Consider the following 97,452-nt stretch of genomic DNA (forward strand, 5'->3'; position numbering starts at 1 on the left):
AATTAGTAATAGTATAGCTTGGGAAAATGTCAGCGTCAAATTATATTGATTCGCTACGCTCAGTCTGAGTCCTTGGTCGCAATTCATCTCCCGCTAACCCTGTCGGGTGTAACGGGAGTCTTCTTGCGACATTGAGATAAAGGTGTAACGTCAATCGAAAAAGCCGAGCAATTTCGTAAATGGGTCGCTCAATTTCCTAAAAGTAATGTTAATCTATCTGATGAAGCTCTACGCCGAGAAAAGATTTATGACGATCGAGGCAGATGACCAACTATTTGCTAGATACAAATATTATTCTCAGATTTACTGATACTGACTCTGCCTCGAAGGATATCGTAATGTCTTTGTCATTACATAATGTTAAAATAATTTAATCAGGAATTACACACCCATCAAGCAACCATGACCAGTAAAACAAAAAGTACGACTCCGCGTAACACACTAAATTTGCGGATTAAGCCAGAAGAACGCAATTTAATCGATATGGCAGCGAAAGTGCAAGGCAAGAATAGGACTGATTTTATTTTGGAAGCGGCGCGGAATGCGGCAGAGGAAACCTTGCTAGAACGGAGTATTTTGGGGGCTAGTCCCGAAGCTTATGCAGAATTTATCGCGCTTCTAGATGCCCCACCTCAACCGAATGAACGTTTACGCAAAACCATGCAGACGACCCCACCTTGGGACAAAGAATGAGTTTAAGACCACCTGAACCTCTGGCTAGTCATCACGAAATCACTGATTTTTCCTGCGGAATTGTATCACTTGATGATTGGTTGAAGCGTCGGGCATTAGCTAATCAAACCAGTGGTGCTACTAGAACTTTTGTTACCTGCGTTGACAATAGGGTGATAAACCCCACCTGAAAGCTTTTTAGTTTTCATTTGCGCTCAAAAGCAGCGATTAAAGGATTTGAATCAGGTTGCATTTTCTCAAGTATTGCTAATGCTTCTGATTTTTGGCGAACATGAGCATCAATAAACAAAGAAATTGATTCTTCAATTAAAGAACGGATATTTTCTTCTGGTTGGGTAGAGGGAAAATCTAAAAATGCCCTATCAGTAGTTGGGTCTTGGGGATGAACCATTGAATAATGATTCGCTCCTTCTATAATTATTAAATAGGTATCATTTCGATTTCCGGTAATTGCTTCCCGAAAAGTTCGCATCATTGACCTAGTTGGACTATCTTCTTTAATACCATAAATATATCTGCTATTAGTAATTACACCATCACAAGTGCCACCGATTAACAACATTGGTAATGTCGAAGGTAGGGGGAGAAAAGTATCTGCTGGATAACCTAACATCATGGGGGCGGCACTATGAACAGCGTAGCCAAAAGCAGCAGCAACTTGGGGGAAAAATTCCGGGTTAGCACTTTCTAAAGCGACTCTTCCACCAGCAGAATGTCCACCTAAAATTACCTGTTGTAAGTTTAGCATTCCTGCTAGTAACCCTTCGGTTTGTAAGCTTTCTAATTCAGCTAATAAGGCGGGTAAAGCGGAGGCAGTGGGCGCAGTTCCATAAGTGTTAGGTGCTAACATTTGGGTATCGACTCCCGGAGTTAAAGCAACTATTCCGGGGAAGTTTTCCGCTACCCAAGCAAAGGTGACAACTACTATTCCTTTTTCTGCTAGTTTAACTGCTAACCATTGGTAATTTTCGGGGCCGCAGTTGACTCCGCCAAAGAAAATAACTACGGGGAAAGGTGCTTTTTCTGACTCGGCTGGAATGATACCCTGAGTCTTTTCTAATTCACTCCCGGACATCTGGGCGGGATAGAATATTTTGAGATGAATTGTGTCGTAAGGTGCGGTAGCATTTTTGACTTTTGTAGACCGGAAAAAAGCACGAACAGTCATAAGCAATTCACCATTCAACTGTTCATATTATGCAAGTTAGAAAGGGAAGATTTAGGGAAGTTACTGTTTAACGAAATAATTGTTTTAGTTCTCTGATTATCGATGATTGTCCCAAGTTTAATTGTTTCTGGGTGAAGATGCCGTAATTGGGGCTAAAGAGTAATGCTAAGATAAAAAATCCCGATGCGACTAAGACAATGGCGGGGCCGGAAGGTAAGTTATAAAAGTAGCTGAGATACATTCCTGAAATACTGGAAATAATTCCTATTCCTGCCCCTAAAATCATCATTTTATGCAGACGTTTTACTAATAAATATGCTGTGGCTCCGGGAGTAATTAATAATGCTAAAACTAAGATTACTCCGACTGCTTTCATGCTGGCAACTATGGTTAAGGCGATGAGTAGCATTAAGCCAAAGTTGAGGAGATTTACTGGTAAACCTGCGGCTTGTGCGCCTAGTGGATCGAAGGTGTAAAAGAGTAGTTCTTTGTAAAGTAATCCTACCACAAATAAGATGATGGCGGCAATAATTGCGGTGTCCCAAACTTCGTCAAAGGTAACTCCTAAGATGTTGCCAAATAGGAAGTGATTGAGGTCGATTTTGTTGCTTTTTTGGATGATGGTAATTAAGGTTATGCCAAGGGCGAAAAATGCGGAGAATACTATGCCCATTGCGGCATCTTCTTTGATGGGCGATCGAGTTTTGATAAATGCGATCGCGATCGTACTAATCACCCCCGCAATAAAAGCGCCAATGAAAATATTAGCACCTAACATGAAGGCGATCGCTAACCCAGGTAACACCGAATGACTAATAGCATCTCCTAGCAAAGCTAGTCTTTGTACCATTAAATAACTGCCCACAACCGCACAAATTAAACCAACTAATATGGCGATAATTAGCGATCGCTGCATGAAACTATATTGTAATGGTTCGATTAAGGCTTCGAGCATAGATTATAAACCGCAAAGGACGCAAAGAACGCAAAGAAAAGAGCTTAAGCTGCTTTTCCTTGGAAGAAAATCACTTGTCCACCATAAGCACGATAAAGGTTTTCTTGGGTAAATACTTTTTCTCTAGAACCTGCGGCAATTAATCCTTGATTTAATAAGATTAAATCATCAAAATTAGCGATCGATTCGCCTAAATCATGATTCACAACTAAAACAATTTTGCCTTCATTAGCTAGTTCGCGGAAAATTTCAAATATTACCGCTTCAGTTTTTTGATCTATGCCAGCAAAGGGTTCATCAAAACAGAAAATTTCCGCTTCTTGTGCTAACGCCCTAGCTAAGAATACCCTTTGTTGTTGTCCCCCGGAAAGTTGTCCAATAGGTCGATCGCGAAATGCACTCATTCCCACTCTTTCTAACGCTGTTTCGCTAATTTTACGACTCACATTAGAAAAGCGGCGAAACCATCCCGTTTTTTTCACTCTCCCCATCATGACTACATCCCAAACTGTCGCCGGATAAGTCCAGTCTATTTGCGATCGTTGCGGTACATAAGCAACTTTTGCCAACTGATCCATCAAAGGTTGATTTTGATAAATTGTCGTACCACTACTAACCGGAATTAACCCTAACATTCCTTTTAACAGCGTACTCTTTCCTGCACCATTAGGGCCAATAATTCCGGTAACTTTACCAGAATTTAGCGTAAAACTAACATCCTGCAACGCTTCTACCGTGCGGTACTTGACCCCCAAGTGATTAACCGTAATCCTGGGAATATCCCTAACATGGCAAATTTGCTGCGTCCAGTGTTCGTCGGTGGGTAAGCTGATAGTTCTCATAATCTTGATTCGATCGTACTTCCTTGAGCATACTATAAATATGAGACAATTATGAAAACATCTATAAAAGGAATGAATAGCAAAGATAAATGGCACTAATTATTCAGACCCCTAACCGGACGCAATCTAAGTTTTCCGCCAAAGCATTAGCCGTTACCTTGTCCTTCCTAGCTTTTGGCTTACTTAGTTGTAACCCCCAAACCGCTAACCGTTCCCAAACGCAGACAAACGGAAAACCCAACGTTGTCGCCACTAGCACCATCCTCGCCGACTTGACAGAGGAAGTGGGAGGAGACGAAATAGAGTTAAAGGGAATTTTGCAACCTGGTGCAGATCCTCACGTTTACGAACCAGTTCCCGCCGACAGCGTAGCATTTGAAAAAGCCGAATTAATAGTTTATAACGGCTACAACTTAGAACCGGGACTAATTAAATTAATGAATGCTACAGGTATTCAGGCGCGAAAAATAGCGGCGGGGGAAGTAGTCAAACCTTTACAGTTAGATAAAGGTAAAGGGGAAGTAGTCCCAGATCCTCACGTTTGGGGGAATGTAAAAAATGTAATTTTGATGGTGAATGAAATTCGCGATGCTTTAATTGCGTTATCACCAGAAGACCAACCAGAATTTACAGAAAATGCCCAAAAACTGAGCCAAGAATTGCAACAATTGGATGTTTGGATTACTCAACAAATTAAGACGATTCCACCAGATAAGCGTAAGTTAGTTACCAGTCATGATGCTTTTCAATATTATGGTCGTGGGTATGGATTAGAGATTTTTGGGACTTTAATTGGCATTAGTACCGAAGAACAACCCAGCGCCCAAACTGTCAAACAATTAGTGGATTCTTTGAAAAAGTCAAATGTACCAGCGATTTTTGCCGAAACCACAATTAATCCAGCTTTAATTAAAACTGTGGCACAGGAAGCGGGAGTTAAGTTAGCACCAAATCAACTTTATTCTGATTCTATCGGTGCAGTTGGTAGCGATGGAGACACCTACATTAAAATGATGGTTGCTAATACTAAGGCGATCGTCGAAGCTTTAGGCGGCAAGTATACACCATTTCAACCAAATCAAAAAACTCAGTCTAACTAAGCGATCGCCTAGTATGGCTTAGTCGTATTGCTACAGGTACAATGTTCTAAGTTATTTCTAATTTCAAATCATCCCCGCTGAAAATTCCTCCTACTTCCCGCATCCCCGCCTCCAAAGTACCAACCTTTATGAAGAAAATTGCTTAGTTTAAGTAACAAAATTTCCTGAATAGATTACAGAAAGTTCCTTGAAAGTATACCTGTTGTAACTTGCGAGGAAAGATTCAACCATAGCCGGAATTTTTGCTGTATTATTTCTAATAATTGGGTTAACTGTACAAAGAATCAGTTGGTAAACAGCTGATTCTTAAACTAATATTAAAAAAATCAACAGAATATCTCATGGAAAGCAGAAAACGGCCTATTGGTGTAGATTTATTTGCTGGTGCGGGTGGGATGACACTTGGTTTTGAACAAGCAGGATTCGACGTACTAGCTGCTGTAGAGATAGATCCAATTCATTGCGCCACCCACGAATATAACTTTCCGCTTTGGACTACTTTATGTCGTGATATTAACAAAACATCTGGCAGAGAAATTAGAGAACGATCGCAAATAGGCGATCGAGAAATTGACGTAGTATTTGGTGGTTCTCCTTGCCAAGGATTTTCGTTAATTGGCAAACGAGAATTAGGAGATCCGCGCAATACTTTGTTAAAACAATTTGTCAGAATAGTATTAGAACTAAAACCGAAATATTTCGTCCTCGAAAATGTCCGGGGATTGACCATTGGAAAACATCAAGAATTCCTGGGAGAAATTATTCAAGAATTTCAAGCAAACGGCTATAAATTAACAGAAGATTACCAAATTCTTAATGCGGCTCATTATGGAGTACCACAAGCGCGATCGCGAATATTTTTGTTAGGCTGTCGCCAAGATTTACCCTTACCAAAATATCCCGAACCCATCACCGCGACTAACTCCAAACGAGCCGGAAAAACTAAACAAACTACCACTTCAACATTACCTTTAGTTCCTACAGTTTGGCAAGCGATCGGAGATTTACCCGAAGTCCAAAATCACCAAGAATTATTCACAAAAGATTGGGTAATTGCCAAATACGGAATTCCCAGCGAATACGCAGCTAAACTTCGCAACTTAACAGAAGAAGAAAATAATTACAGCTATCCAAGAGAACTGGATTACACAATTATTACTGCTAGTTTGCGTACCAAACATTCCGAAGCAGCAATGCAAAGATTTGAACAAACAAGTCATGGCAAAATTGAACCAGTAAGCCGTTTTTATAAACTGCATCCCGAAGGAATTTGTAACACATTAAGAGCCGGAACAGCGAGTAATCAAGGTGCTTTTACATCCCCCCGACCGATTCACCCATTTACTCCGAGATGTATTACAGTCAGAGAAGCAGCAAGATTACATTCTTATCCCGATTGGTTCCGATTTCACTCCACAAAATGGCATGGTTTCCGACAAGTAGGGAATTCCGTACCACCTTTATTAGCAAAAGCGATCGCATCTGAAGTTATAAAAGCTTTAGGAGTACAACCAATTAAACCCATAGAAATCATCCCATTAGGAGATGAAAAATTACTAGAATTAACCATGACCCAAGCTGCCGGAAAATATCTAGTTGACCCCCAAATTATCGAACCCAGAAAACGAGATTACAAAAAACTACAAACCGCCGTCTAAGTCCGTTGTCGGCACTTCAGTACCCATCGCGAACAGAGCGCCGACAACGAACAGATTATTTTTCCCTGTTCCCTGATTTTGTGATATTAAAATAACGAAAGATAGTTAGGGAAAAAACCGAGATGGCGAGAGTTGAACCAGAAATTGACATTGCGCCATTTATTGACCATGCACTGCTAAATCCCACCGCTACCCCAGAACAAGTACAACAGTGGTGTGAAGAAGCAGAAAGATATCACTTCGCAGCAGTTTGCGTTTATCCTACTCATGTAAGATTAGCAGCGGAATTACTCCAGAACAAAGCGCCCAAAGTTTGTACAGTCATTGGATTTCCTTCAGGTGCTACCACCTCTGCCGTCAAACTTTATGAAGCCCAAGAAGCAGTAGAAAATGGATGCACCGAGTTAGATGTAGTAATTAATCTTGGCTGGCTAAAAAGTGGAAAAACCGAGGCAGTACACCGAGAAATTGCCGAAATTTGCGAAGAGACAGGTCAAGCAGTCAAAGTAATTTTAGAAACCGCCCTATTGACAGATGCCGAAAAACGACTATCGGCAGAGGTATGTATGGATGCAGGGGCAGCATACTTAAAAACAAGTACAGGATGGTACACTGGTGCCACAGTTGCCGATGTCAGACTGCTAAAAGAAATCACTAAAGGTAGTGTCGGCATTAAAGCATCAGGGGGCATTCGGACTTTAGAACAAGCAGTTGACCTAATTATTGCCGGAGCAACTCGCTTGGGTACTTCTCGCGGTGTCGATTTGCTTCGACAACGCGATAACCTGGAAGAAGAGACAGAGGAGTAGGGCAGAGGGGCAGGGGAGCAGGGGGGCAGGGGAGCAGGGGGGCAGGGGAGCAGGGGAGCAGAGGAGAGAAAAACTCAAAACTCCCCCCACCTTCCCACCTTCCCACCTTCCCACCTCCCCAATCCCCAGTCCCCAATCCCCAGTCCCCAATCCCCAGTCCCCAATCCCCAATCCCTAGTCCCTAGCAATGAGTAGAACCTATAAAGCAACTGGTATAAATCTGAAAAGTATGCCTTTGGGTGAGACGGACCGCTTGTTAACGATTTTGACAAGGGAGTTTGGCTTAATTCAGGCAGTAGCACCTGGGGCGCGGAAGCATCACTCAAAGTTAGGTGGGCGGAGTGAGTTATTTGTGGTGAATGAACTACTGATTGCTTCGGGGCGATCGCTAGATAAAATAACTCAAGCTGAAACTGTGCAAACCTATCCTAAACTAGGTGATAATCTGCTCAAACTTACAGCTAGTCAATACCTAGCAGAACTAATCCTTTGTCACGCCTTGAGCGAACAACCCCAGGAAGAACTGTTTTGTTTATTGACAGAACACCTGAGACGGATTGAGCAAATTCCCAAACTGACTGTAAATCGGTCTTTAGTGGTTTTAGCTTATCTGACTCATGCGGTGTTTCACACTTTAGCTCTCGCCGGAATTGCCCCTCAACTACGCCTTTGTTGTCTGACTCAACAACCGCTGACACCAGACTGGCAAACTCCAGAATGGCGAGTTGGTTTTAGTAACGCAGCTGGAGGTGTTGTCAACTTACTAGCATTAGCTCAGTTAAGAACAGAAGGCAGAGGGACTAACAAAGTAGGGGAACAGCGGGGAAATTACCGAATATCTAAAACTGTGATTCAACAAAAGGAGATTCCTAAATTAGATGCTCAACTTTCAGCTACCGAATTGTCACTATTTCAGCAATTAGCAAATCCTGAATTACCGCTAGTTGCCGAAAATGCAGGTGACGGTTTTTTTCAACAACCTAACTGGCTATCTATAGAAAAAGTTTTACGCCAGTACAGCCAATATCATTTTGGACGGCTGATTCGCTCAGCTGTTTTAATGGATACTTATTTAACTTCCCTGTCCACTTCCTCTTGATAAATCATGGAATGGTCTGATTCTGATAACAAAACAATAATAATGTCAACTCACGCTACTTTGTCCCAGGCTAAACCGAAACAGGTAAAGGTGGAACCGCAGAATGGAAACGGGAAACCCAAGAATGGGAAAGAAGAAACACAGATGCAAACTAAGGGAGACTTAAAAAACTTCTTAGCGTCGGAAAGTTTTATTCCCGCTTCTGGGAAATCCTTAAATTCTCAGCAGCAAAATGTGGTTCCGGGAAATAATGGCTTGATTCCGTCAACTTCTCCGAGTAATGGTTCGGCGGTGACTGAGGCTAAAGTTGCGCCAAAAACTAACGAAATAGAGCAAGAGGAAGAATCATCTGTTGGTTTTATTCCAGTTCTGAAAAATCGGAATTTTCTGGCGCTTTGGAGTGGTCAAGTTTTTTCCCAACTGGCGGATAAGGTTTATTTGGTGCTGATGATTGCGCTGATAGATACTCAATTTCAAGTTGGGAGTCAGACAATCAGTACTTGGGTATCAGCGATTATGATGGCGTTTACGATTCCCGCGATGTTGTTTGGTTCTTTTGCGGGTGTGTTTGTCGATCGCTGGTCGAAGCGTACAGTATTAGTATGGACGAATCTGTTTCGCGGTTTCTTGGTGCTGAGTATACCGACTTTGCTGTGGTTCTCTCAAGATTGGATATCATTGGCTAGTTTGCCAGCAGGTTTTTGTATTTTATTAGTAGTAACTTTCCTGGTTTCGACGCTGACGCAGTTTTTTGCTCCCGCAGAACAAGCGGCGATTCCGATGATTGTCGAACGTCGCCATTTGCTATCAGCGAACTCGCTTTACACAACGACAATGATGGCGCTGGTGGTAATTGGTTTTGCGGTGGGGGAACCACTGTTAGCTTTGGCTGATAGTTTGTGGTTAAACTTGGGCGGCGAGGGAAATATTGGTAAAGAGTTTTTGGTTGGTGGGTCTTATGCGATCGCAGGTTTACTGCTAATCTTGCTAAAAACCCACGAAAAAGTCAACCCGCAAGACCACGAAGCACCCCACGTTCTGGCGGATTTACGAGAAGCATGGCGTTATCTGAGTCATGAAAAGCGGGTGCGGAGTGCGCTTTTACAATTAATTATCTTATTTTCTGTCTTTGCTGCTCTTTCAGTTTTAGCAGTGCGCCTTGCAGAATTAATTCCCGGTTTAAAACCTTCTCAGTTTGGCTTTTTAATGTCGGCTGGCGGAGTTGGGATTGGAATAGGCTCGGCATTTTTAGGGAATTTCGGTCAACGATTATCCCACACTTGGTTGAGTTTATGCGGTTCTTTAGGAGTTGCAGCGGCTTTAATTGGTTTAGCTTTACTGCCCCATCATTTGTGGCTGGTGCTATTACTAGTGATGATACTGGGAACCTTTGGCTCTTTAGTAGCTGTACCAATGCAAACTACGATTCAACGGGAAACTCCCTCAGAAATGCGTGGTAAGGTGTTTGGGTTGCAGAATAATGCGATTAATATTGCCATGAGTTTACCTTTGGCTTTGGCTGGTGTGGCAGAAACGTTTTTTGGCTTAAACGCAGTTTTTCTAACTTTAGCTGCCGCTGCGATCGCAGGAGGGCTATTTACCTGGTATAGTTGCAACACTAGCTCTCACACAAACACACAATTTAACCAAGACTGCTAACAAAGTCTTATGGTAATCGGTAATTGGTTTTTCCAACTACCAACCATTGGTGTTAGGTGTTAGGTGTTAGGTGTTAGGGAAAAAGAAGTTCCCCAACTCCCAGCCCCCAGCCCCTATCCCCTTAAATAAGGCGTAGTTAGCTACTGGCAATTAGCAGTTGGCAAAACCTGAATGAGTCAGCTTCACATCGCTTGGCTGGGAAAAAAAACCCCTTTTTGCGGCAATGTCACCTACAGTCGGGAAATTACTAATGCTTTAATGGGTAGACATAAGATTAGTTTTCTCCACTTTGCAGGAGAAGAATCCGACTCAGACAAATGGCCTCAATATAAAGAAGTTTCCCTGCCCTTTTTATACAAGTCCCAGGTTTACACTATCCCCACATTACAATCAAGAAAAATTTTGATTGAATCGCTGCGGGATTTGCGACCAGACATCGTACACGCATCTCTTACCCTGTCTCCTTTAGATTTTGTACTTCCAGAAATCTGTCAGGAGCTAAATCTGCCCCTAGTGGCAACTTTCCATACTCCTTATGCTCGCAAAGGAGCCAAACTTAAATCGGGAACGCAATATCTGGCTTATCAACTATATTCACCTTTTTTAGCAAATTACGATCGGGTAATTGTCTTTTCCGAGATCCAACGGGAGCTACTCGCCCGAATGGGTGTTTCCCCCTTACAGGTAGCTGTAATTCCCAACGGTGTAGATGAGCAGAAGTATTGTCCCGGAACTTCTAACCTGAAATCTCAGTTTAATGCTAAACGTATTTTTGTTTATCAAGGTCGAATTGCCCCAGAAAAAAATGTCGAAGCTTTACTTAGGGCTTGGCAAAAAGCCAACATGGGGCCAGATTGCAAATTACTGATTGTCGGCGATGGGCCTTTAAAAACATCTTTAGAGCCATTTTATGATTCTGAATCTGGGATTATTTGGTTAGGATTTGTGGCTGATGAACAGCGGCGAATTGAGATTTTGCGAGGCTCAGATGTATTTATTCTCCCTTCTTTAGCTGAAGGTCTTTCTTTGTCTTTGTTGGAAGCAATGGCTTGTGGTGTAGCTTGTATCGCTACTGATGTCGGCGCAGATGGCGAAGTTTTAGAAGGTGGCGCTGGCATTGTTGTTAACCCTCAACGAGTGAAAACAGAGTTACAAACTTTGTTACCTCTGTTGCGCGACCACAAAGATTTCACTTCTACTTTAGGTCGCAATGCCAGGGCCAGAATTGTCGAAAGATACACTCTCAGCCGCAACATCGTTCAATTGGAAGAACTTTATCAGGAAGTCCTAGAAAAACCAATTTTTCCGCCGATGAAGCGCCGTGCTTGAGGGAATGGAGAGGTGGGGAGATGGGGAGATGGGGGGATGGGGAGATGGAAACAAATACTCCCCCTACCTCCCTACCTCCCTACCTCCCTACTTGGCTTGGGTTTTTTCAGCAACGGGGGTATTTTGGGCAGTTTTGCCGTTTTTGTGTCCGGTGTGACCGTTGTTACGGCGGGGTTGAATTACGCCGTAGCCGCCGTGATTGCGTTCGTAGATGACGTTGATTTCGCCTGTTTCGGCGTTGCAGAACATATAGAAGTCGTGATCTACTAGCTGCAATTGTTCTAAGGCTTCGTCAATGGTCATGGGAGGCATGGCGAAATATTTGGTTCGCACTACTTCGCCTGGTAGTTCGGGTGTGCGATCGCCAATTAAATCTGGTGTGACTGGCTGTTGTTCTACAACTTCAACAGTTTTAGATTGAACTTTCTTATCTAGGCGTTTCTCTTTGTATTTCCGTAGTTTACGGGCTATTTTATCTGCGACTAAATCAATGCTTGCATATAAGCTTTCACTACCTTCTTCTGCACGAATTACTGTACCGTTGGCATAAACTGTAACTTCAGCAATCTGCCTTTCGTTAATCCGAGGATTGCGGGCTACTGAAAGATGTACGTCAATCTCATTTGTTACGTTTAGATAATGACTTGTGGCTTTTTCCAATTTTTGATGTACATACTCACGAATTGCATCTGTGATTTCAATGTTTTTGCCGTGAATAACAAGCTTCATATCACATTCTCCCGCTTAATTCTTAATGCTGTACAGGCTTACCTTTCGCCTGCATCTATCTGTGGTTAGAAGGAAAGTTGGTCAGAGATTCCTACTTTCCCAATGGAAACTTTTTATCTGTTTTTAGGTGCGGAAATGCTGATATCTGTTAATTAGTTATCAGCTGAATAAATTTCCGAATTTTTCGGACTGACTCTCCTAAAAATCTACTTTTGGTATATAAAGCGCCTAAAATCTCTGCTACACGGCGCTATCTTACCTCGCCCACTTTGAGACTCAAACTTTAGCGTACCAACTTTTCAACTTAGCCGATCTCTTCTCTATGGGCATTTTTCCTTTAAATAGGCTTCCTCCTATTTCCTAAAAGTCCTTATATATAAAACAGTAGCATTTTGTATTCTGGAGTACATCTGTATTTGCCTAGTCTTTAAAATCTTTTGCATCTGTTGACAATTCTTGATTTAATTGTCAGACTTTTTTGGAAATTTGGTTCAATTTAGTCTTGATTTTGGTGATGATTTTGAGTAATAATGATATACCACTTTTGGGTATTGAGGCAAAACCGCGGCTCTGTTGGCTGTGGAATCAGGGAGTAGTGGACTACCAGGTAGCCTGGGAGTGGCAGCGATCGCTAGTTGCAGAACGGCGGGAAAAAGCCAATTTAGAAGATTTATTGATTTTGTTGGAGCATTCCTCAGTTTATACTTTGGGGACGGGGGCAAATCCAGAGTTTGTTAAATTTAACCTTGACAAGAGCGATTATTCAGTGTACCGCACTGAGCGTGGCGGTGAGGTAACGTATCATTGTCCAGGTCAGTTGGTGGGTTATCCGATTTTGAATTTGCGACATTATCGCCAAGATTTACATTGGTATTTGCGCCAGTTGGAGGAAGTGTTAATTCGGGTGTTGGCGAGTTATGATTTGCCAGGGGAAAGAGTTCCGGGTTATACAGGAGTTTGGTTGTCTGGGCGGAAGGTGGGGGCGATCGGTGTTAAAGTAAGTCGTTGGATTACAATGCACGGTTTTGCTTTGAATGTTTGTCCTGATTTGAGTGGTTTTAAACGGATTGTTCCTTGTGGAATTGCGGATAAACCTGTGGGCAGTTTAGCGGAATTTATTCCTGATATTACTGTAGAAGAGGTGCGGGGAAAAGTGGCGATCGCTTTTGCAGAAGTTTTTGGAGTTAAGCTAGTGGAAGCGAAAGTTAACTCTCTTTTCTTATGATTGGTAAATCCAAATTTAAGGATTTAATTTCCGGTAGTTTTATTCTGGTAACTATTCTGATTACCTTACTTACCATTACCGGGCATTTGGGCAAGTTTAATTATATTTTAGATATGACTGCTCATTTTAAGGTGCAATATCTAATCGTCGGATTTTGCCCATTTTTCTTTTTTTTGTTAACGCGGAACAAACTTTGGTGGATTATTAGCCTGAGTTGTATTTTCCTGAATTTAATGGAAGTTGTTCCTTGGTATTTGCCGCCAGCTGCGATCGCCCAAGAAACCAAAAGTGGACAATTAAGAGTCTTAATATCCAATGTCTTATTTAAGAATAAGAATTACGCAGCAGTCATCTCTTTAGTTAGAAAAGAAAACCCGGATGTTGCTGTTTTTGTGGAAGTTGGTAAAGTTTGGAATCAGGAATTAACAGTTTTAAAAGATCTACTTCCTTATCATGTAGTTTCTCAAGATTCTCCGAGGTTTGGTATTACTCTTTATAGTAAATTACCTTTGGAAAATGTGTCAATAGAAGAGTTTCAAGGTTCGAGAAAAACTATAGTTGCTGCTATTAAATTTCAGGGTAAAGAGATAACAGTTATCGGAACTCATCCAAGTTACCCGATTAGAAAATCGGGTTTTTTGCAAAGGAATTTACAATTAGAGGCAATGGCTGATTACTTGAAAAAAAATAAAAATCCCGTGATATTAATGGGCGATTTTAATATTACTATGTGGTCGCCAATTTATCAGCGATTTATTCAGGAAACGCAGTTAGAAAATGCCCGGTTTGGTTTTGGTGTACAACCGACATGGCCTAGTTCTTTGCCTTTATTAGCTATTCCTATAGATCATTGTTTAGTGAGTGGAAATATTCAAGTAATTAAATCTCGAATTGGTAGAGATGTAGGTTCGGATCATTTGCCAATTATTACTGATTTGGCGATCGGGGATTAGGGACTGGGGACTGGGGGACTGGGGGACAAGGGGACAAGGGGACAAGGGGACAAGGGGAAATTAATTAACTCGAAACTTTCCCAGTTCCTAGTCCCTATTAACTCCAATCCCACATTAAAGCTTCATTTTCTAAGGGATCGGTGACTGTGCGACCGATCGCATCAATTTCGGCTAAATCTTCGGGGGAAAGTTTGACTTGGGCGGCGATCGCATTTTCTTCGATTTGTTTAGCGTGACGTGCTCCAGTGATGGCATTTGTTTGGGTAATTTCTATGTCAGATGAACCTAGCTTTCTTTTTTCCATGATTATCTCCAATTTTATCTAATTATGCCTAATTTTATTATTTAATGTTCTTGCTGTCTGACAAATAACTAAAAAGCGTAGAATAGCCTTAGCTGCAATGGTAAAAAATCTCAATGGAATTAACAAGAATTAATTATGCCTTGAAAGAATGGGCGGTTGCTGTTGATGCTTTGTCAGCGGGAAAAACTATTTTATTGCTTCGCAAAGGTGGAATTCGGGAAGAGGGAAATCATTTTAAAGTTGCTCATAATGAGGTGTTGCTTTACCCGACTTTTGAACACCAAAAACCTGATTTATTAAAGCCGGAATATGCCGATCGAGTAACACCAGTAACATCAGGTTGGCATCCAGAAACTATTCGGATTGGGGCTTGGGCAAAAATTACTGATATTTTAATGGTAAGTTTTGAACCGAGTATTAAGGCGTTGTTGCCGTTCCATGTTTGGAATGAGAAATTTGTGAGCGATCGCTTAAAATGGAAGCCACTTCAGCCAATTTATCTTTTATTTCTACGTACTTACAAACTCAGTGAACCCCAAGAAATACCTTACCGTGCAGAATACGGTGGTTGCAAATCTTGGATTGAGCTTCAAGAAGATATTTCTGTTGCAAACACTACACCAGTCTTAACTGATACTGAATACAATAAACTCACCAGTGTAATTCGCAACTCGATCGCCAATCCGTCAGCATCTAATTTACAGAATCAATCGGAAATTTAATTATTTCTTTCGATGGATATTGGCAGATAAGTAAAGTTACCCTAATGGGTGATGCTGTACAAAGCAAACTTCTGCCAAGATATTGACAAATTACACAAGATAAGGTAGGTTAGCTGGAACCAGAAGCTTAGGAGCGCATCCTCACACAGCCTGCTTACAGCTTCACCTCCCACCCTTGAAAATAAAGGAGATTATTATGGCTGGACAGATGTGCTGGTTGCCTGGTATTGGCACAGGTGGCAATAAAATTTTACATTTACGGACATCATCTAACGAAAATTGGCGACCTTACACAGCTTTTCCCCAATTTTCTGTTCCTGACTATCGCGAACCTGGGGGTTCTAAAGGTTGGGCGACATATCAGAAATTATTCCGAGCAGGTTGGATTTTGGTACCTACTGCTGAAGCTAAGAAAGTTATGTTTGTCGATCCTAATGCGGAGGTTGCCTAAACCTGAATTTTTCTCAGAAGATTTCAGAATTTAGGCAGAAGGCAAAAGTAATTAAGAGGAGGTTTTTTCTTTTGCCTTTTTACACGGCTTAATTTTGGCAATTATTAATGCAGACAAAATTTAGCCACAATTTAAAAGTGATTTGTTTTTAAGCTGTTACGCATTTAAAAGTCATATTGTAGGGTGCGTCAGATTTAGATATTTTCCTTTCTACATAGGCTTTACCGTCTGACGCACCCCATTCGTTAATAAGTGATTTAAATGCGTAATAGCTTACTTTTTCTTTAACCCTTTGGATTGAAGAAATTGTTGTACAACTTGTTTAACATCGCTACCTTCTCCTTCAACTTGAAAGTTTAAACGCCGCATTTCTGCTTCGGAAATTTTGCCACTTAGCTGTTGAAATACTTCTCGTAATTCGGGATGTTTTTGTAGAGTTTGTTGGCGAATTATCGGTACAGCTTGGTATGGGGGAAAGAAAAGGCGATCGTCCTGTAAAACAGCTAAGTCGAAACGTCCAATTTGTCCATCGGTGGAATTCCCAGCAATTAAATCTACTTTTTTGTCTTTTAAAGCGGTATATATTAGACGCGAATCGATAACTTTTGGTGGTTCAGCAAAACTTAAATTATAAGTTTTTGCTAATCCGGTAAATCCATCTTTGCGATCGAGAAATTCATCAGCGAATCCCGCCCGCCACAGGGGGGTTTTGGGAGCAATTTGGGAAATAGTTTGCACTCTCATTTTTCTAGCATCTTCGCCACGAATCACCAGAGCGAAAGTGTTACTAAATCCTAAAGGAGGCATCACTTCTAAGTTAAAGTTCTGGTCATATTTCTGTTTAACTAGCTGGTAAACTTCTTCGGGGTTACTAATCGGTTCATTTTTCAAAATGGCGGAGAAAGCTGTACCACTGTACTCTACATAAGCGTCAATTTCGCCATTAGTTAAAGCGTTGTGTGCAACGAAAGTATCACCTAGATTTAGTTTCCGTTCAACTTTTAAATCTGTGTTAGCTTCGATATGTTGAGCAAGAAGTTCTCCCAAAATTAACTGTTCGGTAGAATTTTTCGAGCCAATGGCTATTAAGTTGTCTGGTTTGACGCTACAGCTAGCGATTAACATTGCTAAACTAAAGCCCAGCACGCAAAGTAGTATGAAGTCTCGCTTTTTCATATCGATTTTTGTGTTTTGACCTTAGATGGTAGATGGTTTGCGATCGATCCCAAGCTTAAATTTATCACTAATCGGATTTTGATTGATTAAAAAAAGGTAAGCATTGTAAGAATTCCTTAACTTCTTTTTGTTCAGATTTGGGAAACTCGGAAGGAGTATCTATTAACAACATTTTTCCTGATTCCATTAAGCCAATTCTCGAAGCTAATAAAAAAGCTTCTTGAATGTCGTGAGTGACAAAAACCACAGTTTTACCTAATTGTTTTTGTAGCTGAAGAAACTCTTTTTGAATTTCAATTCTAGTAATGGGATCGAGTGCGCCGAAAGGTTCATCCATTAATAATAATGGCGGGTCAGCGGCGAGGGCACGGGCAACCCCAACTCGCTGACGTTGACCACCGGATAATTCGTTAGGGTATCTGTCGGCAAATTGTTTGGGGTTGAGTCCGACTAGTTGTAAAAGTCGATCTACTCTTTGGGAAATGCGATCGCGTTTCCACCCCTCCAAACTAGGAACTAATCCCACATTTTGAGCAATAGTAAAATGAGGAAATAAACCAGTTTCTTGAATTACATAACCAATAGATCGCCGCAATTTAATCGGGTTCCATTCATTAGTAGAAATTCCTTCTACCCGTACTTCTCCACTACTAGGAGTCAGCAACCGATTAATTAATTTCATAGTTGTAGTTTTCCCACAACCGCTGCGTCCCAGTAATATCAAAATTTCGCCCCGTTCCACTGTGAAATTGAGATTAGATACTAAAGGTCGATCGTTAAGTAAGTAACTAACGTTGTGAAATTCAACAGCAATTTCGTTATCTTGTACCATGAGAGATGCTCAATTTAAGGAATAATTTTAGTATATTTGAAATGTCCCGCAGAAGGAACTTTCTTTAAGACGTGAGGATATGTGAAAATTTAAGGTTGCCACTCAAGGTGAGATTGTTTTGCTAATAAATCTGCACGCCTGTTTCCCAATCTACCCATTGTTTACGAAGTAATGCCCGATAAACAATGGCATTATCTGGTAATGGTTCAAACTCCGATCCCCCATCATAAAATTGTTCGGTCATGCTTAGTTAAACCACTGTAGCCAATGAATTAATCTTGCAGAAGACACTTCATAATCTACAGCATAATCATCACCTTTTTGATGATAAATATGAGCTTTTTTATCAGAATTTGCGGGACAGAATAAGTGAATAGCACAATCTTTATCTCGGTTTGACCAATCGAGAGTAATTCCGCCGAATTCATCTGTAGAAACCCAAGCTTTAGGGAAACTATTACCCATAATTTCGTATGTCTCTAAAACTAAGTTCATAACTGTCTTAAAAGCGTAGTCTGTTGGCTGCAAAACACCATAATCATCTTCTGCTTCTAAATCTAAAAGTTCCAAAATTCTTTTCACAGTAATAGTAAAGTTTGAAAAATCACTGTGACTACTGCTATCAGAAAGTATATCCTTGGATAAAGCCATAGAAATACCTGAACTATTACAAATAACAGGGTAACACAGACAAAACTAGTTACAAATTGCCACTATACACTTAAAATTAACGAGGGGAATCACAGTTTTAGATAATAATGCCTCGTACTCCTACTTTAACTTTCGATCGCGGCACCTTAATCCTACATCCACCACCAAGAGGCAAAAGCTGGGTGGAATTTGCTACTTGGGATGACAGAGTAGAAAAATTTCGCATTCCGGCTATTCATTACCGTCCTTTGGTAGAAGCTTTGCAAGCAGAAGGAATTAACTTTATTGATGAGGCAAAAGAATTTATACCTTTGCAATTAGTTCCGAGTTTAGAAATGGAACCTTACCCTCATCAAAGTGAAGCTTTGGAGGCGTGGAAATTAGCAGGAAGAATGGGAGTTGTTGTGCTTCCAACTGCTGCGGGAAAAACTTATTTGGCGCAATTAGCAATGCAAGCTACGCCTCGGAGCACGTTAATTTTAGTGCCAACTTTGGATTTAATGCACCAATGGTATGCACATTTAGTGGCGGCTTTTCCTGATGCGGAAGTTGGTTTGTTGGGAGGTGGATCGAGGGATAAAAGTCAAATTCTTGTTGCTACTTATGATAGTGCGGCTATTAATGCGGAAAGTTTAGGAAATCGCTATGCTTTGTTAATTTTTGATGAATGCCATCATTTACCTACGGAGTTTTATCGGGTGATTGCGGAATTTGCGATCGCACCCTACCGTTTAGGACTTTCCGCAACTCCCGAAAGAACCGATGGCAAACATAAGGAATTAGATACTTTAATTGGCACAGAAATTTACCGGAAAACACCCGAAGAATTAGCGGGGAAAGCTTTAGCCGATCATCAAATTATTCCGATTAAAGTTAAGTTATCTCAACAAGAAAGGGAAAGATATAATGAATTAATGAAAGTTCGCAATGACTTTTTGAAAGCCGAAAAAATTCAATTGGGAAGTCTGGAAGGTTGGCAAAGATTTGTGATGGTGAGTGCGCGATCGCCAGCCGGAAGACGTGCTATGCTAGCCCATAGAGAAGCCAGGGAAATTGCTGTGGGAACTGACGGGAAAATTCGCGTTTTAGCTGATTTATTAGCTGAACATTTTCCCGAAAGAACGTTGATATTTACGACAGATAACGCCACAGTTTATCGCATTTCTCAAGAGTTTTTAATCCCAGCAATTACTTATCAAACTCCTGTGAAGGAAAGACACGAAATTTTAACTCGGTTTAAGCAGGGAGAATATAAAAGTTTAGTTGCTTCTCACGTTTTAAATGAGGGGGTTGATGTGCCAGCTGCTAGTATTGCAATTATCCTTTCTGGTACTGCTTCGCCAAGGGAATATATTCAAAGATTGGGGCGAATTTTGCGTAAGGGTGGTGATAATAATAAGCGGGCAATTTTGTATGAGGTGGTGACGGAAGATACGAGTGAGGAAAGGGTTTCGCAGCGGAGAAAGGGAGAGGAATTTGAACCGCATAGACGCGAAGGACGCAAAGAAAGAGAAGAAGAGAGTAAGTTTGTTCAGTTGGAACTTTTGCCTTCTGAACCTGTTTATAAGGTTGCTGAGTCGGCGGAGGTTGGGGTTGATGATTCGGTTAAGAATCAGGGAAAATCAGAGATAAGTTATTCTAAGGAAAGTCGAAAGTCTAAGAAGAAAAATGTTACCAAGCGAGTTGCTGATTCATCGCCAAAGTGGGGAGTCGATAATCCCGAAACGTCTGAAGATTGATGACAGGAATTTGGAGATTGCGACGGATTTAATTAGTTGTTTTGAGGAGAATGTCGGGAAAACTCAAGGAAATTTGGATAAGCAGCTTTTGGAGTTGGAAGGTGATAGTCCAGATTATCGTTTAAAGCGGGGTTTTGCTCATTTGTTGAAGAGTAGTTTCGCTACTTTTGAAATTGTTAGTCCTCTGGAACCGCAGGAATTACGTCAGCGAGTTTTTACTTTATCTGCACAATCAATTCCTAATCCTTTGGCATCTCAAAGGGTGTTGAATAATTTAGCCGATCGACTAACTCAGGAGTTAAATAAAGAGGTTACTTCTCAACAAATTCGCACTGGTTTATATGCAGATTTACAGGAAAATCGCATTTTGACTCAGTTCGATCCTCCTGCACCAGAAGATATTATCCATCGTTATAATATTTCGCAAGTTCAAGGAGTTTTTTATCGTGCTAGTCAGATTATAATTAATGCTCATCGTAATGTTCCGGGTGAGTATAAATTGCTGTTTCGCTATCTGAAATTGTTTCAATTAATGGCTTATATTGAAGGGGATGCCGATCACGGTTTTACTATTACTATTGATGGGCCAACTAGTTTATTTAAAGCTAGCACGAGATATGGATTGGCGATCGCTAAATTAATCCCCGCACTTTTGCACGTCACTAAATGGAGTCTCAGCGCCACTTTACAAACAAAAGATATCTACAGCGGAAAGCAAAAAACTGGCAGATTTACCCTCAATTCTGATTGCGGTTTAGTCACTCATTATCCCCCCGGAAAACCTTACGATAGTATGTTAGAAGCTGGATTTGCTAATCGTTGGGATTCCCTAAAAACTGATTGGGTTTTAGAACGAGAAGTTGACTTAATTCCGATTCCCGGAAGTGTCATGATTCCCGATTTTCGCTTAGTTCATCCCGATGGTAGAACTTATTTATTAGAAATAGTTGGTTACTGGCGACCTGAATATTTACAAAAGAAATTTGCTCAAGCAAGAAAAGCAGAATGTGACAATTTAATTTTGGCAGTTTCGGAAAGATTGAATTTAGAAAAAGCTGGGGTTAAAGTCAGTAACACTCCTGCCAAAATTGTCTGGTTTAAAGATAAACTTTCCCCCAAAGCAGTGTTAGAAGTTCTAGAATAAATTGCATAAAGCAAATATTTGGAGGTGGCAATGTCTGTGCAATTATTGAGACGCAAATTTACAGTAACGCAGTATCATAAAATGATTGAAGCTGGTATTTTGAAAGAAGATGAACGAATAGAATTGATTAGAGGAGAAATTATCGAAATAAACCCAGTTAGTAGCAGACACGCTGCTTGTGTTTCTCGTCTTACCCAATTGTTTTTGTTCCGTTTGTCACAATCAGTAATTGTTAGCTGTCAAAATCCAGTAGAATTAGATGATTCTGAACTTCTACCAGATATATCATTATTGCGTCGAAAAGCTGATTTTTATGAATCAGGACATCCACAACCACAGGATATCTTGTTATTAGTGGAAGTGGCAGATACGACGGTGGAAAGCGACAGAGAAATCAAAATCCCTCTCTATGCCGAAAACGGTATTATTGAAGTTTGGTTGATAGATATTAACGAACAATCTATTGAAGTTTATCGACAACCTTCACCAAAAGGTTATCAGAATATACAAAAATTTATGCGGGGAGAAAATTTATCTATTCTCGCTTTTTCGGAAATTATTATCAGTGTAGATGAAGTGTTGGGATAAAGTAAATAATGTAGAGACGTTGTATACAACGTCTCTACATTATTTACTTTATTGTGTTCCGAATCAGAGATTACAAACCTATTGAAGCCGCAGGGCGACAGGTGGCAGGGTAGAATATAAAAAAAATTTATTCCGTTTCAAAATAAACTAATTTAAGTAGTAACACCGATGCGAAAAGAAATAAAAAAATCAAATAATAATAAAGTGCAGATAGTAATAAATAACCTTTTTTATTGCTGTTTGTCGGTGGAACTGCCAAACCGATAGAAGAATTTATTTATAAATATCTGCTAAAAATTATCACTAATACCAAATAGCCAAATATGGGAAATTTAACTTCAACTTTTGAGGAGTTAATCACAGAAATTGCTGCAATTAATCAAGCTTGGAAAGTATCAAAGGAACTTTCTCCTAATTTGGGTAATTCCCTAAAAGACTTAAAAAATCGCTTGCAGGTGCGGCTACTCCGCAAATATGCACCAGAGCGAGTTTATTTGGAATTAGACACAGCAACCGAAAGTGAAGAACCACTTTACAGTTTGCGACTTCGGCAACCTATAGGAAATTGCTGGAATGTTGAACATTTGCCTGTGCGGGTAGCTCAAGAAATGCTATCGGATGAAGAGTTAAAGCAGTTGATAAAAGTGTAACCAAATAAAGGAGAAAATCAGTGAACGAATTGTGGAAAGTAGTAAACCTAGTAGTGAACCAATTGTGGAGAGTAGTAAAAACAGTCATTTATGATTTTAATTACTTTTTTGGATTAAATTGGCAGAACATTATCTTTTATTTGTTAATAGTTGGGTTGTTCGTGTTTGCTGTTAGGAAAGAATGGCGTGCTACCAAGCGGTATCAAAGAAATCAAAAGTCAAAAATTAGTATAATAGATGACGCGCTTAAATATTTATCTAAAAACTTAACAAGGGTAAAAGGAATTGGAAGAGAAACAGTCAACTTAGATTTTGAGAACATTCCTAAACATATCCGCAAAGAAATATTTAACTGGGTAAGCGAACATCTAGCTGGAATTGAAAGAAACGGTACTTTTCAAGCGCAATTACAGTCCGGGCGCTTTGTGCTTGTACAGTATCCAACAATTCTGGAAAAGCCAGTTCCTCGTAGTTCTTTGCGCTTCATTCAAAGCATATTAATTGCACTTGGAGTTTTGGGAACTTTTTTCGGAATTCAAGTAGGACTTCGCAGCATTTCTTTAAGCGATATTGGGCAAAATAGTGGTCATTTACTTAAGTCAAGTGTCCAACTACTTGAAGGAATGAAAACAGCTTTTTCTACTTCATTAGTTGGATTAGGATTGTCCAGTATTTTTACATTGTTTTTAGCTTTTTGTGAACGGGAAAGACAACAGGATCGCGATCGCCTAAAAAGCCAACTAGACTCAATTACCATATTAGAAACACCGATGCGACTGTTTGAAAGAATGAATCCTGAAGCCAATTTGAAAGCTTCTCAAGCACTTGCAAATGCAGCGGAAACAATGGGAACGAAATTTGCGGAACTGATAGAAATTCAGCGCCAATTAAGTCCGAAAGCGATCGGACAAGAAGTAGGAAACGTCATCAAACCTGTGTTGCAAGAAATTCAAGTCGAACTAACAGCATTGAGAGAAATCAAGGCAGATCAAGGTCAAGAAATATTGAAAAATTTAATCGAAGAACAGAGAGAACAGTTAATTAAACCAATTATTACCGAACTAAGTAATAGTGCCAAGCTGACAAAACAAGCTTCCGAAGCTGTAATGGATCTAAAAAATGAATTAGGCAGTGTTTCTCGTAGTTTATCAGAATCTATTATTACCATTGAGCGATTTCAATCCGAAACTTTGGAGAAACTGCAACAATTTGCTACTAACTTAGAAGCAATTTTAGGCGAGTTCCGAAATGATACTAAAAACGTCATGCAACAAGTAGCAACCGAAGTTAAAACTGTTGTTAATGAAAGTATTTTAGCGATGCAAAATCAGCGAACTGCTTTTGAATCTAGCGCCGAAAAAGCAGCTGCTACTTTCGCAGGAATTCGGGAAGAATTGGAAAAATCTCTCAACACTCAGGCGGAAATTCAACAGCAGTCGATGCAACAATTTCAAAACTACATTCATGAAATTTTTGCCGAACAAAATAACAACCTGCAACAATTAGGCGAACAAAGCTCTGAAGCAATGCGCGTGCAACGTGATGCGCTGACTAAAATTGCCAAACAAACAATTAGTACATTCATCGGTATTCGTGAAGAACTAGAACAATCTCTGCAAACTCAAGCGCAAATAGAACGGGAGTTAATTCAAGAATTTCAAAACCGTTCTTTGGAAATTTTCGATCGTCAAGCTAACAATTTAAGTCAAGTTGGCAACGCCGCTTCTCAGCAAATGAATGAAGCTAAGGAAAACCTAAATTCTACTCTCAGCAATATCGATTCTGTGTTGCAAAATACCCGCTTAACAGTGCAGGGAGAGTTAGAGAATTTCCGCATAAACTATCAAGCTGCTTTGCAAGAATTCTTCAGCCAGCAAAATCAATTGTTAGAAGGAACATTAGGCGAACAACGCCAAGGATTAGCCAATGTAGTGGAAAACTTTAAGGGAGTTTTTGAAGAAGAATATCATCGACGCACAGCTTTTTTCCAAGAAATTCAAGAAACTACTAAAGTTGTCAGCAATTTAGCTAACACAATTGGATTGAGTTCAAGTGAGAGACTAGTACAACTTAAAGAGTTAGCTGAAACTATAGGTGATGAAGCGTCTCGCGTAGATAAAGCTTATCAGAATTTAACCGACAAGTTTAACCAAGCTTTAGGAAGTTGGAATAAAGAACTAGTCGATTATTTCCAGCGAAAATCTGAATTTGAAATGAATTTTTTCACCAAAGCAGATGCAGCGACGGAAAAAGTATGCCACCAATTATTACAAGCCGCTAACTATTTAGTAGCTGCTGAAAACACTCGCAAAGTTAACAATGAAGAACATTAATTATGTTTAATTTCACTGACTTACAACAACAAGATCTAGAGGAAGAAGAATCGAGCGTTTTCCTATCAATTGGCGATTTAATGTCAGGTTTACTGATGATTTTTGCCCTGCTATTCGTGACAGTTCTTGTTCAGCTAAAAGATCGAGAAGAACCACGTCGGGTTGTAATTGGTACTGTAGTTGAACAGATGAAAGGTAATAACATTAATGTGGAAGTTAACCCGGAAACTGGCGATGTCAGCATTCAGGATAAGATTCTTTTTGATGAGAATAGTGCTGAATTAAAGCCCGCAGGTAAGTTATTTCTGCAAGAATTTATTCCGGTTTACAGTCGCGTCATTTTTTCTAAAAAAGACTTTGAAAAAGAGATTGCGAGAGTGGTTATTGAAGGGCATACTAGCTCGAAAGGAGATTATAATAGCAATTTGCAATTGAGCTTATTACGATCGCTCTCTGTAGCTAAATTCATCTTCTCCAATGAACTAGATTTTTCCACAAAATCAGAATTGAGAACAAAAATTATGGCAGCAGGGCGAGGGGAAATGGAAGCTAAACAAGAACAAGATGATCCTAGCGATCGCAAAGTAATCTTCCGCTTCCAATTTCGCGGTGAAAACTTCTCAGAATGGTATCAAAAAACTGAATCTTTCCAAAAACAAAAACCATGAGACTTCATTATAATTATGTTTTAATTAACCCTACGAAAATACATTATTTAAAACTATGGAGAACGAAGGAGGACAAGTTAGCCGTAATCAAGTTGATGAAATTAAGGCGATCGCCGAACAATACGACATAGGAACTTGCTTGCAATGTGCTGCGGCAATTAAATCATACTTGAAATCTCAGCAAATTAAAGGCAGACATATCAGAGTCGAGACTCTTTCTCCAAACGGATTACAAGGAATTATTTACGATGATGACACAAACCAGCAGATTGCCACCAATGGATTCCATGAAGGAATTGCGATCGACATCGAAGGAGTGGAAAAAGTTTTTGATAACCTGTACCATGAAGGAAAGCCGATAAACGAATGGTTACAAGATTTAGTCGTTATCTCTGGCAATCAGCTTAATCTCATAAACAAAGAACAATTTTAGGAAAAAATTCCAGAAAAAGAGGTAATATGATTAGTTTTTCGGAACTTTTACCCAACATCAAAAAAAGACCGACACTTTATTTAAGTCGGTACTCAATTTTTGATTTTCAATCCTTCTATTATGGGTACGATCTCGCTAGGAATCAAATCGGATTGCCTAAACCAGAACAAGATCGAGAATTTGAAGATTTTTTGTTATGGTTACGAGAAAGATATAAAATAGAAACTACTCAATCTTGGGCAAGTCTCATCCTGTTTCATTCTGTAGATGAAAGAGATGCTCTAAATCGGTTGTTTGACTTATGGGAAAAATTTCAGAATCGCGAACAAGCTAACGATCGCCCAAGTCAACACAACGAGGTCAAAAACGAAAAGTCCCGTTAAGTGCTTCGCGCAGGGAAAAGAAAAGAGGGAAAAGGGCAAAAGGGTAAAAGTATAAAGAGGCTCTAAATCCGCGCAGCAGCACAGACAAAGCAGATGCAGCAACGGAAAAAGTTTGCCAGCAATTATTATTATAATAGCAATTTGCAATTGAGCTTATTAAGTTCCAATTTCGCGGCGAAAACTTCTCAGAATGGTATCAAAAAACAGCGCCAAAACCATGAAATTTCAGTTTAAAACCTTACATTTACCAGAATTATTTGAGTACCAGCCGACTAAATTGGCTCAACTTGTTACTCAATTAAATGAGTCAAGTAATTATTCAGAGTTACATAAGTTGGCGGAGATTTTGCCGATCGCACCCCGCACTATTGGCGAAATTATCAGCGACATTCAAAACAATCAAACTGATAGGATTAGCTTGTTAGAATGGGCTTACTGCCTTTATAATAAAGCCGAATGGGATGAACAAAATCCACAGCAAAGTCAAGAAACTTCTCAGAAAATTTGGCAAGAAGCAACCCACAGTTCTTGGTTAAAACAGATATTATTTTGGCTATTGGCGCTTAATTATGGCGATCGCAATTCTCGGAAAATTGCGCCATCTTTAGCAGATTGCTTTCCTAAATTTAAGCCTCAATTTGTGATTAGCTATCCCCTAGCCGTACAAATCCTAACTGCACTCAGTAATCAATCTTTTGACAAATTAGCTCAAATTTGTTGGCAACATTTACTCACACCAGAACAATTATTAAATCGCGCTCAATTACCCCCTAACTTTAGTGGAAATAACACAGCTTTAGACGAAATGGTTAAACTCTTTCCGATTGAAACTCCTCATGTTGAGCAACAAAATTTACTCATAAAATGTTTTGAAGAAATGTCAATTGAACAGCAGGTAAAAGCAATAGAAAATCTGTTAATGAATGTTTCAATTGAAGTCGGTAGCACTCTCTCCAAATTAGTCGAATGGCTGCGGCAAAATTATGGCCCACGCACTGCTAGTTCCCGGTGGCAGCAACTTTCAGAACAAGCAAAATTAGCTCTCCGCCAATGGATTAAAGCTGCTAGTTATCGGGATTTTGACATATTAGTAGATGTGCTATTGCAACAGTTAAATACTCAACCTCGTGAGCACAATCAACTGAAACGGCGCAGAGATTTTTGGTCTAATTATAGCGATCGTTTTGAGCGAATTCGCATCCTCTTGCCTGAAGAATCAGCTAACATACTTGGTTCTCATTTACAGCGGGATGTAGATATTTTAGTTCCTGACGGCAGCGATGCCACCGAAGTTTGTATTTTTGATTTTGGCGATTGGTTTGTCGTTGAATTTTTTCGAGGTATTGGCAGCGAAATTCGCCTGTTCGATCGCCATAAACACCCCCAAATTGAACAAATACTTTTTGCATCTCCCACCCTATCAATCAAGCAAATTCGCAGATTAGACGGCAACATCCACGATCACGTTTATCTTTGGCAAAATCACTGCGAAAAATGGTTAAGAGATTTCGGTATTCGCCCCAACTCTAAAACTAAAACATTCAAAGGTTTATCCGGCAACTGCGCTAAATATGATGAAAATAATGGACTTCCTACACCTTCAAAAGAAGATTTACAAAACCGAGAAGATCATTTAAGAAAATGGCGGTGGCAAATAAATAAACTAGAAAGCGAAGCAAAACCCGAACCAAAAAAATTCCATTCCCCCCCTTAATAAGGGGGGCTAGGGGGGATCAAATGCCACGATAAAATCAGCAAAACCCGAATCAAAAAAATTCCATTCCCCCCCTTATTAAGGGGGGCTAGGGGGGATCAAATGCCACGATAAAATCAGCAAAACCTCAACCAAAAAAATTCCTGTCCCCCCCTTATTAAGGGGGGCTAGGGGGGATTAAATACCACGATAAAATCAGCAAAACCTCAACCAAAAAAATTCCTGTCCCCCCCTTATTAAGGGGGGTTAGGGGGGATCAAATGCCATCATCAAATCACCAAAACCTCAACAACACCGAATTTCACCTACCCTACAACCGTCAACTAGTAGAAAGAGCAAAAGAACTTCGCCAAAACCCAACACCCGCAGAAAAAAAGCTTTGGCAAAACTACCTCAGAACCTTTAAATTTCGAGTTTTACGTCAACGACCAATTGATAATTTCATAGTTGATTTTTACTGCGCTGCATTGAAATTAGTAATTGAAGTTGATGGAGAAAGTCATTTTACTGATCAAGGTCAGGAATATGACCGAGAAAGAACACAAATATTAGAAGGATATGGGTTGAAAGTTGTGAGATTTACTAATGAACAAGTGTTGAATAATTTTGAGGCGGTGTGTGGGGAAATTGAGGGTTTGATCCCCCCTAGCCCCCCTTAATAAGGGGGGAACTGGATTCAAATTTTCTGATTTTTGCTAGAGATTAGATCCCCCCTAACCCCCCTTAATAAGGGGGGAACCGGATTCAAATTTTCTGATTTTTGCTAGAGATTAGATCCCCCCTAACCCCCCTTAATAAGGGGGGAATCGGATTCAAGATTCAAATCAGCTTCAAAGTCCCCCTTATTAAGGGGGATTTAGGGGGATCGTCAACTTGTGCCTAAAAGGTTTTATATTCAGAAAAAACGAAAAAATTTTTTAAGTGCTTCGCGCAGGGAAAAGAAAAGAGGGAAAAGGGCAAAAGGGTAAAAGTATAAAGAGGCTCTAAGTCCACTCCGCACTACATACAATACGAAAACCAATACCGTCGTTACCGTCGTCCGCATTGTAGTCGTAGCGACAGGCGGAACGGCAGTGCTCAGGATTGTTGCCCCACGAACCACCGCGCAGCAGCCTTATTAAGCTTTCATCACTAGATAACCATATACTCGCATCGTTAGGTGCGCCTTCATAATTATCATGCCAATGATCAGCACACCATTCCCAAACATTGCCGTGCATATCGTAAAGCCCGAAAGCATTCGCGGGAAAACTGCGAACTTCTGTAGTTTGCTGTCGATAAATTCCCTTAGAGCCAGAAGCGTAGACATAGTTGCCATTGTAATTGGCTAAATCGGTTGTAATCGTTTCGCCAAAATGAAAAGGTGTTGTAGTTCCCGCACGACAGGCATATTCCCACTCCGCCTCACTCGGCAATCGATAATTTTGCCCGGTTTTCTGGGATAGCCGTTCGCAAAACTCCACCGCCTCATACCAGGAAACTTGCTCTACCGGACGATTTGCACCTTTGAAAGAAGATGGCTCAGGATTGAGGCCAATTTTAACAATGGGAAAACCTGCGACTGTTTCCCATTGAGCTTGCGTAACCTGAAACTTACCCATGAAAAAGGGTTTTATAGTCACTGAATGCTTTGGCTTTTCATAATCTAACGATTCTCGTTCATCAGTTGGCGAACCCATCAGGAATGTGCCACTAGAAATCGCAACCATTTCCAGAATTACCCCATTCCCCAAGTCTTCAGTAAAAAATTCTGCTTGTTTACGACTGCGTTTGATTTCGTAAGTAACTTCTTCACCTTTTTTGACAACAGAAATAGTTGCCGTCTCAAAATCAAAGGTCTGTTTTTGCATATTAAATGTGTTTGATATTTCACTTTATCAGAGTAGCTATGCTTAATAATATCAAACTTACCGATTAACAACCCACTCCTAATAAATTTACAAAAATCTTCCTAACACCGCCGCCGTAGCTTCTCCCGTTTTCTTCCAACTAAATAACTTGCATCTCTCAAAACCAGCTTCCCGCAAACGCATCCGCAAACTTTCATCATTCGCCAAACTTTGCATTGCTTCAGTAATTTCTCCCACATTATAAGGATTAACTAAAATCGCCGCATCCCCCGCTGCTTCTGGTAAAGAGGAAAGATTGGAAGTAATTACCGGAGTTCCACAAGCCATTGCTTCTAATACCGGAAGTCCAAAACCTTCCCAAAGACTTGGAAAAACTAAAGCAATTGCTTGATTAATTATTGTCGGTAATTCACTATAAGGAACATATTCTAAAAACTTGACTTGATTACTGATTCCTAACTGACTTACTGCTGCTTTCAATGTTGGTGTAAAGCGTTCATCAACAGAACCAGCTATCCACAATTCATAGTCATTTTTATTAGGTAAGTTAGCAAAAGCTGTAATTAATCTGTTAATATTTTTATAAGGATCATGTCTACCAATATATAAAAAGTAATTACGCTTTGGCAAATCTAAAAAACTAAAGTGTGTTTCATTATATGCTAATAAAATAGGTGTTAGTTTCCGTTCTGGGATTTGGAAAAATTTCATTACATCGTTAGCAGTGGAAACCGAATCACAAATAATATGTTGTGCTTGTTTTAATACCAAAGGTAAAAGATAACGACTGTAATTAGTTAAGGGCGAAAATCGTCTGGGAAATCGCAAGGGAATTAAGTCATGAACTGTCAAAACATATCGACAATCAGCATAAATTGGTGCTTCTGGTAAAGGCGAAAATAACAGTTTAGCTTGCAGTTTTTGATAAATTTTCGGCAGTTGCAATTGCGTCCATAAAACGCGGGAAAAGTTACCTTTGGTTCCTTGTTCCGGTGTTAAGTTCGACGGTACTGGGTAACAGTTAAAATCTGGGATATTTCGGCTAGATAACAAAGTTGGATTAAAGGGTTTTAAATGGGGGAAAAGATTAAAGGCGTAGGTACTAATCCCCGTTGGTTTCGCCATTAAAAATGCTAAGTTTATTAGTAGTTCGTTTGACAAGTTAAAATACTCTCCTTAAATAAAGCGATATTCCCGCAAATTTTCCCCAGGCGATTTTTGGGTTGAATGGAAGTAAGTATATCGCATTTAAAAGCAAACGAATCAATCTGAATAATAGGACAGTTTTACTTGCATATCTTTCCATAGTCAGCAAATAGCTGTAAGTACTATGTTTAAATTTTAAAAAGGCATTTTTACTAGTTATCGCTGACGGTTGATGAACTACACTAATCTGATTAGTAATGGCAATTAAATGTCCTTGTTTAGCGTAGCGTTGGCAAAAGTCAAAGTCTTCGTAATAGAGAAAGTATTCTGGATCAAATTGCGGACAAACCAGAAATTTTTGGAGATTGATTAGTAAACTACAACCGCTAACCCAATCGGTTTTTAAATACGCAAAATTGGAATTTTCTAAATCAATTGTTTTAGGAATAATTGCGCCATTTTGGGGGATAAATTCACCGCCAGCAAACCAAATTTCGCCAGTTGTGCTGTAAATAATTGTCCCCAAAATAGAAAGTTGGGGATGGTTTTGAAAAAGCGTTGTCACTTTTTCTAGTGCTTCGGGTAACAAGTAAGCATCGGGATTAATTAACCAAACTATTGCTTGAGGATTTTGCTGGTAAATCCAATTTAATCCTAAGTTACAAGCTTTGCCGAAACCGAGATTTTCCCGTGATTCCAGAATCACGATTTTGTCGGTTTTTAAAAGCTGAATAGGTTGATCTTCGGGGGAATTGTTGACAATAATAATTTGATATTCGTTAGATTGATTGATAGAAATTGAGCTAATTAATTTGGTAATTAACTGGCTGGAATAATAGTTAACTGTTAGGAAGTAAATCACGTTAACTCAATTTGACTATCATCACCAATCATAAATCTTAAGGCTTTTGGGCGTTGGGGTGCAACGATTAATTGGGCACGTTGTCCTATTACGCTATCTACTATTCGCTGATGAATTCCTACTACTTTGGCACTTTGCAAAATTACGCTATGATCCATTTCTACATCGATTAATTGAACGTTATTGCCTATACTACTATAAGGGCCAACGAAACAATTTTCTAAGTAACAATCGTTGCCGATAATTACCGGGCCGCGAATGGTACAATTAACTAATTTAGTGCCAGCGCCAATTTGCACTCTACCAATTACTTGACTTTTTTGATCTACTTCACCTAAAACTGATTGTGTTAGGCAAGTTGTATCGAGAATAATTCGGTTTGCTTCGAGTAAATCGTCTTTTTTCCCGGTATCTAACCACCATCCTTCTAGTTGACAAGCTTCAACTTTTTTCTGTTGGTTAATTAGGCATTGAATGGCATCGGTAATTTCTAATTCGCCACGGGTGGAGGGTTGAATATTTGCGATCGCATCATGTATTACACTATTAAAAAAGTAGATTCCCACCAATGCTAAATTAGAAGGCGGAACTTTTGGTTTTTCCACTAATCGCAGAACTCGCCCATTTACATCAACTTCCGCTACACCAAAAGCGGTAGGATTGGCAACTTCTCGCAGCAAAATTAAAGCATCTGTTTGCTGATTTTTAAACCTATCCAGAAACAAACTTAAATTACCTTCAATTAAGTTATCACCCAAATACATAATAAAGGGCGAATCTGCTAAAAATTCTTGGGCGACTTTTACCGCATGAGCTAAACCAGCAGGTTGCTCTTGTAAAATATAAGTAATTTTAGCACCAAACTGCTCGCCATCTCCGGTTTTTGCCTTTACTTCTTCTCCAGTTTCCGGGCTAATAATAATCCCAATATCTGTAATTCCCGCTGCCACAATTCCTTCGATTCCATACCAAAGAATTGGTTTATTTGCCACAGGAACAAGTTGTTTTGCACCTGTATAAGTTAAAGGTCTAAGTCTTGTTCCTTTACCGCCCGACAGAATTAGTGCTTTCATAAAGTAGTTTTAAATAGTTCAGTTAACATCTTTCTTAATCCCTGTCGCCAATGGGGAGGAAAAGTTCCCAACACTGTTGATATTTTCCCACAAGCGAGCACCGAATAAGCTGGGCGACAGGCGGGAGTGGGATATTCGGGTGTAGTAATCGGAATTACTCGTTCCAGTTGTAAATCCCATCCTAATAATTTTGCTTCTTCAAATATAGCAACTGCAAAGTCATACCAACTAGCAACACCACTATTTGTAAAGTTATATATTCCGGTAATTTCTGGTTGAAACAAAGGAATTAATTGGGTAATTGTATTAGCTAAATCTAATGTACAGGTTGGGCTACCAATTTGATCGGCAACTACCCGAATTTCCTTTCTTTCTTTCCCTAATCTCAGCATAGTTTTGACAAAGTTGCCTTTACCACCTACGCCATAAACCCAAGCAGTTCGCAAAATAATATAATTTTTGCAGTTGTTTTGAATTGCGATTTCCCCAGCGAGTTTAGATTTGCCATAGACACTTAAGGGATTTGTTTTGTCTGTTTCCTGGTAAGGGGAACTTTGGCTACCATCAAAAACGTAATCGGTGGAAATGTGAATTAAAGGAATAGCTAATTTTTCACATTCTGCTGCTATTGTACCAGGTGCGATCGCATTTATCGCCTCTGCTAATTCCGGTTCACTTTCCGCTTTATCCACCGCTGTATAAGCAGCAGCATTCACAATTATATCAGGTTTCACTTGATTAATTACCTGACAAATTGCCTCGGTTTCAGTTAAATCTAACTCCGCCCTTCCTACACCAATAACTTCGCCAACACTAGGAAGAATAGCACTTAATTCCTGTCCTAATTGACCGTTAATTCCCGTGACTAAAATCCGTTTCATGAAAATACTTCTGCCATTTTCAAAGGTTGACCAGCTTGGTCTTTTGCTGATAGAATTGGTTCAGATTTTAAGGGCCATGCGATCGCTAAATCTCGATCGTTCCATAAAATACACCTTTCATGTTCTGGTGCATAATACTCTGTAGTTTTATACAACACCTCAGCCACTTCTGAGACTACCAGAAAACCGTGAGCAAAACCAGCCGGAATCCACAATTGCCTCTGGTTTTCTGCACTTAACAAATAACCCACCCATTGTCCAAAAGTCGGCGAACTTTTTCTAATATCCACCGCCACATCAAAAATTTCCCCCAAAACTACCCGGAGTAACTTTCCCTGTGGTTGTTGAATTTGGTAATGCAAACCTCGCAGCACATTTTGGCTAGAACGCGAGTGATTATCTTGGACAAAATTAACCTCTACACCCGTTTTTTCCGCAAATACTCGCTGATTGAAACTTTCAAAGAAAAAGCCGCGGCTATCTCCAAAAACTTTCGGTTCAATCAGCATTACATCAGGGATTTCAGTAACTAAAACTTTCATAAATTTTTAATCTGTTGACTACCTTCCAGAGGAAAAGCTGTTCCTTTTTCCGTATTAAAAGCCCAAGCTTTTATTGTTACCAAACCTTTGGGTAATTTACTAGCAGAAAAGGCTTTTTGCCAGCCAGTCATCAAGTATACTTGGTTTTTCGTCGCCTTGACAACATCTGGTCTTTCCACTCTTGTATCAGAAATCGCAAATATTATATCCTCGCCTTTCGCCTTTTCGTAAGTTAACAAAACTGCATCTGCTGGTTGTCCTCTTTCCACTAATCTCGCCCATCCCCCAGCTACATATAAATTCTTAACTTGATTAACATTATCAAACCACCCATAACCTAAACTATCAGTACTAACAGCACTTGTTCCCTGGATATCTTGAACTTTTTTAGAATAAACAAACTTGGCATCAATCAAGTTTTTATCATCAACTAACTTAGCTAGTTTTACCGCAGCCTGAAGTTTTGGATATACCTTTTCTGTCAAACATTTTTCATCTACCACCACATTGACAAATACCATACAGGTTTTTGCGTGCAACCGTTCCAGTTTTGTCCAATACATTCGGTCAATTCCAAATACATTGGTTAATATATGCAAGCCCAAAAAACTTACTAACAAAATCCCAATTATAACTTGAGTAATTATTTTTTTCTTTTTTCCTAAATAACCTCTATTTTTGGCATCATCAAACATAACTGCTATCAACCCAACTAAAGCTAAAGGGAGATATACAGAAAATGTCATGTATCTTGGTGCAATAGAAGTTCCAATACCAAAACCTACCCTTCCTAATGAAGTAATTATTCCACTAATTACTGTATAAAACCCAATAACGAACCAACCACTCATCCGATAAATTAAAATAGATTCATTAATGTGTTTCAGTAAGTAAAACAAAGCCAAACCAAATAAACTTATTAATATTGTTCCTATTATAATGTTATTCCTAATCACATCAGCTTGCCAATCAAAACTATTTATTCCCCAAGCTAAAGGTGTACCCAAGAAAGAGAGAAAGTAGCGAGTTGATTCAATAGGATTTAATAAACCTGCTGACAATCCTGGGGTTTGAGAAGGTTTCTGGTAATTATAAAAGTAAACAGCCATATTAGCTGTAAAGGTAGCAATCCAAGGAATATACAACCATTTCTCTTTGAAAATATCTTGCCAGCGCCAAGATTTAGATATAGCCAAAGCTGGAAATACAATTACCCAACTCAACATTCCATTGGCATAAGAAAAGGTGCTAATTGTGCATAAAATTAAACATAAAATTAATTTAGTTGTTCTATTAATGTTGGAATAAATCACTACCAAGCAAGTTGTAATACAGGCTATTGGCATAAATACAATTAACTGAATTCCCCATAACCAGTTTTCATACTGGATTGGTGCAAAAATTAATGAATTACAGAGAATTGCGATCGAAATTACCTGGAGTAAACTTTCGCCTATTGTCCATTTAGTTAAGCGAAATACATTAATTGAAACTAGGCAAGCTAGTGCTAAACTAACCCACATTTGATATCGTATATCCCAGTTCCACTTATTCAAATAAGCTAAACCAACAAAAATAAATCTGGGAAACAAATATCTAGTTTCATTTGCCTGAGCTAACCATTTTTGTAAAGGTAATTTATATTCTGGATAAATTTTATCTAAAAATAAGCTAATTTCCCAATCATCCCAATATGGCATATTCACGCTATTTTGATAAATTAACATTCCCATAAAAAAGGCAGGAATGATTGTCAGAATAAATCCGGTAAAATACCATATTTCAGGACGCTTAGTTATCTTATTCATCATTTACTCCCTCACCAATTAACCTTGTTAATCTCACTGATTAGCCAATTTTTTGCCAAATTCCTAAAATGGATTTTCCTAGCGAATATTGTAAGATGGGATCAATTTTTTTAGATAAAGGAACCATTGTTTTGTCCCACATTTTAATTTGTTTCAGGGTTGGCATTTTACTTTTCAAGATTAACTTATTCCCTAAAGAAGCGATTAACCCAACAGCGTCTAAATACCGGAGTTTAATTTCTTGCAGGTTTCCGGGAATAACTGCTTTTAAGCTGCTTTTATTGTAGCGGCGATAATGACCGATCGCACTATCAAAAGGAGTAAACAACCATTGATGCGCCGGAGATAGTACAATTAAAAAACCCCCTGGTTTTAAATGACTAGCTGCCAATTCTACCTCAGTGCGATCGTCCTGAATATGCTCTAAAACATCAATGTAAACAATACTATCAAAAAGCTCACTTTCACTTAAATTTAATAACGTTCCCTTTTGCAAATCACAACATTTCGGCAACCGCCCACTTAACAACAAAGAATGTAAATCACTAGCTAAAACCGCATCAGGTTCCAAACACAACCAGCGCCTTTGTTTACCTTGACAAAGTAACTCCGTTGTCGCCCCAATTCCCGCACCCACTTCCAACACTTCATTACCTAAAAAAGGCTGAATCATTGAACTGTAGTAAGCTTTCCAATTAGTTGCGTAACGAAAAAGTTCCAGTTCATTTCCCACGTAAGAGTAATTTGCTTTAGTCATAATTTCGGAAAAACTCGTTGAATTCCCATGATAAAGTAATGATAATCCCGTTTAGGCAGAAAACCTAAATTGTCTCGACCATTCAAGACGATAAAGCTAAAAAACAGTGACAACATTACCGCTTGCATCAAGACTATAAATAATAGCAAAACAATGTAAGATGTCCAACCCGGAATCGCTAAATTAGTCGCAAATCTGACACCTAATACTAAAGTAATTGCCGTAAAAGCAAACACAATTAGCGTAGCAGTCGCCACTAATAAGCGAACACCAACCACATCCCCATAAACGGAAATTGCACTTAAACCATGAGTTATTAACGAGACAAAATTCATTTTTGGTTTGCCAGCCAAGCGAATTCCCCTACTACTAGAAATTTCTGTGTAAGGAACTCTCGCCTTCAACAAACCTACAGCATAATGATTCCACAATTCCGAAACAACTACCAATCTGCGAAGCACCTTGTAAGGAATTATGCTGAAATTACCCACGCGGATATTATGCCCAGTCAGCAACTTATACAATTGCCTGTAAAATATATAAAATAGCTTAAACAGCAAACTTTCCGATCGCTTACTCCGCCGAGCAAAAACTACCTTTTCATAACCTTTCCTTTCGCACTTTTGAATTAAGCGAATCACATCCCTTGGTTCATCTTCCCCATCCCCATCCATCACCACTACAGCTTGGCAAGGTACATTAGCTTCAATATAAGATAAACCAATGGCGATCGCTCTTTGATGACCAAGATTTCTCCGCAACTCTAAAATTTCTACCTTTTGAATTGCCTTTAATGGTTCACAGAGAAAATCCTTGTGAACCGGAATACTCGAAGCATCATCTATCATTAAAACATCAACTTGAATATTTTTATGATATAAATGCTCGTCCAAAGAAATTAATAACAACTCTACCGCTTTCCAGTCATTAAAAACTGGAATCATAATTAAAATAGACTGATTTTCAGCCATCAGACTTTCCGCAGTTGACTGCTCAAACACAAATGACATACACACTCTCACCCTTGGTTACATCTATCACACCTGAAAATAAAGCACTTAGCCTTAAATAAGCACCTCAAAATTGTTCCCAGCCTCAAGAGTGTGGCAAGTTTTAAGCAGTTTACCTCTCTAAGTCACCTAAAGCAAGAGGTATTTTGAAAAAAATATAAAAAGCAAAGGGGAGAAGGGCTAAAAGAAAGCATTAAAAGAAATTCGCTAATCTGGTAAGCTCAACCTTAGTACTAGCCTTGACAGCTATCCCAAACTTAAGGCGAATTTTCTTAATTTTTCACTACCTGAGTACCAGCAATTTGATAAGCCTTGGCAGTCTCCGTATCAAATGCCCAGGCTTTAATTTTCACCAAGCCTTTTGGTAATCTACTAGCTGGAAAAGTTTTTTGCCAGCCGGACATTGAATAAGTTGTTCTCTTCAAAGCTTGAACCACATCTGGTCTGTTTACTCTAGTATCAAATACAGCAAATATTATGTCTTCACCATGACTTTGTTCATAACTTAAAATTACTGCATCTGCTGGTTCTTTTTTCTTCGGTAAAATTGCCCATCCTCCAGCTAAATAATTATTCTCGTCTACCTTATTTAACTGCTCAAACCACCCATATATCAATTCTTTGCTATTTCCCCTATTTATTCCTTGAATATCTTGTATCCTATTACTTTTAAGCAATTTAGCATCAATTATCCCCGATGAATTAACCAAATAAGCTCTGTATTTTAGTCCTAGAAATTGAGGGTAAACTTTTTCTATAATGCACTTTTCTTCCGGTGCTACATTTAAAAATATATAACAAGCTTTCGCTTGTAAACGTTCAAGTTTCATGAAATACATTTGCGGAATGGTAAAATCTACAGTGATTATATGAAAGTACAAAGCCCCTGCTAGTAATATCAAAATCATTGACTGAACCATTCTTTGGCTATTTTTTAGCAAATAACCTTTGATTTTGGCATCATCATAAATTATCCAGATCAGATTGATTAAAGCTAAAGGAAGATAGATAGAGAAAGCCGTGTATCTCAAAGCCACAGACGATTCTAGCCCCCCACCAGACCTACCTAAAGAAGTAACTAAGCCACTAATTACAGTATAAAAACCAATTGTGAGCCAACCCGTCATCCGATATATTACCGTCGAATCTTTTCTTTCTTTTACGAAATAAGTCAAACTTCCCAAAAATAAAATTATTAATATTGTCCCCATCCAAATATTATTGTTAACTAAACTCGAAATTTTCCAATCATATCTAATTGTTGCTCGCATCAAGGGAGAACCCAAAAAAGAGAGGAAGTATAGTAATGCTTGATCTGGGTGCAATATACCATAAATAAAACTTGGGCTATGCAGTGGTTTTTGGTAATTATAAAAATATACAGCCATATTAGCTGTAAAAGTAGCAATACAAGGAATATATAACCATTTCTCTTTAAAAAAATCTGGCAAATTCCAAGATTTTGAGATAGCTAAAATTGGAAATAAAATTATCCAACTAAGCATTCCATTAGCATAAGAAAAAGTGCTAATAGTACATAAAATTAAATATGCAATCAATTTAGTTTTTCTATCAATACCTGAATAAATTACCACCAAGCAAGTTGTAATACAGGCAATTGGCATAAATACAATTAATTGAATTCCCCATAACCAGTTTTCATAGTGAACTGGTGAGAAAATCAATAAATTACAAAGAATGACGCTACATATTACCTTAAACAAATTTTTGCCAATCGTCCATTTAATTAATCGAAATACATTAATTGAAACTAGGCAAGCTAGGACTAAGCTCAGCCACATTTGATAAATCACATTCCATTTCCCGTTATTCAGATGGGTTAAAGCCATAAAAATTAATCGAGGAAACACATATCTACTTTCATTATGCTGAGAAATTAATCTGGCTAAACTTAATCGAAATTCGGGAAAAACTCTAGTTAGGAATAAGCCAACTCCCCAATCATCCCAAAAGGGAACATTAACACTATTTTTGAAGATCAATGTAGCAATTAGTAAGGCTGGTGCGATCGCCAAACTAAAACCTAAAACTTGAACTAGAATATTCTTAACCTTACTTTTTTTCATGAGTTTTTTTACATTTCAAGTCAGGAGATAATTAGCAATGCTAATAATTGTCTCCAATTAAAGAGTGCAGAAATTTTCCGCAGTTTACCTCTCTGAGCCTGCAAAAGCAAGAGTTTTTCCCGAAAAGCAAAAACCCATAAAAAACAATCAGTGGAGCCAGCTTACCAGCTAAACTCCACTGATGATTCAACTCAATTATCCGAAATTCCCTTAACGCACAGTTTCTAAATGATCGACTTGTTTTTGGAACAACTCGGTAAAGATAGCCAACAAAGTCCGCTTCCGCACCTTAACGCTAGCATTCACAGCCATCCCAGACTGAAGACCAATTGGTTTACCATTGATTTCTAACTTCTGTTTTTGCAATTCAATAGTTGCTGGGAAACTGTAAAAAGGACGTTCCTGAGTCGGTGGTAAAACATCGGAACCAATAGAAGTCAACTTACCTTGTAAAGTACCAAACTCAGTCGAGGGGAAAGACTCCACATTCACTTCCACAGGCAAACCTTCAGGTTGTCTATTTAATCTATCAACAACCTGACCAATATCCCGGTTTGTCAAGTAAACTTTCGCCACCAACTTATCATCAGGCACAATGGACATTACAGGTTCCGTATCAATTTGTCGCACCACATATCCGGGCCCAGTAGGTTTCAAATTAAATACTATTCCATCCACCGGAGCTTCAATTTTCTGGAACTGTACCGCTTGTTTTGCCTTAGCAATCTGTGCATCAATTTCATCCAGCTTTTTCTTATTTTCCAAGCGTAACCGAGCTAACTGACTATCAATTTCGGCAATGCGTTTGTGATTATCAGCAATTTTGGTTCGCACATCTTTTTCGGAAAATGCGATCGCATTTTGCCATTGATTTTTCGCTCTGCCAATCTCCACATTTAAACGTTCTTGCTCAGATTGCAAACGTTCCGCTTCCGCCTTAGTTCTCAACAACTCAGTTTGGCGCAAAGTAATTTCATTTTGCCGTTCCGCAATTTCCCCTAAAATGCCAGAAATTTGCTCTTTCCGCGAAAGAATTTCGGCTTCACTAGCTGCTACTTCATTTTTACGAGTTAAAACTTGTTGCAACTGCCGTCTACCTTGCAAATCAGACAAAGCACCTTGTTCTACCACAGGTCTAATCTTTGCCAACAAACCTTCATCAGTAGCCAACAACTCCTTAGCCGTAGCAAGGCGTTTTTCCGAATTTGGTAGCTGCTGTTTAGCCGCTTCCAATTGCCTTTGCGCCGCCTCTACCCGCTGCCGAGAAGTAATAATTTGCTGCTCGTACATGGGAATTTGGGACTGTGCAGCCGCTAACTGAGTCTGCACCTGGGCTAATTGTGCTTGCAACTCTTGAATTTGCAATCTAGCCGCTTCCTGACGAGATTGCGATTCCGCCCGACTAGCTGCCAAAAGTCCTTGTTGGTTGGCTAAAAATGGATCGTTACTAGATGGCGACAGTGTACTATTATTACCACTTGCTAAAGCTGTCAGGTATTGATTTTCGGATACTAAAGCTGCTTTTGACCTTAATAATTCTTGGAATTCCGGGCTAGCACTCGCTAACGATCCGTTAAACTGACCGTTGTAAAATTGGTTTTCCTTAAGTAACAATTCCCGTTGTCTTACCAAAGCATCTAAGTCTGCTTGAGGTGCTAAAGAGTCCAGAACTAATAGTACTTGACCTTGTTTAACCCGATCGCCATCCTTGACAAAAATATCTCTTACCACCCCACCATTAGGCGCACGCAACTCTTTAACTGCTCCCTCGGCTTCCAACTTACCCTGAGCAGGCACAGTTTGATCCAAAGGTGCAAAACCAGCCCAAAGTAAACCAGTACCAGTCACACCAATAATCATCCAGATAAAAGCGTGCGACCACCAAGAAGGTCTTTCTAAAATAACAGGTTGATCGTCCGGGCGAAACGGTAAAGGAGTTCTAATTATTGGTTGTTCTTTCGGTTCCCAAACTGTCTCAAATTCCTTCATTTGAGTAGCACTATTGTGCTTCCCATTCCCATTCCCATTGCCGTTGGTATGATGTTCCGTTGTTTGTTTAGTACTCATTTGTTATTAGTCCTCATTGAGAATTTTAGATTTTAGAATTTGAATTTTTTTGATTGTCACTAGTCATTTGTTTTAGTAAATATCGCAAATGACTAATGACCGATAACTTACATTACTTCCGATTCCTGTTGCTGATAGAGGCAATAGTAGCGTCCTTTCAGCGCCATTAGTTCTTTGTGAGTTCCCTGTTCGACAACTGCACCTTGATCCATCATCAGTATTACATCAGCACTTCTTACAGTACTCAAGCGGTGAGTAATAAAGAAAACTGTGCGATCGTGAAATGCCTTTTCTAAATTTTCACAAACTTGCCGTTCCGAGTGGTAGTCGAGGGCGCTAGTAGCCTCGTCCAGAATTAGCATTCTAGGGCTTTGTAACACAGTTCTAGCAATAGCGATCCTTTGTCTTTGTCCCCCCGAAAGTGAGGAACCCCTTTCACCAACCACCGTGTTATAACCATTAGACAAGGACATGATAAAGTCATGAGCTACGGCAATTTTAGCTGCTTCGATAATCTCCTCGTCGGTAGCTTCTGGGTTAGTTAAACTAATGTTTTCCCGGATTGTGCCATTAAATAACAACGTATCCTGCAACACCATCCCAATTTGCCGACGTAAGGAGTACAACTCCACTTTAGCAATATCGTAGCCATCTACTTGAATTCTGCCCGCAGTTGGTTCATAAAGTCGTTGCAGCAATTTCATCAACGTACTCTTACCAGAACCACTTTGACCGACAATTCCCACAAAAGTTCCTGGGGCAAAATCTAAATTAACATTCACCAATTGCAAGGGGCCGCTAGGATTAAATCGGAACGATAAATTTTCGTAAGTAACAGTACCTTGAATTGGCGGCATAGCAATATTAGTGCTGTTAGTTTCATCCGCTTCAGGATGAGCATCCAAAATGTCGCTGAGTCGTTCAATAGACAAAGCAGTTTCTTGGAAGTTTTGCCACAACTGCACTAAACGTAACAAAGGACTGGTGACATAACCCGCAATGATTCGGAAAGCGATTAATTGTCCTAATGTTAATTGCGGTGGGTTAGAAATTACCATGTAAGCACCTACCCACAACAGCAATAATCCAGACAATTTATTAAAGAAGCCAGACAGCGAACTAGCGGTACTAAAAGTTAATACAGTTTTAAACCCTGCTGATACATAACGGGCGTATTTTTCTTGCCAATTCCAGCGGGATTTCAACTCAATTGTTTGAGCTTTAACTGTTTGAATCCCTGATAACACTTCGACTAAATATGATTGGGTGTCGGCGTGACGTTCGGCTTTGGTGCGTAGTTGCCGTTGGACGATCGGCGCAACTGTTAAAGTCAAAATAGCAAACAATGGAATTGTGGATAAAGCCACCAAAGTCAGGGGAATGCTGTACACCAACATGAAGGCAATATAAAACACTGAGAACAGCGCATCTAATACCACAGTTAACGCTGTCCCGGTCAAAAATTGCCGAATATTTTCCAACTCGTTTACCCGTCCAGCTAGTTCCCCTACCCGACGGTTATCAAAGTAATTCAGAGGTAATTTCAGCATATGGTCAATTACTTCTGAACCCAAACTAATATCTATTCGGTTGGTAGTATCAACAAATAACGTCGTCCTGATGTAAGTCAGTAAGGCTTCAAAAACTGCAACTACTAACAGCAATAACCCCACACTATGCAGAATGCTATCGCTGCGATCTTTAATTACTTGGTCAATAATTACCTGTGTTGCTAAAGGATTTGCTAAAGCAAAAAGTTGCACTAGGAAAGAAGCGATAAACACTTCAATCAGGACTTTTTTATGTTTTCTAATTGCTGGTAAAAACCAGCGCAAGCTGAATTTTTCTCTTTGTCCTTCGGGTCGAGGTTGCAGTAATAATACTTGTCCTTCTGTGCCCCAAGTTTCGGTAAATTCTTTAGGAGTACGGCGGCGGATTCCTTCTTCGGGAACTGCCAACATTAATTCTTTTTCACTAATTTTGTAGAGAATAGCAAAGCTATCTTGCCATTGAATTAATGCTGGTGCTTTTAATCTGGGAATTGCGGCGGCTTGAATTTGAATTAACTGGGCGCTAATACCCATCATTTCGCTAATTCCACCACAGGTGAGGAGTGTTAGTCCGCCTTTGGTTTTAATTTGGTTATCAATAATTTTCCGAATTACGTCCCGGCGAAAAGTTACGCCTAAATACTTAGCTAGCATTTTAAAGCAGGCTAGGGGCGCTTCGATCGGACCTTTTCCTTTAAAAAATTGAAAGGGACGTTCTGAGACTATGGTCGGTTCGATTTTCGGCGGCGCTTCTGAGGCGTAGGGAATATCGTCGTAGGGAGACTGTTGAGTAGTTGATTCGGTTTCCTCTTCTGTTTCTGCAACTACTTCTGCTTCCACTGTTGGTGTAATCGCGGCTGATTTGGGTAAGGCAGATAATGGTACGCCTAACAACCTTCCGCCTTGTTTGCCTTTGACGGGTACCCAGGATGGTGTGTCTTGGATGGGAAAGCGGCTACCGTTGGAGTATGCGCCGATCATGCCGCTGCTTACCATCCACAATAGGTCGCGATCGAGTTCTGGTAAAGTCGCTTGACCGTTGGCAAGGTTGACTACTTTGGCTTGGGGAAGAATTTCTGTGGTCAGTTCTTTCAGGTTGACTGTGGCGATCGCCCGACGTTGTAATTCTAAACTTAAAAGTTCAAATATTTCACTGATACTTGCTTGTTCGCGAAATGCTTGGCGCAGAACTGGTTCTTGATTGATGAAGGATAAAAATACACTGGTCGGAATGGTAATACAGATCACTTCGTCTGAGGCGATCGCCGTTTCGCAACCTTCCCCCCGCACTAATCCCGCCCAGCCTAACACTTTTCCTGGCCCTGCCATGTACAAGCTGACTGGGGTTTGGGTGCGTTGGTCGTAGCCTAACACCCGCACTTGTCCCATGTAAACTATGGCAATCTGGGTTAAGGGGATTTCTCTTTGGATAATTGGTTGCCCAATCCGATACCTTAATAACTGACATTCAGCCGACAGTTTTTGTAAGGCGTTACTTTCCAGTTGGTTAAAAGGTTCCGTCTGGGCGAGAAATGTTTGAATTTGCGATCGAGAAACTGCTTGGGTCATAAGAACTTTAGATTTTTGATTTTAAATTTTTGATTTCCGGCTTTTTTGGTTATATTCTACTTTCCTGTGTCACTCGTTAAGGAAACTGGCGACTGACCATCTGGAATTTCTGCGGTTTCTGCGGTTTCTGCGGTTTCTACGGTTTCCCTCTGACTATCAATTACTTGAATCGGTCCCATTTGTTTGATTTGTTCCCCAATCCAGGTTTCAAACATCTCGTCCACTAAGCGACGACGCATGGCATCATCAAGTTGGGCGGGAATATTTTTTTCTAGTCTAATAATCACAAACCATTCTGCCAAGGCTCTTGGAGGCCAAAGTTGACCGGGTTGGCTGACAGCTAGCAGTTGACTAATTAGGGGATGGGGTTGCTTAATCGAAACTGGTCCTAGTAAGCCTCCAGTTTTACCTTCAGGCCCTTGGGAGTATTTTTCGGCTAATTCGGCAAAAGATTGTTCGCCTTCTTGAATCCGAAAGTAAATTTCATTTGCCAAACCCAAATCTTTCGTCCGAATCAAAGAATAAACTACTTGGTCAAGATAGGGTTTCCGGGTGAGAAAATAATTTTCTATCTTATTGCCCCAATTAGCTTGTTTGTATTTTTCTACTCGCAGGGGGCGCACTGATAATTCTTTTAACTGTTCCTCTGTGATTCCTTGATTTTGCAGCCAAGCTGCTTTAGCTTCTGGGGTATTAAGTTGATACTGAGCTTCAATTTGAGCGACTGCTGAGAGCATTTCTTCCTCAGTATATGGAATGTCTGCGATCGCTTTATCGATAATCAACCCGCGCAAAAATTGCGGCATTAGCTGGTAACGAGTCATCATTTCCAGAAATTCTGTAGGTTGAATTTTTTGTTCGCCCGCTTGAAATACTAATGTCATCACTTCCGAGTTATACTTTTTCCTTTGGCTTTTGGTGCATCCACAACGATCCTGCTATTACAGTAACCTCTAAACCAACTGTTTTCACAGTCCGCATTACTCCCGGCCATTCTATTTCATAATCATCACAGAGCAGAATTCTGCCCGGTTTGATTTTAGAATACCAGTTGAGCAAATCAGCTTTAACAGAATCATAGTCGTGGGCAGCATCTACCATAACTAAGTCTAGGGACTCTGGATCAAACTTAGCAGCTGCTTCGATCGTAGTCATTGCTAAAGTTTTTTAGAGAACATCTTTATTTTCGATCATCAATTGCCAAAATTTACGGAAAATTCTTTACAATTTATGAGCAATTATTTAGGTTTCAGGCAACCTTAACAAATTCCATGCGGATTCTGTTTACAATTCCTCACTTTTACCAACCCAGCGAAGGTAGTCAGTACGGTTCACAGGGAAAAAACCCTCAACCTCGGATACAAGCACTTACCGCTTGTATCAGTTCTTTACACAAACTATTTGGCAAATCCCAAGCTAGCGTTGATATTGCTCGAGGTGCAGCGAAATCAGCGAATCAGTCTCACGCAAACAACATAGATATAGTTATTTGTACTACTAAAAATTTGCATCTCCTTGAGCAAATTTCCCTACCTGCCAACTTATATAAACACTACCGCACCAATGCGGAACCGATGTTACTCGGTTTTGAATGTCAAGCATTACTCCGTGATTGTGTAGGAAGTTACGATTACTTTTGCTTTTTAGAAGACGATTTAATTCTCCACGATCCTTGGTTATTCGTCAAACTTAATTGGTTTAACAAACAAGCAGGAGACAATGCTTTACTCCAACCAAATCGTTACGAACTTTCTCCCCCAGGAAACAGCAACAAAATCTACATTGATGGAAATTTATCACCTTTATTCACTGCGGATTTTCAAAATGTAGAAGAACAACCAGAACTGATCGGGCAAATTCTCGGACAAACTGTAATTTTTCGCCGTACTACTAATCCTCATGCTGGTTGTTATTTCCTCAATGTTGCTCAAATGAATTATTGGATACAGCAACCGCATTTTCTCGATCGCAATACTAGTTTTTTCAGCCCTTTAGAAAGTGCCGCTAGTCTGGGAATCATGCGGACTTTTCGTATTTATAAACCTACTCCTCAAAATGCTAACTTTTTGGAAGTTGAACATTACAGTAATGCTTGGAGTCAGAGATTTTTAGGAGTTCCTGCTGAGCAGCAGGAGAGCAAGAAAGCTGAGGTAAAGGAAAGTGGAAGTACGAAGGAGGAAATTAAAGTTTCTCAGCCAGCAAATTTAGCTATTCAACCACCTATTGCTAACTTTGCATCCATACCCGATTATTACAATCGAGCTAACCCTGATTTACTCCGACTTTTGCCCGCTGATGCCCAAGTAATTATCGAAGTTGGTTGTGGAGCAGGAGCTTTAGGAGAACAGTATAAAAGAATTAATCCCCATTGTAAATATATCGGCATTGAATTAAATGAAACTGCGGCAAAAATTGCGGAAACCAGATTAGATCGCGTAGTGATAGGAAGTGCCGAAGACTTAAATTTAGCCACAGAAATTGGCGAAAATGTAGCAGATTGTTTAGTTTATGGCGATGTGTTAGAACATCTAGTCGATCCTTGGGCGGTGCTAGGTCATCATTTAAAATGGTTGAAAGCAGATGGTCAAGTTTTAGCTTGTATTCCTAACGTACAACATTGGAGTTTAATTCTGAGATTGTTGCGGGGAAATTGGGAATATGAAGAGGAAGGTTTGTTAGATAAAACTCATTTGCGCTTTTTCGCTTTGGATAGTATTAAGCAATTATTTGCTAATGTAGGATTGCATATTTACGATGTGCAACCAAGAGGACAACAAGGGGAGACTTTTCAGAAATTCCAGCAAATAATGGCTCCAGTTGTTAATAGTTTGGGTTTGCCAGCAAATGATTTTGCTCAGCGAACCGCAGCTTTACAATATGTAGTCAGAGCTACTAAGACTCCCTTGACATCTAAACCTTTGCTGATTCAAACTATTTTGATGGCTCCGATCGCGTGCGATCGCGTTAGAGTTTTAGAACCAGATCAACTAAGTGCGACAATTCCCGGAGTCCGAACATTAGCCACAGTAAAAACAGCTAATCTGAGCGTTGCTAGACCGGAAGAAGATAAAGTTTTTATTTGGCAAAGAGCATTCTTACAGAAAGAAAATGATATACCAAAACTGCAAGAATTGTTGCGTCGAGGTTATCTAATTGTTGCAGAAATTGATGACGATCCGCTACGTTGGCCCGCCCATGAAGAAAATCAATTTTTCAGTTACACTGCTTGTCATTGCGTGCAAACTTCTACCGAACCTTTGGCAGAGTTTTTGCGAGGAATAAATCCCGATATCGGCGTTTTTCCAAATCAATTAGCTTATCTACCACCAGCCAGAAATTATGAATCAGAAGCGCCAGTTAGCTTGTTTTTCGGCGCTTTAAATCGGGAAGAAGATTGGGCAGAAATTATGCCTATAATCAATCGGGTGTTGGGGGAATTTGGCGATCGGACTCGCGTTCAAGTCATCTACGATCGAAACTTTTTCAATGCCTTAGAAACCCCCCAGAAACAATTTGAATCCTTCTGTCCTTACGAAAGATATCAAGAAATTCTTCATAGCTGTGACATTGCCATCTTACCCTTAAATCCCACCAGATTTAACAGCATGAAATCCGACCTCAAATTTATCGAATGTGCCGGACATGGAGTAACAGTTTTAGCTAGTCCTACAGTTTATGAAAATACAATTGTCGAAGGAGAAACCGGATTAATTTATCATTCAATAACCGAATTTGAAGGTAAATTGAGAAAGTTAATTGCCGATACCCAATGGCGACAAAACATTGCCCAAAACGCATATAATTGGGTGAAAAATAATCGCTTACTTTCCCAACATTACCGCCAACGCCGAGACTGGTACTTAAAAATGCGCGAAGACTTACCCAGGTTAAATGCCGAATTAAAAACCAGAATCCCAGAATTGTTTATTTGATGTTTTGTAGGGTGCGTTAGCGATCGCGTAACGCACCATCCCACTAAGCAACAATATCTTCAATAAAATGATTGTTGCCAGATTCCAAAAGTGATGAAATGGAAAAAACGCTGTACTCGATCCAAAGCATCTAATAAACCTGTACAAGGCGAGTAATCTGGGTTATATTGCAAGACAGTTTTCTGAGGATGATATAAAGTGGATTTTAGCTGAAAGCGGACGCTGGCCGATTCTGCTGCAAATCCTTTGTCAAGAAAGATTATTTAGTCTGGAAGATGGAGAAACTGACGATAATTGGCGTGAAGAAGGCTTACAACAGATAAAGCCATTTGTACATTTAAGAGACAGATAAAAAAGATTCAATATGAAAGCACACAAGATAGAAACAACTTTAACTCAAAATGGAACATTGCTCTTAAAGGATTTACCTTTTCAGGTAGGGGATTCAGTTGAAGTTATCATTTTAGAAAGTCATTCCCAACCCTCAGAAAGCAGTCCTTATCCTTTGAGAGATAAACAACCATATCGCTATGATGATCCATTTGGATCTGCTACGCCCTTAGAAGATTGGGAAGCGTTGCAATGATTATCCTGGATACTCATATATGGGTTTGGTGGGTGCAAAACGATCCGAGACTTACTCAGAAACACAAAGATTGGTTGCAGCAGTATGAATCACAAGGGTTAGGAGTGAACATTATTTCTTGTTGGGAAGTGGCAAAATTAGTAGAAAATAGCAGGCTTACTTTACCAGTTACAGTTGAAGAGTGGTTAACAGCAGCTTTAGCTTATCCCGGAGTGCAGCTAATTAACCTGACAATTCCGATAATTATTGAGTCAACTAAACTAATAGGTTTTCACCGCGATCCGGCTGACCAAATTATTGTAGCTACTGCCAGAATTAATGGTTGTTCTTTATTGACTGCTGATGCAAAGATTTTGGCTTATCCTGATGTGCAAACTCTCAAGTAAGTAAACTAATGTTGATTTTTTATATTGGCTAAAGAACTAGAAAAATATTAAATCAATATGACCTTGCCAAATAATCTACATAATGCTTATAGCTACGAACCTGAACCACACCCAAATTTAATACAGGGTTGTGTACAACTAGTATTTTGGCTTTTCTTCCGTCCGACAGTATGGCGTAATTATATACATCGCATTGACGAACAACTAACTCCGAACTTTTGCCTAGCGGAGTTAAGTCGATCGCACTGGCGCAACCCAACTTTAAGACGATTGTTGCTCCAGGGATGTATTATTTTGCCTATATTAATCAGCTTAGTTATTAGTTTAGAGGGATGGTTATTAGGCATTCCAAAAACCAGAATTTTGGGAATTATTATATACGCTATAGTAGCCAGTTTAGCTTTTTCTTTCGGAGTTAGTTTAGTAACTGCTATAGTCAGTCATTAGCCATTGTTGTTTGAATTTCCCAACCAATGACTAATGACAAATGACATTTAACTAAACAAACTTAAAGGAATTATTTGTTAGTAAAACATCATCGCCTTGGACGATCGCAATTAATTCCGTAGAATCCCCAGTTATCAATAAAATACCTTGACCTGCGGGTAAATCTCCAGTAGTCGCTTCAATCTCATAATCATCGATCGCACCGTTGAGTTGGATTCGATCTTTGCCAAATTGAAAATTAGTAATTAAGGCATAATCTTGATCGCCAGAACTACTATTATTACCATCGTCATAGAACACTACAGAACTATTTCCTAACACAAACAAATCGGAATCAGCATCACCAGTTAAAGTATCAATTTCTCCTTCACCGGGAGAGGTACTATCAGAATCGATCGCCACCCCAATCAAGGTATCATTGCCAGTACCGCCAACTAGCGAGTCATTGCCAGTATCGCCAACTAGCGAGTCATTGCCAATACCACCATTGAGAGTATCATCGCCAGTACCGCCAATTAGCAAGTCTCTGCCATCACCACCAAAGAGAAGATCGTCATCTGCATCACCCAACAGAGAATCATCTCCGAGATCGCCGAAGAGGATATCATTACCAGTATCGCCCAGCAGAGAATCATTTCCCTTTTCCCCTGAGAGAAAATCAGTACCAGCACCACCGATTAAGATATCGCGATCGTCACCACCATTGAGTTCATCATCGCCATCATCCCCATATAAGGTATCCTGACCATCGCCACCATCGAGAATATCATTCCCAACTTCGCCAAAAATACTATCATTTCCTATGTCGCCAAACAGGGAATCATTATCATCAAAACCATAAATTATGTCGTCATCTTTACCCCCATAAATTAAGTCTTCACCTAATCCACCATCTAAAATATCGTTACCTTGATTACCACTGAGGGTATCATTACCATCCTCACCCGCAATACTGTCATTTCCTAAATTCCCAAACAGGGAATCATCATCATCAAAACCATAAATTAGGTCATCGTCTTTGCCACCATAAATTAGGTCTTTACCTAATCCACCATCTAAGGTATCGTTATCTTCGTTACCATTGATCGTATCATCACCATTATTGCCAACAATGGTATCTTTCCCTAGATTACCAAACAAAAGGTCATTCTCTTCTCTACCAACGATCAGATCGTCATCCTGACCACCGTAGAGGGTATTTTTTCCCAGTCCTCCGTCTAGGGTATCCTTACCTACATTGCCGAAAAGAATGTCATCTCCTTCATTACCAGATACGCTGTCATCTCCTAAGTTGCCAAATAGGATATCATTGCCTTCTTGACCCAAAATAATGTCGTCGTCCTGACCGCCATAGATAGTATCATTTCCGGCACCTCCTTCGAGGAAATCATTGCCTTGATTTCCGAAAAGGGTATCATTATCTCCTTCACCATAGAGGCTATCATTTCCTAAGTCGCCAAACAGGAGATCTTTGCCAATTTCACCGAAGAGAACATCTTCGTCTTTGCCACCCAGGAGAGTATCGTTTTCTTCACCTCCGTTGATAATATCTTTGCCTTGATTTCCGTAAATAATATCTTTTCCTAGACCACCAATAATGGTGTCATTTCCTAGTTGACCAAAGAGGAAATCATTTCCTTCATTGCCTAAGATATTGTCGTTATCTTTGCCACCTAAAACGGTATCATTTCCTGTACCGCTCTCGATCGCATCATCTCCTTGATTACCATTAAGCAAGTCATTACCAGCAAGACCAGATATTGCATCATTTCCCTCAGCACCAAAGATGGTGTCATTTTCTTCCTTACCTATAAGAACATCATTTTCATTGGTTCCGATAATGATTTCGCCTGCCATCTGATGAATTTTCCTTTGTTTTTACTTAAGTACCTAAGTTTATGCTACGTAGTCTAGCTTTGAGCTATGATACTTCACACTACTAGCAATATAGCGTCATTCAATTTGAGATTTTAAATGTTAAATATTGATTAAAAAATCTTTTATTTGTAGGGTGCGTTGGTGCTAAGGTAACGCACCCTACAAATAAGTTAGCAGCCTACAGATTTACGAATGTTACTTAGTGGCGACAATTTTTACGCCTCCTACAGGTGCCATTGTGATGCCCCGACGTGCAGGTAGTACGGGGCGATTTTCGGCTAGTTTTAGTTCTGTGCGTTGCAAGATTGTGGCTAAAACTAATTTCATTTCAAACATGGCAAACGCCATGCCTATGCAGCGTCTATTTCCACCACCAAAGGGGAAAAATTCATAAGGGGAAAATTGCCGATCGAGAAAACGTTCTGGTTTAAATTGTTTAGATTGCGGGTATAAATCTTCTCGATGATGGACTAAATAAATGCAGGGTGATAGTAGAGTTCCCGGCTGAAATTCGTAGTCCATAATTCTAATTGGTGTTTGCACAATGCGAGTAAAAGTAAATAATACTACTGGGTAAATTCGCAGGGTTTCACAACAAACTGCATTGAAGTAAGGTAGTTTGGTAATTGCCATTAAGTCGGGATTTTCGCCCAGTGAATTTAACTCTTTGAGTAATTTTTCTTTGACTTCGGGTAGGCTATGAATCCAGTATAATGCCCAAGCTAAGGCTGTGGCTGTGGTTTCATGTCCGGCAAACAAAAGCGTCATTAATTCATCTCTTAATTCGGCTTCGCTCATTGGTTGTCCGGCTTCGTCTTTAGCTAACATCATTAACGTGAGAATGTCTTCGCCGGAGAAGTCGTTAGCAGCTTTTCGTTCCCGAATTTCGGCATTGAGTAATTCGTTAATTTGCTGTTTTTGGCGAAGAAATTTTCCCCAAGGACTCCAGTTACCTAAATCTTTTTGCAAGATTGGTAAAAGGATAAAACTAGATTTTAAAGGTGAACCAATTGTATCTATTAGTTCTCCCATTAGTTGCCGAAGTTGGTCGTAACGTTCTCCTTCATCTAGTCCAAAAATGGTGCGAAGAATTACTTTTAAGGAAATTTCTTGCATTGCTTGACGCGCTGAGAAAACTTCGCCAAGTTTCCATTGATTAATTACTTGTTCGGTAATTTGGCAAATAGTGTTACCATAAGCTTTCATTCTTTCGCCATGAAATGAAGGTAGCAAGAGTTTTCTTTGCTGTTGATGATAATTACCATCATGTAAGGTAAGAGAATGTTCACCTAGTAAGGGATGTAAAAACTGATTGCCTTTACCAGCATAAAATGTTTTCGAGTCGGCGGTAAAGATTTCTTGAATTGCTTGGGGGTTACTAATAACTACTTGGGTGGGAAATCCGGCAAATTTGACTGTATAAAAATCTCCGTACTCTTTGCTAGATTTTTCGAGGTATTTTAATGGCTGCAAAACGCCGCGTATTGTCTGAATCAATCGGGGAGTTTTGGGGCCATCAGGTAAGTTTTTAATTGGTTCTGTTTGGCGATTTTTTGATATTGTTACCATGTTAATTTCTCCTGTAGGTAAAGATCGATCGCTAATTACTTACTTAAGTTAATTTTCTTGTCTATCTCTCATCATAACTATAGGAAATTCAATGGTAAAGGGAAAAAGCGATCGACCTGATGAAAACTAGAATATTTCTGGAGTCAGAGGATTAGGAGAGGGAATTATTGCTAAGAAAGAAAGTACGAGGAGTGAATCAGGATAGTTTAACCAAAATCCCTCTTAAGATAATTACGTCTGTTAGTTTATTTGTGTTAGCATTACCAAGTTTAACTAAATTTAGCAATTAAATTGGTTAAGCTAAATCATTTTTGGGAGAAAGTTAAGGATTTAAAATAATAGAAAAAAGACCAAGAATTAGCAGTGTAACGGAATTAATTTAACATCTATGCTTTCATTATCAAGTTTAAGATCCAGTCTAGGTAGAAAAGGGTGGCTGGTAATAATTCTCAGTTTATTAGCTCTCATGCTAGCTCATGGTATGGCGCTAATTTATCGGATTCAGCCAGCTGTGTCTTTGTGGTTTCCGCCTTCGGGAATTGCGATCGCATTAACACTTTGGTTCGGCCCAATTGGGATAATTCTTACAGGAATTGCTTCGGTTTTAATGGCACCCTTTTGGGGTTTGACAGGTTGGGCGAGGTTAGTTGGGTTAACGGATATTTTAGAACCATTAATCGCATGGTTACTGTATCTAAAATTTGCCAAAGGTGAGTTATCATTCCGCCGACTTAGGGATGCTGCTACTTTCATTTTGAGTGCTCCTTTAGCTGCTTGTGCTACTTCGGCTGTAATTGGTAGTTTAACTTTGGTAGCTATAGACAAAATGCCTATGTCTAAACTGAGTACTAGTATTCCTAATTGGTGGTTAGGTAATGCTTTAGGAACGATCGCAATTGCTCCGACAATTTTGTTAGTTTTAACCCCAAGAATTCAACATTATTTTCAAAGATCGAAATCAGCAATTACTGATAGTATTGCCGAAATTTCCCCTTTTACTTGTCCATCTTATAGACGAGCCGAGATTGTAATTATCCTCATATTAAGTATATTTATTGCCAGTTTTACGGTTTCTTTAGCTAATCAAGGAGGATTTGGTTTTCAGCAGTTTTCTCTATTGAGTTTTGTGCCCATTATTTGGGCTGCGACTCGCTTTGGAGTTACTGGGGGAATGTTGACTACTACTTTTTGTGTTTTAGTTACTTTATTAGCTTATTTAATTCTCAATCCTTATGCGATTTCTTTGGCAGAATTTCCGGTTTCTCCTGAAGTTTTGCACATCCATAAATTAACGCTTTTAATTCAATGTGCGACTAGTTTATTAATTGGTTCTGCTAGTACAGAAAGAGCGACTACCCAGGTAGCTTTAGCTGTGGAACAGGTGCGGGCGGTGGAGTATAAAAGACAGGCGCAACTTTCCGAGCAATTAATTAAATTAAATGAAGATTTGCTGTTAGCTAATACCCAGTTAGAAGCGTCTCACGATCAACTTTATCAGCGGGAACAGGAATTCAAAGCATTAGTGGAAAATTCGCCGGATATTATTGCTAGGTTCGATCGCCAATTGCGTCACGTTTATGTGAATTCCGCCATTGAACAAATAACTGGAATATCTGCTCAAGATTATATTGGTAAAACTCATTTAGAATTAGATTTACCTGAAGCCAAATGTCATTTGTGGCAAAGTTGTATTCAAGAAGTATTTGAAAGTAAAGAAGAACAGGTAATTGAATTTGACATTTTGACAAACCAAGGGACTCTTTATTATCAATCTCGGTTAGTTCCTGAATTTGCGCCAGATGGTACAATTGTTTCGGTGTTAGCTGTGACTCGGAATATTACCAAGTTAAAGCGAACAGAAGCAGCTTTGCGACAAAGTGAATATAGATTAAGACGGTTAGTAGATTCTAATTTAATTGGGGTGTTATTTGCTAATTTTCGCGGTGAAATTATTGATGCTAATCAAGCTTTTTTAGAATTGGTGGGTTATTCGTTGGAAGATTTACGATCGGGTAAAATGAGTTGGGCAAAAATGACTCCTCCAGAATATCAGATTTTGGATCGAGAAGCGATCGCTCAAGTGAAAGCGACTGGAACTTGTAAACCCTTTGAAAAGGAATACTTGCATCAAAATGGTAGTCGCATTCCCATTTTACTAGGTGTGGCTAAATTGGAATCTACAGAAGATGAATGTGTTTGTTTTGTACTAAATTTAACCGAACGCAAACGAGTAGAAGCAGAAAGGGAAAGATTACTAGTTCAACAACAATGCCAAAAAGAACTTTTAGAAGTAATTTTACAGCAACTTCCCGCAGGTGTAATTCTCGCGGAAGCACCTTCAGGAAAGGTAGTTTTTGGTAATCAGCGAACTGAAGAAATGTTTGGACATTCTTTCTTTTACTCGGAAAATGTAGAAGAATATAGTGAATGGAAATTGTTGTATGCTGACGGTAGTCTCTACCCTGCTAGGGAAATGCCTTTAGCACGTTCTCTAATTACAGGCGAAGTAATTACCGGAGAAGAAATTACCCTGGAAAGAGGTGATGGAAGCAAGGGAATTATCTCGGTAAATTCTGCGCCAATTAAAGATAGAAATGGGGAAATTATTGCTGGAGTAACTGCATTTTATGATATTACCGATCGCAAACAAGCCGAACAAGAAAGAGAACAACTTTTAGAAGCCGAAAAATTAGCCCGAAATGTGGCAGAAACAGCCAATAGAATTAAGGATGAATTTTTAGCGGTATTGTCGCATGAATTGCGATCGCCCCTCAACCCCATTTTAGGTTGGGTAAGACTACTCAGAACTCGCCAATTTAATCAAGACACAATTGATAAAGCCTTAGAAACAATTGAACGCAACACCAGATTACAAACTCAACTAATTGATGATTTACTTGATGTTTCGCGGATTCTTCGTGGTAAACTAAGTTTAAATATTACCAAAGTCAACTTGCCAGCAACAATTGCAGCTGCCATTGACAACGTAAAATTATCCGCTGAAGCCAAATCTATAGAATTAAACTTAACAATTTTAGATTCGCTATTGGGGGATAATGAACCTATTCTGGTTAAAGGAGATCCCAACCGCTTGCAACAAGTTTTTTGGAACTTATTGTCCAACGCGATCAAGTTTACCCCAGAAAAAGGTAAAGTAGAAATTAGCTTATCCCTACTCAATGAAATTCGCCAACCATCCTCACCGAAAACCTACGCCCAAATTCAAATTACTGACACCGGAATTGGCATTTCTCCAGACTTCCTCCCTTATGTTTTTGAACATTTCCGCCAAGCAGATGCCTCAATTACCAGAAGACATGGAGGATTAGGAGTTGGATTATCGATTGTGCGAAAATTAGTAGAAATGCACGGAGGAACTATTCAAGCAACTAGCGCAGGTAAAAATATGGGAGCAACATTTATAGTAAAATTACCACTATTAGAAAGTCCCTCAGTAACTCTTCCCGAAGCAGCGGAATAAACAAATCATTAGAAATTTGGACGATTCGATCGAAAATTTAGAAGGAATTATTTAGGAATAAATGAGTATGGAAACTCAAGCCTTTCAACAACTACACGAAGATGTGGTAATTTATGCTGATTACTATACAAACGAACCGCAAATCCTTGCCGCTGGTTATGGTTTTGAGGGGATAATTGGTATTCCTGGGTTGTTAACTGAAAGTCAAATTGGTTTAGCTGTTCAGGCAGGTGCGGGAATTGTTAGTGCTAATCTGAATCAAAACCCAGCGGTTCCGCTGCGAAACATTACTTCTGCTGCTAGTGTGATTGGGGTAACTGCTGCGGGATATGGCAATGTGACTGATACTTTTCTTGATGCCATGCCGATCGAATTCAGTCATCCCCTACTACCCAGCACTGTCGATCCTACAGATATCCAGATTACCCTAAATACCGGAGAAGTTGTTCAACCTCTTTACGCCGCCCTTAATCCCAACTATGATTTTAACGAACGTCAAACAATGGTGGTGTTTGGCTATTTTGGCAATCGTCTCACGCCAGGAACGAACGGCGCAGTTTATCCAGTTTTGGTGGAAGTTGTTGCCGATCGAACTCCTTTAACCGTTGTCACTGCGAACGGATTACAATCAGCTGTAGGCTTGCAGCAAACTAGCAGTAATCCTTTTGTCAGTGGGCCACAATTAATCGGTGCTAAACTAAGTCAACTCTCACTGGCAGGAGATTATGCGCCCAGTAGTTTCAATGCTAATCTGCCAAATCATGGTTATGCCTATTACGCAAGTGCGATCGATCGATCCCTCTATCGCTTGCGACTCTTCACATCCGGGGGCTTTTCTCCCGATGGAGTTTCCGGTTTTGAGCCAGGAGACTTTGAGCGATACTTTATTTTGCATGGCATTGATAGCCAAGGTCAAGCCTTTTCAATTACTGAAGATCAAACCACTTATACCACCAGTGATGGAGTCATTCAAGTCTTAGGGATAGCGGAACTCGGTTCTGGCTTAGGTTCTGGCCCTTATTACACCGAAGATCACGACAATCAGTTTGACATTATTTTAGCCGGAGATGAGGCGGCGATTAGCAAGATCGCAACCGTAGAAATTCCCGATTATACAACTACAAACTATAGCCCTATTTACAATCCCGGTGGTCCGGGAGACTCTCCAGTTGAGGGTTTTACCTACACCCAGCCAGCCGCACCTCAGATTTTTCCCGTTTTTAACAGTTTGGACAATCCCAGAGTAGTCAGCTATGCCTCACAGAATCTCGCTGATTATATAGTAGATACTAACTTACCCGTTGCTTTCCGGCTCCAAGACCCCCGCACGGGTAGCCATTTCTGGACAGCCTCTTCCATAGAAGCCAATGATTTAGTAACCGCAGGTTGGAAATTCCAATCTGTTCCCTTTGCTGTAAATCCCCAAGATAGTTTTACTAGTAATATTTATCGCCTCTATAATTCCACGACGGGAGATCATTTACTCACAGCTTCGGAAGAAGAGAGAACAACCGCTATAACTCAAGGTTACATCGATCAAGGAATTGCTTTTACTGCTTATACTACAACTTCTCCGGGTTTAGAAGCAGTTTATCGACTTTTTTCGCCTTTAGGGACCGATCGATTATATACAACTTCCGAACAGGAAAGATTTCGTTGGGAAAAGTTAGGTTATCAGTTCGAGGGAGTTGCTTTCTGGGCACCTTCATTTCCCAGCGATTCTACCATCACGCCTGTAGTTGACTATCAGCAGTTTCTCAGATATCAAAATCCAGCCGCCTCTACTCCCACCGATTCGATTAATGGCTTACCTTTAGCTCAACTCTTTGATGAAAATTACTATCTCAGCCAAATGCCTGATGTTGCTAACGCTGTTGGCAATGGTGATTTTTTGTCTGGCTATCAGCACTTTATCACCTTTGGCTGGAATGAGGGGCGGAATCCTAGCATTTTGTTTGATGAAAACTACTATCGAGCCAGTTATTCTGATGTTGATTTAGCGATCGCAAACAAAACTATCTCCAGCGGACTAGCTCACTTTTTGAACTTTGGTCATCAAGAGCAGCGTAACCCCAGTGAGGCATTTAGTCAATCAGATTATTTGACAAATAACCCTGACGTTGCTGCTGCGGTAAACAATGGCAACTTACAAAGTGCTTTCCAACATTACATCACCTTTGGCGCAGATGAAGGACGTTTGCCCGATCTATTTCTGTACAACGAAGCCTATTATTTGCAGCATAATTCAGATGTTGCCAATGCAGTAGCCAGTGATATCTTTGCTGATGGCTACGAGCACTTTGTACGTTTTGGACAAACTGAAAAGCGAGATCCAAGTTTCCTTTATAACGAGACAATGTATCTAAGCTTGAACTCTGATGTAGCAAATGCCGTTACCAATGGAACCTTCAAAAGTGGCTTCCAGCACTACGAATTATTTGGTCGTTTTGAGGAAAGATTAATATGAGTGTTGGCTGTTTATACTAAATCCCGGTTAGGAGTAGGAGTAGGGTGCGTCAGACGGTAAAGCCTAATATAGAAAGGAAAATGTCTAAATCTGACGCACCCTACAATATGACTTTTAAATGCGTAACAGCTTACTGATTAATTACTGAGAAATTACTCATGCAAAACTTACCAGAAAACATCAACGGAATCCCTAACATTTCCGGTTCAGAAAGCCAACTTTTCGCCGTAAACCAACAAAATAAACCAGTATTCTTACCCAAAAGTAACATTAACATATCCCAAGTAAAAGCCGCCTTTGCCATAGCCTTACACATGCACCAACCCACCATTCCCGCAGGGCAAAATGGCGAATTAATTAGCAACTTACAATATATGTTTGAACACCCCAACGAAGGAGATAACCACAACGCCACCCCCTTCGCCAACTGTTACAAACGCATGGCAGATTTCATCCCCGAATTAGTTGCTAATGGCTGCAATCCTCGGATCATGTTAGATTATTCGGGCAACCTTTTATGGGGCTTGCGGCAAATTTGGGGAGGAGAGATTTTAGAGAGTCTTAAAAGAATTGCGATCGATCCTAACTACCAACCTTATGTAGAATGGTTAGGAACAATGTGGAGTCATTCAGTAGTTCCTTCCACGCCCATTCCAGATATTAAATTACATATCCAAGCTTGGCAACATCATTTTGCGGCAATATTTGGTTGGGAAGCTTTAGCCAGAGTCAAAGGTTTTTCCCCACCAGAAATGCACTTACCAAATCATCCCGACACCTTATTTGAATTTGTCAAAGCTTTAAAAGAATGCGGCTATCGTTGGTTATTAGTGCAAGAACATTCCGTCGAAACTCTTGAAGGGAAACCTTTAGAAAATCGACATTTACCCCATCGTTTAGTCGCCCGAAATTCCCAAGGCGAAGAAATCAGCATTACCGCTTTAATTAAAACCCAAGGTTCGGATACCAAATTAGTCGGACAAATGCAACCTTATTATGAAGCAAAAACCCTTTCTCGACAAACATTAGGCGGTGTCGAAATTCCGCCAATCGTAAGTCAAATTGGTGATGGGGAAAATGGCGGAGTGATGATGAATGAATTTCCCAGTGCTTTCTTCCGCGCTTGTTATGAAATTAAGGATAATGGCGGGGGAACTTCGGGAGTTGTGGCGATGAATGGCACAGAATATTTAGAATTAATTGAAGAAGCTGGTTGTCATCCTGATAGTTATTCCACTTGTCAACCGATTAATCAACATTTGATTTGGCAAAAGGTTTCACCCGAAAATTGTACTCCTGAAGCGGTGATTAAAGCAATTCAAGAGTTGAAAGAAACTAATCATAATTTTCATGTAGATGGCGCTTCTTGGACAAATCATATTAGTTGGGTGAAAGGTTACGAAAATGTTTTGTCTCCGATGAATCAATTGAGTGTTTTATTTCATCAAAAAGTTGATTCTTTACCGGAAAATGTAACTCAAGAAGCCGATTATCGGGAAGCTTTAATGTATAATATGTTGTTGCAAACCAGTTGTTTTCGCTATTGGGGACAAGGAATGTGGACTGATTTTGCCAAGGAAATTTTTCATCGCGGAGAAGTAGCTGTAAATAAATTGTAATCCAGGTTCTTTGTAGGCACTTCAGTGCGATTCTTGAGAAAAAGAACGACTGAAGTCGCTACTACGAACGAATAGAAACTTGATGATTTATGGAGTTCATTGGGATTTTTGTATGGTTTTTTGGCGGGGAATGTGAGATAATCTAATGGTTGCATCCAGGTTATTGTAGTTTATGGTTGACAGCCAAGTAGAAAAGCGATCGCCTCTACACCGTTTAATTATCAGCTTGTTATCTCTCCTAATTGCTACTATCCTTTTACTGGGAATAAATATAGTTTCTCCCGGAGGAATGACAATGTTTGCAGGGAAAAGACCTACTAATCTTGGTGTCAACGATGGTAAATTAGCACCTTGTCCAAATTCGCCTAATTGTGTTAGTAGCCAAAGTGCAGATACAGAGCACAAAATTGAGCCATTAACTTATAATACCTCGGCTGCGGAAGCGATCGCGGATTTAAAAAAAGTGATTCAATCCCAAGAAAGAGCTACAATTATTTCCGAATCTCCTAACTACATCTATGCTGAATTTAAAAGTAAGTTAATGGGATTTGTCGATGATGTAGAATTTTACTTGGACGAAGCAGCGAAAGTAATTCAAGTGCGTTCGGCTTCCCGATTAGGACAATCGGATTTAGGCGTGAATCGGAAGAGAATTGAAACAATTAGAGCCGCATTTGATACATTGAAAAGCTAAGAAGATTAGGGTGGGATTTTCCCACCTTAGCTTAAAAGGAGATTTGCGATCGCAAGCCAAGCAAGGTTAAATAATGACAACAGAACCCCACAATAAAAAAATAGTAGTTATTGGTGCAGGTTGGGCAGGATTAGGAGCAACTTATCACCTAGCAAAACAAGGATATGATGTCACATTATTAGAAGCTGGAGCTTATCCCGGTGGTTTAGTTGCAGGTTGGAAAACCCCTGGCGGGCGTTCCGTAGAAGCCGGAATTCACGGCTTTTGGTATCCTTATAAAAATATCTTTTCTCTAATTAACGAACTAGAAATAAATCCCTTCACAAATTGGACTCGTTCTTCTCAATATTCCCCCGCCGGATTAGAAGTAGAATCTCCCATTTTTCAGAAGCAACCGTTACTTCCCACACCTTTAGGAACATTTATTTATACTCAATTTAAACGCCTACCTTTAATTGATAGACTTTCCGCCCTACCCTTACTTTATACCTTAATAGACTTTGATAATTCAGACTCAGCTTGGCGACGGTATGACAAAGTAACCGCCAGAGAACTTTTCAAACAATTTGGGGTTTCCGCCAGACTCTACAAAGACTCCTTTGAACCAATGTTATTAGTCGGATTATTCGCCCCAGGTGAACAATGTTCCGCCGCTGCTGCTTTGGGAATGTTGTATTATTTCATCTTGGCGCATCAACCGAACTTTGATGTTGTTTGGTGTCGGGGAACGGTGGGAGAAAAAATCTTTCGTCCTTGGGTAGAACAAATCGAAAAAATTGGCGGAAAAGTCTTAACTAACCGCCGAGTCAGTGATTTAATCGTTGATAATAAAAATCGCGCCACTGGCGTTGTTTGTGGTGAAGAAATCTTTGATGCAGATGCGGTAATTTTTGCTGTGGGAATCAGCGGAATGCAGAAAATTCTCAGCGGAAGTCCGACTTTACAAAAGCGTCAAGAATTCCGCAATCTTAACAACTTATCAGCAGTTGATGTTTTAGCAACCCGCCTGTGGTTTGACAGAAAAATTGATATTCCTCTACCTTCCAATGCTTGCTTTGGATTTGACAATACTACAGGTTGGACATTTTTTGATTTAAATGCGATTCATGATGAATACCGCGACGAACCCGGAACAGTTATCGAAGCAGATTTTTATCACGCCAACCAGTTTTTACCCTTAAGCAACGAGGAAATTGTTCCGATTGTGCAGCAATATTTAGCTAGTTGTGTTCCCGGATTTCGGGAAGCGAAAGTAATTGATAGCAGCGTGATTCGTTTATCCAAAGCTGTGACTCATTTTTTCCCAGGTAGCTATCAATATATGTTGCCAGCAAAGACAAGTTTCGCTAATGTATTTATGAGTGGTGATTGGATTGTTAGCCGTCACGGTTCATGGTCGCAGGAAAAAGCTTATGTTACTGGTTTGGAAGCTGCAAATTTGGTAATTGAACAATTTAAACTAGGAAGTAAAGCCGAAATTCTCCCCATTGAACCCGATGAACCGCACATTCAATTAGCAAAAACCTTTAACCAGTGGACAAGAGATTTAGCTAAATCTCTCCTACCCAACTTTTGGCTACCGTAATCCATCTGCGTTCATCTGCGGTTTAATTTTTTAAATCTCTTTGGGCCTTCTTAAAAAAATCTATGAATCAACAAAACCCGACGAACTTAACTGTAGAACAAGCGGAAAAAATTCTTAAGGAATATAGTTGTACAGATATCAAGCCTGTAGAATCTGAGTCAGAAAAAGTGTTCCTGCGTCAGGCGTTGAAAGTAATTACTGATTTGGCGGATTATGTGAACTTTGGCATTTGCGCTGAGTCTACGGAAGAGGGTTTTCAGGCTTTACAAAAATACTTAAATGGTTTGGGTTATAATGTTTCTTTAGATACTCAAAAAACTCCAGAAATTCCTGGGTCGGTGTACATAAAATTTAACACCAATAAACAGAGTTATTACTTAGATTCTTACACTGGAAATTATCGTGGAGTCCTTGTATCATGCCAGTCTTCGGCGCGAGAAGACATCAGTGGCACTTATGGTCATCTCCCTTTAGATTTATTTGATTAGTGAGTATAATTCGATCGTTAAGTTAGTGTGATCAATATCACGACAAAATTAGAGTTGAATCACGCAAATCCCCCTTTTTCTCAAGCATATTATTTATATCTTGGGTTATGGGAGTAACTTTGCCACCCAAGGCGAGGTGAGCTATCATGCAAGCAAAAATGATTAAATTCTTAACAGACGAATTGGCGATTCCTTCTTCTTCTATTGAGTTTGCTTTACGGCACAATGAAGGAACACCTGGTTTCTTACACATGATTCTTTGGCAATATGGACTAGTGACATTACCACAGTTAGACCAAATTTTTGATTGGTTAGAAACAGCATAGGAATCACAATTAAGTATGTTTAAGCTGAAAAACAGCAGAGAAGCCAAGGAAACGATTTATTTACCCGAAATCGCTAACTCCTTAAGCCCCTCTGCTGTTAACGTTTTAAAGGCTTAACGCATGATATCGACCCAAGGCTGTGAGTGGAAAGTGTTGTTGATAGAGGTGGTACTTAATATAGAAGTGGCAAGGAAAGCCGGTACCAGTGAAGTAATCCTCGTCCCAAGTTCCATCTGATTGTTGAGTCGCCAAAAGATAGTTTACTCCCCTATCGATGGCGGCTTTGGCAAATTTGCCTGTCGCTTCACCTGCGGCGATTAATCCAATTAAAGCCCAAGCTGTTTGAGAGGCAGTACTGTCTCCTTTTCCTTTCAAGCTGGGGTCGTTGTAGCTAAAGCAAGTTTCGCCCCATCCACCATCAGGATTTTGACAATTGACTAACCAAGCGGCACCTTTCTCGATGTGATGGCGATGGGTTTTTGGCGCAACTAAGGATAATGCTGCTAATACGCCACTGGTGCCATAAATGTAATTTACTCCCCAACGACCGTACCAACAACCTTCGGTTTCTTGTTCTTTTTGGAGATATTCTAAGGCGCGATTCATGTTGTAATCGTCGAGGGAAATTTGGCAATTTCCTAACATTTCTAAAACTCTAGCGGTGACATCTGCGGTGTTGGGGTCAATCATCGCTTTTAAGTCGCCGTAGGGAATTGCATTTAACCAATCGGCATTATTATTTAAGTCAAATGCCGCCCATCCTCCGTCTTGACATTGCATGGATGCAATCCAATCTACGGCGCGATTTATTGCTGCTTGTTTTAGTTTTTCGTTGGGTAGTTTGACTTGATTTAATGCCATAACTACCACTGCGGAATCATCTACATCGGGATAGAAATTATTGACAAATTCAAATGCCCAAGCGCCTGGTTTTCCTTGTTTATTTTTAACTGCCCAGTCGCCATATTCAAGGATTTGTTTTTCGATTAACCATTCTCCGGCGCGAACTAGGGCGGGGTGATTTGGGGCGATTCCTGAGTCTACTAAACTTCGCATGACTAATCCAGTATCCCAAACGGGAGAAATGCAAGCTTGGACTCGATAAGTTTCTTCGCTTTCAAGGGAAAAGTTATCTAATGCTTGCAATCCTCTTTCTACAATTGGGTCGGCTACATCGTAATCTAAAGTTCTTAATGCTAGGAGGGAATTTAACATTGCGGGAATAATTCCGCCCCAATCTCCGGTAGCTTCTTGGCGTTCTAATACCCATTTTTCGGCGGCTTTAATTCCTTCTTCGCGGAAAGGAACTATGTTGAGTTTTTCGGCAAGTTTGAAGGCGTTATCGAGGTGAAGAAAGATGTCACTCCAATCGTTGTTTTTGGGTAGTTCAAATTTTACATTATGCACGCCTTCGGTGTAAAGTTCGTCTAAATTAATGGCGGGGTTGGTGATGAAAACTGGTTTGCGATCGAATACAATTAATAGAGGTACTGTGCTACTTCTCGCCCAACTAGACATTTCATAAATATTGACGGGGAAAAACTCTGGTAAAAACATTACCCAAGGTGGGATGGAAGGAAGACCTCGCCAGTCGTAGCAGCCTATTAATGCTAGGTGAAGTTTGGTAAAAATCCTGGCTTTGCTAATACCACCTTTGGCTAAAATGAATTCTCGTGCTTTAATCATGGCGGGGTCATTTTCGGCTACTCCGAGTAATTTCAATGCCATGTAAGCTTCAATTGTGGTGCTTAGTTCGCCCCCGTCGCCGTAAAATAATTCCCAGCCACCATGCTGGCGCTGTTCTTTTCGCAAGTAAGCTTCTACTTTATGTAATGGTCTACTGCTGTCTGTTCCCCAAATTTTGTGCAGTAAGACCGCTTCTGAGGTAATTGTGACATTGGATTGTAATTCTGCCCACCAATAGCCATCGGGATATTGAATGGAAAGTAGGTAGTCCTGAGAAGCTTTAATTGCGGCTTCTAGACTCTTGCGGGATACTGTTGTTTTGTCTTGAGTTTGCATAATTTACCGTTCACCCTAGATCGCATCTGCCTTGTTGCAGCATAAAGAATTATCCTTGATTTGTTGCGTTTTATAACAGAGTTGGCTGGGAAATGGCAACAGTATTCGCAGTCAAAGAGATTTTTTGCAGATTTTGTTGGTAGATATTTAGAAGTTCTCTCTACTTGCTTATTTCCTTGGGGTGATGGTGAACTGATGAGTATTTGTTAATCTAAAAACATGAAATAAAAAAGTTAAAAAGGAGCGTTAAACATGAATATTTTAGCTTGGATTATTTTAGGTTTGTTGGCTGGTGCGATCGCAAAAGCTATTTATCCTGGATCTCAAGGTGGTGGCATTCTTGGTACAATTCTTCTGGGTATTATTGGTGCTTTTCTGGGTGGAACTTTAGCTACTCTCTTGCAAACAGGAACTCTACAACTTACGGCTGCTTCTCTGAGTCTCCCTGGCGTTTTTCTCGCAGTTTTAGGCGCTATTATTGCGATTTGGATTTGGAATTACTTCAATCGTCGTGCTTATCACTAAACTGCATCTTTCTCCTGCTTGAATTATATCTAAGTGTTCCTCTAATATTGAGGGGCGCTTTTATTTTAGTTTTTTACAAAATTGTCAAGTAAGTATCTGCTGATTCTGAGGGTAAAACTTTTAATGTTTGGTTGCGTAAATCAGGTTCTAAACCAAGGGCTTCTAAGGGAATTACTCCAATTAAAGCATCTCTACCACCTGGTAATTCTAAACATTCAAAAGTACCTTCACGTCCACAAAGGGATATTTTAGCATCTTGAAATATTCTGGCTTTACTAAGTCCAGTTGCGGTGGCAACATCTACTTCTTTTAATAATTCTAGTCCGAGTTGTGCGATCGCTTCTGATGGCAAGCATAATGTAGTTGCACCCGTATCTACCAAAACGTTATTTAGCGTAATAGAACGTATTTGATCGGCTAAAATAAATCCTCTAGCAGCAGCAGACTGATCGGCACGGTTGATAATGGTGAGTGTAACTAAAACTTTACCCATTGATTTGTCGGAACTTGTGTACATTTCGATTTATCCTCTGACTTACTTTATCTTAAATTAAGACAACTTTTCTCTGGATAGCAGCGAGTAAAAGGAAATTTCTTAATTAATCCAACACAAAATGTTGTATCCTGCTTTCTGATGTTTATTATTTTAGCTTATGCCGATCGCTAATTTTGTATTACTCCTGTCTTTTCTTTCTTTAACAATTTGGGTTATACTTCTTGCTTTTCGCGGTCAGTTTTGGCGTTGCAATCAACTGTTACCTGTTCTCTCTCCAGAGTCACCGCTATTAAAAGACTATCCGGCAATTTGTGCTGTAATTCCGGCACGGAATGAGGCGGAGGTGATTGCTTTTAGTTTGCGATCGCTTTTTCAACAATCCTATCCCGGTTCTTTTACCATTGTATTAGTTGATGATAATAGCACCGATAATACAGCGACAATTGCCCAAGAACTTGCTCAAGAATTAAACAAAACTGAGCAATTACATATTGTTTCTGGCGCAGCTTTACCTATTGGTTGGAGTGGCAAACTTTGGGCGATGGAACAAGGGATTCGTTACGCGGAAACTCTCAATCAATTACCTGATTATTTTCTCTTAACTGATGCGGATATTCAACATCATTCTACAAATCTTTACGAATTAGTTACTAAAGCCAAACAGGAGAAATTAGATTTAGTTTCTTTAATGGTTTTGCTGCGTTGCGAAAGTTTTTGGGAAAAGTTGTTAATTCCGGCTTTTGTGTTTTTCTTTCAGAAACTTTATCCTTTTCCTTTGGTAAATAATCCGAATAAATCGATCGCTGCTGCTGCGGGAGGTTGTATTTTAATTAAGCGGGAAACTTTAACTCAAATTGGTGGAATTGAAAGAGTTAAACAAGCGTTAATTGATGATTGTGCTTTAGCGGCTGCTGTGAAAAATCCGGGTAAAATTTGGTTGGGTTTAACTGAATCTACTTGCAGTTTACGCCCTTATCCAAGTTTAGAAAGTATTTGGGATATGGTAGCGAGAACGGCATATACTCAACTGAATTATTCGCCGTTTTTATTGTTGGGAACTGTGCTGGGGATGACTTTAGTTTATTTGGTGCCACCATTGGCTGTAATTGGTGGATTGTTGACGGGGAATTTAGCGATCGCACTCCCTGGATTAATCACTTGGTTGTTGATGGCGATCGCCTATTTTCCAACAATTAAATTATACAATTGTTCCCCAATTTTCGCTTTTTGTTTACCAGTAATTGCCTTGCTTTACAACTTAATGACAATTGACTCAGCTTGGCGACATTGGCGGGGAAAAGGTGGTGCTTGGAAAGGGAGAGTTTACCCCAGCGTTAACAGTTAATTTTTAATTCTGCAAAATCGCTGTTTGGGAAATTTTGCTTTTTAGTAAATAAGTTTTCATATCACCTCGACCTTTAACATGAATAATTCCTCGTTCGACAAAGATGTAGTGATCTTTGAGTAATTCATAAGTTTCACTGGTAACTTGAATGCTGCCTGGTATGCCGTGAGATTCCATGCGACTGGCAAGATTTACTGTGTCTCCCCATAAATCATAAATGAACTTTTTCAAACCAATTACTCCGGCAACTACTGGGCCAATATTAATGCCAATTCTAATTTGAAAGTTTTGATTGTTTTCTATATTAAATTTGGCTAATTCTTGTTGCATATCTAAAGCCATATCTGCGATCGCAATTGCATGATCTTGGCGAGGCATTGGTAGTCCAGAAACGACCATGTAAGCATCACCAATGGTTTTAATTTTTTCCAAATCATGCTTTTCAGCTAATTGGTCAAACAGTGAGAAAATTTTATTGAGTAGTTCCACCATTTCGGTTGGAGGAATCTTAGTTGATAACTCCGTAAAACCGACAATATCAGCGAATAAAACCGAAGCTTCGCTAAAATGTTCGGCTAAAGTTCCCCTAGTTTTTTTCAGGCGATGTGCGATCGCTTGAGGTAAAATATTCAGCAATAAACGTTCCGATTGTTCTTGTTCAATTGCTAATTCCTGATAAGCTAGTTCCATTTGCCGACGAGATCTAAACTCGGAACGCTGCAAACGTTCGTATAAATAAACCGACAAATCGCAAACGAAACAAACCCAAAACATATACAAAGCTAACAAGGATGTAGTCATCCAAGGTGCTGGCATTGTCGCAGCTTTACCTAATAATAACTGACTGCCAATATAGTAAGCCAAAACTCCGAGTTGTGTTGTTAAGTGTAGCTGCCAACGCACAGGAATTAAGGTTGCCATGCCAAAAAAGGCTAATGACCATCCTAAAATATCCGCTTCGATTGTACTAGCAAAAATTGTCTTAATTAGCGGGGGAATTACGGTAACAGACCAAGCAAAAGCGAGAAAAATTATGCTGGGATAACGCCGACCAAATTTAGTTTTTAGTAAGATTAAACAAGTTAACAAACTTAATTCTTCGGTGATATAAATCACTAGAACTAAAAATTGGAAAAATTCTGGCTCGAAGAAAAAATTTCTAATTTCCAAGGCGATAAAAGTCAGCAGTCCGATTAAAGCAAGTCGTAAATTTAATTGCAACCGCTTACGGAGAAACTCCCGTCGCCATCTTTGATAATCAGCTGCTTCCACCTGAGTCTGTGCTTGGTGTCCTAGCAGATTTTGGATTAGAGAAACCAATTGATTCGGACTTAATAATTGTCGCATCCTAATTGCTAAACCCAAGTTGAAGCTAAATTAAGACTATGATATGCGATGAGTTAAGAGTAGGGGCGTTCGCGTAGGGTGCCGTAGGCATTAGCATTCGGACAGAAAATCTAGGGTTTAAGTCATAAATTGTCGCCCGTTCTGCGAAGCAGTTCCCGAAGGGTATGCTTTGCCCCTACAGAGTCAAATTTGCTTAACCGAGCAGTATTGGCTAGTATTTTCTTTAGAGTTAACGGAGCGATCGGGTAAATATCTGGCTGGAGTGTGACAGATGGCAAATTGTCTACTTCGCGGTGCGATCGTTCAAATAAGCAAAAAACAATTATTCTTTACTCTTGAGCACTACAATTGCTGCTATTTCGGGAAAGTAAAACCCAACACAAAGCAAACTTACTCTTCAGTCACATCAAAGAGTGACACATGATACCAGAAAAAAGCTAAGGAAATTTTTTATTTTAAATTAAGGACGAGCAAAAAAGAGAGCAATCACAAATGCAGAAAGATGTTAACTTACCAATGGCAGCTGTAGTCAACGATATAGAAGCTTTGATTACCGAAATAGATAAAAATCCTCAGATCTCCTCTTGGGTGATTAGATTAGTATTGAAAACAATTAAAGAGAAAGCACGCAAAATGGCCTTAGATAACCAAGCTAATGTCACTGATTTCAATCAAATACCTCACTTTGAAGTTTTGACTAATTCATCAACAATCACTCAGCAAAAATCACCAGCTTAAGATAAACTTTATCTTAATTAATCCATTAAGAACCAGGTTGATTTTTGCGAGTTTTAGGATCAAATTGAGACTTGACTTCATCTAATTCAATATCAATCTGGCTTTTTGATGTTCCCGTTCCTAAAAATTGCGATCGTAGTTCTTCCAATTCTTTATCAACTTGACTATTCGCAGCTTTATTTTTTGTCTGAGTTGGAGGTGTAGGTAAGGGATTTTTTACTGGAGGTTGGCTGGGTGTTACTGAAGTTGGTGAATTTAAATCTTTCAGAACTTCGGCGGCAGATTGATAACGTTTATTGATAGCATTTTCTAGCATTTTATCTAAAATCGTAGAGAGTGAATTGCTCACAGGATGTTGTAAAAATTCCCGCCAAATCCAGGTATCTTCTTCCAAATTATAAAGGTCAAAAGGTGACATTTTTGTTAATAAATGAATGCAAGTGACACCTAAACTATAAATATCACTAGAAAAAAGTGCTTTCCCACGGGACTGTTCTGGTGCTACATATTCCGGGCTACCAATACTAGTCCCGGTTTTTTGTAAAGCAGTACCAGCAGTAGTTTTTGCTGCACCAAAATCCACTAAAAATAACTTATTATCGCTGTTTTTCCTAATAATATTATCAGGCTTAATATCCCGATGCATTACTTGGCGACTATGGACAAATTGCAGTATTGCTAATAAATCATTTAACAATTGGCGAATTTGCGTTTCATTAAAAACACCTTTTTGGTTTAATTCTTGGGATAAAGTTTGCCCATCAATGAATTCTTGAATTAAATATTGCTGATTATCTTGGGTGAAATAAGCTAATAACTCTGGAATTTGAGAATGTTTACCTAATTCATCCAATTGTATTGCTTCTTGATTAAATAATTCGGCGGCTTTTTGGGCGCTACTTGCGCTTTGGACTAAGGGAAAAAATTGTTTAATTACGCAGCGAGGTTTAGATGGTTTATCTTCATCTATTGCTAAAAAGGTTCTGCCAAAACCTCCTTGACCAATAGGTTTTATCGCCCGATAACGTTCTCTTAGTAAAAGCTTGGAACCACAGGTAACACAAAAGTTTGTTGTTGTGGAATTTTGCGGATTTGGGCAACTAGGATTCAGACAGTAACTCATAATATTTGGTCAGTTAATTAAGGACAATGGAAATATTAATATTCGGGAATTTGCCAAATTTTTATAGTAACATCTTTACTACCACTAGCCAAAAGTTTTCCATTTGGGCTAAAAGCCAGGGAATATACTCGATCGGAATGCCCTTTAAGAATAGCAATTTCTTGTCGAGTTTCCCAACTCCATAACCTAATGATTTTATCCAGACTACCACTAGCCAGAATTTTTCCATTGGGGCTAATAGCTAGAGAAGTGACACTGCTACTATCTCCTTTTAGAGTAGCAATTTCTTCGCCTGTTTTGACATTCCATAGTTTAATAGTTTTGTCTGTACTACCGCTAGTAAGTACTAATCCATCGGGTGTAAAAGCCAGGGAATTAACTTTATCTGTATGACCTTTAAAAGTGAAAATTTCTCTGCCACTTGCTAAGTTCCAAAGTTTAATAGTTTTATCCCAACTCCCGCTAGCAATAGTTTGTCCGTCGGGGCTAATAGCTATAGAACTAATATAACTAGAATGACCTTGAAAAGAGCGAATGTTTTGTTTATTTGTTAAGTTCCAAAGTTGAATAAGGTTATCATTTCCATCAACATAATTACCGCTAGTACTAGCCAGGGTTATCCCATCTGGAGTAAAGGCGATCGCCCAGACAAAAGCCGATATTTGAGCAATAGTAAAAAGTTCTTTTCCATCTGCTACATTCCACAATTTAATAGTTTTGTCACCGCTGCCACTAGCAAGAGTTTTGCCATCTTTGCTAAAGTCAACTGAGGTAACAAAAGCGGCATGATCTTTCAGGGTACGCAGTTCTTTTCCGGTGAATAAGTTCCATAATTTAATGTTTCTATCTGCACTACCACTGGCTAGGGTTTTTCCGTCTGGGCTAATTGCTATGGAGGTGATGCGATCGGAATGTCCGGTAAGAGTCAAAACTGGAGAAAGGTAAATAGAAGCAGTATTTTCTGATTGATTAATTACCTGTTGATTAGGTTGTAATTTCCAGAGAAGAAAACCGAAAATTCCTAATAAAAATCCCCCTGCTATTAAAGATAAAATAATTACTCCAGTTCGCAAAGAGTCTTTTAATTTCTGGTTATTGGGCAAGGATATTGATAGATTAGGAAGGGTTGGTAGTTGTTTAGTTCCTAAGTCTTTTAATACTTCAACAGCAGATTGATAGCGATGTTGTCTCTCTATTTGGAGAAGTTTATCAATAACTTTTATTAGTTGAGTACTAATTGGTGTTGATAGATGTTGCTGCCAATTTGTTACCCAATCGTAACCATGTTTAATGAATAAATCAGCAGGATCGCTTTTAGTTAGTAGATAGAAACAAATTGCACCCATACTAAATAAATCGCTAGCGGGATAGGTTTCTCCACCTTGCATTTGTTCGATTGGTGCATAGCCAAAAGTACCAATTTTTGTGCCTTGAATTGCTTCTGTAGTATTAATAAATTGTTTGGAAGCACCGAAATCAATTAAGACGAATTTTCCATCACTGCGGCGGTGCATAATGTTAGATGGTTTCAGGTCACGATGTACTACTGAACGAGAGTGAATAAACTGAAGAACTGGTAAAATGTCTAGCAAAAAGTAACGAATTTCTGCTTCTTGCCAACCTCCTCCGCGACGGGCTAATTGTTCTAAAGTTTCGCCATCTATCCACTGTTGTACTAAGTAGAAAAAGTGGTTTTCTTCAAAGTAGGCGTACATGGTGGGAATTTGGGGATGTTCCCCCATGTTCTGCAGTTGTTTTGCTTCTTCTTCAAATAATTCAATGGATTTTTTAATTGCCCAAGTTGCTTTATTTTGAGGGACTAATTGTTTAACTACGCAGGGTTCGTTAAGTTTATCTACATCTTCTGCAATGTAAGTTCTGCCAAATCCTCCTTCTGTGGAAAGTATTTGGGTGACGCGATAATGTCCGCGTAGCAGCGTCAGGGGGGCGCTACAAGTTTGGCAGAATTGATTAGTATCGGGATTATAGGGTTTTGGGCAATCGGGGTTGAGGCAACACAGCATATTATAAAAATTATTAGCTGAATATATCTATGTTAAATGTGCGATCGCACTCTCTCACTTTTAAGTTAAATTTCTCTACCTACTACCGCCCGTCGCCTGGTTGCTGATTAATTACTATTTCCTCCTAATAAATAACGCAGTCGCCATTGTCCATTAAATCGGGCAAAACTAATCCGATAATCTCTCGGTTCATAGTAAACAAAATTGTTTTGTACCCAACCTTTTTTCCCATTTTTCAGTATTACGGGAGTCCAGCCATCAAATTTATTAACTAATTCTCGTTCTGACTCTAATAAATTATAATAAGTTTCCGTATCAAATTGAACTAAATCTTTAGAAACTATGCCAACTATCGTCGAATTTATGTTAGCTGCGGCGCGAATGTTGACGCGATCGGCAATAATTGCTACTTGAGTTTGCCAATCTGAATCATAAATTGCTTTGCCAAAGGTTTTGGGACAAACCCAAACTTCATTTTCGGTTTGTTCCTGGGCTATTTTAGTAGTCATTTCTAAAGTACAACCGCCGCTAATAGCTTTTTCTATCTGTTGCCAAAAAGGAGAGTTTTCATCTTCTAAGTTATAGTTCTCTAAACTTAAAGATTGCCCAGTGATTGATTGAGTTTGCGGAGTTACTAAGGCGCGAATAAAAATTTCATCGCGTCGCTTTACTGCATTTAAAAAAGATTGACGAAATTGGGAAAAATCTACTTTACTAGATAGGGGATTATTGGGTGTTACTGTACTTTTATTTTCTGGGGAATCATCTTGTGTTTTTTGCAAGTTTAAACTTTTCGGTAAGGAACTATTCCAAGACTGGGGGGAGAAAATTTGAGCATTTAAGGCAGATTGTCTACCATTTAAATAAGTGATAGTTGCTAAAGTAGAACCTGCGATCGCCCCAAGGACTATCATAATAAACATTAAAATGTGCGGAAATCTCATACCAGTTCCTCTAAAAACAAAATTTTTGGGGAAAGATAGTTATCCTAACTAATACTATTTTAGATTTAAAAGGTGCATCAGAACCTTAAAATGTAGAGACGTTGTATACAACGTCTCTACAAGCTTAAACATTAGTTATAGTAGCTTGGTGCATTGCCAGCTTTCCATTTAATATTACAACCAACGCTAGGTTTTTGTTCTTGACTCACAGGTCGATCGTTTAATACTGCATCGATCGCAGCGCGTAAATCTTTACCTGTAACAGGAGTACCGTTGCTAGGACGACTATCATCCAATTGACCGCGATAAACTAATTCTCTATGCCGATCGAATAGGAAAAAATCAGGAGTACAAGCGGCGGTGTAAGCTTTAGCAACTTCCTGGGTTTCATCATAACAGAAAGGAAAGGTAAACCCAAGTTCTAAAGCCATTTCTTTAAGTTTTTCTGGTGCATCATCGGGGTAATTTTCGACATCATTGGTACTGATTGCCACTATTCCCAAACTCCGATCTTTGTAATCTTTGCCTATTTGGGCTAGTTCATCTTTGATATGTTTTACAAAGGGACAATGACGACAAATAAACATCAGCAGTAATGCTTTTTTGTCAGCAAAAGTGGCGAGGGAAATTTTCTCGTTGGATAGTACATCTGGTAGTTGGAAATCTGGTGCTTTGGTACACAAAGCTAACATAGTTGAAGGAGTTAACGCCATGATTGTAACTGCCTTTAGTAGAGGTATTCATTATTAAGATATCAGACGATCTGGATCTGGGAACTTAAGATGAGTTTATTTAGTCAAAAAATAGCGATCGCCCAAAATTTATCAACCTATCTCAGGTAAGGTAAATCAACAAAAATACAATTTCCCGTATAATGAAGTAAAAACGGTAACGCAATTAAGTTTCAGACTACCAGCCAAAAAACTGGCAACCTTGAATAATTACATTGCTGCTTACTTGAGTTAATCTGGAACAGATTAAGTTAAAATTTAACAACCCGACTTGAAAGTTAGGTATGATGCCTATTTATTGCTCTAAGGGACACGAAAACGCTAATACAAATCTCTATTGTCAACAGTGTGGGGAGAAGCTGGATCAACCTGTGGGTAAAGGTGTTTATCCGGGGTTGTTGCTGGGCGATCGCTATCGCATTATCCGCCAACTGGGACAAGGTGGTTTTGGGCGTAGTTATTTAGCGGAAGACTCTAACCGCTTCAATGAACCTTGTGTTTTAAAAGAGTTCGCGCCGCAAGTTCAAGGTACTTACGCCTTACAAAAAGCGGTAGAATTATTTGAAAGAGAAGCAGGAATTCTCTATAAATTACAACATCCTCAAATTCCTAACTTTCGAGAATTATTTCGGGCAAAACTGCAAGATGAAGGGCATTTATTTTTAGTTCAAGATTATGTTGAAGGGGAAACTTATCGGGCTTTATTAGATACAAGGAAACGCCAGGGGCAGAAATTTACTGAACCAGAAGTTAAGCAATTAATGTTGCAACTTTTGCCAGTTTTGGATTATATTCACGGTTTAGGTGTAATTCACCGCGATATTTCTCCTGATAATATCATTTTAAGAAATTCCGATTGGTTGCCAGTATTAATTGATTTTGGTGGAGTTAAAGAAGTAGCGGCAAATGCCGAATCTCAATTTACTCAAGCGCCGCCAAATGTTGCACCTTCTTATGCTACTAGATTAGGCAAAATTGGTTATGCGCCGCACGAACAAATGCAGGTTGGGGTAGTTTATCCGCACAGTGATTTATATGCTTTGGCGGCGACAGTTTTAGTGTTATTAACTGGTAAGGAACCACAACAATTAATCGATCCGCATAATATGACTTGGAACTGGCGACAAGAAGTAAATTTAAGTCCCAGTTTTGGCATGACTTTAGATAAAATGTTGGCTTATCGTCCGGGCGATCGCTATCAAACCGCCCGTGAAGTTTCCGAGATTTTGGGAGGTAGTATAAATTCCCCTGTTCCTGTTAGCAAAACATCGAATTCTGCCACAGTTCAAAGTACTATAGCAGTTTCTCCAGCCGCAACTCAAGCAGTAACAAATCCTCCTCCTAGCAGGAATCAAACTATTAGTAGTAGTAGTTCTAGCGGTTGTTTTGGTAAAATTTTGGCTACTGGTTTAGTAATTGCGATCGCCAGTGGCATAGCTTTAGCAATTAGCAATAGTAACTTATTTAAAAAAGCTAGAAAATCGCCTCGTCCTCCAATAGAACAACCAACTACGCCAGCAACACCTGAACCACCGATCTCAAAACTTTCCCCACAAGAACAAGCGAGAAAGAATGCTTTGCGCGATCGTCGTCAAGCTTTAGGAATCGATTACAATTTTTTCTTAAATTTAGTTAATGAAACATTCTGGCAAAGAAATCCTAGTCAGAGAGGAAAGGTTTTAAGCGATGAACCAAAAGACGAACAATTAAGAGCGCAATGGGATAGAATTGCTTCTGAATGGTTAGATAAATTGGCATTTTTAAGTAGTGAATCTCGTAGAGGTTTGGGAAGTTACGATCTTCAAGATCGCTTAAAATGGAAAGCCGAAGTAAATAATAAAAAACTTAGCAGTCGCGCCCTTTATGACATTGCAGATGCCGAATTTTTCTGGAGATTTCCTGAACAACGAGGAAAGAACTTTATTGATAAACCCATTGGGCAAGTTTGGCAAGGAATTGTATTTGATAAAGTGAATGCGATTAAATATGGTAATGCTTTACAAAGAATCGTTTTTCCGCAAGGGGAAATAGGCGATCGCGTTAGTGGTACACTCAAACCAGGAGAAGGAAAAGCTTACATTGCAGGACTTGCTGCTGGGCAAATTATGAACGTAAAACTAAAAGCAGATGACAAAGTTTTATTTTCAGTTTATCCACCAACCAGCGAACAACCAGCATTATTAGAAGATACCACCAAACGCACCTGGTCAGGCACACTTCCCCAAGGTGGTTTTTATGAATTTGTAGTAGTTTCCCAAGCAACAAAACCTGTTGATTACCAAATTACCTTAACTGCGGAAAATCCCCCACCACCGCCAGAACCCACACCCATTGAAACACCAACAACAGAACCAACACCAATAGAAACACCAACAACAGAACCAGCACCAATAGAAACTATTCCACCACCTCCTATTGAAACCCCTCCAACTAATGAACAAGGGAATTTTTAAACCTATTGCAAAAGTAGACAATCTAAATTTCTAGACATCAGCTAATAATACTTTTGAGTCCATTGCGAAAAACTTGAAAACTTTTTGATTGATTATTTTCTACATCCATATAAGGAGCAACTTTCTGAGCAAAGTCAATTTTTTGTAAACCTGTTTCATAACCATATTTTTTAAGAATTCGATCTAATTGTTCCCAAGTTCCACCTTTAATAGTATCTGGATTGCGAAAACCTTTTTGTTGGCATAAAGAAATTGGTATTTTTTTATACTCAGCGCAAATTGCTGAAATATCACCAAGAAACCAAGATTCTAATTCTTCTACAGCAATTCGATGGAGAACTATATTACCTTTTTGTTGTGTAACTACACTGCTAGCATCGCACAAAAATTTTTTTAACTCTAAACAGTCATCTCTATCTTGGTCAACTACAACTACTATACGCCAATCTTCTGGCACAAATTTAGCATAAGCATTCATACGTTCTGGTAGTTTTTTCAAGAGCCTATCTTTATTTTGAAAATTATGAATTAGGAAACTATGATTATCTCCGATAATTTTAGGTACAATAATTTTTAAAGTTACTTCGGTTGAATACTCTTCTACTAAGAACTCGATGTGCATGATTGCTCCAATTAATATGGTAATCCTCTAAGATAGCCCTCAGACCAAAGATCTCCCAACCCTGCTTTTGATTCTATAAAGTGTTTAGCATCAGGTATTTGATCGGCTCTTGTAACAGTTGAATAACCATTATTATCTCGTTGGAAAATCCACAGGTTTTTCGCATCTTTAATTGTATTGACAAAGAAGGGAGAATGAGTTGATACAAAAACTTGAGCGCGTTGCGAATAGGCAACTAGTTCTTCATTTAGAGGTTCAAGCAATCGATGATGAAGTCCATTTTCTGGTTCTTCAATACAAAGTAACTGAGGAGGATTTGGGTCATTTAATAGGATCAAATATGCTAGTAACTTCAGAGTTCCATCTGATGAAAATTTGGCTAAAAATGGTCGGCTAAATGGAGCATCTTTAAATAATAGAGCTAATCTGCCATCAATAGTTGGTTCTGATTCTACTCGTTCTAACTGGGGAACGCGATGAGTTAATTGCTTGAGTATTTTATCTAAAACTTGGGGATGTTCATCTGCTAAAAATTGAACTACATTAGCAATATTGTCACCTTCGCGAGAGAGATGTTCCATTGCTCCAACGGTTGCTAATTGACGTGCTTGATCGGGGATAAAGTAAGAGAGAAACCATCCTTCTATAAAACGTCGTAAGCTTGCTACACGAGGGTTATCTGACAATTGACCAATTGTTTTAATAGCGAGGGAACTTGGATCATCCATTCGATAGGAGATTTTTTTATCATTAATTTCAGGATTTTCACCGCTAATTACTTCACCTGCACCATATTCAAATTTGAGAAAGTCAAATGGTTCGGCATCAGGCTCACTTTTCCAGCGAAGACTCTCTCTAGAAACTATAGGTGAGCTATTTTGCAAACCAATGGCTACAGTATAAGTAATCAGAGGCGATTTACTCTTTTGAGATTTACTTTCCCGATATTTAATGATGATTTCAATCTCTTGACTTTGGCAATCACGCGATATAACTTCGGGAAATCTTCCCCTTTTTTCTAAAGCTTTGCGAACGTTGGTAGTGAGACAATCTGATAAAAAACCGATGACATCAAAAAAGGTAGTTTTACCACTTCCATTTGGGCCAAGAAAAACGGAGAATGGTTTAATATCTTTCAGGGTAATGTCTTGTAGTACTCGGTAGTTTTTTACGGTAATTTCTTCAATTCTTGCCATGAGCTTGTTGAGTGGAAACAATGAATAAAACAGTAGTAAGGGTACGGCGTACCATACCCTTACAAGATTTTTCAGAAATGATTTTTAGAGAAGCTTAATCGGTAATTTATTAAGCTTCATCTAAAGCAACAATTCCGGGAAGTTCTTTACCTTCCAACAATTCCAAACTAGCGCCACCACCAGTAGAAATGTGACTCATTTGATCTGCGACACCGACTTTTTCGACAGCAGCTACAGAGTCACCACCACCGATAATGGTAACAGCATCTTTCTTACCTGCTAGAGTATGAGCGATCGCTTCCGTACCCACAGCAAACTTGTCAAATTCAAACACACCCATTGGGCCGTTCCAAATTACAGTTTGGCAATCTGCTAAAGCATCTTGGAACATTTTCACAGAATCAGGGCCAATATCTAAACCCATCCAACCATCAGGAATGTTTTCAATGCTAACAGTTTGAGAATTAGCATCAGGTGCGAAATTATCTGCAACTACCACATCAGTTGGTAACAGTAATTGTACGCCCCGTTCTTTAGCTTTTGCTTCCAAAGATTTGGCTAATTCTAACTTATCTTCTTCCACTAAAGACTTACCAACTTTTAAACCGCGGGCTTTATAGAAAGTGAAAATCATGCCACCGCCGATAAACAGCTTGTCGCATTTTTCCAGCAACGTTTCAATTACACCAATTTTGCTAGAAACTTTAGAACCACCGATAATAGCTGCTAAAGGACGTTGAGGATTTTCGATCGCATTTTGCAGATATTCCAATTCCTTTTGAATCAAAAATCCACCAACTGAAGGGCTCAAATATTTAGTAACACCTTCAGTCGAAGCATGAGCACGGTGGGCAGTTCCGAAAGCATCATTAACATATAAATCTGCATTAGCAGCCAACTGCTTAGCAAATTCAGGATCGTTCTTTTCCTCTTCCGGGTGGAAGCGGACATTTTCTAGCAACAAAACTTGACCATTTTGCATTGCCCCAACTTTAGCGGCAACCTCATCCCCAATGCAATCGCTAGGCTTTTCTACAGTTTGTCCCAACAATTCCGACAAACGTTCGGCAACAGGAGTCAAACGAGATTTTTCCTCAACTCCCTTTGGACGACCAAAGTGGCTGCACAGGATGACCTTAGCTCCATTATCCGTTAAATACTTGATAGTTGGCAAAGCAGCCCGGATGCGGGTGTCATCGGTGATTTTACCACCATCTACAGGAACGTTAAAATCAGCCCTGACCAGGACTCTTTTACCAGATAAATCTGAGGACGTGAGATCTGCTACAGTTTTCTTGGACACCGAAATAACCTCCTAAATGCTTTTTTTTGCGAAATCAGCGTGCCAATCTTATGGTTGTCCGTTCTGTCTACGCAGTCCACATTTTACCGGAGTGAGGGATCGCGAGGTACGTTAAATGTTTAAGACAGTTTTGTTTCCTGTGGATCAAAGTCGAGAAGCCCGCGAAGCGGCTGATGTAGTCACCAATATCGTCCAAAAATACAGTAGTCGCCTCGTGTTGTTGTCGGTAGTAGAACCACCAGAGGGAGAGTCAGCTAATCCAGATGCGATGGCTTCACCCGTAGCAGTGGCAGAATTATTGAAAACTGCCCAAAGTCTATTTGCCGATCAAGGGATTCTTGCAGATGTCATGGAACGCGAAGGCAAAGCAGCTTTTACGATCTGCGATGTTGCTGACGAAATTGACGCAGATTTGATCGTGATGGGTAGCCGCGGGTTAGGATTAACCGAAGAAGGTAGCACTGATAGCGTTACTTATCGGGTAATTAACCTTTCTCCCTGTCCCGTTTTGATTGTTCCATAATGGGGGACTGGGGACTAGGTACTAGGGACTGGGAGAGTGTTGTGTTGTAGGGGCGGGTTTAGCAGAATAGTCTGTACTCGCCACAGAAGAATTAACAGCAAAACCCGCCCAAGAGAGAGTTTTGAGTTAAAAAACTTCCCCAACCCCCAATCCCCAACCCCCAACTCCTAACCCCCAAATTCTATGACTACTCCTGCGATTCAATGGTATCCCGGACATATTGCGAAAGCTGAGAAGGCACTCAAGGAACAGCTAAAGCTGGTTGATGTGGTGCTGGAAGTTCGGGATGCGCGAATTCCTTTGGCTACTCAACATCCGCAAGTTTCCGAATGGGTGGGAAGTAAGGCGAAGGTGTTGGTACTTAACCGAATGGATATGATTCCGTCTCAAGTGCGCCAACTTTGGGAAAATTGGTTTGAGTCGCAGGGGGAAACTCCCTATTTTACTGATGCCCAACATGGTAAGGGTATCCAAGCTGTGACGCAAGCGGCGCAAGCTGCGGGTGTGGAGATGAATAAAAGGCGGCGCGATCGCGGAATGCTTCCCCGTCCTGTTCGTGCTGTCGTCATCGGCTTTCCTAATGTGGGAAAATCAGCTTTAATCAATCGATTATTAAATAAAAAAGTCGTAGAAAGTGCCCGTCGTCCCGGAGTAACTAAACAATTACGTTGGGTGAGAATTTCTAAAGAAATTGAATTATTAGATGCGCCTGGGGTAATTCCTGGTAAATTAAACGATCAGGAAGCAGCAATTAAATTAGCAATTTGTGAAGATATTGGCGAAGCATCTTATGATAATCAACGAGTTGCTGCTGAATTAGTAGAATTGTTGAACTATTTAGGAGATGTACACGGGAATTTTTTACCTAATTCTCCTTTGCAAAATCGTTATGGTTTGGATGCTAAAGAATGTACTGGGGAAGATTATTTAGTAAATTTAGCGAAAGAACGTAATCAAGGTGATGTGGAACGCACAGCACGCCAGCTTTTAAATGATTTTCGTAAAGGTTTAATGGGTGCAATTCCTTTAGAATTTCCCCCATATTAAAAAAGTTAAGTCAATACTCGGTTTCTGCTAAACCGTTCTGTAAAATTTACTCAAATCTACCAAAGTTTAAGGTGCGTCAGAAGCTCAAACTCTTATATTTTCTAGATATAGGGTCTGACGCACCCTACTATTATCTCTTCCCAGAATTAACTAGAAACAGGTTTTTTGTATAAGTTGAAATTCAAAAAAATTAATCTTCTATTCTAGAAGTACGGTTTAATATTAGGTAAGCATCTATACTAATAATCTTATCTTTCTGGGAGTATCAAGATAATGAATAATCAGGAAAATCCTTTAGGAATTAACAGGCGTAGTTTATTGAAGTTTGCGGGAATAGGAGGACTGGTAGCAGCGGGAGGAATAGGGGTAAAATATGTAACTTCTGCGCCAAGAGCAGAAACAGTTACAGATAAAGATATTACAGCCGATCGAGCATGGGAAATATTAAAATCTGGTAATGAACGCTATGTGGCGAAAAAACTTTCTCATCCTCACCAAACAGAACAAAGAATTACAGAACTTGCTACAGGACAACATCCTTTTGCTATTGTTCTTGGTTGTGCTGATTCACGAGTTCCACCAGAAATTATTTTCGATCGAGGTTTGGGTGATTTATTTGTAATTAGGGTAGCGGGAAATATTGTGGATGATGCAGTTGTCGGTAGCATTGAATATGCTGCTGAAGAACTTAACACTCCGCTGTTAGTTGTACTCGGACATGAAAGATGTGGTGCTGTGACTGCTGCTGTTAAAGGTGGTGAAGTTCCCGGACATATTAGTACTTTGGTGAAAGCTATTCAACCCGCAGTAAAAAGTGTCCAAGGTTTACCGGGCGATCCGATCGAAAATGCGGTGAAAGCGAATGTCAGAATTGTAGTTAGTCAATTGAAATCTAATCAACCTATCGTGTCTGAATTAGTTAAATCAAACAAACTAAAAATTGTTGGCGCACGTTACGATTTGGACAGTGGGAAAGTTGATATTATCCCCTAAAATTCCGAGAAAAGCGGTAATTAAATTAGCTTAATTTCATCTCCAACTTGTAAAATTTTTCCAGCTTCTGATGCTGGAATTTTTGTATTAACACTCAAACGATAAAAGTGATTAAATCGAGATGAATTAACCCAAATTGGTAAAGTTTCGCGGCGTTTTTCACTAAAAAGTTTTTGGAAATTAGGGTAACTTTCGCCTGTTAAGGAGTTGCGAGTTGGAACAATACAACGTTGACAAGGGTTAATTCCTTCAAACATTACTCCGCCAATTTGAAATTTTACTACTTCTCCTTCTTTGGCAAAAAGTTGATCTTCCCAAAAGGGAGGAACGCCATTTATCTCCAGGTTAGTACGGAGGCGTTGACGGATTTCGGTTACAGAAATTCCCGGAAACCAAGCGGCGACTGTTTCTAAAGTAGCGGTGCTAATTACAGTTGGGCCGGAAGCAATGTTATCATCTGGAAAACCAGTAAGTGAGTTTTTTGCTAATGTGACAGGAAAACCAAAGTAATTACTCAACCAGGATTCTAGCTGAATACGATCGCTGTCGATCGCAAATTCACGTTTTTCTAATGTTCCTTGAATTTGTAAGCAAACGGTTTGTTTTGCTACATCCCAAGTCGATCGCAATAAATGTACTTTGGGGTTGTGTTTGCCATTCACGAACCGACCTTGTGCATCTAGGATAGCAAACTCTCGGTCTTGGCATAAAGCGCCGCTAGCTAAAACCTTTACTTGGTTAACAGCTATTCCATCTAAGGATTTTATCGGATAAACGAAAATACCTGCAAGATATGGCATCTAAATCATCTTTAACCTTGGATAATCTTTAATATTACAGCTGTTACATCTTTTCGTTACAAATCCAGTTATTGAAACTAAGTATTAGGTTAAACTGGGGACATCATAGACACAAAAAAAACTACTTTATGGGTAGAAGTGTCTTTTATATCAGGGTGCTATTAGCAATAATAAAAGCTTATAAAGGGTAAAAAAATGACAGAGCTTAAGCTGTGTGTCTACCTGGATAATCAGGAAGTAATAGTACCAGTAGATCAAGATGAATTTACTATAGGACGTTTACCAGAAAATGATTTACATCTGCCCTATTTTGGAATTTCTCGATGTCATGCACGAATTGTGAAGCAAGGGAAGGGTAAATGGTCAATTGAGGATATGGGGAGTAAAAATGGTACTTATTTAAATGAAAAAATCTTGACTACTGCTGAAATTTTAGCACATAATGATTGGATTAAACTAGGTAATATTGATGCCAGAGCTATTTTTAATGATTCTACTTTACCGCGATTGCGAGAACCGGAAAAACCGGAATTAGATGAGGGAATGACTATTGTTAGGAATGTCAATGATTTGAAAGAACAATGGATACAAGCGGATAATTTAGTAGATAAAGTCAGGAGACAAGAAACTTCGATCGCTCGGTTAAAAGACTTAGTAGATATTGCCCAAAATTTAAATTCTGCGGAATCGATCGAAGAGATATTCATGGCAGTAAAAAACGTAGTTTTCCGTTACATTGAAAACGTAGAAAGATTAGCTTTGTTAATTATTGATAGCGATACCGGAAATCTAAAACTATTTAATGGAGCGATTAGAGAATTTGAACATTCTCAGCCCTTACCTAATGATGAAAATTGGATTAGTCGCAGTATATGTCAAACAGTATATTCCCAAAAAATAGCGATTCAAAGTGCTAACGCCCAACTCGATGAAAGGTTTGGTAATGAAATTAGTATTATCACTAAAGATATTCACAGTGTTATGGCTGTTCCTTTGTGGGATGAAAATAAAGTAGTCGGCGTTTTATATGCTGACGGACATATTCCCATTAGCGAATCAATTCAGCAAAAAGATCAGGATTTGAGCTTCTTTTCCACCTTAGCTAACTTAGTTGCTTCTAGCGTACAACGATGGTTATTAACCCGCCAATTAAGAAGCGAAGAAAGAATCCGTCATCGCTTAGAGAGATATCATTCTCCAGCCGTAGTACAACAAATGATGCAAACGGGTAATGTATCTGATACTCGCTTAATTCCCAAAGAAAGTGAAATTAGTATTATGTTTGCTGATATCGTTGGTTTCACTGCACTTTCAGAAAAATTAACTCCGGCAAAAATTGCCGAATTACTCAATGCTTTTTTTGAGGAAATGTTGCAAGAAGTTTTTGCGGAAGGCGGAACTTTAGATAAATTTATTGGTGATTGTATTATGGCGTTTTTCGGAGCGCCAGAACCACAACAGGATCATGCAGAAAGAGCTTTTAGAGCCGCTAAAGGAATGTTGACTCGTTTAGAAAAGATGAATCTAAGAAAAGTTCTATCTCATCCTTTAGATTTAAGAATTGCCATTAATAGTGGCAAAGCTGTTGTGGGAGATGTGGGTAGTACGTTACGGGTAGATTATACGGTTTTAGGCCCAACGATTAATTTAGCTTCGCGCATGGAATCTATTTGTCCTCCTGGTAAGTTAATCGTCAGCGATGCAACTTATAAAATGTTGCAACCTTCTCAACGTTTAGAGTTAGAAGAAATGGGCGAATATCGGTTTAAAGGTATAGATCAACCAATCCCAATTTATGTAATTACTAAAGATTTAATGATTTCTAGAAAATCACATAAATTGTGATAATTTACCAGAGTCATCTTGAGCAAAACTTACTCGATCGCGCCCTTGCTGTTTAGCACTATAAAGCGATCGATCCGCAGCATTAATTAAGTCTTGGGGGGATAGTTTAGCATCTGGAATCATGCAAGCAACTCCCAAGCTAACTGTAACATGATTACTTACTAAAGATTGGCTATGAGGAATTTCTAAATCATGAACTGCTTGGCGAATACGTTCAGCTAAATAATTTGCACCTGACAAATTAGTGTAGGGAAGTATTACGGCAAATTCTTCCCCACCGTAGCGAGCAAATAAGTCAGCTGGGCGACAGAAAATATCGCTAACAGCTATTGCTAATTGGCGCAAACAATCGTCTCCTGCTAAATGACCATAAGTATCGTTGTAACGCTTAAAATAATCAATATCGAATAAAATTAAAGATAATACTGCTTTTTCTCTGCGGAGACGTAACCATTCTAAATTCAGATATTCATCAAATCGACGACGATTGGCTATTTGAGTTAAACCATCAATAGTGGCTAATCTTTTTAATTCCTCATTTGCTGCTTGTACTTGCTGATAAAGTTGTGATTGATAAATAGCCATTGACAATTGATCTGCTATTTCTCTGGCTATTTCTATTTCTGATTCTTGCCAATAATGTTGCTGAGGTTTTAACAAACTTAAGCTACCCCAAGTTACAGAATTAAAATGTAATGGAATCAGTAACCAAGCGCCGGGAAAAGTTTGAGCCAAATTCTGATTAATTTCATCTTCAGAAAGACTAGCATCTTTTAACTGGACAATTTTTAAGTTTTTCAGTTGAGCAGCGATCGGGTTTTCTCGATCGGAAATTCTCTGCTTTAACAAGCTATTTATCTGAGAATTCTGGCGATACTCTGCTACTGCTAACCAAATTTCTTCTTCTGGCAAATACTGAACAATAGCCACTTGCTCAACTTCTAAAAGTTCACCAATATCCATAACCGCAGTAGAGAAAATAGTTGATAAATCTAAAGAATTACGAATTATTTGAATGACTCGATTTAATGCTTCTTCTTTTTGGACTTGCGATTGCAGTAACTCTTCTAGCTGTTTTCGTTCCGTAATATCTTGGATTGTACCAAATAGTCTAATTACTTCTCCTTCACTGTTAAAAACAGCTTCTCCTCTAGCTTGGTTGTACATAACTAAACCATCTTTACGCATGGCTTTAAAATCAATTTCAAAGGATTTTCTCTGATGAATTCCTCGACTGATTGCTTGTTCTAATCTTTCTCGATCTTCAGCAAAACAAACTTGGAAAATTTCTTGAAAGTCATATTCTTGGCGATCGCCATCAAACCCAAAAATGCGGAATAATTCTGCCGAACCAATAATTTTGTTAGTAGCTATATCTAATTCCCAATTACCTATACGAGCCACTCTTTGCGCCGCTGCAAGTTTAGCTTCGCTTTGTCGTAAAGCTTCTTCGGCTTGTTTGCGAACCGTAATATCTTCACAAACAACTACTGTATATAAAACCGAATTATCTTTATCTCTAATTAAAGATACTGTCAATCGTCCCCAAACGATTGTTTTATCTTTCCGAATATAACGTTTATCAATTACATAGCTATTTCTTTCTCCTGCCATTAACGATTTGTGTAATTCTAGATCTATTGCTAAATCTTCGGGATGAGTAAATTCACTAAAGTGCATCCCGATTAATTCTTCTTGGCTATAGCCAAGAAATTGACAATCTGCTTCATTAGCTAATATGGTATGTCCATCAACATTAACTAATGCCATCCCTACGGAAACATTATCAAAAACGCTGCGAAATCTTTCTTCACTCTGACGCAATTTTTCTTCGGTTTGTTTGCGATCGCTAATATCAACCATCGAGCCAACCATACGAATAGCACAACCTTTAACATCTCGCACTGCTTTACCTTGACCAAGAAACCAACCATAACTACCATCTGCCTTTCTTAATCGCATCTCACACTTATAAGGCTGATTAAATTGCAAATGTTGTTGAATTGCTTGCTTCACTCTTATCAGATCTTCCGCATGGATTAACTGATAAAACAACTCTAAAGTCGGAGTGTAACTTCCCGGAAACAACCCAAGTAAAATAAACAACTTATCTGACCAAAACAAAGTATTATTTTTGATATCCCAATCCCAAATTCCATCATTAGTAGCTTCCATTATTAGCTGCAATCGTTCATGTTCTTGATACCAAGCTGCTTCAGGTTTTTGATGTTTTTGCAGGATCATTTGCTGAGAATGTTTTTTTTTGATTTGATTGTTTAACCACCCATTGCGCCAAATCAGGATCAAAAAATTAGCTATAACCACTAATATTTCAGTAAAATGATTAAAGGCTCTAGTCCGAACTTCAATTTTTCCTTCCATTGTATCTTAATACATTCCTAACCACGAAGCAACTGTGTCAGCTAGTAACCGACTGTATATTAGTCAGGTTATAAAATACCTGTTACCTGATTCCATTAAAAATTTTCAGCCCGATCGAGGCTATACTCATTTACATTGCTAATATTGTATTCACAATTACCAAATTTTCAAAAACTTTAGCGGAAACCAAGTTGAATTTAATTTCACTTGATTTCTCGATAGATAAATTAGAGTTGGGTAAAAATAACGCAGCAGCTAAAACCACCTAATAGAATTGAGTAACAGTTTAAAGCTTAACTACATTTAATAAATATAATAATCTATTTTACTGAGTATAAAAAATAAGAAAATATGAATATAAACTTAGCGATTCCGTACATTTGGCATTTCCCTTGTAGCAAAATTTAATCAACACCATTGCCCTAAAGCAGAAAGACTTTTATATTTGATGAGGAAACAGTTAGTAGTAAATCGCGGTAATCTTAATCACGATGACACTACCTGTTCCTGACCAAGGGAGTGTTTGCCAAGTCCAGTTATCAACTAGTATGCTGCTTTAGGTTGTTTGCACAAAGCAGCAGACTCTTCAAAAGCGTATGTCAAAGCTTCGTTATTTCGTGGTTGTGAGTGTGAGTGCCATAGTATGTGCTGGTATACCCCCCATAGCTAACGCTGAAAGTGGTACAGCCAGTCTTGAGTCCAGCAGTGAAGCAGTGAAAACTGGCGAAACTTTATCTGCTGTAGTTCACTCTAGTGATTACTTATCCAGTAATCAAAGGCACAAGGAAAAACAAAATCAAGCCCAGCGCGATACGCCTAACGGCAAGTTACGCGAAGGCAATATCCTGGTTGTAAATACCTTATCTAGTCATGTAGCTCATCAGTCAAATCATCAGGTTACAGAGAACAGGAGACTACGATCTCTACGTAATAACTTGGTGACACAAAAGATACCAGTTACTCCTTTACCTGGCTTTGTTCCTGTTCCTGGGAAAAATCAGGTTCCGATTCCGAACAATCTCGTTCCGAATCCTAACCCTTTACAGTTTCCCACCAGACCGGAAGAGGTACTTATAGAAGTAACTCAACCTCTGAGCTTACGAGAGGCAGTGGAATTAGCACAACGCAACAATCGTGACCTGCAAGTAGCCCGACTACAATACGAACAGGCACAAGCCCAGCTAAGAGAAGCCAGAGCAGCGTTGTATCCCACAGTAGATTTAAGCGCATTAGCCCAAGGACAACGAACTGCTCAGCAAGAGTTACAACTTGAAGCAGCAAGACAACAGGCAGAACTACTAGGCCAACCATTTGAACAAGATGAGCAAGGCTCAGTCAGTTTAAGCGGCACAATTGAAGCTAACTACAATCTGATCACTGGTGGACGGCGCAACGCCCAAATTCGGGCAGCCCAAGAAGCACTTCGCAGTGCCCAATTACAAGTGGAAGCCTTAAGCGAACAAACTCGTTTGGATGTTTCTAATGCTTACTACGATTTACAATTGGCAGATGAACAGGTAAGAATTGCGGAATCTGCTGTCCGCAATGCTCAACAAAGTTTGCGAGATGCCATAGCCTTAGAACAAGCGGGATTAGGTACGAGATTTGATACCTTGCGAGCGCAGGTGCAGCTAGCAAACCAAAACCAACTTTTAGTTACCAACCGCGCTCAACAGCAAATTAACCGTCGTCAATTAGCGCAGATTTTGAGTTTGCCCCAGTCAACTGGGATTGTCGCGGCTGACCCTGTAGAAATTGCGGGACTGTGGAATTTAACTTTAGAAGAAAGTATTGTCAGAGCATTTCAAAATCGTGCGGAACTGCAACAGCAGTTAACGCAACGGAATATTGCTGAACAACAAAGGCGGGTTGCTTTATCGACTCGCAGACCGCAGGTAGATTTATTTGCTAACTACAATGTGTTAGAGGTGTTTAATGATGGTTTAGGTTTGGCTGATGGGTATGCAGTAGGGGCGAGGCTGCGGTGGAATTTGTTTGATGGTGGGGCAGCTAGGGCAAGGGCGGCGCAGCAGGAAGCTAATATTGAAATCGCAGAAACTCGATTTGCGAATCAGCGCAATCTGATTCGTTTTCAGGTTGAACAAGCTTTTTATAGCTTAAGAGGTAATTTCCAGAACATTCAAACTGCTAGATTAGCTGTAACTCAAGCCGCAGAAGCTTTACGTTTAGCACGTTTGCGCTTCCAAGCTGGTGTGGGTACGCAAACGGAAGTAATTGACGCAGAAAACGACTTGACGGAGGCGCAGGGTAATTTGGTGAGAGCGGTGATTGACTATAATCGATCGCTAGCCACCCTAACCAGGTCTGTAAGTAACATCCCACTTCCAGCACCTAGTCCGTTATCGCCTTAAGGAGCAGGGGCGCAGGGGCGCAGGGGCGCAGAGGGGAAAGGTAAAATTTACGTCTCTGTTTCTCCTTGTCCCCAGTCCCCAATCCCCAGTCTCTCATATTAAAAGTTTGTAATAGTTCTTAAGAAAAAGTAAAATAAGATGGTTAACGTTAATTTGACTGGTTCGATCGAGGCGCAAATTCGATCTACAAGGGGTGAGTAATGGCTAACATTAAATTTGTTAAAGAAAATAAAGAAGCAATTGTAGCAGACGGGGCGAATTTAAGAGAGAAAATGCTGCAAAATGGCATTGATTTGTATAAATTCACGGGTAAGTTAATGAATTGCGGTGGTTACGGTCAGTGTGGCACCTGCATTGTCGAAATTGCCGAAGGGATGGAAAATCTTTCTCCACGGACGGAAGTAGAGAATCGGAAGTTGAAGAAGAAACCGGAAAATTATCGGCTGGCTTGTCAAACTTTGGTGAATGGGCCCGTGAGCGTGATTAGCAAACCATAAGTACTGGGCGTGATATCCTAGTTTTGTCAAATTGCTGTGAACAGAGGTTGGGATTTTATGGAAGTTAACGATTTAGGGTTTGTCGCCAGTATTCTTTTTGTGTTGGTTCCTACTGTTTTTCTTTTAATTCTGTACATTCAAACCAACACCCGTGGCACTGATAAAAATATTTAGTTAAAAAAAAGAACTGGTGATTGCTAGTGGGTAGTGGGTAGAAAGAATTCCTGCTACCCACTACTTTAATTACCAGCCGCAATTTTGATTAACCAACTGTCCGGGCTAACAGAACTGGGCAAGGGGCGTAAACTCTTACATAGTCTGAGAGGGAAGTGCCTAGCAAGCGGTCTAAGTCTGGGAGGGCTTTGGCGATCGAGGGACGGCGATCGGGAGAACCCAACATCAGTAAGTCTACGTTATTCTCTTCAGCTAGAGTACAGATTTGTTCCCCTGGTTTGCCGTTACCAGTTACAGTTTTATAGCTAATTCCCATTTTTTTGGCTTCTTCAGCTGCGTTGGTTAACGCTGATTGAACTGCGGGGGGAGTCTCTTGACCTTTAGCATCAACGTGAGCAAAAATCAACTGACCGCCTTTGACATCGCGCAGGAGGAACAAAGCTAGCTTTAAGCATTGTTTTGCAGCTTCCGAAGCATCCAAAGCGACCATGATTTTGTTAAGTTTCTTGACGTAAATATCATCCTTAACCAATAACATGGGACGGTTGGATAGTTGGAAAACGTATTGACTGACAGAATTCTCCAAAATTGACTCTAGGCGTTTTAAGCCACGAGAACCCATAATAATTAAATCTGCCTGGATTTCGTCAGCGACTTGGCAAACAATGGTTTTGGGATCGCCTTGTCGCAGCATGGCGTTGACGTGATTGGGATCTAGTTTTAAGCTTTGAATCGCAGTGGCAAGAAACTTACCTCCTTCTTCCCATTTAGCTGTCATCTCGTCGGCGTTGACTTGTGGAGGTACAACGTGCAGAACGGTAACTGAAGCAGATTGAATGGAGGGAATTTCCATCAAAGCTTTCAGCATTTCTTCAGTGTGTCCTGTTCCAGAATCAGCCAGCAATATTTTTTCTATCATCTTTTTGTCTTTGATAGTAATTAAACTGAAGGGTAAAGTCGTTTCAATCATTCACAATAGAACGATTAGTGGCTTATCTCGCAAGTCTTTTACAAGCTGTTACAAAAAACCTGCTGATTGCCACTATTGCTTTTACATATATCGTCTATTTTTGGGACTTTAGTCCTATTGTCTGAAGAGGACTGAAGTCCTGGTTACAAAACTAAATCGGAATTAATGAGAATTATCTGCAAAATTCCTGAATCACCCTATCTTGTATTTCTTCGCTTCTGTCTTTTTATAAGTTATTGCCAATTAAAACGAAAGGTGCCCAGTAGTAAGGGTGAGATAAGTTTGATTTTACTGGTCGGGCGGCAGTGATGCCTCTTTGGGCTAAGTTATTTGCTGAGTCGTTGCTTTGTAAAAATTTGAGTTGGGCTTGACGAAGGGCGGCGGCTTTAGTTATTTGGGTGTCGTTGGGGTTATTTGCTGCTAGGTTACTGTAAAAGTTTTGCATTAGTTGACTAGTGCTACTATCATTGACTTGCCATAATGAAGCCATGACTGATTTTGCCCCACCATTAAGGAAATAATAACTTAGTCCAGAAATTTCTATTCCTTCGGCGTTTGGCCCTCCAAGGGCGGTTTCACAGGCGGAAAGTACTACTAAGTGAATGTAGCTTAATCCTTGTAATTTTTGAATGTCGGGAATGGTTAGTTTAGTGCCATTTCCTAATAGGAGATAGGAAGAATCTGGGCTTCCTGGGACGAATTTTCCATGTGTGGCGATGTGCAAAATGTTGCGTCCGGGTAGGTTGTCTCTTAATGCTTTGAAGTCAAATGTTTGGTTGAGAAATTCTAATCCGGGATAGATTCCTTTGGGATCTTCTGGTTGTTTGCGGACTATGGCATCTAATTCTGCTGGTACGAATGGTAAGGCGTTAAAGTTGGCAACTGCGTCGGATAATCCTAATGCTAAGATTGAGGATTTTTCGGTGTTTGGGGGTAAGCGATCGCGCATATCTGTCAAGTCGGCTGATAATATTGTCGAGATGTTGTAGTTTTCGATTAGATATTTTTCTCCGTCAAACAATGCACTCATGGGGATGTAGCGGGTGACGCGATCGAGTGAGAAGATTAAGTTTTGAGTTTTACTAGTTTTTAATTCTGTTTCTAGGGGTTTGATTAACCAATCATAGAGTTTTTTTCCGGTGGCTTGGACTTCAGTAATTGATGAATTAGGTTGTTGTAATAATAGCCGGAATTTAACTACTGTTTCGCCTAATTCTTGACGATTTATTGGTACTTCTACGGTTTTAACTACGCCTCCGGGAGAGGCTAATACTAGCCAAATTTTATTTTCTAAAACTAAGGGATAGATTAGCACTGTTGCGGGTTGGGCTTCGACGATTTCTTTGGTTTTGCTAATTTTTGTCGGGTCAAAAAATGCGTCATCTTGGGCGCGTCTTTCGCGAATTTCTTTTTCGATTGTTTGGACTTTTTGATTAAATTGACCAATTAAAACGTCTCGTTGATCGAGTAATTGACTTAGTTGATTGCATCGATCTAGCTGACATTGATATAGTTTTTGTCCGAATTGAATTAAGCTGCCATTTTCTTGGAGAATGTTGGTTTCTGTTTGGTTCAAAACTAGTTGTGAGTTGCTAATTCCCGATCGCGTATATTGGCGCAATTCTTCGGTTTTTAATAGTTCTAAAACTTGTTGTGCTTCTAAAATTCGTCCTTGGGATAGCAATAAATCTGCTAATTCGCGATAGATGTCGGCGGTTTTTACGCGATCGATACTTTGTACGGCTTGCAAAAATGATTTTTGTAATGCTACAGGTAAACCGCTAATTTTCCCTCTGACTTTTTCAATTTCATTGATTGCTTGTTTGTAGTAAGTAATGGCGGTAACTGGTGAGTTTAGGTCACGATAAACCCGGGCGATTCCGGCGAGAATGCTATAATCGCTATCGATGGAGATGGCTTCTTGGTATAGGGCGATCGCTTGACTTTTTCTCCCTAGTTTGCTATTGATTCCTCCTAATAGATTTAAAGCTAAAGATGCCAAAGTATTATCTTTTTGTTCTTTCGCTTTAGTTAAACTTTGTTGCCACAAATCAATCGCTTTTTCGCTATTTTCCAAACTTGCATAAGCAATACCTGAAACTAGTAGAGAATAAGCTTCCATTTGGGGATTTTTCAAATTACGAGAAGCGGTTAAAGCTTGCTGAGAAAAATCAACCGTTTTTTGGTAATTACCTTCGCCAAAATATGCTACGCTGAGCATAACTAACAAAGCTGATTCGATAGCTGAATTCTCTGTTTCTTTGGCAATTGTTAAACCTTTTTCACCCAAGTCTATTACTTTTTTATATTCACCTAACTCTAGATAAACACTCAATAAGCTAAACAAAGGTAAAAGTTGTGCTTGGGGATTAGGGATTTTTTGACTGAGTTTTAAACTTTCTTCCCCAAACTCTAAAGTTTTCTGATAATCTTCGAGTTGGCTGTAAATGTTAGCCAAGTAAATTAAGGCTAAGGCTTCAAAAGTTGGTTCTTTTATTTCCCTGGATAAGTTTAAAGCTTGCTGGATAAATTCTAGAGATTTTTGATATTCTTCCGGCGTGTTTGCTGGTTGGTAATAAGCTTGTCCAATTACTAATAAAGCATAAGCTTCTCGTGGTTTGTCTTTGATTTCTTGGGCGATGGTTAAGCCTTTTTGGGCGAGTGCGATCGCTTTTTCAAACTCCCCTAAATTATTATAATTATCACCCATTTGAGAATATAAATAAGATGCAAAAGGGGGATTTTTATATTTTTCCATTACGGCTAAGCTTTCCTGAGTTAACGCCAAAGACTTCTGATATTCTTCAGGAGTACTAGCCAACAAATAAGAACTTCTAGCTAAACTAAAAGCAGCAAATACTTCCATTTGCGGATTTTGTAACTCTCGCGCAATTACTAAACCTTGTTGAGCAAATTCAACAGCTTTTTTATGTTCCTCAAGAGAATCATAAGCCAATCCCAAAACTACTAAAGCCCGCCCTTCAAAATTGCGATTTTTTAGCTCTCGTGCTATAGTTAAAGTTGACTCACCAAACTGAGTTGCCTTTTGATAATCACCTAAAAGAGTGTAAGCAAAGCCGAGAGTAAATGAAGCCACAACTTCCATTTGGGGATTTTTAATTTGCTTCATTATGGCTAAACCCGGTTCGGCAAATTCTACCGCTTTCTGATAGTTTTCTAAACCCAGATAAGCATAACCCAAAGTAACTAAAGCTATTGCTTCTAACGTAGGTTCTTTAATTTCCCTAGCTAACTTTAAACCAGGTTCGGCAAATTCGATCGCCTTTTGTTGGTTTTCCAAAGAAGTATAAGCATAACCAAGAGTCACCAAAGTTAAAGCTTCCAACTGACTATTTTTTGTTTCTTTAGCTATGGGCAAAAGTTGTTCATAATACTCGGCTACTTTCTGATAATTACCCAAAGAATCGTAAATAAGTCCCAAACTCACTAAAGCTTTTAATTCTATCTCTTTATTTTTAACTTCTCTGGCTGCTAATAAAGCTGGTTCCAAATATTCCACAGCCTTGGTATAATTTTCTTGCAGTCGATAGATAGTGCCGATATTTTGTAACGCCTTAGCTTCCAAATCCCGATTTTTAATTTCCCTAGCAATGGTCAAACTTTGTTGGTAAATATCCATTGCTTTGGACTGATTTCCCACAGCAAAGTAAGCATTACCTAAGTTTTTTAGGGTTTCCCCTTCCCCGGAACGGTCTTTAATTTCCTGATAAATAGTCAAAGCTTGTTGGAAAGTTTGAATAGCTGCTTCCGCTTGATTATTTTCTAGCTGTTTCAGCCCAGTTTGTAACAGAGTTTCTGCTTCCATTTTCCGTTCATTTTTGGGAAATTGTGCTAATACCAAATTCCGCCTTTTTGATTTCCCTAAAAAATCCCAGTCCGCGTAGGCGGACTTTGTTTGTGTAGCCGCGACTTCAGTCGCTTGGGCTATTTTAGGAGTTCTTTCACCCCAAGAAAAAGGAAACAAAGAAAAAACCAGAGTACTACTGATTAAACTTAACTGATAAAAACGAGAAATCATAGATTTTATAAACCGTTACCGATTAATACAAAAGGTGCCCAATAATAAGGATGAGAGAACCGAGAACCAAAATTAGCACGAGTCCCAGGTTTAATCTCAAAAACTACAGTAGCACGACTTTCTTGGGAAGTACCAGTTTGGTTATTTCCCCGCAAAAAACTTAATTGTGCTTCTCTTAAAGCCTCAGCTTTAGTAATCGGAGACTCAGCAGTATTATTAGCTAGTTGATTATAGAAAGTTTGCATTAATAAAGAAGTACTGGCATCATTGACTA

At 39.5% G+C, this 97,452-nt stretch carries 83 protein-coding genes and 1 pseudogene; 44 read left to right on the forward strand and 40 right to left on the reverse strand.

Annotation, left to right across the window (positions count from 1 at the left end; translation table 11 throughout):
* Nucleotides 1-402 precede the first annotated feature (402 nt).
* Together ACE1B6_RS06935 and ACE1B6_RS06940 are read left to right on the forward strand one after the other, a co-directional pair.
* Entirely contained in the window at nucleotides 403-693 is a 291-nt protein-coding gene (locus ACE1B6_RS06935) for a type II toxin-antitoxin system TacA family antitoxin (RefSeq protein WP_413256519.1), read from the forward strand.
* Nucleotides 690-851, forward strand: a pseudogene (locus ACE1B6_RS06940) (GNAT family N-acetyltransferase); the annotation flags it as partial. The gene ACE1B6_RS06935 and the pseudogene ACE1B6_RS06940, both read left to right, overlap by 4 nt.
* A 26-nt stretch (nucleotides 852-877) precedes the next feature.
* Here the strand turns inward: ACE1B6_RS06940 and ACE1B6_RS06945 are convergent.
* The 3 genes from ACE1B6_RS06945 to ACE1B6_RS06955 all read right to left on the reverse strand — a co-directional run bounded on the left by ACE1B6_RS06945 (nucleotide 878) and on the right by ACE1B6_RS06955 (nucleotide 3,658).
* A complete protein-coding gene (locus ACE1B6_RS06945; protein ID WP_413256521.1) occupies nucleotides 878-1,861 on the reverse strand; it encodes an alpha/beta hydrolase family protein in 984 nt (327 codons plus the stop codon).
* Between the two features lie 67 nt (nucleotides 1,862-1,928).
* The gene (locus tag ACE1B6_RS06950; RefSeq protein ID WP_413256522.1) at nucleotides 1,929-2,816 is read right to left on the reverse strand and encodes a metal ABC transporter permease; all 888 of its coding nucleotides are present in this window, start codon (nucleotides 2,814-2,816) and stop codon (nucleotides 1,929-1,931) included.
* A 44-nt stretch (nucleotides 2,817-2,860) separates the two neighbouring features.
* Nucleotides 2,861-3,658, reverse strand: a complete 798-nt coding sequence (locus tag ACE1B6_RS06955) for a metal ABC transporter ATP-binding protein (RefSeq protein ID WP_413256523.1) — start codon at nucleotides 3,656-3,658, stop codon at nucleotides 2,861-2,863.
* An 89-nt stretch (nucleotides 3,659-3,747) separates the two neighbouring features.
* Between ACE1B6_RS06955 and ACE1B6_RS06960 the strand changes: the two genes are divergently transcribed.
* The 6 genes from ACE1B6_RS06960 (at nucleotide 3,748) to ACE1B6_RS06985 (ending at nucleotide 11,312) form a co-directional block, all read left to right on the forward strand.
* Nucleotides 3,748-4,758 (forward strand): metal ABC transporter substrate-binding protein, encoded by a 1,011-nt coding sequence (locus ACE1B6_RS06960; protein WP_413256524.1) that lies wholly within the window; start codon nucleotides 3,748-3,750, stop codon nucleotides 4,756-4,758.
* A 341-nt stretch (nucleotides 4,759-5,099) separates the two neighbouring features.
* Complete coding sequence (locus tag ACE1B6_RS06965) at nucleotides 5,100-6,416, forward strand: DNA cytosine methyltransferase (protein WP_413256525.1); 1,317 nt, start codon at nucleotides 5,100-5,102, stop codon at nucleotides 6,414-6,416.
* 122 nt (nucleotides 6,417-6,538) lie between these two features.
* Nucleotides 6,539-7,225, forward strand: a complete 687-nt coding sequence (gene deoC, locus ACE1B6_RS06970) for a deoxyribose-phosphate aldolase (RefSeq protein WP_413256526.1) — start codon at nucleotides 6,539-6,541, stop codon at nucleotides 7,223-7,225.
* 187 nt (nucleotides 7,226-7,412) lie between these two features.
* On the forward strand, nucleotides 7,413-8,324 hold the full coding sequence (gene recO, locus ACE1B6_RS06975; RefSeq protein WP_413256527.1) for a DNA repair protein RecO: 912 nt from the start codon (nucleotides 7,413-7,415) through the stop codon (nucleotides 8,322-8,324).
* A gap of 42 nt (nucleotides 8,325-8,366) precedes the next feature.
* Complete coding sequence (locus ACE1B6_RS06980; protein ID WP_413256528.1) at nucleotides 8,367-9,983, forward strand: MFS transporter; 1,617 nt, start codon at nucleotides 8,367-8,369, stop codon at nucleotides 9,981-9,983.
* Between the two features lie 171 nt (nucleotides 9,984-10,154).
* Nucleotides 10,155-11,312, forward strand: a complete 1,158-nt coding sequence (locus tag ACE1B6_RS06985; protein ID WP_413256529.1) for a glycosyltransferase family 4 protein — start codon at nucleotides 10,155-10,157, stop codon at nucleotides 11,310-11,312.
* Between the two features lie 87 nt (nucleotides 11,313-11,399).
* On the opposite strand, the gene hpf is transcribed toward ACE1B6_RS06985, so the two are convergent.
* A complete protein-coding gene (gene hpf, locus ACE1B6_RS06990) occupies nucleotides 11,400-12,041 on the reverse strand; it encodes a ribosome hibernation-promoting factor, HPF/YfiA family (protein WP_413256530.1) in 642 nt (213 codons plus the stop codon).
* A gap of 514 nt (nucleotides 12,042-12,555) precedes the next feature.
* Here hpf and lipB point away from each other — a divergent pair.
* The gene (gene lipB, locus ACE1B6_RS06995) at nucleotides 12,556-13,266 is read left to right on the forward strand and encodes a lipoyl(octanoyl) transferase LipB (protein WP_413256601.1); all 711 of its coding nucleotides are present in this window, start codon (nucleotides 12,556-12,558) and stop codon (nucleotides 13,264-13,266) included.
* On the forward strand, nucleotides 13,263-14,219 hold the full coding sequence (locus tag ACE1B6_RS07000) for an endonuclease/exonuclease/phosphatase family protein (RefSeq protein ID WP_413256531.1): 957 nt from the start codon (nucleotides 13,263-13,265) through the stop codon (nucleotides 14,217-14,219). Before lipB ends, ACE1B6_RS07000 begins: the two co-directional genes overlap by 4 nt.
* A 97-nt stretch (nucleotides 14,220-14,316) precedes the next feature.
* Here the strand turns inward: ACE1B6_RS07000 and ACE1B6_RS07005 are convergent, their stop codons facing one another.
* Nucleotides 14,317-14,523 carry a hypothetical protein gene (locus ACE1B6_RS07005; protein ID WP_413256532.1) on the reverse strand — a complete coding sequence of 69 codons (207 nt, stop codon included), beginning with the start codon at nucleotides 14,521-14,523 and terminating at the stop codon, nucleotides 14,317-14,319.
* Nucleotides 14,524-14,636: 113 nt separating this feature from the next.
* Here ACE1B6_RS07005 and ACE1B6_RS07010 point away from each other — a divergent pair, with 113 nt between their 5' ends.
* Nucleotides 14,637-15,245, forward strand: coding sequence for a DUF1802 family protein (locus ACE1B6_RS07010; RefSeq protein ID WP_413256533.1), 609 nt, complete (start codon nucleotides 14,637-14,639; stop codon nucleotides 15,243-15,245).
* A 196-nt stretch (nucleotides 15,246-15,441) separates the two neighbouring features.
* On the forward strand, nucleotides 15,442-15,696 hold the full coding sequence (locus tag ACE1B6_RS07015) for a hypothetical protein (protein ID WP_413256534.1): 255 nt from the start codon (nucleotides 15,442-15,444) through the stop codon (nucleotides 15,694-15,696).
* A gap of 273 nt (nucleotides 15,697-15,969) precedes the next feature.
* Here the strand turns inward: ACE1B6_RS07015 and ACE1B6_RS07020 are convergent, their stop codons facing one another.
* The 4 genes from ACE1B6_RS07020 to ACE1B6_RS07035 all read right to left on the reverse strand — a co-directional run bounded on the left by ACE1B6_RS07020 (nucleotide 15,970) and on the right by ACE1B6_RS07035 (nucleotide 18,355).
* Complete coding sequence (locus ACE1B6_RS07020) at nucleotides 15,970-16,872, reverse strand: glycine betaine ABC transporter substrate-binding protein (RefSeq protein ID WP_413256535.1); 903 nt, start codon at nucleotides 16,870-16,872, stop codon at nucleotides 15,970-15,972.
* 67 nt (nucleotides 16,873-16,939) lie between these two features.
* Entirely contained in the window at nucleotides 16,940-17,704 is a 765-nt protein-coding gene (locus ACE1B6_RS07025) for an ABC transporter ATP-binding protein (protein WP_413256536.1), read from the reverse strand.
* Between the two features lie 121 nt (nucleotides 17,705-17,825).
* Complete coding sequence (locus tag ACE1B6_RS07030) at nucleotides 17,826-17,948, reverse strand: hypothetical protein (RefSeq protein ID WP_413256537.1); 123 nt, start codon at nucleotides 17,946-17,948, stop codon at nucleotides 17,826-17,828.
* A gap of 2 nt (nucleotides 17,949-17,950) precedes the next feature.
* On the reverse strand, nucleotides 17,951-18,355 hold the full coding sequence (locus ACE1B6_RS07035; protein WP_413256538.1) for a hypothetical protein: 405 nt from the start codon (nucleotides 18,353-18,355) through the stop codon (nucleotides 17,951-17,953).
* 107 nt (nucleotides 18,356-18,462) lie between these two features.
* Here ACE1B6_RS07035 and ACE1B6_RS07040 point away from each other — a divergent pair, with 107 nt between their 5' ends.
* From ACE1B6_RS07040 to ACE1B6_RS07085, 10 genes are all read left to right on the forward strand, one after another.
* Complete coding sequence (locus ACE1B6_RS07040) at nucleotides 18,463-20,094, forward strand: DEAD/DEAH box helicase (RefSeq protein ID WP_413256539.1); 1,632 nt, start codon at nucleotides 18,463-18,465, stop codon at nucleotides 20,092-20,094.
* A complete protein-coding gene (locus tag ACE1B6_RS07045; protein WP_413256540.1) occupies nucleotides 20,024-21,238 on the forward strand; it encodes a DUF790 family protein in 1,215 nt (404 codons plus the stop codon). Before ACE1B6_RS07040 ends, ACE1B6_RS07045 begins: the two co-directional genes overlap by 71 nt.
* Before the next feature lie 30 nt (nucleotides 21,239-21,268).
* Nucleotides 21,269-21,826 carry a Uma2 family endonuclease gene (locus tag ACE1B6_RS07050; RefSeq protein WP_413256541.1) on the forward strand — a complete coding sequence of 186 codons (558 nt, stop codon included), beginning with the start codon at nucleotides 21,269-21,271 and terminating at the stop codon, nucleotides 21,824-21,826.
* Between the two features lie 323 nt (nucleotides 21,827-22,149).
* Nucleotides 22,150-22,476, forward strand: a complete 327-nt coding sequence (locus tag ACE1B6_RS07055) for a hypothetical protein (protein WP_413256542.1) — start codon at nucleotides 22,150-22,152, stop codon at nucleotides 22,474-22,476.
* A 20-nt stretch (nucleotides 22,477-22,496) separates the two neighbouring features.
* Nucleotides 22,497-24,809, forward strand: coding sequence for a hypothetical protein (locus ACE1B6_RS07060; RefSeq protein ID WP_413256543.1), 2,313 nt, complete (start codon nucleotides 22,497-22,499; stop codon nucleotides 24,807-24,809).
* A gap of 2 nt (nucleotides 24,810-24,811) precedes the next feature.
* A complete protein-coding gene (locus tag ACE1B6_RS07065) occupies nucleotides 24,812-25,477 on the forward strand; it encodes an OmpA family protein (RefSeq protein WP_413256544.1) in 666 nt (221 codons plus the stop codon).
* A gap of 55 nt (nucleotides 25,478-25,532) precedes the next feature.
* Nucleotides 25,533-25,910, forward strand: a complete 378-nt coding sequence (locus ACE1B6_RS07070) for a papain fold toxin domain-containing protein (protein WP_413256545.1) — start codon at nucleotides 25,533-25,535, stop codon at nucleotides 25,908-25,910.
* A gap of 26 nt (nucleotides 25,911-25,936) precedes the next feature.
* Nucleotides 25,937-26,293: a hypothetical protein gene (locus tag ACE1B6_RS07075; protein ID WP_413256546.1), complete on the forward strand. Its 357-nt coding sequence runs from the start codon at nucleotides 25,937-25,939 to the stop codon at nucleotides 26,291-26,293.
* 217 nt (nucleotides 26,294-26,510) lie between these two features.
* Nucleotides 26,511-28,007: an EH signature domain-containing protein gene (locus ACE1B6_RS07080; RefSeq protein ID WP_413256547.1), complete on the forward strand. Its 1,497-nt coding sequence runs from the start codon at nucleotides 26,511-26,513 to the stop codon at nucleotides 28,005-28,007.
* Nucleotides 28,008-28,267: 260 nt separating this feature from the next.
* The gene (locus tag ACE1B6_RS07085) at nucleotides 28,268-28,666 is read left to right on the forward strand and encodes an endonuclease domain-containing protein (protein ID WP_413256548.1); all 399 of its coding nucleotides are present in this window, start codon (nucleotides 28,268-28,270) and stop codon (nucleotides 28,664-28,666) included.
* A gap of 324 nt (nucleotides 28,667-28,990) precedes the next feature.
* Here ACE1B6_RS07085 and ACE1B6_RS07090 read toward each other — a convergent pair whose 3' ends face one another.
* The 14 genes from ACE1B6_RS07090 to ACE1B6_RS07155 all read right to left on the reverse strand — a co-directional run bounded on the left by ACE1B6_RS07090 (nucleotide 28,991) and on the right by ACE1B6_RS07155 (nucleotide 46,364).
* Nucleotides 28,991-29,857, reverse strand: a complete 867-nt coding sequence (locus ACE1B6_RS07090; protein ID WP_413256549.1) for a formylglycine-generating enzyme family protein — start codon at nucleotides 29,855-29,857, stop codon at nucleotides 28,991-28,993.
* Between the two features lie 87 nt (nucleotides 29,858-29,944).
* Nucleotides 29,945-30,982, reverse strand: coding sequence for a glycosyltransferase family 4 protein (locus ACE1B6_RS07095; protein ID WP_459562981.1), 1,038 nt, complete (start codon nucleotides 30,980-30,982; stop codon nucleotides 29,945-29,947).
* A gap of 37 nt (nucleotides 30,983-31,019) precedes the next feature.
* A complete protein-coding gene (locus ACE1B6_RS07100; RefSeq protein ID WP_413256551.1) occupies nucleotides 31,020-31,865 on the reverse strand; it encodes a glycosyltransferase family 2 protein in 846 nt (281 codons plus the stop codon).
* Nucleotides 31,862-32,938, reverse strand: a complete 1,077-nt coding sequence (locus ACE1B6_RS07105; protein WP_413256552.1) for a glucose-1-phosphate thymidylyltransferase — start codon at nucleotides 32,936-32,938, stop codon at nucleotides 31,862-31,864. The genes ACE1B6_RS07100 and ACE1B6_RS07105 overlap by 4 nt, the downstream gene beginning before the upstream one ends.
* Nucleotides 32,935-33,819 (reverse strand): dTDP-4-dehydrorhamnose reductase, encoded by an 885-nt coding sequence (gene rfbD, locus ACE1B6_RS07110; protein WP_413256553.1) that lies wholly within the window; start codon nucleotides 33,817-33,819, stop codon nucleotides 32,935-32,937. The genes ACE1B6_RS07105 and rfbD overlap by 4 nt, the downstream gene beginning before the upstream one ends.
* Nucleotides 33,816-34,361, reverse strand: a complete 546-nt coding sequence (gene rfbC / locus ACE1B6_RS07115; RefSeq protein ID WP_413256554.1) for a dTDP-4-dehydrorhamnose 3,5-epimerase — start codon at nucleotides 34,359-34,361, stop codon at nucleotides 33,816-33,818. The genes rfbD and rfbC overlap by 4 nt, the downstream gene beginning before the upstream one ends.
* Complete coding sequence (locus tag ACE1B6_RS07120; protein ID WP_413256555.1) at nucleotides 34,358-36,172, reverse strand: hypothetical protein; 1,815 nt, start codon at nucleotides 36,170-36,172, stop codon at nucleotides 34,358-34,360. Before ACE1B6_RS07120 ends, rfbC begins: the two co-directional genes overlap by 4 nt.
* A gap of 37 nt (nucleotides 36,173-36,209) precedes the next feature.
* Nucleotides 36,210-36,926, reverse strand: a complete 717-nt coding sequence (locus tag ACE1B6_RS07125; protein ID WP_413256556.1) for a class I SAM-dependent methyltransferase — start codon at nucleotides 36,924-36,926, stop codon at nucleotides 36,210-36,212.
* On the reverse strand, nucleotides 36,923-37,936 hold the full coding sequence (locus ACE1B6_RS07130; RefSeq protein ID WP_413256557.1) for a glycosyltransferase: 1,014 nt from the start codon (nucleotides 37,934-37,936) through the stop codon (nucleotides 36,923-36,925). The genes ACE1B6_RS07125 and ACE1B6_RS07130 overlap by 4 nt, the downstream gene beginning before the upstream one ends.
* Nucleotides 37,937-38,208: 272 nt before the next feature.
* The gene (locus ACE1B6_RS07135) at nucleotides 38,209-40,023 is read right to left on the reverse strand and encodes a hypothetical protein (RefSeq protein ID WP_413256558.1); all 1,815 of its coding nucleotides are present in this window, start codon (nucleotides 40,021-40,023) and stop codon (nucleotides 38,209-38,211) included.
* A gap of 210 nt (nucleotides 40,024-40,233) precedes the next feature.
* A complete protein-coding gene (locus ACE1B6_RS07140) occupies nucleotides 40,234-42,090 on the reverse strand; it encodes an HlyD family efflux transporter periplasmic adaptor subunit (protein WP_413256559.1) in 1,857 nt (618 codons plus the stop codon).
* A gap of 107 nt (nucleotides 42,091-42,197) precedes the next feature.
* A complete protein-coding gene (locus tag ACE1B6_RS07145) occupies nucleotides 42,198-45,209 on the reverse strand; it encodes a peptidase domain-containing ABC transporter (RefSeq protein ID WP_413256560.1) in 3,012 nt (1,003 codons plus the stop codon).
* A 56-nt stretch (nucleotides 45,210-45,265) separates the two neighbouring features.
* Nucleotides 45,266-46,093 carry a peptidylprolyl isomerase gene (locus tag ACE1B6_RS07150; protein WP_413256561.1) on the reverse strand — a complete coding sequence of 276 codons (828 nt, stop codon included), beginning with the start codon at nucleotides 46,091-46,093 and terminating at the stop codon, nucleotides 45,266-45,268.
* A 10-nt stretch (nucleotides 46,094-46,103) separates the two neighbouring features.
* Complete coding sequence (locus ACE1B6_RS07155; protein ID WP_413256562.1) at nucleotides 46,104-46,364, reverse strand: class I SAM-dependent methyltransferase; 261 nt, start codon at nucleotides 46,362-46,364, stop codon at nucleotides 46,104-46,106.
* A gap of 116 nt (nucleotides 46,365-46,480) precedes the next feature.
* Here ACE1B6_RS07155 and ACE1B6_RS07160 point away from each other — a divergent pair, with 116 nt between their 5' ends.
* From ACE1B6_RS07160 to ACE1B6_RS07175, 4 genes are all read left to right on the forward strand, one after another.
* Complete coding sequence (locus tag ACE1B6_RS07160) at nucleotides 46,481-49,141, forward strand: methyltransferase domain-containing protein (RefSeq protein WP_413256563.1); 2,661 nt, start codon at nucleotides 46,481-46,483, stop codon at nucleotides 49,139-49,141.
* A gap of 364 nt (nucleotides 49,142-49,505) precedes the next feature.
* A complete protein-coding gene (locus ACE1B6_RS07165; protein WP_413256564.1) occupies nucleotides 49,506-49,727 on the forward strand; it encodes a hypothetical protein in 222 nt (73 codons plus the stop codon).
* Entirely contained in the window at nucleotides 49,724-50,113 is a 390-nt protein-coding gene (locus tag ACE1B6_RS07170; protein ID WP_413256565.1) for a type II toxin-antitoxin system VapC family toxin, read from the forward strand. Before ACE1B6_RS07165 ends, ACE1B6_RS07170 begins: the two co-directional genes overlap by 4 nt.
* A 57-nt stretch (nucleotides 50,114-50,170) precedes the next feature.
* Nucleotides 50,171-50,560: a hypothetical protein gene (locus ACE1B6_RS07175; RefSeq protein WP_413256566.1), complete on the forward strand. Its 390-nt coding sequence runs from the start codon at nucleotides 50,171-50,173 to the stop codon at nucleotides 50,558-50,560.
* Between the two features lie 51 nt (nucleotides 50,561-50,611).
* Here the strand turns inward: ACE1B6_RS07175 and ACE1B6_RS07180 are convergent, their stop codons facing one another.
* A complete protein-coding gene (locus ACE1B6_RS07180; RefSeq protein WP_413256567.1) occupies nucleotides 50,612-52,417 on the reverse strand; it encodes a calcium-binding protein in 1,806 nt (601 codons plus the stop codon).
* Nucleotides 52,418-52,633: 216 nt separating this feature from the next.
* Nucleotides 52,634-54,007, reverse strand: coding sequence for a cytochrome P450 (locus tag ACE1B6_RS07185; protein ID WP_413256568.1), 1,374 nt, complete (start codon nucleotides 54,005-54,007; stop codon nucleotides 52,634-52,636).
* Nucleotides 54,008-54,395: 388 nt separating this feature from the next.
* Here ACE1B6_RS07185 and ACE1B6_RS07190 point away from each other — a divergent pair, with 388 nt between their 5' ends.
* The 7 genes from ACE1B6_RS07190 (at nucleotide 54,396) to ACE1B6_RS07220 (ending at nucleotide 64,667) form a co-directional block, all read left to right on the forward strand.
* A complete protein-coding gene (locus ACE1B6_RS07190) occupies nucleotides 54,396-57,488 on the forward strand; it encodes a PAS domain S-box protein (RefSeq protein WP_413256569.1) in 3,093 nt (1,030 codons plus the stop codon).
* 67 nt (nucleotides 57,489-57,555) lie between these two features.
* Nucleotides 57,556-59,955 carry a hypothetical protein gene (locus ACE1B6_RS07195; RefSeq protein ID WP_413256570.1) on the forward strand — a complete coding sequence of 800 codons (2,400 nt, stop codon included), beginning with the start codon at nucleotides 57,556-57,558 and terminating at the stop codon, nucleotides 59,953-59,955.
* Nucleotides 59,956-60,113: 158 nt separating this feature from the next.
* On the forward strand, nucleotides 60,114-61,574 hold the full coding sequence (locus tag ACE1B6_RS07200) for a glycosyl hydrolase family 57 (protein ID WP_413256571.1): 1,461 nt from the start codon (nucleotides 60,114-60,116) through the stop codon (nucleotides 61,572-61,574).
* Nucleotides 61,575-61,746: 172 nt separating this feature from the next.
* On the forward strand, nucleotides 61,747-62,268 hold the full coding sequence (locus ACE1B6_RS07205; protein ID WP_413256572.1) for a DUF1499 domain-containing protein: 522 nt from the start codon (nucleotides 61,747-61,749) through the stop codon (nucleotides 62,266-62,268).
* A 73-nt stretch (nucleotides 62,269-62,341) separates the two neighbouring features.
* Nucleotides 62,342-63,853 (forward strand): hydroxysqualene dehydroxylase, encoded by a 1,512-nt coding sequence (locus ACE1B6_RS07210; RefSeq protein ID WP_413256573.1) that lies wholly within the window; start codon nucleotides 62,342-62,344, stop codon nucleotides 63,851-63,853.
* A 62-nt stretch (nucleotides 63,854-63,915) separates the two neighbouring features.
* A complete protein-coding gene (locus ACE1B6_RS07215; protein ID WP_413256574.1) occupies nucleotides 63,916-64,341 on the forward strand; it encodes a DUF1824 family protein in 426 nt (141 codons plus the stop codon).
* A 146-nt stretch (nucleotides 64,342-64,487) separates the two neighbouring features.
* Nucleotides 64,488-64,667 carry a DUF2949 domain-containing protein gene (locus tag ACE1B6_RS07220; protein ID WP_413256575.1) on the forward strand — a complete coding sequence of 60 codons (180 nt, stop codon included), beginning with the start codon at nucleotides 64,488-64,490 and terminating at the stop codon, nucleotides 64,665-64,667.
* A gap of 105 nt (nucleotides 64,668-64,772) precedes the next feature.
* Here the strand turns inward: ACE1B6_RS07220 and shc are convergent, their stop codons facing one another.
* Nucleotides 64,773-66,689: a squalene--hopene cyclase gene (gene shc / locus ACE1B6_RS07225; protein WP_413256576.1), complete on the reverse strand. Its 1,917-nt coding sequence runs from the start codon at nucleotides 66,687-66,689 to the stop codon at nucleotides 64,773-64,775.
* Nucleotides 66,690-66,941: 252 nt separating this feature from the next.
* Here shc and ACE1B6_RS07230 point away from each other — a divergent pair, with 252 nt between their 5' ends.
* On the forward strand, nucleotides 66,942-67,214 hold the full coding sequence (locus tag ACE1B6_RS07230) for a GlsB/YeaQ/YmgE family stress response membrane protein (RefSeq protein WP_413256577.1): 273 nt from the start codon (nucleotides 66,942-66,944) through the stop codon (nucleotides 67,212-67,214).
* 73 nt (nucleotides 67,215-67,287) lie between these two features.
* Here ACE1B6_RS07230 and ACE1B6_RS07235 read toward each other — a convergent pair whose 3' ends face one another.
* Nucleotides 67,288-67,731, reverse strand: a complete 444-nt coding sequence (locus ACE1B6_RS07235) for a retroviral-like aspartic protease family protein (RefSeq protein WP_413256578.1) — start codon at nucleotides 67,729-67,731, stop codon at nucleotides 67,288-67,290.
* Between the two features lie 142 nt (nucleotides 67,732-67,873).
* Between ACE1B6_RS07235 and ACE1B6_RS07240 the strand changes: the two genes are divergently transcribed.
* Nucleotides 67,874-69,055 carry a glycosyltransferase gene (locus ACE1B6_RS07240; RefSeq protein ID WP_459562982.1) on the forward strand — a complete coding sequence of 394 codons (1,182 nt, stop codon included), beginning with the start codon at nucleotides 67,874-67,876 and terminating at the stop codon, nucleotides 69,053-69,055.
* 3 nt (nucleotides 69,056-69,058) lie between these two features.
* Here ACE1B6_RS07240 and ACE1B6_RS07245 read toward each other — a convergent pair whose 3' ends face one another.
* The gene (locus tag ACE1B6_RS07245) at nucleotides 69,059-70,402 is read right to left on the reverse strand and encodes an adenylate/guanylate cyclase domain-containing protein (protein ID WP_413256580.1); all 1,344 of its coding nucleotides are present in this window, start codon (nucleotides 70,400-70,402) and stop codon (nucleotides 69,059-69,061) included.
* A 492-nt stretch (nucleotides 70,403-70,894) separates the two neighbouring features.
* On the opposite strand from ACE1B6_RS07245, the gene ACE1B6_RS07250 reads away from it, so the two are divergent.
* Nucleotides 70,895-71,140 carry a hypothetical protein gene (locus tag ACE1B6_RS07250; protein ID WP_413256581.1) on the forward strand — a complete coding sequence of 82 codons (246 nt, stop codon included), beginning with the start codon at nucleotides 70,895-70,897 and terminating at the stop codon, nucleotides 71,138-71,140.
* 25 nt (nucleotides 71,141-71,165) lie between these two features.
* Here the strand turns inward: ACE1B6_RS07250 and ACE1B6_RS07255 are convergent, their stop codons facing one another.
* From ACE1B6_RS07255 to ACE1B6_RS07270, 4 genes are all read right to left on the reverse strand, one after another.
* A complete protein-coding gene (locus ACE1B6_RS07255; protein ID WP_413256582.1) occupies nucleotides 71,166-72,263 on the reverse strand; it encodes a protein kinase domain-containing protein in 1,098 nt (365 codons plus the stop codon).
* Nucleotides 72,264-72,298: 35 nt separating this feature from the next.
* Complete coding sequence (locus ACE1B6_RS07260) at nucleotides 72,299-74,287, reverse strand: protein kinase domain-containing protein (RefSeq protein WP_413256583.1); 1,989 nt, start codon at nucleotides 74,285-74,287, stop codon at nucleotides 72,299-72,301.
* Between the two features lie 107 nt (nucleotides 74,288-74,394).
* Nucleotides 74,395-75,231, reverse strand: a complete 837-nt coding sequence (locus ACE1B6_RS07265) for an SH3 domain-containing protein (RefSeq protein ID WP_413256584.1) — start codon at nucleotides 75,229-75,231, stop codon at nucleotides 74,395-74,397.
* 131 nt (nucleotides 75,232-75,362) lie between these two features.
* Nucleotides 75,363-75,944: a thioredoxin family protein gene (locus tag ACE1B6_RS07270; RefSeq protein WP_413256585.1), complete on the reverse strand. Its 582-nt coding sequence runs from the start codon at nucleotides 75,942-75,944 to the stop codon at nucleotides 75,363-75,365.
* A gap of 302 nt (nucleotides 75,945-76,246) precedes the next feature.
* Here ACE1B6_RS07270 and ACE1B6_RS07275 point away from each other — a divergent pair, with 302 nt between their 5' ends.
* Nucleotides 76,247-78,415: a protein kinase domain-containing protein gene (locus ACE1B6_RS07275; protein ID WP_413256586.1), complete on the forward strand. Its 2,169-nt coding sequence runs from the start codon at nucleotides 76,247-76,249 to the stop codon at nucleotides 78,413-78,415.
* Between the two features lie 37 nt (nucleotides 78,416-78,452).
* On the opposite strand, the gene ACE1B6_RS07280 is transcribed toward ACE1B6_RS07275, so the two are convergent.
* From ACE1B6_RS07280 to ACE1B6_RS07290, 3 genes are all read right to left on the reverse strand, one after another.
* A complete protein-coding gene (locus ACE1B6_RS07280; RefSeq protein WP_413256587.1) occupies nucleotides 78,453-79,037 on the reverse strand; it encodes a DUF4276 family protein in 585 nt (194 codons plus the stop codon).
* An 11-nt stretch (nucleotides 79,038-79,048) separates the two neighbouring features.
* Nucleotides 79,049-80,233: an AAA family ATPase gene (locus ACE1B6_RS07285; protein ID WP_413256588.1), complete on the reverse strand. Its 1,185-nt coding sequence runs from the start codon at nucleotides 80,231-80,233 to the stop codon at nucleotides 79,049-79,051.
* A gap of 109 nt (nucleotides 80,234-80,342) precedes the next feature.
* Nucleotides 80,343-81,536: a phosphoglycerate kinase gene (locus tag ACE1B6_RS07290; RefSeq protein ID WP_413256589.1), complete on the reverse strand. Its 1,194-nt coding sequence runs from the start codon at nucleotides 81,534-81,536 to the stop codon at nucleotides 80,343-80,345.
* A 115-nt stretch (nucleotides 81,537-81,651) separates the two neighbouring features.
* Between ACE1B6_RS07290 and ACE1B6_RS07295 the strand changes: the two genes are divergently transcribed.
* The 3 genes from ACE1B6_RS07295 (at nucleotide 81,652) to ACE1B6_RS07305 (ending at nucleotide 84,099) form a co-directional block, all read left to right on the forward strand.
* Complete coding sequence (locus ACE1B6_RS07295; RefSeq protein ID WP_413256590.1) at nucleotides 81,652-82,059, forward strand: universal stress protein; 408 nt, start codon at nucleotides 81,652-81,654, stop codon at nucleotides 82,057-82,059.
* A gap of 183 nt (nucleotides 82,060-82,242) precedes the next feature.
* Nucleotides 82,243-83,106, forward strand: coding sequence for a ribosome biogenesis GTPase YlqF (gene ylqF / locus ACE1B6_RS07300; protein WP_413256591.1), 864 nt, complete (start codon nucleotides 82,243-82,245; stop codon nucleotides 83,104-83,106).
* Nucleotides 83,107-83,379: 273 nt separating this feature from the next.
* Nucleotides 83,380-84,099, forward strand: a complete 720-nt coding sequence (locus ACE1B6_RS07305) for a carbonic anhydrase (protein WP_413256592.1) — start codon at nucleotides 83,380-83,382, stop codon at nucleotides 84,097-84,099.
* A gap of 20 nt (nucleotides 84,100-84,119) precedes the next feature.
* Here ACE1B6_RS07305 and ACE1B6_RS07310 read toward each other — a convergent pair whose 3' ends face one another.
* On the reverse strand, nucleotides 84,120-84,899 hold the full coding sequence (locus ACE1B6_RS07310) for an MOSC domain-containing protein (RefSeq protein WP_413256593.1): 780 nt from the start codon (nucleotides 84,897-84,899) through the stop codon (nucleotides 84,120-84,122).
* 195 nt (nucleotides 84,900-85,094) lie between these two features.
* Between ACE1B6_RS07310 and ACE1B6_RS07315 the strand changes: the two genes are divergently transcribed.
* Nucleotides 85,095-86,744, forward strand: a complete 1,650-nt coding sequence (locus ACE1B6_RS07315) for an adenylate/guanylate cyclase domain-containing protein (protein ID WP_413256594.1) — start codon at nucleotides 85,095-85,097, stop codon at nucleotides 86,742-86,744.
* Here ACE1B6_RS07315 and ACE1B6_RS07320 read toward each other — a convergent pair.
* Nucleotides 86,730-89,126, reverse strand: coding sequence for a PAS domain S-box protein (locus ACE1B6_RS07320; RefSeq protein ID WP_413256595.1), 2,397 nt, complete (start codon nucleotides 89,124-89,126; stop codon nucleotides 86,730-86,732). The genes ACE1B6_RS07315 and ACE1B6_RS07320 overlap by 15 nt on opposite strands.
* A 596-nt stretch (nucleotides 89,127-89,722) precedes the next feature.
* Between ACE1B6_RS07320 and ACE1B6_RS07325 the strand changes: the two genes are divergently transcribed.
* The 3 genes from ACE1B6_RS07325 to psbM all read left to right on the forward strand — a co-directional run bounded on the left by ACE1B6_RS07325 (nucleotide 89,723) and on the right by psbM (nucleotide 92,169).
* Complete coding sequence (locus tag ACE1B6_RS07325; protein ID WP_413256596.1) at nucleotides 89,723-91,498, forward strand: TolC family protein; 1,776 nt, start codon at nucleotides 89,723-89,725, stop codon at nucleotides 91,496-91,498.
* 200 nt (nucleotides 91,499-91,698) lie between these two features.
* Nucleotides 91,699-91,995 (forward strand): 2Fe-2S iron-sulfur cluster-binding protein, encoded by a 297-nt coding sequence (locus ACE1B6_RS07330; protein WP_413256597.1) that lies wholly within the window; start codon nucleotides 91,699-91,701, stop codon nucleotides 91,993-91,995.
* A 57-nt stretch (nucleotides 91,996-92,052) separates the two neighbouring features.
* The gene (gene psbM, locus ACE1B6_RS07335) at nucleotides 92,053-92,169 is read left to right on the forward strand and encodes a photosystem II reaction center protein PsbM (RefSeq protein ID WP_413256598.1); all 117 of its coding nucleotides are present in this window, start codon (nucleotides 92,053-92,055) and stop codon (nucleotides 92,167-92,169) included.
* Nucleotides 92,170-92,257: 88 nt separating this feature from the next.
* Here the strand turns inward: psbM and ACE1B6_RS07340 are convergent, their stop codons facing one another.
* From ACE1B6_RS07340 to ACE1B6_RS07350, 3 genes are all read right to left on the reverse strand, one after another.
* The gene (locus tag ACE1B6_RS07340; protein WP_413256602.1) at nucleotides 92,258-93,088 is read right to left on the reverse strand and encodes a universal stress protein; all 831 of its coding nucleotides are present in this window, start codon (nucleotides 93,086-93,088) and stop codon (nucleotides 92,258-92,260) included.
* 277 nt (nucleotides 93,089-93,365) lie between these two features.
* Entirely contained in the window at nucleotides 93,366-97,178 is a 3,813-nt protein-coding gene (locus ACE1B6_RS07345) for a CHAT domain-containing protein (protein ID WP_413256599.1), read from the reverse strand.
* 5 nt (nucleotides 97,179-97,183) lie between these two features.
* Nucleotides 97,184-97,452, reverse strand: a 269-nt coding sequence (locus tag ACE1B6_RS07350) for a CHAT domain-containing protein (RefSeq protein WP_413256600.1), incomplete at its 5' end; no start/stop codon positions are given.

Origin of the sequence: Floridaenema fluviatile BLCC-F154 (assembly GCF_041929135.1) — a bacterium.
Lineage (GTDB): Bacteria > Cyanobacteriota > Cyanobacteriia > Cyanobacteriales > Aerosakkonemataceae > Floridanema > Floridanema fluviatile.

Coding starts and splice junctions, on each gene's coding strand:
- ACE1B6_RS06935 (WP_413256519.1), top strand. CDS start 403: ATGACCAGTAAAACAAAAAGTACGACTCCGCGTAACACACTAAATTTG.
- ACE1B6_RS06945 (WP_413256521.1), bottom strand. CDS start 1,861: ATGACTGTTCGTGCTTTTTTCCGGTCTACAAAAGTCAAAAATGCTACC.
- ACE1B6_RS06950 (WP_413256522.1), bottom strand. CDS start 2,816: ATGCTCGAAGCCTTAATCGAACCATTACAATATAGTTTCATGCAGCGA.
- ACE1B6_RS06955 (WP_413256523.1), bottom strand. CDS start 3,658: ATGAGAACTATCAGCTTACCCACCGACGAACACTGGACGCAGCAAATT.
- ACE1B6_RS06960 (WP_413256524.1), top strand. CDS start 3,748: ATGGCACTAATTATTCAGACCCCTAACCGGACGCAATCTAAGTTTTCC.
- ACE1B6_RS06965 (WP_413256525.1), top strand. CDS start 5,100: ATGGAAAGCAGAAAACGGCCTATTGGTGTAGATTTATTTGCTGGTGCG.
- deoC (WP_413256526.1), top strand. CDS start 6,539: ATGGCGAGAGTTGAACCAGAAATTGACATTGCGCCATTTATTGACCAT.
- recO (WP_413256527.1), top strand. CDS start 7,413: ATGAGTAGAACCTATAAAGCAACTGGTATAAATCTGAAAAGTATGCCT.
- ACE1B6_RS06980 (WP_413256528.1), top strand. CDS start 8,367: ATGTCAACTCACGCTACTTTGTCCCAGGCTAAACCGAAACAGGTAAAG.
- ACE1B6_RS06985 (WP_413256529.1), top strand. CDS start 10,155: ATGAGTCAGCTTCACATCGCTTGGCTGGGAAAAAAAACCCCTTTTTGC.
- hpf (WP_413256530.1), bottom strand. CDS start 12,041: ATGAAGCTTGTTATTCACGGCAAAAACATTGAAATCACAGATGCAATT.
- lipB (WP_413256601.1), top strand. CDS start 12,556: ATGATTTTGAGTAATAATGATATACCACTTTTGGGTATTGAGGCAAAA.
- ACE1B6_RS07000 (WP_413256531.1), top strand. CDS start 13,263: ATGATTGGTAAATCCAAATTTAAGGATTTAATTTCCGGTAGTTTTATT.
- ACE1B6_RS07005 (WP_413256532.1), bottom strand. CDS start 14,523: ATGGAAAAAAGAAAGCTAGGTTCATCTGACATAGAAATTACCCAAACA.
- ACE1B6_RS07010 (WP_413256533.1), top strand. CDS start 14,637: ATGGAATTAACAAGAATTAATTATGCCTTGAAAGAATGGGCGGTTGCT.
- ACE1B6_RS07015 (WP_413256534.1), top strand. CDS start 15,442: ATGGCTGGACAGATGTGCTGGTTGCCTGGTATTGGCACAGGTGGCAAT.
- ACE1B6_RS07020 (WP_413256535.1), bottom strand. CDS start 16,872: ATGAAAAAGCGAGACTTCATACTACTTTGCGTGCTGGGCTTTAGTTTA.
- ACE1B6_RS07025 (WP_413256536.1), bottom strand. CDS start 17,704: ATGGTACAAGATAACGAAATTGCTGTTGAATTTCACAACGTTAGTTAC.
- ACE1B6_RS07030 (WP_413256537.1), bottom strand. CDS start 17,948: ATGACCGAACAATTTTATGATGGGGGATCGGAGTTTGAACCATTACCA.
- ACE1B6_RS07035 (WP_413256538.1), bottom strand. CDS start 18,355: ATGGCTTTATCCAAGGATATACTTTCTGATAGCAGTAGTCACAGTGAT.
- ACE1B6_RS07040 (WP_413256539.1), top strand. CDS start 18,463: ATGCCTCGTACTCCTACTTTAACTTTCGATCGCGGCACCTTAATCCTA.
- ACE1B6_RS07045 (WP_413256540.1), top strand. CDS start 20,024: ATGTTACCAAGCGAGTTGCTGATTCATCGCCAAAGTGGGGAGTCGATA.
- ACE1B6_RS07050 (WP_413256541.1), top strand. CDS start 21,269: ATGTCTGTGCAATTATTGAGACGCAAATTTACAGTAACGCAGTATCAT.
- ACE1B6_RS07055 (WP_413256542.1), top strand. CDS start 22,150: ATGGGAAATTTAACTTCAACTTTTGAGGAGTTAATCACAGAAATTGCT.
- ACE1B6_RS07065 (WP_413256544.1), top strand. CDS start 24,812: ATGTTTAATTTCACTGACTTACAACAACAAGATCTAGAGGAAGAAGAA.
- ACE1B6_RS07070 (WP_413256545.1), top strand. CDS start 25,533: ATGGAGAACGAAGGAGGACAAGTTAGCCGTAATCAAGTTGATGAAATT.
- ACE1B6_RS07075 (WP_413256546.1), top strand. CDS start 25,937: ATGATTAGTTTTTCGGAACTTTTACCCAACATCAAAAAAAGACCGACA.
- ACE1B6_RS07080 (WP_413256547.1), top strand. CDS start 26,511: ATGAAATTTCAGTTTAAAACCTTACATTTACCAGAATTATTTGAGTAC.
- ACE1B6_RS07085 (WP_413256548.1), top strand. CDS start 28,268: ATGCCATCATCAAATCACCAAAACCTCAACAACACCGAATTTCACCTA.
- ACE1B6_RS07090 (WP_413256549.1), bottom strand. CDS start 29,857: ATGCAAAAACAGACCTTTGATTTTGAGACGGCAACTATTTCTGTTGTC.
- ACE1B6_RS07095 (WP_459562981.1), bottom strand. CDS start 30,982: ATGGCGAAACCAACGGGGATTAGTACCTACGCCTTTAATCTTTTCCCC.
- ACE1B6_RS07105 (WP_413256552.1), bottom strand. CDS start 32,938: ATGAAAGCACTAATTCTGTCGGGCGGTAAAGGAACAAGACTTAGACCT.
- rfbD (WP_413256553.1), bottom strand. CDS start 33,819: ATGAAACGGATTTTAGTCACGGGAATTAACGGTCAATTAGGACAGGAA.
- rfbC (WP_413256554.1), bottom strand. CDS start 34,361: ATGAAAGTTTTAGTTACTGAAATCCCTGATGTAATGCTGATTGAACCG.
- ACE1B6_RS07120 (WP_413256555.1), bottom strand. CDS start 36,172: ATGATGAATAAGATAACTAAGCGTCCTGAAATATGGTATTTTACCGGA.
- ACE1B6_RS07125 (WP_413256556.1), bottom strand. CDS start 36,926: ATGACTAAAGCAAATTACTCTTACGTGGGAAATGAACTGGAACTTTTT.
- ACE1B6_RS07130 (WP_413256557.1), bottom strand. CDS start 37,936: ATGTCATTTGTGTTTGAGCAGTCAACTGCGGAAAGTCTGATGGCTGAA.
- ACE1B6_RS07135 (WP_413256558.1), bottom strand. CDS start 40,023: ATGAAAAAAAGTAAGGTTAAGAATATTCTAGTTCAAGTTTTAGGTTTT.
- ACE1B6_RS07140 (WP_413256559.1), bottom strand. CDS start 42,090: ATGAGTACTAAACAAACAACGGAACATCATACCAACGGCAATGGGAAT.
- ACE1B6_RS07145 (WP_413256560.1), bottom strand. CDS start 45,209: ATGACCCAAGCAGTTTCTCGATCGCAAATTCAAACATTTCTCGCCCAG.
- ACE1B6_RS07150 (WP_413256561.1), bottom strand. CDS start 46,093: ATGACATTAGTATTTCAAGCGGGCGAACAAAAAATTCAACCTACAGAA.
- ACE1B6_RS07155 (WP_413256562.1), bottom strand. CDS start 46,364: ATGACTACGATCGAAGCAGCTGCTAAGTTTGATCCAGAGTCCCTAGAC.
- ACE1B6_RS07160 (WP_413256563.1), top strand. CDS start 46,481: ATGCGGATTCTGTTTACAATTCCTCACTTTTACCAACCCAGCGAAGGT.
- ACE1B6_RS07165 (WP_413256564.1), top strand. CDS start 49,506: ATGAAAGCACACAAGATAGAAACAACTTTAACTCAAAATGGAACATTG.
- ACE1B6_RS07170 (WP_413256565.1), top strand. CDS start 49,724: ATGATTATCCTGGATACTCATATATGGGTTTGGTGGGTGCAAAACGAT.
- ACE1B6_RS07175 (WP_413256566.1), top strand. CDS start 50,171: ATGACCTTGCCAAATAATCTACATAATGCTTATAGCTACGAACCTGAA.
- ACE1B6_RS07180 (WP_413256567.1), bottom strand. CDS start 52,417: ATGGCAGGCGAAATCATTATCGGAACCAATGAAAATGATGTTCTTATA.
- ACE1B6_RS07185 (WP_413256568.1), bottom strand. CDS start 54,007: ATGGTAACAATATCAAAAAATCGCCAAACAGAACCAATTAAAAACTTA.
- ACE1B6_RS07190 (WP_413256569.1), top strand. CDS start 54,396: ATGCTTTCATTATCAAGTTTAAGATCCAGTCTAGGTAGAAAAGGGTGG.
- ACE1B6_RS07195 (WP_413256570.1), top strand. CDS start 57,556: ATGGAAACTCAAGCCTTTCAACAACTACACGAAGATGTGGTAATTTAT.
- ACE1B6_RS07200 (WP_413256571.1), top strand. CDS start 60,114: ATGCAAAACTTACCAGAAAACATCAACGGAATCCCTAACATTTCCGGT.
- ACE1B6_RS07205 (WP_413256572.1), top strand. CDS start 61,747: ATGGTTGACAGCCAAGTAGAAAAGCGATCGCCTCTACACCGTTTAATT.
- ACE1B6_RS07210 (WP_413256573.1), top strand. CDS start 62,342: ATGACAACAGAACCCCACAATAAAAAAATAGTAGTTATTGGTGCAGGT.
- ACE1B6_RS07215 (WP_413256574.1), top strand. CDS start 63,916: ATGAATCAACAAAACCCGACGAACTTAACTGTAGAACAAGCGGAAAAA.
- ACE1B6_RS07220 (WP_413256575.1), top strand. CDS start 64,488: ATGCAAGCAAAAATGATTAAATTCTTAACAGACGAATTGGCGATTCCT.
- shc (WP_413256576.1), bottom strand. CDS start 66,689: ATGCAAACTCAAGACAAAACAACAGTATCCCGCAAGAGTCTAGAAGCC.
- ACE1B6_RS07230 (WP_413256577.1), top strand. CDS start 66,942: ATGAATATTTTAGCTTGGATTATTTTAGGTTTGTTGGCTGGTGCGATC.
- ACE1B6_RS07235 (WP_413256578.1), bottom strand. CDS start 67,731: ATGTACACAAGTTCCGACAAATCAATGGGTAAAGTTTTAGTTACACTC.
- ACE1B6_RS07245 (WP_413256580.1), bottom strand. CDS start 70,402: ATGCGACAATTATTAAGTCCGAATCAATTGGTTTCTCTAATCCAAAAT.
- ACE1B6_RS07250 (WP_413256581.1), top strand. CDS start 70,895: ATGCAGAAAGATGTTAACTTACCAATGGCAGCTGTAGTCAACGATATA.
- ACE1B6_RS07255 (WP_413256582.1), bottom strand. CDS start 72,263: ATGAGTTACTGTCTGAATCCTAGTTGCCCAAATCCGCAAAATTCCACA.
- ACE1B6_RS07260 (WP_413256583.1), bottom strand. CDS start 74,287: ATGCTGTGTTGCCTCAACCCCGATTGCCCAAAACCCTATAATCCCGAT.
- ACE1B6_RS07265 (WP_413256584.1), bottom strand. CDS start 75,231: ATGAGATTTCCGCACATTTTAATGTTTATTATGATAGTCCTTGGGGCG.
- ACE1B6_RS07270 (WP_413256585.1), bottom strand. CDS start 75,944: ATGGCGTTAACTCCTTCAACTATGTTAGCTTTGTGTACCAAAGCACCA.
- ACE1B6_RS07275 (WP_413256586.1), top strand. CDS start 76,247: ATGATGCCTATTTATTGCTCTAAGGGACACGAAAACGCTAATACAAAT.
- ACE1B6_RS07280 (WP_413256587.1), bottom strand. CDS start 79,037: ATGCACATCGAGTTCTTAGTAGAAGAGTATTCAACCGAAGTAACTTTA.
- ACE1B6_RS07285 (WP_413256588.1), bottom strand. CDS start 80,233: ATGGCAAGAATTGAAGAAATTACCGTAAAAAACTACCGAGTACTACAA.
- ACE1B6_RS07295 (WP_413256590.1), top strand. CDS start 81,652: ATGTTTAAGACAGTTTTGTTTCCTGTGGATCAAAGTCGAGAAGCCCGC.
- ylqF (WP_413256591.1), top strand. CDS start 82,243: ATGACTACTCCTGCGATTCAATGGTATCCCGGACATATTGCGAAAGCT.
- ACE1B6_RS07305 (WP_413256592.1), top strand. CDS start 83,380: ATGAATAATCAGGAAAATCCTTTAGGAATTAACAGGCGTAGTTTATTG.
- ACE1B6_RS07310 (WP_413256593.1), bottom strand. CDS start 84,899: ATGCCATATCTTGCAGGTATTTTCGTTTATCCGATAAAATCCTTAGAT.
- ACE1B6_RS07315 (WP_413256594.1), top strand. CDS start 85,095: ATGACAGAGCTTAAGCTGTGTGTCTACCTGGATAATCAGGAAGTAATA.
- ACE1B6_RS07320 (WP_413256595.1), bottom strand. CDS start 89,126: ATGGAAGGAAAAATTGAAGTTCGGACTAGAGCCTTTAATCATTTTACT.
- ACE1B6_RS07325 (WP_413256596.1), top strand. CDS start 89,723: ATGTCAAAGCTTCGTTATTTCGTGGTTGTGAGTGTGAGTGCCATAGTA.
- ACE1B6_RS07330 (WP_413256597.1), top strand. CDS start 91,699: ATGGCTAACATTAAATTTGTTAAAGAAAATAAAGAAGCAATTGTAGCA.
- psbM (WP_413256598.1), top strand. CDS start 92,053: ATGGAAGTTAACGATTTAGGGTTTGTCGCCAGTATTCTTTTTGTGTTG.
- ACE1B6_RS07340 (WP_413256602.1), bottom strand. CDS start 93,088: ATGATAGAAAAAATATTGCTGGCTGATTCTGGAACAGGACACACTGAA.
- ACE1B6_RS07345 (WP_413256599.1), bottom strand. CDS start 97,178: ATGATTTCTCGTTTTTATCAGTTAAGTTTAATCAGTAGTACTCTGGTT.